The following is a 114,921-nucleotide window of genomic DNA, read 5'->3' as shown; positions in this document are numbered from 1 at the left end:
GTTGCGTTCTATGATGACAACGGCATCTCTATCGACGGTCACATTGATGGCTGGTTTACCGATGACACCGCGAAGCGCTTTGAAGCGTACGGCTGGCACGTGGTGCGCGGCGTTGATGGTCACGATGCGGACGCGATTGCTAAAGCGATCGACGAAGCGAAAAGCGTCAGCGACAAGCCTTCACTGCTGATGTGCAAAACCGTTATCGGCTTTGGTTCACCGAACAAAGCGGGTACTCATGATTCACACGGCGCACCGCTGGGTGATGATGAAGTGGCACTGACCCGCAAACAGCTGGGCTGGAACCACGCGCCATTCGTTATTCCTTCTGACATCTATGCAGAGTGGGACGCGAAAGAAGCGGGCCAGGCAAAAGAGTCTGCATGGGATGAGAAATTCGCTGCGTATGCGCAGGCACATCCTGAACTGGCTGCCGAGTTCAAACGTCGCGTTAGCAACGAACTGCCCGCTAACTGGCAGGAAGAGTCGCAGAAGTTCGTTGAGCAGCTGCAGGCGAACCCGGCCAAGATCGCCAGCCGTAAAGCCTCACAGAACGCTATCGAAGCTTTCGGTAAAATTCTGCCGGAATACCTGGGCGGCTCAGCCGATCTGGCACCGAGCAACCTGACTATCTGGTCTGGCTCTAAGCCAATCAACGAAGATGCGGCGGGTAACTACATCCATTACGGCGTGCGCGAGTTCGGTATGACCGCTATCGCTAATGGCCTGGCGCTGCATGGCGGCTTCCTGCCGTACACCGCCACCTTCCTGATGTTCGTTGAATATGCGCGTAATGCAGCGCGTATGGCGGCACTGATGAAGCTCCGTCAGATCATGGTCTACACCCACGATTCTATCGGTCTGGGCGAAGATGGTCCGACGCACCAGCCGGTTGAGCAGATGGCGAGCCTGCGTACCACACCAAACATGAGCCTGTGGCGTCCATGTGATCAGGTTGAATCTGCCGTGGCGTGGAAATATGCCATCGAACGTCAGGATGGCCCGACAGCACTGATCTTCTCTCGTCAGAACCTGGCGCAGCAGGAACGTGACGCTGCACAGCTGGCTAACGTGGCACGTGGCGGTTATGTACTGAAAGATTGCGACGGCACCCCTGAGCTGATCCTGATCGCTACCGGTTCAGAAGTTGAGCTGGCTGTCGGTGCATGGGACAAACTCACCAGCGAAGGCCGTAAAGTGCGCGTGGTCTCTATGCCGTCAACGGATGCTTTCGACAAGCAGAGCGATGAGTACCGCGAATCCGTACTGCCGAAAGCGGTCAGCGCGCGCGTCGCTATCGAAGCGGGCATCGCGGATTACTGGTTCAAATACACCGGTCTGAACGGCGCGATCGTGGGTATGACCAGCTTTGGCGAATCTGCACCTGCGGATCAGCTGTTTGAACTGTTTGGCTTCACCGTCGACAACGTGGTCGCGAAAGCGAAGGCGCTGCTGGCGTAAAAACCGGCCAGGCGGGTCTGTTCCCGTCTGGCAGTGAAACAAGAGGGGCGAAATTTTCGTCCTTCTATTTATTATTCCTCCAGTAATAACTGACTATGGCCCGAATTTGTGACAGAGATCCAAATTTAAGCAGTCAGATTGATCACAGTCATTCCTGTTATTCCTTCCATCTATTATTGTGGCTGAACCGTTTCAGTCGCTGTGCACACCGCCCTGATTTCGGACAATGCCGGGTAAGAATCTCCTGTACAAAATGCAGTGAAACGCTCAGGCTAACGGCACGTTTTTTTCAGTCTGACGTGGCAGGAGAGAAATGACGGTACGGGTAGCGATAAATGGTTTTGGCCGGATTGGACGCAACGTCCTGCGCGCGCTCTATGAAACGGGCCGGCGTGCAGAGATCACTGTGGTCGCCATTAACGAGCTGGCAGAAGCCACCGGTATGGCACACCTGCTGAAATACGATACCAGCCATGGCCGTTTTGCTTTCGACGTCCGTCAGGAGCGCGATGTGATGTGGGTAGGGGGTGATACCCTGCGTATCCTGCACCGTGCAGACATTGCCGATTTGCCCTGGCGTGAACTCGACGTGGATGTGGTGCTGGACTGTACCGGCGTCTATGGCTCGCGGGCTGATGGCGAAGCGCATCTGCAGGCTGGCGCTAAAAAAGTGCTGTTCTCTCATCCCGGCGGCAACGATCTCGACGCCACGGTGGTGTATGGCGTTAACCAGCAGGCACTGACCGCCAGTGACCGCATCGTCTCCAACGCCTCCTGTACGACGAACTGCATTATTCCGGTGATTAAGCTGCTGGATGATGCGTTTGGAATTGAGTCCGGCACCGTCACTACGATCCACTCGGCGATGCACGATCAGCAGGTGATCGACGCTTATCACAGCGATCTGCGCCGCACACGCGCAGCCAGTCAGTCGATCATCCCGGTAGATACGCGTCTGGCGGCTGGCATTACCCGTATTTTTCCGAAATTCAACGATCGCTTTGAGGCGATAGCCGTTCGCGTCCCGACGATTAACGTGACGGCCATTGATCTCAGCGTTTCTGTGCATAACGCGGTGACAGCGTGTGATGTTAACACCCTGTTGCGGAGCGCGGCAGAAGGGGCATTTCGTGGTATAGTTGACTATACGGAATTACCGTTAGTCTCAGTAGATTTTAACCATGATCCGCACAGTGCCATTGTGGATGGAACACAAACGCGGGTCAGCGGTCAACACCTTATCAAGACCCTGGTCTGGTGTGACAACGAATGGGGCTTTGCTAACCGAATGCTCGACACGACGTTAGCGATGGCCGCAAGCGGTTTCAGGTAAGACGCGGTTTGCGTCTGGCAAAACTTATGAGAATCAACGAGAGGGTTCACCATGTCTGTAATTAAGATGACCGATCTGGATCTGGCTGGCAAACGCGTTCTGATCCGTGCCGATCTGAACGTACCAGTTAAAGAAGGTAAAGTGACGTCTGATGCACGTATCCGTGCTTCTCTGCCAACCATTGAAGCGGCGTTGAAACAGGGCGCGAAAGTAATGGTTACCTCCCACCTGGGTCGTCCGACCGAAGGTGAGTATAACGAAGAGTTCTCACTGCTGCCGGTAGTTAACTACCTGAAAGAGAAGCTGAGCGGCACCAATGTGACCCTGGCAAAAGATTACCTCGATGGCGTTGAAGTCGGCGCTGGCGAACTGGTGGTGCTGGAAAACGTTCGCTTCAACAAAGGCGAAAAGAAAGACGACGAAGCGCTGTCTAAAAAATATGCTGCGCTGTGCGACGTATTTGTGATGGACGCCTTTGGTACTGCGCACCGTGCGCAGGCGTCTACCCACGGCGTCGGCAAATTTGCTCCTATCGCCTGTGCCGGTCCGCTGCTTTCTGCAGAACTGGAAGCGCTGGGTAAAGTTATGAGCAATCCGGAACGTCCGCTGGTGGCTGTTGTTGGCGGTTCTAAAGTCTCTACCAAATTTGACGTGCTGCAGTCTCTGGTCAAAATCGCGGACACCGTGATTGTGGGCGGCGGCATCGCGAACACCTTCGTGGCTATCGACAACAATGTCGGTAAATCACTCTATGAACCAGACTTCGTTGAAGCGGCCAAAGGCCTGCGCGATCAGCACGGTATCCCGGTTCCGACTGACTCACGCGTCGGCACAGAATTCTCTGAAACTGCGCCAGCAACAGTGAAAAAGGTTTCGGAAGTGGCGGATAACGAAGAGATTATGGACTTTGGTGACGAAACCGCACAGGCGATGGCGGCTATCCTGAAAGATGCTAAAACCATCCTGTGGAACGGCCCGGTGGGCGTGTTTGAATTCCCTAACTTCCGTAAAGGCACCGAGATCGTGGCGAACGCCATTGCAGACAGCGATGCCTTCTCTGTTGCTGGCGGTGGCGATACCTTAGCAGCTATCGACCTGTTCGGTATTGAAGACAAAATTTCCTACATCTCTACCGGCGGCGGCGCATTCCTTGAATTCGTTGAAGGCAAAAAACTGCCTGCAGTTGCTATGCTGGAAGAGCGTGCGAAGCAGTAATCCTTTGGGGGCGATGCCTGGCGGCATCGCCTGAAGTCTTGCCCGTCTGGGCGTTTAAATCGATGTTCCCGAGCGGGAACAACGGTCACGAAACAGGACACAATCATGTCTAAAATTTTTGATTTCGTAAAACCCGGCGTTGTCACTGGTGATGACGTACAGAAGATCTTCAAAGTTGCGAAAGAGAACAAATTCGCACTGCCAGCCGTAAACTGCGTCGGCACCGACTCTATCAATGCCGCACTGGAAGCCGCTGCGAAAGTTAAAGCGCCAATCATCATCCAGTTCTCTAACGGCGGTGCTGCATTTATCGCGGGCAAAGGCTTCAAGACTGATAAACCACAGGGCGCGGCCATTTTCGGCGCTATCGCGGGTGCACATCATGTTCACCTGATGGCTGAGCAGTATGGCGTGCCGGTTATCCTGCACACTGACCACTGTGCCAAGAAACTGCTGCCATGGATCGACGGTCTGCTGGACGCGGGTGAAGAGTATTTCCAGAAAAACGGTAAACCACTGTTCTCTTCTCACATGATCGACCTGTCAGAAGAGTCTCTGGAAGAGAACATCGAGATCAGCAGCAAGTACCTGGCGCGCATGGCGAAACTCGACATGACGCTGGAAATCGAACTGGGCTGCACCGGTGGTGAAGAAGATGGCGTGGATAACAGCCACATGGACGCTTCTGCACTCTACACTCAGCCGGAAGATGTGAACTACGCGTACGAAAAACTGCATGCGATCAGCCCGCGCTTCACCATTGCGGCTTCATTCGGTAACGTGCACGGTGTTTACAAACCAGGTAACGTGAAACTGACCCCAACCATTCTGCGTGATTCGCAGAAATATGTTTGTGAAAAACATGGCCTGCCGCACAACGCGCTGGACTTCGTTTTCCACGGCGGTTCAGGTTCTTCAGCTGCAGAAATCGAAGAGTCTATCAGCTACGGCGTGATCAAGATGAACATCGATACCGACACCCAGTGGGCAACCTGGGACGGCATCCTGCAGTACTACAAAAAGAACGAAGGCTATCTGCAGTCTCAGCTGGGTAACCCGGAAGGCGACGACAAGCCAAACAAAAAATACTACGACCCACGCGTCTGGCTGCGTTCTGCCCAGGCCTCTATGGTCGTGCGTCTGGAGCAGGCTTTCAAAGAGCTTAACGCTGTCGACGTGCTGTAACTGACATTCAGTTATCGTACAAAAAAGGCCCGAAAGGGCCTTTTTTTTGACCTTTTTTTGTCAGATTTGTGTCAAAAGCCATGCAGGTTTGGCACACCGCCATTTATTGTTTACCCTTTTGTCAGGGATTGTCAGAGCGGTTCTGACAATGTGTTGTTATTTCCCCGGGAAATTTAATTACAGGATGGTTCCATGCAGGATACGGGTATGTTTGATGAACTCAACAACGCGGGTAACTGGATAGTACGCAATCAGGAGCTGCTGATTAGCTATGCGGTAAACATTGTCGCAGCTATTGCGATTATCTTTGTGGGGATGATGATTGCACGCATCATCTCTAATACCGTTAATCGTCTGCTGCGCGCGCGTCATATTGATACGACCGTTGCTGATTTTCTGTCGGCGCTGGTGCGCTACGGTATTATCGCCTTCACGCTTATCGCGGCACTCGGGCGCATTGGTGTCCAGACAACCTCGGTCATCGCCATCCTTGGTGCAGCCGGTCTGGCTGTCGGTCTGGCATTAAAAGACTCTCTGTCAAACCTTGCTGCGGGCGTACTGCTGGTGATTTTCCGTCACTTCCGTGCCGGTGAGTTCGTTGATCTGGGTGGGATCATGGGTACGGTAATGAACGTGCAGATCTTCTCCACCACGCTTAAGTCAGCTGACGGCAAGCGAGTGGTGGTACCTAACGGTAAAATTCTTGCCGGAAACATCGTTAACTTCTCGCGTGAGCCGGTTCGCCGTAATGAATTTATCATTGGCGTCTCTTACGATGCCGATGTTGATGAGGTTCTGACGCTGCTGCGTGAAGTGGTCGATGCTGACAGCCGTGTATTGCAGGATAAAGGCGTGCAGGTTGGTCTGAATGAGCTGGCCGCTTCTTCCATGAACTTTGTGGTGCGCTGCTGGAGCAACAGCGGCGATCTGCAGGACGTTTACTGGGACCTGCTGAAGAACTTCAAGCGTGCGCTGGATGGCAAAGGAATCGGTATTCCCTATCCGCAGATGGATGTGCATTTGCATCGCGTCAGACAGTCGGACGCAACCACGCCAGAAACTCAGCCGCAGGCGCAGTAATCGGTCAATGGGCGGCGCCCGTCGCCCATTAATTTTGCTAATCGCAGATTAATTCTTTCAATTTCCGCTAATCATCTCCTCTCTTTATACTTCTTCGCATTTGACCATGTGAGGACGTAATTCTGTGATATCTCTCTACTTTCAGGGGCTTGCCCTCGGCGCCGCGCTGATACTGCCGCTGGGGCCGCAAAACGCATTTGTGATGAATCAGGGTGTAAAACGTCAGTACCATCTGATGACGGCGGCACTCTGCTCGCTGAGCGATATTCTGCTGATATGCGGCGGCATCTTTGGCGGCAGCGCCTTGCTGAGCCAGTCTCCGCTGCTGTTGATGGTCATCACCTGGGCGGGCGTGGCTTTTCTGCTGTGGTATGGCTGGGGCGCGTTGCGCAGTGCTTTTCGCGGTGAGGCCGATCTGATGGATGGTGAGCCGTTAAAGCAGAGCAGGGGACGCATCATTGCGACGCTGCTGGCGGTAACCTGGCTCAATCCGCACGTCTACCTCGACACCTTTGTGGTGCTGGGCAGTCTTGGCGGTCAGTTGCCGACTACCACGGCGCGTCAGTGGTTCGCGCTGGGCACCATCAGTGCGTCGATCCTCTGGTTCTTTGGCCTGGCCCTGCTGGCCGCGTGGCTCTCACCGCGCCTGCGTACCGCGAAAGCCCAGCGTATTATTAACCTGCTGGTGGGCGCGGTGATGTGGTTTATCGCCCTGCAGCTGGCGCGCCAGGGCATTGCCGGTTTTTGATCCCGGCTGTGATCCGCGCCGGTAATTGCCGCACCGCAGGCGAACTTTTGCCATAATGACCACTCAAAGCATGGCGCATAACGATGCGCTTTTGGGCTTCGCCGGTTGGAAGCCGTCATAGTGACCTTTTCAAGGAGGACTTTCATGAAACTGAAAGCATTGGCTCTGGCCGCAATCATGAGCGCCGGGGCATTGCCTGGCGTACACGCTGATGAGTTACCGAACGGACCGCACGTGGTGACCTCAGGCAAGGCAACGGTCGATGCCCGTCCCGATATCGCGACGCTCTCAATCGTGGTGAACGTGTCTTCGAAAGATGCTGCAGATGCGAAAAAGCAGGCGGATAGCCGGGTTGCGCAATATTTCGATTTTCTGCAGAAAAACGGCATTGAGAAGAAAGATATCGATGCAGCTAACCTGAGCACACAGCCTGAGTACGATTACACCAAAGAGGGTAAATCGGTACTGAAAGGCTATCGCGCGGTGCGTCAGGTGCAGGTCACCCTGCGTCAGCTGGACAAGCTGAACGATCTGCTGGACGGGGCGCTGAAGTCTGGTCTGAATGAGGTACGCAGCGTTGAGTTAGGCGTGGCAAACCCGGAAAGCTACAAAGAGCAGGCGCGTAAAGCCGCGATTAAAAACGCGACTCAGCAGGCCTCACAGCTGGCTGAAGGCTTCAACGCGAAGCTGGGATCTATCTACAGCATTCGTTATCAGGTTGCCAACTATCAGCCGATGCCAATGAACCGCATGTATAAAGCGGCAGCCGCGGCAGATACGTCGGCGCAGGAAACCTACGATCAGCAGAGCATCAACTTTGACGATCAGGTCGATGTGGTGTTTGAGCTCAAGCCCAACACGCCATAATGCAAAACGGGGCTGATGTCCCGTTTGAGATTGTTGACAAAACCTGGCCCGGTTCGCTGTGAGACGGTGCCTGCACAGGAAACAGGGTCAGATCGGAAAGTCGCTAAGGCCAATCCCTGGCCGCTCGGCCCGCACAATTACGCACCTCATCCCTGAGGTGCGCCCGTGGCCGGGCCAACGCGTTGCGTTGTTCAAAAACGCTCCCGGCGTTTTTGTCCCAGGGCGCGGGACGCTTTCCTCTTCTGACCCTGTTCCCTTCGCGTTTAACTTTTCTGTTGTTGTAAGACTCCTATTTATCCCGATTTGTCAGCAACAAAAACGGGGCTTTCGCCCTGTTTTTGTTTTCAGGCAGCCACGTCATCCTGCCGCAGCACCCGATGTCCATGCGCAATCAGCGCATCGGTCACCCGACGCATTAACCGGCTCTCCGGCGCAAACCGATGCCAGTAGAGCATCCGGCGCTGACACAGACCTGGCGTCAAATCGATTAACTCACCGCTTGCCAGCTCACGCTCAATCTGAAGATGCGGGATCATACAGCAGGTTGAACCCTGCCGCGCCATCTGCACAAAGGCTTCAGAGGAGTTCACGATGTGGCAGGGCACGCTGCCGGGTGAAAGATCAAAGTTCTGCTGCAGGAAGGCCTGATGCATATCATCGAGATGATCAAACGCCACCGCAGGCGCTTTCAGCAGGGCTGAGCGGGTGACGCCGTTAGGGAAAAAACGATCGGCAAAGTCGCGTGACGCGACAAACAGATAGTCGAGTGCACCGAGCTGATCCACCAGACAACTCGGCAGCGGCTGCGGCTGGATACTCACTGCACCCACCACTTCACCCCGACGCAGACGCTCCTGAGTGCGGGTTTCATCTTCGACCTGCAGATTCAGACGGACAGGGGAATCTGCCAGCACATCTTTCAGCGCAGGCAGTAGCCAGGTAGCCAGACTGTCGGCATTGACCGCCAGCGACAGCAGCAGCGGCGTGGTGCCACTGTTCTCATCGCCCAGCCACTCCTCTTCCAGCAGCTCCACCTGATGCAGCAACGCCAGCAATTTCTGACCCTGTTCAGTCGGACGCGGCGGCACGGTGCGCACCAGCAGCGGCTGACCAAACAGGTTCTCCAGCTGCTTGATACGCTGTGAAACCGCCGATTGGGTGATACACAACTTTTGTGCGGCACGCTCAAAGCCGCGTTCGCGGATCACTGAATCCAGCGCCTGAAGCGTTCGATAATCCGGGCGTTTCATTCTTCTTCTCTCTCCTTCAGGGTGGACGTCACTATGCCACAAAAGTGTCACCTGTGATGCTCGCTTGTTTTTTGTGGGCTGGCTTCCAAAGCGTTAAATCCACGTCGGACAGCCGAGCATTTTCAGCAAGCCTTGTTTTATACTACGCGCACTTCGTTGTCGCACAGGTTTTAAACATACCATGACCCAGGATGAACTGAAAAAAGCCGTTGGCTGGGCTGCACTTGACTATGTGCAGCCGGGCACCGTTGTTGGTGTAGGCACCGGATCCACCGCTGCCCACTTTATTGATGCGCTGGCCACGGTCAGGCATCAGATCGAAGGTGCCGTCTCCAGCTCCGACGCCTCTACCCAGAAGCTGAAAAGTCTGGGCATTCAGGTGTTCGATCTGAACGAGATTGACCTGCTGTCGGTTTACGTTGATGGCGCGGATGAGATCAACCCACAGATGCAAATGATCAAAGGCGGCGGCGCAGCGCTGACGCGTGAAAAGATCGTAGCCGCGGTGGCCGAGACCTTTATCTGCATCGCTGACGCCTCAAAAGAGGTCGATGTGCTGGGGCGTTTTCCGCTGCCGGTCGAAGTGATTCCGATGGCGCGCAGTTACGTGGCGCGTCAGCTGGTGAAAATGGGCGGCTTACCTGAGTATCGTCAGAACGTGGTGACCGATAACGGCAACATTATTCTTGATGTGCATAATCTGCGCATTCTCGATCCGATTGAGCTCGAAAAAACCATCAATGCCTTGCCTGGCGTCGTTACCGTTGGCCTTTTTGCCGCGCGCGGTGCCGATATCGCATTGATTGGCGGTCCTGATGGCGTGAAAACCATCAAAAAATGATCTGTCTGGCGCTGTAAAGGCGCCGGTTATTTCTGCCTGCAAATCATCTTTTCTCGCGTCGGTGAAATTTGGTGACTTATGTCACATAACCGTCATCGACAGTAGGTTCGTTCTCTCTTCATCGCTGACCTCATGATTTTGTCCGGCAATGTGCTGCTGTCAGCCGTTGCCGTGCTGGCTGCCGGGCAATCGTTTGTATTGCCGGACGCGATTTTTTTGATATTTTGACAGAAGGCTGGCTTATGGTAGTCCTCATTGAATGCTGAATAGGATCGGGAAATGGCAAAGGTATCACTGGAAAAAGATAAGATTAAGTTCCTGCTGGTGGAAGGTGTCCATCAGAGCGCGCTGGATAATCTGCGGGCTGCAGGCTACACCAACATCGAATTCCACAAGGGCGCACTGGACTCCGACGCGTTAAAAGCATCGATCCGCGATGCGCACTTCATTGGTATCCGTTCCCGCTCCCAGCTCACTGAAGAGATTTTTGCGGCGGCTGAAAAGCTGGTCGCCGTTGGCTGTTTCTGTATCGGCACTAACCAGGTTGATCTGCAGGCGGCTGCGAGCCGGGGTATTCCGGTGTTCAACGCACCGTTCTCGAATACCCGCTCGGTGGCAGAGCTGGTCATTGGTGAGATGCTGCTGATGCTGCGTGGCATCCCCGAAGCGAATGCGAAAGCACACCGTGGTATCTGGAATAAGATTGCCAAAGGTTCATTTGAAGCACGTGGTAAAAAGCTGGGTATTATCGGTTACGGTCATATTGGGATGCAGCTGGGCGTGCTGGCAGAAAGCCTGGGTATGCATGTTTTTTTCTACGACATTGAAAACAAGCTGCCGCTGGGTAATGCCACCCAGGTACGCCATCTGGCCGATCTGCTCAACATGAGCGACGTTGTCAGCCTGCACGTGCCGGAAACCGCCTCTACACAGGATATGATCGGTGCAGAGCAACTGGCGCAGATGAAACCCGGTGCGCTGCTGATTAACGCCTCACGTGGCACCGTCGTGGATATTCCGGCGCTGTGTGATGCCCTGGCCAGCAAGCATGTGGGTGGCGCAGCCATCGATGTCTTCCCGACCGAGCCTGCCACCAACAGCGAGCCGTTTATCTCTCCACTGAGTGAGTTCGACAACGTGATCCTGACACCGCACATTGGCGGCTCGACAGAAGAAGCGCAGGAGAACATCGGAATTGAAGTGGCGGGTAAGCTGGCGAAATATTCTGATAACGGCTCGACTCTCTCGGCTGTTAACTTCCCGGAAGTGTCACTGCCGATTCACGGTATCAGCGCCAGTCGTCTGCTGCACATCCATGAAAACCGTCCCGGCGTGCTGACGGCCATCAACCAGATCTTCGCAGAGCAGGGCATCAACATCGCCGCGCAGTATCTGCAGACCTCGCCGTTTATGGGTTATGTGGTTATCGACATTGATGCAGAGCCAGAAGTGGCAGAGAACGCGCTGCAGCTGATGAAAGCGATTCCGGGCACTATCCGCGCGCGTCTGCTTTACTAAGCGATACACACCTGGAGAGGCGCTTAGTCGCGTTTCTTCAGGTAGTTAATACAGTCTGTCCCGATTTGCTGTAAGACCGAGACTGCGAAGAGAACACGGTCAGATCGGAAAGACGCAAAAGCCGCCATCCATCGCATGCTCGTCCCGCGCGATTACGCACCTCATCCCTGAGGTGCGCCCGTGAACGGGCCAACGCTTTGCGCTGTTCAAAAACGCTCCCGGCGTTTTTGTCCCTTGCGCGGGACGCTTTCCTCTTCTGACCATGTTCCCTGCGCGTTGAGCTATTTCATTGCTGCCAGATGCGCCCAAATATGGGTTTAAGCCGTCTGAAAATCCCCTAACAGTGCTTCTTCTACTCCCACTGCCAGAGCTTTGACGGCGTCATCACCGCTGGCAAAGGCACATCCCATTCTGCAACCGGCAGGTTATCGACCTGCTGACAATCGTGTGCCACGCCGACGGGCAAAAAACCGTGCTGTCGCCAGTTCTGCAGCGTGCGGTCATAGAAGCCGCCACCCATCCCCAGTCGCTGCCCATGCTGATCAAAGGCCACCAGTGGCACCAGCATCAGATCCAGCTGATCAAGGGTGATCAACTGTCGGATATCGAGCGGCGGTTCAGGAATGCGCAGTTTATTCGGGAGCAGTGGCGTATCGGGCGAGTAACGCAGAAACAGTAAATTACCGGGGGAGAAAGGGTGTAAAACCGGCAGATAGACGGCTTTCTTCAGATGCCAGAGCCGGGCAATCAGCGGACGGGTATTCAGCTCACCATCAACCGACAGAAACAGGGCAATATTGCGCGCAGCAGTAACTGGAGCGTAGTTAAGGGCGAGTTCAGCGAGCTGTTCGGCCGCCTGAGCCTGCTGCTCATCCGTCATGGCACGACGCAGATGGCGCACCTGCTGACGAATTTCCTGACGCTGTAACATTGAAGGTGATGACATGGAAGGTTCAGACATGATTTCCCCGCCGTTTAAGCCGCTGTGCAGCGACTATAACATGTCGGTCCGGGGAAAAAAGCAGGACTACAGAAAGGGAGATCTCCGAGATGCCGCCGTAGGCTGTAACCCTTGAACCCTTGGTTCAAGGTGAACATGCCGTCGTAACCATCAGGCTTCTCGGACGAACCGAGCATGCACACAGGTTACAGAGCGTCACATTCTGTTTTTTCGAAATATCGGCTCAGGGGACTGGCCCACATGCAAACATCTCAGAGAAAATTTACCTCACCGTTGCTGTAACGATAGCAACCATGAAGTTTTATTCGAACTTCGCACCCTCACGCTCAGAGATGCGACCTTGCTCAACCAGTGCCTGTTCTATCGTCTGCTGCAACATACGAATACGCTGTTCCATATTAGCAGCATAATCGCGCGTTTTCACTTTCTCTTGCGCCAGCTCGTGGCAGACGTTTAACGCGGCGATGAACACCAGTTGTTCTGTATTTGTGACTCTAGTGCGAACTTTTAGATCTTGCAACCGTTGATTGAGATCTTCAGCCGCGCTATTGAGCGCATCTTGCTGCTCTGGCGGACAATTCACTCTCAACGAACGACCAAAAATTTGTAAATCTACCGGTTGTGCAGACATGCCACCTTCCTGACTGATTACTTCGCTCGCAACTCCCTTAGCAGTCAATGGCTTGGGAGGCGGGCAACTATATAGACCCACGAAATAAGATACAACCCCTTTTCTGGAAACCTTGAGGCAGCTAGTGGTAGCATAACACGAACTTATTCTGCCAACGACGATGAAAACTTATGTCCTTACAGAACGCAACCCCCGATTACAACGCGCTCGCGGCTGTGCTCTCCCAGCAGGGCGTTGGCATGACGCCCGCGGAAATGCATGGCCTGCTGAGCGGGATCCTCTGTGGCGGTAACCAGGACACCAGCTGGAAGACACTGGTACACGATCTGGCTAACGAAGGCATGGCGTTTTCACACACTCTTGCCGTGCCGCTGGCGGCGCTGCACGAGCACACGGCCACCACGCTGGAAGATGACGGCTTCCTGTTTCAGCTGATGCTGCCTGCTGACGATGACATCACTGTCTTTGACCGCGCAGATGCACTGGCAGGCTGGGTTAACCATTTTCTGCTCGGCCTGGGCGTAACACAGCCTAAACTGGATAAGGTCACCGGCGAAACCGGCGAAGCAATCGACGATTTGCGCACTATCGCCCAGCTTGGTTACGAAGAAGATGAAGACCAGGAAGAGCTGGAGCAGTCGCTGGAAGAGGTGATCGAATATGTGCGTGTCGCCGCACTGCTGTGCCACGATACGTTTACCCGTCCCCAGCCCACCGCGCCAGAAGTGCAAAAACCGACGCTACACTAATTTCAGGTCAACGCGTTTAACCGGTCAGTTTACAGGGAGTGCAGAGATGATTTCACTGGAACGATACCTGCAGCGTCGTCAGGCGCTGCTGGCAAAGATGGCGCCTGGCAGCGCAGCGCTGATTTTTGCTGCGCCAGAAGTGACACGCAGTAATGACACGGAATACCCGTTTCGTCAGAGCAGCGACTTCAGCTATTTCACCGGCTTTAACGAGCCGCAGGCACTGCTGGTACTGATCAAAAGCGACGAAAATCATAATCACAGCGTGCTGTTTAACCGCGTGCGTGACCCGGCAGCAGAAGTCTGGTCTGGTCGTCGGCTGGGTCAGGAAGCGGCTCCCGAAAAACTGGGCGTCGACCGTGCCTTACCCTGGAGCGATATCGGCGAACAGCTGCACCTGCTGCTGAATGGCCTTGACGTCATTTACCATGCGCAGGGCGAATATGCCCATGCGGATACGCTGGTGTTCAGCGCGCTGGACAAGCTGCGTCGCGGTTTCCGTCAGAATCTCAATGCCCCCGCTACCGTTACTGACTGGCGACCGTGGGTGCATGAAATGCGCCTGTTCAAAGATGCAGAGGAGATTGCGCTGTTACGTCGCGCCGGGGAAATCAGCGCACTGGCGCATACCCGTGCCATGCAAACCTGCAAGCCTGGCCTGTTCGAGTACCAGCTTGAAGGGGAAATTCATCATGAGTTTACCCGCCACGGGGCGCGTTATCCCTCCTACAACACCATTGTGGGATCCGGAGAGAACGGCTGCATTCTGCACTACACCGAAAACGAAAGTGAAATGCGCGACGGCGATCTGGTGCTTATCGATGCAGGCTGTGAATTCTATGGCTATGCGGGCGATATAACCCGCACCTTCCCGGTTAACGGCAAATTCAGCCCGGCGCAGCGCGCGATTTACGACATTGTGCTGGCTTCGCTGAACCGATCGCTTGAGCTGTTCCGCCCTGGCGTCAGCATTCGTGAAGTGAATGATGAAGTGGTGCGAATCATGATTACCGGTCTGGTTGAACTGGGCATTCTTGAAGGCGACGTTGATACCCTGCTTGCCGAAGAGGCGCATCGCCGGTTCTTTATGCACGGCCTGAGCCACTGGCTGGGGCTGGATGTGCACGATGTCGGTCACTACGGGACCCCCAGCCGCGACCGGATTCTGGAGCCGGGCATGGTGTTAACCATTGAGCCGGGCCTTTATATCGCCCCGGATGCGGACGTGCCCGCACAGTATCGTGGCATCGGTATCCGAATCGAAGATGACATTGTCATTACGGAAGATGGCATTGAGAATCTCACTGACAGCGTGGTGAAAGAGGCCGATGAGATTGAAGCACTAATGGCGGCGGCAAAACAGGCATGACGATTCTGATTGCCGGAGGCGGCATGACCGGGGCGACGCTGGCGCTGGCGATCTCCCATATTACCCAGGGCACACTGCCGGTGACGCTGATTGAAAGCAGTGAGCCTGGCAGTCGGGCGCATCCTGGTTTCGATGGCCGCGCGATTGCGCTCTCTGCCGGCACCTGCCAGCAGCTGGCGGACATCAATCTGTGGCAGCGCATCGCCAGTTGTGCCACCCCGATTACCGATATCCATGTTTCCGACCGCGGGCACGCCGGCTTTGTGTCGCTGGCAGCGGCTGATTACGCTATTCCGGCGCTGGGACAGGTGGTCGAACTGTTTGACGTCGGTCAGCGGCTGTTTGCTGAACTGAAAAAAGCGCCAGGCGTGACGCTGCGCTGTCCGGCGCGCGTCACGCATGCCCAACGCAGCGAGCAGCAGGTAGAGGTGGCGCTGGACAGTGGCGAGCAACTGAGCGGCAAACTGCTGGTGGCGGCGGATGGCACGCGCTCTGCGCTGGCCGCCTCGTGCGGTATTCAGTGGCAGCGGGACGACTATCAGCAGCTCGCCGTGATTGCCAATGTCACCACTGCGTTGCCTCATCAGGGCCGGGCATTCGAGCGTTTCACCGAGCATGGCCCGCTGGCGTTGCTGCCGATGTCCGGCAACCGTCTGTCACTGGTCTGGTGTCATCCGCTGTCGGAGCGTCAAAAGATTCAGGAGTGGAGCGAGGCCGAATTCCTTAGCCATTTGCAGCGTGCCTTTGGCTGGCGCCTGGGCAAATTCACCCACACCGGTCAGCGTGAATACTACCCGCTGGCACTCCACCGGGCGATCTCGCCCGTGACCCACCGCGTGGCGGTGGTGGGCAATGCAGCGCAGACGCTGCATCCGATTGCTGGTCAGGGCTTCAATCTTGGCCTGCGGGATGTGATGTCGCTGGCCGAAACCCTGGCCGCCGCCCATCGCCAGCAGCAGGACCCCGGCAGCTATACGGTGCTGAACCATTACCAGCAGCGTCGTCAGCCCGACCGCGCCGCGACCATCGGTATTACCGACGGGCTGGTTCGTGTCTTTGCGAATCGCTATGGCCCGATGGTGGCCGGTCGCAACCTGGGTCTGCTGGCGATGGATCATCTGCCGTGGCTACGAAATCAACTGGCTGAGCGTACGCTTGGCTGGGTTAAGCGTTAATAAAGAGGCTCAGATGCAAACTTTTGATGTGGTGATTGCCGGTGGCGGTATGGTGGGGCTGGCAGTGGCCTGCGGCTTGCAGGGCAGCGGACTGCGCATCGCCGTGCTGGAAAAATCGCCGGAGCCACCGCTGGCGCTGAGTGCGTCTCCGTCCATTCGCGTATCGGCAATCAACGCTGCCAGCGAACGGCTGCTGCAGAAGCTGGATGTCTGGTCGACCATTCTCTCGCTGCGCTGCCGCGCATATCACGGCATGGAAGTGTGGGATAAGGACAGTTTCGGCACCATCGCCTTTGATGATGAGCAGCAGGGCCTGTCGCATCTGGGCCATATCATCGAAAATCCGGTGATTCATAACGCGCTCTGGCAACGCGCCAGCGCCTGCAGTGACGTAACGTTGATGGCACCCTCGCAGTTACAGCAGGTGGCGTTTGGCGACAATGAAGCCTTTATTACCCTGCAGGATGGCAGCATGTTAAGCGCGCGATTAATGATTGCCGCTGACGGGGCTAACTCCTGGCTGCGTAATAAAGCCGATATTCCGCTGACCTTCTGGGATTACGATCACCATGCGTTAGTGGCTAACGTCCGCACTGAGAAGCCGCACGACGCGGTGGCGCGCCAGGTGTTCCACGGCGACGGCATTCTGGCTTTCCTGCCGATGCAGGATCCCCATCTGAGCTCCATCGTCTGGTCGCTCTCGCCGCAGGAAGCGAGTCGTCTGGAAACCATGCCGGAAGCGCTGTTCAATCAGCAGCTCTCGGTGGCGTTTGATATGCGCCTTGGCCTGTGCCAGCTCGAGAGCGAGCGTAAGTCGTTCCCGCTGGTGGCGCGCTATGCCCGCAACTTTGCGGCACACCGTCTGGCGCTGGTGGGCGATGCGGCCCACACCATTCATCCACTGGCGGGTCAGGGCGTTAACCTTGGCTTTATGGATGCCGCCGAATTGATTGGTGAAATTCGCCGTCTGCATCAACAGGGTAAAGATATTGGTCAGCACCTTTATCTGCGTCGCTACGAGCGCAGCCGTAAGCACAGTGCTGCCATGATGCTGGCGGGAATGCAGGGCTTCCGTGAAATGTTCGCCGGTAATAATCCGGCAAAAAAACTGCTGCGCGATGTCGGTCTGAAACTGGCCGATCGCCTGCCGGGTGTCAAACCGGTGATGCTGAAGCAGGCGATGGGCCTGAATGATTTACCCGCATGGCTACGCTAAATCCACACCTTCTGATAAGCCAGCATCTGCTGGCTTTTTTTATACCTGACCCCCTCTGCACCACCAAAAGGCAACGCTGCACCATCAGGGATCTTCGTTTGATTTATTCTAATTTTGCGACTGAATTCGCATTACTTTTTCTCACTCATCTCCTGGCAGAGTGCGGAATTTTTTTAACATCCTGAATGCCATCCCGCATAAATTTGCTGCGTATATTTAAAAACTCTGCATTTATTGCGCGATTAATCACAAAATTGCAGTTTTTTATCCTGTGGTCAGCTGTTCCTGGTTAGGCTGTGCATCTGCTTTCGACCCCGGTTTGCTTATGGTTAATCGTCAGATTCGGTGGTAACGTCAGCCGTAAGAGAACGTTTGCGTCGGCACTGAATTCCGGCGCACTTTTGCACTCAAACGCTTCTGCACAGGATGGTTATGACTCAGCAAACACCTCTGTTTGAACAGCATCAGGCCTGCGGTGCCCGCATGGTGGATTTTCATGGCTGGATGATGCCGCTGCACTATGGTTCCCAGATGGATGAACATCATGTGGTGCGCAGCGACGCCGGTATGTTTGATGTCTCTCACATGACCATTGTTGACCTGACAGGTCCGCGTACCCGCGAATTCCTGCGCTACCTGCTGGCAAATGATGTGGCAAAACTGACGCAGCCGGGCAAAGCGCTCTACACCGGCATGCTGAATGCTTCAGGTGGCGTCATTGATGATTTGATTGTTTACTTTATGAGCGAAACGTTCTTCAGGCTGGTGGTGAACTCCGCGACCCGTGAGAAGGACCTCGCCTGGATTACCCAACACGCAGAGGGCTATGGCATTACGCTCACCGAACGTGATGACCTGGCGCTGATTGCCGTGCAGGGGCCGCAGGCGCAGCAGAAAGCGCAGACCCTGTTCAGCGAAGAGCAGCGTCAGGCCGTCGCAGGCATAAAGCCGTTTTTCGGTGTGCAGTCAGGTGACCTGTTTATCGCTACCACCGGCTACACCGGCGAAGCGGGCTATGAAATTGCGATGCCCGCAGAAGAAGCGGCCGATTTCTGGCAGCGTCTGCTGGCCGCTGGTGTAAAACCGGCTGGCCTTGGCGCACGCGATACGCTGCGTCTGGAGGCGGGTATGAATCTTTATGGTCAGGAGATGGATGAAGGCGTGTCACCGCTGGCCGCCAACATGGGCTGGACCGTCTGCTGGGAACCCGCCGATCGCGATTTCATCGGCCGGGAAGCGCTGGAACTGCAGCGTGAACGTGGCACCGAAAAACTGGTGGGGCTGATCCTCACAGAAAAAGGGGTGCTGCGTAACGGCCAGCCGGTGCGTTTCACCGATGACCAGGGGCAGTTGCAGGAAGGCATCATCACCAGTGGTTCTTTCTCGCCGACGCTGGGTTACAGCATCGCCCTGGCGCGTGTTCCAGCCTCTATTGGCAGCACTGCCATCGTTGAGATCCGTAACCGCCAGATGCCGGTTCAGGTTACCCGTCCCGTTTTTGTCCGCGCCGGTAAACCGGTCGCCCAGTAAATTTTATTCAGGAGAAATGGCCAATGAGCAATGTGCCGAATACGTTGAAGTACCGCGACAGCCACGAATGGGTGCGCAAAGAAGCCGATGGCAGCTACACGGTGGGGATTACGGAACATGCGCAGGAGTTACTGGGCGACATGGTATTTGTTGATCTGCCTGAAGTGGGCGCGACGTTTGCTGCCGGTGAAGAGTGCGCGGTTGCTGAATCCGTTAAAGCGGCTTCAGACATCTATGCGCCGATCAGCGGTGAGATTGTGGCGGTCAACGAAGCGCTGACCGACTCACCGGAGCAGGTCAACAGCGAGCCTTATGACGGCGGCTGGTTATTTAAAATCAAAGCCAGCGACGCATCTGAAATCGACACGCTGCTGGATGCGGATGCTTATAAAGCTTCCATCGACGAGTAGTCGTCAGGCGGCCTCGTGCAGAGGCCGCAGATTTCTGTTTGCTCTCCGGTTCCCCCAGCCCGATTCAGGATTTACTGCTAATGACTCAGACTCTCAGCCAGCTTGAACACAACGGTGCATTCATCGAGCGCCATATTGGTCCTTCACCTGAGCAGCAGGCGCAGATGCTTGACGCGATTGGTGCCCGTTCGCTGGACGCGTTAATCAGCACGATTGTGCCGGCAGACATTCAGCTGCCAGGCCCGCCCGCGGTGGGCGAAGCCGCCACGGAACAGCAGGCGCTGGCCGAACTGAAAGCCATTGCCAGCCAGAATCTGCGGTACAAATCCTGGATAGGTATGGGATACAGCGCGGTCATCACCCCGCCGGTCATCCTGCGTAACATGCTGGAGAATCCGGGCTGGTACACCGCCTATACGCCGTATCAGCCTGAAGTTTCACAAGGCCGTCTGGAAGCGCTGCTGAACTTCCAGCAGCTGACGCTGGATCTCACCGGCATGGATATCGCGTCTGCCTCACTGCTGGATGAAGCCACTGCTGCTGCCGAAGCAATGGCGATGGCAAAGCGCGTCAGCAAGCTCAAAAACGCCAATAAATTCTTTATTGCCGACGATATTCATCCGCAGACGCTGGATGTGGTTCGTACCCGTGCGGAGACGTTCGGCTTCGAATTGATCATTGATAGCGACGACAAGGCATCCGATCACGACGATCTTTTTGGTGTACTGCTGCAACAGGTGGGCACCACCGGTGAAGCGCACGATTACAGCGCGCTGATTGCCGGTCTGAAAGCTCGTAATGTCGTGGTCAGCATGGCGGCAGACTTTATGTCGCTGGTGTTACTGGAAGCGCCGGGCAAGCAGGGCGCAGACATCGTCTTTGGTTCCGCTCAGCGCTTCGGCGTGCCGATGGGTTACGGCGGCCCGCATGCCGCCTTCTTCGCCAGCCGCGATGAGCATAAACGCTCCATGCCAGGCCGCATCATCGGTGTGTCACGTGATGCCGCGGGCAATACGGCGCTGCGTATGGCGATGCAGACCCGTGAACAACATATCCGCCGTGAAAAGGCCAACTCCAACATCTGTACTTCTCAGGTGCTGCTGGCCAACATCGCCGGTCTCTACGCGGTGTTCCACGGCCCGGCCGGTCTGAAACGCATTGCCTTACGCATTCACCGCTTCACGAATATTCTGGCAGCCGGACTGCAACAGGGCGGCCTGAAGCTGCGCCATCAGCACTGGTTCGATACGCTGACGGTGGAAGTGGCGGATAAAGCCGCCGTGCTGAACCGCGCCCTGAGCTTTGGCGTTAACCTGCGCAGCGACATCCATAACGCCGTTGGCATCACGCTGGATGAAACCACCAGCCGCGACGATATTCTGGCGCTGTTCGCTATTCTGCTGGGTGATGAGCACGGCCAGGATCTGGAAAAGCTCGACAGCGAAGTGGCCAGTGAAAGTCACGCGATTCCGGCTGGCCTGCAACGCCACAGCGAAATCCTGACCCATCCGGTGTTCAACCGTCATCACAGCGAAACCGAGATGATGCGTTACATGCACAGCCTGGAGAAAAAGGATCTGGCGCTGAATCAGGCGATGATCCCGCTCGGTTCCTGCACCATGAAGCTGAATGCCGCCGCCGAAATGATCCCGATCACCTGGCCGGAATTTGCGGAGCTGCATCCGTTCTGTCCGGCTGAACAGGCTATCGGCTATCTGCAGATGATCGGCCAGCTTTCACAGTGGCTGGTGCAGCTCACCGGCTATGACGCACTCTGTATGCAGCCGAACTCCGGCGCGCAGGGTGAATATGCCGGACTGCTGGCGATCCGCCGCTATCACGAAAGCCGCGGCGAGGGCGATCGTCACCTCTGCCTGATCCCGAGCTCGGCGCACGGTACGAACCCGGCATCCGCCCAGATGGCGGGCATGGACGTGGTGGTGGTGGCCTGCGATAAACAGGGCAACATCGACCTTGGCGACCTGCGTGAAAAAGCGGCGCAGGCGGGCAATAAGCTCTCATGCATCATGGTGACGTATCCGTCCACCCACGGCGTTTACGAAGAGACCATCCGTGAGGTGTGCCAGATTGTGCATCAGTACGGCGGCCAGGTATATCTGGATGGCGCGAACATGAATGCGCAGGTCGGCATCACCACGCCGGGCTATATCGGCGCGGATGTCTCGCACCTCAATCTGCATAAAACCTTCTGCATTCCACACGGCGGCGGCGGTCCGGGTATGGGACCGATTGGCGTGAAAGCGCATCTGGCGCCGTTTGTTCCGGGGCACAGCGTGGTGCAGATCGACGGTGTACTGACGCAGCAGGGCGCGGTCTCCGCAGCGCCGTTTGGCAGCGCCTCGATTCTGCCGATCAGCTGGATGTACATTCGCATGATGGGCGCGGAAGGGCTAAAGCAGGCCAGTTCAGTCGCCATTCTGAATGCTAACTATATTGCCAGCCGCCTGCAGTCCGCCTATCCGGTGCTTTACACCGGCCGTGACGGGCGTGTGGCGCATGAGTGTATTCTCGATATCCGCCCGCTGAAAGAGCAGACCGGAATCAGTGAGCTGGATATCGCTAAGCGCCTCATTGATTACGGATTCCACGCACCGACCATGTCTTTCCCTGTGGCAGGCACGTTGATGGTGGAGCCGACCGAGTCAGAGAGCAAAATCGAACTGGATCGCTTTATCGACGCGATGCTGGCGATCCGCATGGAAATTGACCGGGTTACGGCAGGTGAATGGCCGCTGGACGACAATCCACTGGTGAATGCGCCACATACCCAGCTGGAAATCGTCAGCGAGTGGTCACATCCTTACAGTCGCGAACTGGCCGTCTTCCCGGCGGGCAGCCACAACAAATACTGGCCGACGGTAAAACGTCTGGATGATGTGTTTGGCGACCGTAATCTGTTCTGCTCCTGCGTGCCGATGAGCGACTATCAATAAGCTTCCCGCAGGTAAGCATTAACGTTTAAGGGTCGATTCGTCGGCCCTTTTTTCTGGAGAATCAGCATGAAACTGGCACTGGTTACGGGGGGCAGCCGCGGTATCGGACGGGCCACGTCACTGTTACTGGCCGCCCGGGGTTATCGGATTGCGGTGAACTATCGTCAGCGCGAGGCGGAGGCGCAACAGCTGGTGGCGCAGATCCAGCAGCAGGGCGGTGAAGCCTTTGCGGTTCAGGCAGATATCAGTGATGAAGCTCAGGTGATGGCGATGTTTGCGCAACTCGACCAGCAGCCTGTGCCGCTGGCGTTGCTGGTAAACAACGCCGGGATTCTGTTTCAGCAGTGCCGCACCGAGCAGCTGGATGCGGCGCGCCTGCATAAGGTCTTTGCCACCAACGTTATCGGGACCTTTCTCTGCTGTCGTGAGGCGGTTAAGCGGATGGGTACCTATCACGGCGGTCAGGGCGGTGCGATCGTAAACGTCTCGTCGGCCGCGTCGCGTATCGGTGCGCCTGGTGAATATGTCGATTACGCCGCCTCAAAAGGGGCAATGGATACACTGACCAAAGGTTTGTCGCTGGAAGTGGCGCATCAGGGGATTCGGGTCAACGGCGTACGTCCGGGATTCATTTATACAGAGATGCATGCCGATGGCGGCGAGCCAGGCAGGGTGGATCGGCTTGCCAGCATTATCCCGATGGGACGCGGCGGTGAGGCAGAAGAGGTGGCGGAAGCGATCGTCTGGCTGGCCAGCGACGCGGCCTCTTACGTCACCGGCAGCATCATTGACGCTGCCGGTGGGCGTTAACAGGGCTTCAGTAATGAATCAGAGGTTTTCGCCGTTGCTGGCGATAACCTGCTGATACCAGCTAAAGCTCTTCTTCTTCGAACGAGAAAAGTCGCCGCTGCCATCATCGTTTTTATTCACATGAATAAAGCCGTAACGCTTGTCGTACTGGCCGGTGGTAAACGAAACGCAATCCAGGCAGCCCCACGGCGTATAGCCCATTAATTCGACGCCATCATATGTCACGGCTTTCTTCATCTCTTCGATGTGCGCACGCAGATAGTCGATACGGTAATCATCTTCAATCAGCCCGTCGGCATTGGGCTTATCGATAGCACCAAAGCCGTTCTCTACAATGAACAGCGGCTTCTGGTAACGCTCGTACATCTCGTTCATGGCATAGCGCAGGCCCACCGGGTCGATCTGCCAGCCCCAGTCTGACGCTTTCACATGCGGGTTTTTCACCACACCTTCAAAGCCGGTAATCGGGTCGTCAACACCGCTGGCATCGGTCTTCACGGCGTTGCTCATGTAGTAGCTGAAGCCGACATAGTCGGCGCAGCCCTGACGCAGTGTCTCGGCATCGTCCGCTTCCATCTGGATGTCATACCCTTTGCGCGCCCACTCTTTCAGGGTGTACGCCGGATAGTAACCGCGCATCTGCACGTCACTGAACACATAGCGCTGATGCATCGACTCCTGCGCCAGCACCACATCGTCCGGATGACAGGAGAACGGGTAGACCGGGACCATGGCAATCATACAGCCAATCTGAAAGTCTGGATTGATATCGTGGCCGAGTTTGACCACTCTGGCGCTGGCAACAAACTGGTGGTGCATCACCTGATACATTGCCTCTTCAGGCTTCTCGTGTTCGGTGAAGATCACGCCTGAACAGCAGTAACCAAACAGCGGATACTGCCAGTTGCGCTGGTTGTTGATCTCGTTAAAGGTCATCCAGTATTTCACTTTGTACTTATAGCGCTTCAGCACCACTTCGCTGAAGCGCACAAAGAAGTCGACCACTTTACGGTTATGCCAGCCGCCATACTCTTTGACCAGGTGATAGGGCATTTCGAAGTGCGAAAGGGTAATGACCGGTTCAATGCCATACTTCAGCAGTTCATCAAACAGATCGTCATAGAATTGCAGGCCCGCTTCGTTAGGCTGTTGTTCATCTCCGTTGGGGAAGATGCGGGTCCAGGCAATGGAGGTGCGGAAGCATTTGAAGCCCATCTCGGCAAACAGCGCGACATCCTGTTTGTAGTGGGAGTAAAACTCCACGCCTTTGTGGTTCGGGTAGAAATGGCCAGGCTGCACGCCGTCGGTGATCACCCGGTCAACGCCATGCGAACCGCCGGTCAGCACGTCAGCAATACTGACGCCTTTGCCACCCTGATCCCAGCCGCCTTCAACCTGATGCGCGGCCACTGCACCGCCCCAAAGAAAGCCTTTTGGTAACTGCAATTCTGCACTCATGCTTCACCCCATTGCGAATATTGAAATTGCGCTGAGTGTAACAAAGCAATAATCAAAGTCACGATATAACAGCGCGCCAGTAATGGCGTTTGTTACATCTCAAAAACAGGTTGTTTTATTTCCCCAGCTGACGGCCTATAGCTTCAATAATATAGGTCACTGGCACCTGCGTCGTAATATCGGTATTGTCCGCCATGCGGATAATCGGCACGTGATAGCAGAGGTTGAAGTCACCAATTTTCGCCAGCGAACAGCTTTCCGTATTGGTTATCGCGATGATTTTGCACTTATTCAGACTAAACTGGCTGGCAATGCGCAGGATCTCTTCGGTTTCGCCTGAGACCGATAAAATAATGGCAATAGCATTTTCATAGAGATCGGGTGCAACCGGATAATAGGGATCGTCAATCGCATGACTGAATTTACCGAGGTTTGAGAAAAAACGCGCGCCATATTTTGCCAGGCTGCCGGAGGTGCCGACGCCAATAAAGAAGACCCGCTCAGCCTGATTAATTTTCTGCGCGGCCTGGACGATGAGCTGTTCAAATTCCGGGTTATTAATACTTTTAAAAAAGCTCAGCATTTCGCTGACGCCTGCCGTGTTGAGCAGCGGCGCACTCTGTTGTTCACTCAAGCGCAGGCGGATACGGAATTCTGACCAGCCTTCGCAGTCCATCTTGCGGCAGAAGCGCAGCACGGTGGTGGTGGAGACACCAGCCTGCTCAGCCAGTTCGCGGATCGTCATATAGCTGACGCCTTCACGGTGCTTAATGATGAACTGATAGACCTGCATTTCCAGATCGTTAAGGCGGGCAAGATCGCGATGCGAAAACATGGATGACTCATTGAACAGTTGACCGGCAGTCAGTTTACCAGATTCAGCAACCGGTTTAACGGATAGTGAAATTCATCAGATAATTTTAGCGTACAGGTGTACACTGAAATCGTTATCATCCCGTCTGGAGAATATTATCACTGCGATTACGCTGTTCAGGACACACTTATGACCCCCACACTTTCGCATAAACAACGACACGCCGCGGACGAGTGGTTCGGCGAAGAAATTGCCAACAGTATCAGTCATGGTCTGGGCTGTCTGTTCGGCATCGTCGGACTGGTGCTGATGCTCTATCAGGCCATCGAACATCAGGCGGACGCCCTGACCTTTGCCAGCTACAGCCTCTATGGCGGCAGCATGATCCTGCTGTTTCTGGCCTCGACACTCTATCATGCGGTGCCGGATGGACCGGCCAGACCCTGGCTGAAAAAGCTGGATCACTGCGCTATTTATCTGCTGATTGCCGGCACCTATACGCCGTTTCTGCTGGTCGGGCTGAGAACGCCGCTGGCGTATGGATTAATGGCGGTCATCTGGGGGCTGGCACTGGCGGGTATTCTGTTCAAGCTCACGATTGCGCATCGCTTCAAAGCGCTGTCGCTGGTGACCTATCTTTGTATGGGGTGGCTGTCGCTGATTGTGGTTTATCAGCTGGCGATGATCCTGCCTGCGGGCTGCATCTGGTTGCTGGCCGCAGGCGGAATTATCTATTCGCTGGGCGTGATCTTCTACGTGGCGCGCCGCATTCCCTATAACCATGCCATCTGGCATTTGTTCGTGCTGGGCGGCAGTCTCTGCCACTTCTGCGCTATCTACTTTTATGTGCGCTGATCTGAATTGCAGCACTGGCCCTTCCCTTAACGGAAGGGCCATTTGGCGGAATCAGCTCTCATCCAGTGAGTAGGGCAGCGGCTGAATGGTCAGATGGCCGCCTTCATCACCTTCAACCCGCAGCACGCTATCCGGCTCCAGATCGTTATTCAGCACCACCTGAATCCAGCTGATGCCGTCATCTAACTGCACCGCAGCCAGCACGCTGCCGGTCCGACGCCAGCGATCACCCATCTGCAACTCCAGCGGGGCATTGGCTTCCGGCAGATGACTGGCCTGACCCGCCAGCCAGTAAAGCGCGCGTTTATTGGCACCGCGATATTTCGCCCTCGCGACCATCTCCTGACCGGCATAGCAGCCCTTTTTAAAGCTGATGGCATCCAGCGCCTGCAGGTTAGTGGCCTGCGGAATAAACTGCACGCTGGTGGCCGGATCGATCACCGGAATGCCCGCTTCAATCTCCAGCGCCAGCCACTGCTGACTGTCATTGAACTGTGCATCATCGTTGAGCTTCTTCTTCAGCGTCTCAGCCATAGCCAGTGAGGTGACAATCAGAAAGCGCTCGGCCGGATGGGCGAACCACAGCAGCGTCGTTTCTCCCTGCTGCACGACCGGTTTCTCGCTGTCGGGCAGGCTATCAAACAGATTCGCCAGCGCAGCGCGCGCCTGAAAACCGGCAACGCCCAGCAGAACGGACTCATCGTCAGCCGCCATCGTCACTTTCGAAAACACGGCGTATTTCTTTAACTCGGTCAACTGGGTGTCGCGCAGTTCACGGCGGATCAAATAGGCATAGCCTTCGCCGCGATGGAACAGGCGCATATTGCTCCACATTTTGCCTTTAGCATCGCAGTGTGCGGCGGGCGAATGGTGGTCTGCATCCAGCGCCGCGACATCCAGCGTTAACTGACCCTGCAGGTAAGCGGTGCTGTCGGCACCGGTAATGGAAACCAGCGCCCAGCTATCCAGTGACATCAGGGTTAGCGGCAGACGAGACGACGCGGCAGGCTGGCGCGGCGGTAAAGTAAAAGTGGGCATGGAGATATCCTGTGTAAGAAGGTTCATCCGGAATGTTGTCTTCAATGTTAAAAGAGCCGACTGGCAATGCAACCTGTTTACGGAAAACGGCGCACAAAAGGCGTGATAACCCTGAAAACAGATAATCTTAAATGCGGCAGGTTGCACAGCCTGTGACGCTGCGCCTGCGAGCCGCAGTAAACCAGGTTACACTAGCGGCCACGTTGTGAATTGTGGAAATTGACGCATGGATATTAATGATAAATCACGTATTCAGTGGGCCTGCCGTCGCGGCATGCTGGAACTGGATGTGGCGATTATGCCGTTCTTCAAATTTGAGTATGACACGCTGAACGACACGGATAAGCAGGTCTTTGTTGCCCTGCTGAAGAGTGACGATCCCGATCTGTTTAACTGGCTCATGAATCATGGCGAGCCAGCCGATCCGGAGCTTAAACGGATGGTAAAACTGATCCAGCAGCGTAACCATGATCGCGGCCCGGTGGCAATGTAAGCTGCGACCCTCTCGCCTGGCGCGCGGATGTCTGTGCGCCTGGCTGGTGGCTGCCGTTCCTGGTGTAATGCTGATGACGCTGCCTGTGGGCGGCTGGCTGATTAAAACGCCGGTTATTCTGCTGATACTGGCTGAAGGCTGGCGTTGTTACCGGCGATTGATTCGGCGACACGGCACATTGCAGCGGGAAAGCGTTCATTGCTGGATCTGGCAGGGAAAACGCTGGCGGCCCACCCAGCCGCTGCGGTGGTTACCGATTGGCGTACTGCTGGTAGCGAAGAGCGAACAGGGGGCTATGCTGCGCTGGTGGCTGATGCAGGACAATATGCAGCCGGACGAATGGCGGGCGTTACGCGCCAGCTGCTTTAGTAAGGCGCGGCATTAACGGCAACGGGCCGGCAATCATCGTCTGCTGGCGCATGGGTTCAACAACAGCAAACCAGCGCGCCTGACCGGTCAGAGCAGTGCGGCGGTTTCGGTTAACACCTGTTCACACCACTGCTCAACACGCTCATCGGTGACCTCAAACTGATTCACATCATCCAGCGCCAGACCCACAAACTGCGCGCCATCGGCACTCAGCGGTTTCGGGCTGGTAAATTCATAGCCTTCAAGTGGCCAGTAGCCGACAAAGCGCACGCCCATCGGCTGCAGCAACTCGTGCAGCATGCCGAGCGCATCTAAAAACCACTCGCCATAGCCAATCTGATCGCCCATGCCATAGAGCGCGACAATCTTGTTGTGCAGATTCAGCGCGGGCAGCTGCGTCCAGATGGCTTCCCAGTCCTCCTGCAACTCACCGAAATCCCATGTCGGGATGCCCATGATCAGCAAGTCGTACTGCTCCATCAGGCGCGGATCGTCATCTTTGACGTTATGCAGCGTCACTAACTCTTCGCCAATAAAATCGCGAATTTTTTCCGCTACGATTTCGGTGTAACAGGTACTGGAACCGTAAAAAAGACCGATTTTCATGCAGATAACACTCTGTAAATACTGACTTTGGCGCAATTGTACCAGAAGCACCGCTGAATCAGGCATAATGAGCATGATTTTACACCAGACGGCGGAGATAACGTGCAGGACAGCGATCTGACAGAACAGTTTCTTGATGCGCTCTGGATTGAACGCAATCTGGCGCAGAATACTCTCTCCTCTTATCGTCAGGATCTTCAGACGCTGACCGGCTGGCTGACGCATCACCAGCTGACGCTGCTCAGCGTGACGCCGCTGGATCTGCAGCAGTTCCTGGCCGAACGGCTGGAGGGCGGCTACAAGGCGACCAGCTCAGCGCGGCTGCTCAGCGCGATGCGTCGTCTGTTCCAGTATCTTTATCGCGAAAAGCTGCGCCCGGACGATCCCAGCGCGCTGCTGTCCGCGCCAAAACTGCCGCAGCGTCTGCCGAAAGATCTCAGTGAAGCCCAGGTTGAGCGGCTGTTGCAGGCACCGGATACCAACATCCCGCTGGAGTTGCGCGACAAGGCGATGCTGGAGGTGCTCTATGCCACCGGCCTGCGCGTCTCTGAACTGACTGGACTGACGCTCAGCGACATCAGCCTGCGACAGGGCGTCGTGCGGGTTATCGGTAAAGGCGATAAAGAGCGGCTGGTGCCGTTAGGTGAAGAAGCGGTTTACTGGCTGGAGCAATATATGGAACATGGTCGCCCATGGCTGCTCAACGGTCAGACGCTGGACGTGATGTTTCCCAGTAATCGGGCACAGCAGATGACGCGCCAGACCTTCTGGCATCGCATCAAGCACTACGCCACGCTGGCGGGCATTGATAGCGAAAAGTTATCGCCGCATGTGATGCGTCACGCCTTTGCGACCCATCTGCTGAACCACGGCGCGGATCTGCGTGTCGTACAGATGCTGCTGGGACATAGCGATCTCTCCACCACCCAGATTTATACGCACGTCGCCACTGAGCGCCTGCGTCAGTTACATCAACAACACCATCCGCGAGCCTGATTCGCGGCCATAAAGGATAAAAATGAACAAGCATTTTGCCATGCTGGCCCTGTTAGCCAGCGCCTTTTCCGGTCTGGCACAGGCCGATGACAGCGCCATTCAGCAATCCCTTAAAAAGCTCGGTCTGAACCAGACGGAGATCAGCCCGTCACCGCTACCGGGATTTAAAACCGTGCTGTCGGAAAGCGGCGTGCTCTACGTGACCGATGACGGCAAACATATGATTCAGGGCCCGCTCTATGATGTCAGCGGCAAACAGCCGGTCAACGTCACCAACCAGCTGCTGGACAAAAAAGTCGAGGCGCTGGTGCCGGAAATGATCGTCTACAAAGCGCCAAAAGAGCAGCATGTGATCACGGTCTTCACCGACATCACCTGTGGCTACTGTCACAAGCTGCACGAGCAGATGGCGGACTACAATGCGCTGGGCATCACCGTGCGCTACCTGGCGTTTCCGCGAGAAGGGCTGAATGGTCAGATCGAACCAGCGATGAAAGCGATCTGGTGCAGCGCTGATCGCAATAAAGCGTTCGATGAAGCGATGAAAGGTAATGCGCCGAAGATGGCCGCGCCGGACAGCTGCAAAATCGATATTGCTCAGCACTACAAACTGGGCGTGCTGTTCGGCATTCAGGGCACGCCCGCGATGCTGACCGACACCGGCATGATGATCCCGGGTTATCAGTCGCCGCAGGAGCTGAAGCAGGTGCTGGACAATCAGAAGCGTGGTGGTTAATCGGTGTTAAAACAGGAAGTGGAACTGCGTCGCCGGGAGGTGACGGTTGACGATGCGCTGCCGGCTACGCTGCCGCCGCTGCTGAAACGACTCTATCTGCAACGCGGCGTGTGCGACGCCGCGGAACTGGAGCGCGGTGCGAAAAACCTGCTGCCGTATCAGTCCTTAAGCGGGATTGAAAGCGCCGTGGCGCTGCTGCATGAGGCGCTGCTGGATGGGCGTCGCATTATGGTAGTGGGCGACTTTGATGCCGATGGCGCAACGAGTACTGCGCTGACGGTGATGGCGCTGCGCAGCATGGGTGGCGGTAACGTGCAGTATCTGGTGCCTAACCGCTTTGAAGATGGTTATGGCCTCAGTCCGGAAGTGGTTGAGCAGGCGCGCGCGCGCGGTGCCGCGATGATCCTGACGGTCGATAACGGCATCTCTTCTCATGCCGGTGTGGAGTGCGCACATCAGCACGGTATTCCGGTGCTGATCACCGATCACCATCTGCCGGGCGAAACCTTACCGGCCGCTGAAGCGATCGTGAATCCCAATTTGCCGGACTGCAACTTTCCCTCACGCGCGCTGGCGGGCGTGGGCGTTGCGTTCTATCTGATGCTGGCGCTGCGCGCCCATCTGCGTACCCAGGGCTGGTTTGGCGCTACCCGTGCTGAACCGAATCTGGCAGAAATGCTGGATCTGGTGGCGCTCGGCACGGTAGCCGATGTGGTGCCGCTCGACGTTAATAACCGCATTCTGGTGTGGCAGGGGCTCAGCCGTATCCGGGCCGGAAAATGTCGGCCAGGCATTCGGGCGCTGCTGGAGATTGCGAATCGCGATGCGCGTCAGCTGGCGGCCAGCGATCTCGGTTTCGCGCTGGGGCCGCGGCTCAACGCCGCAGGCCGCCTCGACGATATGTCGGTGGGCGTAGCGCTGCTAATGACCGACGATCTCAGCCAGGCGCGCATGCTGGCCAGTGAACTGGATGCGCTGAACCAGACGCGCAAAGAGATAGAGCAGGGCATGCAGAGCGAAGCGCTGGCGCTGTGTCAGGCGCTGGAGCGTGAACAGAGCGATCTGCCGCTGGGACTGGCCTTTTATCATCCCGAATGGCATCAGGGCGTGGTGGGCATTCTCGCCTCTCGTCTGAAAGAGCGTTTCCATCGTCCGGTCATTGCCTTTGCGCCGGCCGGCGACGGCACGCTGAAAGGTTCGGGCCGTTCGATTGCCGGTCTGCATCTGCGCGACGCGCTAGAGCGTCTGGACACGCTGAATCCCGGCCTGATGCTGAAGTTCGGCGGGCATGCCATGGCGGCCGGTTTATCGCTGGAAACCGCACGCTACGAGGAGTTTCGTCAGCGCTTTGCCGACCTGGTCGGTGAGTGGCTGGATGGCGAATCCCTGCAGGGCATCATCTGGTCCGATGGCGCGTTGCAGCCGCAGGAGTTTTCGCTGCAGACCGCTGAGATGCTGCGCGAAGCGGGCCCCTGGGGCCAGGCGTTCCCGGAACCCGCTTTTGACGGCAAATTTAAGCTGCTGCAACAGCGGCTGGTGGGCGAGCGGCATCTGAAAGTGATGGTCGAGCCGCTGGACGGTGGACCGCTGATCGATGGTATCGCCTTTAATGTCGATACTACGCTGTGGCCCGACAGCAGTATTCGTCAGGTCGAACTGGCGTATAAGCTGGATATTAATGAGTATCGCGGTAACCGCTCAGTGCAGCTGATCATTGACCATATCTGGCCGCTGAACTGAGTTAAACAGGTCACGCGCGTCTCCGGCCACGACAGAGGCGCGACAGCCTGATTATCCCCGGCGTTAACCTGCCGCGCGCGGGGATGCCACGTAAATGCGACCTCTCACGCAACCCCGGCATCCGCCCGCTGTCTCAGCGCTACAATCTGCCGCCAGTTTCGGGTAAACTTGTACGTTAATTTTCCTGTCCCATCGAACATAAGAAAGACGCTAAAGCCATGTTTGAAATCAACCCGGTCAAAAACCGTATTCAGGACCTCAGTGAGCGCAGCGACGTTCTTCGGGGGTATCTTTGACTACGATGCCAAGAAAGAACGCCTCGAAGAAGTAAACGCCGAGCTGGAACAGCCCGATGTCTGGAACGAACCTGAGCGTGCTCAGGCGCTGGGCAAAGAGCGCTCCTCGCTGGAAGCCATCGTGCAGACGCTGGAACAGATGTCGCAGGGCCTGGAAGATGTGCAGGGTCTGCTTGAGCTGGCCGTAGAAGCGGAAGACGAAGAGACCTTCAACGAAGCCGTTGCCGAGCTGGATGTGCTTGAGGGCAAGCTGGGCGAACTGGAATTCCGCCGCATGTTCTCCGGCGAATATGACAGCGCCGACTGCTACATCGACCTGCAGGCGGGTTCCGGCGGCACCGAAGCGCAGGACTGGGCCAGCATGCTGATGCGTATGTATCTGCGTTGGGCCGAAGCAAAAGGCTTCAAAACCGAAATTATCGAAGAGTCTGAAGGTGAAGTTGCGGGCATCAAGTCTGTGACCATTCGCGTGTCAGGCGACTACGCTTTTGGCTGGTTGCGCACCGAAACGGGCGTGCATCGCCTGGTGCGTAAGAGCCCATTCGACTCCGGCGGCCGTCGTCACACCTCCTTCAGCTCAGCCTTTATCTATCCGGAAGTGGATGACGATATTGATATCGACATTAACCCGGCCGATCTGCGCATTGACGTCTATCGTGCATCGGGAGCGGGCGGTCAGCACGTTAACCGGACCGAATCTGCGGTGCGTATTACCCATATTCCAACCGGTACCGTCACCCAGTGTCAGAATGACCGTTCTCAGCACAAGAACAAAGATCAGGCGATGAAGCAGATGAAAGCGAAGCTGTACGAGCTTGAGATGCAAAAGAAAAATGCTGAGAAACAGGCGCTGGAGGACAACAAGTCCGACATTGGCTGGGGAAGTCAGATCCGTTCTTACGTTCTCGATGATGCACGCATCAAAGATCTGCGCACCGGCGTAGAGACGCGTAACACCCAGGCGGTGCTGGACGGCGATCTGGATCGTTTCATTGAAGCTAGTTTAAAAGCAGGGTTATAGACATGTCTGAACAACAACCGCAGAGCGCTGATGCCGCCGTTGAGTTAAATAACGAACTGAAAACGCGCCGCGAAAAGCTGAGCGCGCTGCGTGCCAACGGTCTGGCGTTTCCTAACGATTTCCGTCGTGACAGCCTTTCGAACCAGCTGCTGGAAAGCTATGGCGAGAAGAGCAACGAAGAGCTGGAAGAGTTAGGTATCGAAGTCAGCGTTGCTGGACGCATGATGACTCGTCGTATCATGGGTAAAGCCTCCTTCGTCACCCTGCAGGATGTGGGCGGCCGGATTCAGCTTTACGTCTCACGTGACGACCTGGCGGAAGGCATCTACAACGAGCAGTTTAAGAAATGGGACCTCGGCGATATCCTGGGCGCGCGTGGCAAACTGTTCAGAACCAAGACCGGCGAATTGTCGATTCACTGTTCAGAACTGCGTCTGCTGACCAAAGCCCTGCGCCCGCTGCCGGACAAATTTCACGGCCTGGCCGATCAGGAAACGCGCTACCGTCAGCGTTACCTTGATCTGATCGCCAACGAAGAGTCTCGCAACACCTTCAAAATTCGTTCGCAGATCATGGCCGGTATTCGCCAGTTCATGGTGGGCCGCGACTTTATGGAAGTGGAAACCCCGATGATGCAGGTGATCCCGGGCGGTGCCTCTGCGCGTCCGTTTATCACCCATCACAATGCGCTGGATATCGACATGTATCTGCGTATTGCGCCAGAGCTCTACCTGAAGCGTCTGGTGGTGGGCGGCTTCGATCGCGTATTCGAGATCAACCGTAACTTCCGTAACGAAGGTATTTCGCCACGTCATAATCCAGAGTTCACCATGATGGAACTCTATATGGCTTATGCGGATTACAAAGATCTGATCGAGCTGACCGAAAGCCTGTTCCGTACGCTGGCGCAGGATGTGCTGGGCAGCACGATCGTGCCTTACGGCGAGCAGGAGTTTGATTTCGGTAAGCCGTTTGAAAAACTGACCATGCGTGAAGCGATCAAGAAATACCGTCCGGAAACGGATCTGGCCGATCTGGAAGACTTCGATAAAGCAGTGGCGATTGCACAATCCCTGCATATCAAAGTGGAGAAGAGCTGGGGTCTGGGCCGTGTCGTAACCGAGATCTTTGAAGAGACGGCAGAGGCGCATCTGATTCAGCCAACCTTCATTACCGAATATCCGGCTGAAGTCTCGCCGCTGGCCCGCCGTAATGACGAGAACCCGGAAATCACCGATCGCTTTGAGTTCTTCATTGGCGGCCGTGAAATCGGTAATGGTTTCTCCGAGCTGAACGATGCAGAAGATCAGGCTGAACGTTTCCTGCAGCAGGTGAATGCCAAAGATGCGGGTGATGACGAAGCGATGTTCTACGACGAAGACTATGTCACCGCACTGGAACACGGTCTGCCGCCAACCGCGGGTCTGGGCATCGGTATTGACCGTATGGTGATGCTGTTTACTAACAGCCACACTATCCGCGATGTCATTCTGTTCCCGGCACTGCGCCCAGGCAGCAAGTAAGTCTGACTGTTCTCAGAAAAGGCCGGGCATCCCGGCCTTTTTTATATCTGCTGTTCGCCTCGCCATGCTTGAGTCATGCCGCTTCCTCTGCCAGGCTGAATGTCTCAACCTGGAGCCATCATCATGACGCAACGTCCCGACTGTATTCGCCACTGGCAGGCGCTGGAAGGCGAAGATAACGAACACTATGCCGACAGCGATGAGCGCATGTCGATTGGTGCGCCACTGGGGAGATTGCTGGGATTAACCCGCCTTGGCATTCACCATGAAAGGCTGTTGCCCGGACGCCGCTTGTCTTATCCCCACGCGGAGAGCGCGGAAGAAGAGTTCATTTTTGTGCTTGAAGGACATCCTGACGCCTGGATTAACGGCGAGCTTTATCCACTGTCGCCGGGCGATGCAGTGGCCTTTCCGGCGGGCACGGGCATTTGCCACACCTTTATCAATAACAGCGAGCACGAGGCACGCTTCTTAGTGATAGGGGAGACCAGCAAGCCTGAAAATCTTATTACTTATCCTCTTAACCCGGATTACGAAGCAACCCGTAAAGACAGATGGCTGAATCCGCCCGAACATCCTATGAGCAACCATCCCGGTTTGCCCGACAAAAAATCTTAAGATTTTATCGCCTGATCCAGCCAGGTCTGGAACCGTGAATAGGGCACATAGAGCGCAACATTCTTATAGAGTGTTTTACCGCTGGCATTGTCGTTGATGTCATTGCTGTAGCCGATAATCACACCTGCCAGCGTGTCGTCTGACGCGTTATAGACTGCGCCGCCCGACATCCCTTTCACCACACCTGCATTCGCCGCCACGACGACGCAGTCCGGCTTGTTCCAGCGGTTTGCCAGCGTGGTATTAATCAGGTTTTGTCCGCTGGAGCTGACCGGCATGGCCGAAATGAAACTGTAGCCGTAGAGATTCACCTGGTCGCCGATATGACTGTTGCGGAAGCTGGGTGGCAGGTTCATTTCGTTGTTTTTATGGTAGACCACCGCCAGATCGCATTGCGGATGCCAGGCTTTGACGCGGTAAAGCGAAAACTTCGCCACGTGCGCGGCGGTCAGGCTGTACTCCGGCGTCAGCGGGATAGTGGTACCGAGCGTACCAAAGCCCAGCACGGTGGGAATGCCGGTGACGGTCATATCAACCCGTTTTTCAGCCTCTTTACTGTACTCATAATGACCCACCGAGCAGCCGGTTAAGCCAAACACCATTAAGGCTATGAGTCGTTGCATTCTCTCTCCCTGCGTCAGAAGTTGATTACATCACCTGGCAATTGATTAGGGGTATATCGGCAACGTTAAAGATTTATTAATTAATTCCGCATTAAAAAGCGTAACCGGTTAACGCAAAATGACAACCTGACCGAGGGGATTGGGGCTGTACTGGCCTGGCCTGCAGGCTACAGACAAAGGATTTTTACGATAACGCGGCAGGATTATTGCGGCGGCGGCAATAATCCTTTGCTGCACACAGGCTATGTCGCAAATCAGCGCTGTGCTGTAATACTCAACGTGACGCAGATCAAATTCTAACAAGCGTCGAGGGGCGGCGCGTCTGCGCGGTTCACCTGCAAATAAAACCGGGAGAGTGTTATGCCTGTAGCATTAATGGCGCTGGCGTTGAGTGCGTTCGCCATCGGAACCACTGAATTTGTCATTATGGGATTGCTGCCGGAGGTGGCACGTGACCTTCAGGTGTCGATTCCGTCGGCGGGCTGGCTGATCAGTGGCTATGCGCTGGGCGTGGCGATTGGAGCGCCGATTATGGCACTGCTTACCGCCAGACTGCCGCGCAAAAAAACGCTGATCCTGCTGATGGTGATCTTTATTGTCGGCAACCTGCTCTGTGCGCTGGCATATAACTACAACTTGCTGATGCTGGCGCGAATCGTCACCGCGCTCTGTCATGGTGCTTTCTTTGGTATTGGCGCGGTGGTTGCCGCCAGCCTGGTGCCGGCCGGTCGTCAGGCTTCCGCTGTGGCGCTGATGTTTACCGGATTGACCTTAGCTAACGTGCTGGGCGTTCCGCTGGGCACCAGCTTCGGACAGATGTTTGGCTGGCGCGCCACGTTCTGGGGCGTAGCGGTGATCGGCGTGCTGGCGTTTATCGCCCTGATCGTGAGTCTGCCGAACAATAAAGAGGAAAAGCCGGTTCATCTGGCGAGTGAGATCGGTGCGCTGGCCAACGGGAAGCTCTGGCTCTCGCTGCTGATGACGGTGTTCTTTGCCGCCGCGATGTTTGCGCTATTTAGCTACATTGCGCCGCTGCTGTTAGAGGTAACGGGCATCAGCGATCGGGGTGTCAGCTGGACGCTGTTCCTGATTGGCGCGGGCCTGACGGTGGGTAACATTCTTGGCGGCAAACTGGCCGACTGGAAAGTCTCCTTCAGTCTGATCCTCAGCTTTTCTCTGATCGCCATCTTCTCGCTGCTGTTCAGCTGGACCAGCCATGCGCTGTGGCTGGCGGAGCTCACCCTGTTCCTGTGGGCAATGGCGACCTTTGCCACGGTACCGGGCCTGCAGATCAACGTGGTCCGTCACGGCAAAGAGGCACCGAACCTGGTCTCAACCCTGAACATTTCCGCGTTTAACGTCGGTAATGCGCTGGGGGCCTGGGTCGGCGGGGCGGTCATTGGCCGTGGTTTTGGCCTGACGGCGGTGCCGGTTGCGGCAGCTGCGCTGGCCGCTATCGGCCTGCTGATCTGCCTGATCACCTTCCGTAAATCGGGCAGCGCAGCCGCCAGAGTTCGCGCTTAAGCCAGGCGGGCGGCAATACGTGCCGGAAAGTCAGCCACCTGCTGCTGCAGATGGCTGACAAAGGCATCGACCAGCGCTGACGCGGGGCGGTGTTGTGGCCTCACCAGGCTGACGGTAAACGGCACCGCCACGCTGAATTTTCGCATCACCACACCGCTGTCGGCGTAATCCAGCGCCGTCAGCGGATTCACAATCGAGACCCCCACGCCCGCTCTGACCATCGCGCACACCGACGCGGCGCTGTGCGTCTCCATCACCAGCCGCCGTTCGACGCCCTGCTCCTGAAACAGCGCATCCAGCAGCTGACGATAGCCGTCGTTGCGCGACAGGCTGACATACTGTTCGCCCGCAAAGTCGTGCGGTGTCAGTTCTGCACGCTGACTCAGAGGATGATACTGTGGCAACACGCATACTTCATCACAGGTCAGCAGGGCGAGGCGGTCAGTCCCGGCCGGCGCGTGCTGGGTTTCGGTTAAGCCAATATCGTAGCGCTGAGCTGACAGCCACTCCTCCAGCAGCGGCGACTCCTGCGGAATCACATTCAGGCTCACATCCGGGTAGCGCATTAAAAACGGCTGACACAGCGGTGGCAGCAGCGACTGCGAAAAAACCGGCAGGCAGGCGATCGACAGCTCACCCTGACGAAACTGACGCAACCCTTCTGCCGCTTCCATGATGCGATCCAGCCCATACCAGGAGCGCTGCACCTCTTCAAAAAGACGTAACCCCTGCACCGTCGGCTGCAGGCGACCACGCACCCGCCCGAAGAGCGCTAATCCCAGCTGCTGCTCCAGTCGCGCCAGCTCCCGGCTTACGGTCGGCTGTGAGGTATGCAGCAGCGTAGCTGCCTGGGTCAGGTTACCGCTGGTCATCACCGCATGAAAAATTTCGATATGCCGCCAGTTAATGTTTGCCATGCCGCCTTCCTATATCCATTCTGAATAGATGCTATTAAAACAGATATTTTTCGCTATGGAATGATTCTGGCTTAATGCAGTTATCGCCACAGGAGAATTGCTATGCCACGTTCATTACAGAGTACCGATACCGCCCTCAACGCCGCTAATCTGCTGCCGCTGGCACGCCGTTATGCCGGACCATTCTGGGCTTATGATGCCCAGATTATTCAGGCGCGTATTGCTCAGCTGCAGGCGTTTGATGTGGTGCGTTTTGCGCAGAAAGCCTGCTCAAATATTCATATCCTGCGCCTGATGCGCGCAGCGGGGGTGAAAGTGGATTCGGTATCGTTGGGTGAGATCGAACGTGCGCTGGCAGCCGGTTATCAGCCTGGCGGTGATGAGATCGTCTTTACCGCGGATCTGTTCGATCAGCCAACGCTGGCACGGGTTACCGCGTTGAAAGTGCCGGTCAATGCCGGTTCGATTGATATGCTGCATCAGCTCGGCGCGGTGTCACCGGGACATGCGGTGTGGCTGCGGGTGAATCCTGGCTTCGGTCACGGCCATAGCCAGAAAACCAATACCGGCGGCGAAAACAGCAAGCACGGTATCTGGCACGACGATTTAGACGAGGCGCTGGCGGCCATTAAACAGCACGGCCTGAAGCTGGTGGGCATCCACATGCATATCGGCTCAGGCGTCGATTATTCGCATCTGCAGCAGGTCTGTGAAGCGATGGTCGAACTGGTGATGGCGTCGGGTCAGGATCTGACGGCAATCTCAGCGGGTGGCGGGCTTTCTATCCCTTATCGCTATGGCGAAGAGGCGATCGATACCGGGCACTATTTCGGCCTGTGGGACGCAGCCCGGCAGCGCATTGCTCAGCATCTCGGTCATGCGGTTAAACTGGAGATCGAGCCGGGCCGTTTCCTGGTGGCCGAAGCGGGCGTGCTGGTGTCGCAGGTGCGGGCAGTAAAGTCGATGGGCAGCCGTCACTTCGTACTGGTCGATGCCGGTTTCAGTGACCTGATGCGCCCCTCAATGTATGGCAGCTATCACCATATCTCGCTGATGGCGGGCGATGAGCGGGCGATTGATGAGCAGCAGACCATCGACACGGTGGTCGCGGGTCCGCTGTGCGAATCGGGCGATGTCTTTACCCAGCTGGAGGGCGGCATGGTCGAACCGCGCGCGATGCCGGCAGCAAAAGTGGGCGATTATCTGGTGTTCCATGACACCGGCGCTTACGGTGCCTCTATGTCCTCAAACTACAACAGCCGTCCGCTGATCCCGGAAGTGCTGTTTGAGCAGGGCCAGCCGCGCGAAATCCGTCGCGCGCAGACGATTGAGTCAATGCTGGCGCTGGAAATCGATTAACTCATGAAAATCGTCCCGCTCAGCGATGTGCCGCAATTTGCCGATCAGATTACCGACTGGCAGTGGTGCGCTTTTGGCGAGGCCAGCAGCCGGGCGTTCTTCGCCAGTGTGGTAAACAGCAGCCTGACCGGCGCTGATTTTCCGGTCACCTTTGTCGCCGTAGAGGCGGGCAGGGCAATCGGCACGGTGGGATTCTGGCGCTGCGATCTGATCAGCCGTCAGGATCTCTATCCGTGGCTGGCGGCGCTCTATGTGGATGAGTCGGCGCGCGGCAAAGGTGTCAGTGAGGCGCTGCAGCAGCATGTTATTGCTTATGCACAGGCTCGCGGCTATCCACGGTTGTGGTTATGGTCAACGTTTGGGGGATATTACGAACGGTCTGGCTGGCTGCCGCAGGGAGAGGCGCTGGAGTATCCCGATAAGCCGGTGAAACTCTATTATCGTGACCTGTGAGAGAGGCCAGCCGCCCTGCGGCAGCTGGCAACAGAGTACTTATGGCGCAGGATAGGTGTAACGGCGGTGGATTGCCTCAATACCTTCCAGAATCTCTGCATTTAAAGTCAGATTGAAACTGTCGATATTAATCTGCAGCTGCTCAAGCGTCGTGGCGCCCAGCAGCGTGCTGGCCACAAACGGCTGCTGACGCACATAGGCCAGCGCCATCTGCGACGGGTCAATCTGATGCTGTTGCGCTAACGCCACATATTCGGCAATCGCCTTCTGAGACTGCTCGCCGCTATAGCGGGTAAAGCGGCTGAACAGCGTGTTACGTGCGCCCGCAGGCTGCGCACCGTTCAGATATTTGCCGCTCAGCGTACCAAACGCCAGGCTGGAATACGCCAGCAGCTCGACGCCTTCATGCTGGCTGATTTCGGCCAGACCCACTTCAAAGCTGCGGTTCAGCAGGCTGTAAGGATTCTGAATGCTGATAATGCGCGGCAGTTCATGCTTCTCGGCCAGCTGCAGGTAGCGCATCACGCCCCACGCGGTTTCGTTCGACACGCCAATATAACGAATCTTACCGGCGCGCACCTGCTCGGTCAGCGCTTCCAGCGTCTCCAGCAGCGTCACCTGCGCCGTGGTCTCGCTGTACTGATAGCCCAGCTTGCCAAAATAGTTGGTCTGGCGCTGAGGCCAGTGCAGCTGGTAAAGATCAAGGTAGTCGGTGTTCAGACGTTTCAGGCTGGCATCAAGTGCGGCGCGGATGTTTTTACGGTCCAGGGCCATATCCGGGCGAATCGACGCATCATTGCCGCGTGACGGACCCGCCACTTTACTGGCCAGAATGATTTTGTCGCGGCTGCCGCGCTGTTTAAGCCAGCTGCCAATGTATTGTTCGGTCAGACCCTGAGTTTCCGGGCGCGGTGGCACCGGATACATTTCAGCGGTATCAATAAAGTTGATGCCGGAATGGATAGCCAAATCCAGCTGAGCATGGGCGTCGGCTTCGCTGTTCTGTTCGCCAAACGTCATAGTGCCCAACCCCAGCTGACTCACTTCCAGCGTGCTGTGGGGAATACGATGATAGTGCATTGCCAGCTTCCTTTTTTTATGGAATGGAATGTTGTGTCCTCAGGGACTATAGCGCGAGCAACGGCGGGGAAGGAAGGGGGAAAAATCGGGGAAATCACCTGCCAGCGCGGAATCGGTGGCAGGTCATTAAATCGGGTACTTAACGTTCAATGATCGTTGAGACCTCATCGCTGTTAATCTGCACCTCGTGACCCGTCTGGTCGGTGTACTGCACCAGGCCGGTCTCTTTATCAATGCTCGGCTTGCCCTCGGTCATGATCATCCGGCCATCTTTGGTCGCCATGACATAATCAGAACTGCATCCACTCAGTAACGCTGCGGTTACCATCACCAGTGCTACGCCTGCCCACCCTTTCATCACGCCTCTTCCTCACAAATCGTTAAGTGCAAAAAGTGTAGTAATAAATGGTTTTGCCGGCAGGGTTAATCGTAGGATTCTGAAAATAACCGGGCGAGCAGGCTCGCCCTTGACTTTCTCAGGCGTGCTTTTTCTTACTGCGCATCAGGTTAAGGCACTCAACCGCCATGGAGAAGAACATAGCGAAATAAATGTAACCTTTTGGTACGTGGACCGCGAAACTCTCCAGAATCAGGGTAAAACCGACCAGAATCAGGAAGGAGAGTGCCAGCATTTTCACTGACGGATGGCGCTCGACAAACTCACCAATAGCGCGTGCCGCAAACATCATCATCAGCACTGCAATCACGACGGCTGCCATCATAATGAACAGATGATCGGAGAGGCCGATGGCGGTAATCACCGAGTCGAGGCTGAAAATAATGTCGAGCATCATGATCTGCACAATCGCGCCAAGGAACGAATGAACGCGGGTATTGTGTTCGCCTTCGCTGCCTTCAATCGTTTCATGGATCTCCATGCTCGATTTCCACAGCAGGAACAGACCGCCAAACAGCAGAATCAGATCGCGCGCCGAGAAGGCATGATCCATCAGCGTAAACAGCGGGTTAGTCAGACGGGCGACCCACGCGATGGAAGCCAGCAGGCCAAGACGCATTAACATCGCCCCCATCAGACCAATGCGGCGTGCACTGGCCTGCTGGTGTTTGGGCAGTTTAGCGACCACCAGCGACAGGAAAATGATGTTATCAATACCCAGCACCACCTCAAGGATGGTCAGGGTGCCCAGCGCCAGCCAGGCGTTGGGATCAGAAATCCACTCAAACATACCGGCATTCAATCCTAAACGAAAAGTAAACGGCGATTATACGCATTGAATTCGCCAATCTCCCACAAAATTGCGACGTTGGTCGCGCAGGATAAGCGATTTACAGGAGAAAATGGCGTGCCAGCAGGGGACCGGTGAAGCTCTTCTTCAGGTAGAAGCCGCGCGGCAGGGTCATGATAGGCTGGCCCTGATCGCCGATTCCCTCGGTCAGTGCCTTACTGTTGGCGGCTTTGGGCCGGATTTGCAGCCAGGCACCATGCCGTGCGGTAATCTGCTCAACGCGCCCCAGCACGATCATATCCATCAGTTCTTCCCAGTCCTGACGCAGCATCTCATCTTCTTCCGCATTCGGACTCCATAACAGCGGCGCGCCGACACGGCGTTCCCGCAGCGGAATCTCGCGTCCGCCTTCAACCGGGATCCACAACACCCGCATCAGCTTGTGACGCACATGGCTGGTGAGCCAGGTCACGCCGCTGTTACCGGTCAGCGGTGCGACGCAGACAAAGGTGGTTTCCAGCGGTTTACCCTGTGCATCAATCGGGATGGTTTTCAGTTCGATACCCAGATGGGCAAAGTCCTGTTCCGCTTTGCTGCCCGCACTCGCCCCAAGGTGCCACTCCAGCAGCATACCGACCCAGCCTTTATCGCGTTTAAGATCCGCAGGCATGGGCAGACCGGCACGCGCAGCCAGCGTTTCCATAGGTAATCCGGCTAAATCCTGCGCGCGTGCCAGCAGGGTGGCTTCATCTTCGGGTGGTCCTGGTGGATAACACATGTTGATAACTCGCAATGATTAAAATTTGTACAGCTGCGGGTAGCTAAGTTGTCCCGCTAAAATAAATCGTGTCCGGGAGCGATAATAACATGATAGATCATGCTTTTTTAGGTGGATTGCCCTTACGCTACCCGTAGTGGGTCAGGGTTATCCCAGCTTACCCGCAACAATGAACAGGATCTCCAGCCCGGTTATCCACAGAAAAGTGGGATAACCCCCTTATGTTTGCGGTACTGGTTCCATTTACAGCCTTGACTTTTTGCTATTTGACCAAATTTTCACCGCACTGACCTAACCCTGAGCAATTATCTGTGGATAAAAAGCACTGTGCTTATAATTTAGCCAATTGTCAGTGGGCGTAAAAATATTCGCTGTTTATAAAAAGACGATGAAGCGTAATTCTGCATTAATTTCATTTTTAATCAGTAAGATAGGCAATTGTCTCTTTTTGGCATTCCCAGGTGTGATGACAGGGTTATTCAGTTAACTCCCGCGTTCTTCACAAAGCTATCCACAGAAAAGGTGAATAAGATCGATCTTTTTTGCGGTCTTTGTTTATAACTTTGCCCTTTTCTGTGAGTTATCCCGCTATTGATGGCTCAACCCCCCATGAATCCAGTGGTTTACCGCCTGTAAGGAGTGTGAAACAATCAGGCCATTCAAATTTTGCTTTGAGGTAGTCCGGTGATCGATGATGATGGCTACCGCCCGAATGTTGGTATCGTAATCTGTAACCGGCAGGGACAAGTGTTATGGGCCAGGCGCTTTGGACAGCACTCCTGGCAATTTCCTCAGGGAGGCATCAATCCCGGTGAAACCGCAGAACAGGCGATGTATCGCGAACTGTTCGAAGAGGTCGGATTACACCGGAAAGATGTTCGAATACTTGCCTCTACCCGTAACTGGTTGCGTTACAAGTTGCCAAAACGTTTGGTGCGTTGGGACACAAAGCCGGTATGTATCGGCCAGAAACAAAAGTGGTTTCTTCTGCAGTTAATGTGTAATGACGCGGATATCAATGTGCAGCACAGCAGCACGCCGGAGTTTGACGGCTGGCGCTGGGTCAGTTTCTGGTATCCGGTGCGTCAGGTTGTCTCCTTTAAGCGCGATGTCTATCGTCGGGTAATGAAGGAATTCGCTGGCGTGGTGATGTCTATGCAGGAGAGTGCGGGGCAGCGAAATAATCCTGCCCATCGACGTAAGAGAGGATAGGCCACGCCCTTTATGCTCACTCAGTTGCGCGAAATTGTAGAAAAAGTGGCGAGTGCGCCGCGTCTCAATGAAGCACTCGACATCCTGGTCAATGAGATCTGTCTGGCGATGGACACGGAAGTCTGTTCCGTTTACCTCGCCGACCACGATCGTCGCTGCTATTACCTGATGGCGACGCGCGGCCTCAAAAAACCGCGTGGCCGCACCGTGACGCTGGCGTTTGACGAAGGTATCGTCGGTTTAGTGGGCCGTCTGGCCGAACCGATCAACCTTGCTGACGCCCAGAGTCACCCCAGCTTTAAATATATCCCCGCAGTCAAAGAGGAGCGTTATCGCTCCTTCCTCGGCGTGCCCATTATCAGCCGTCGCCAGCTTCTTGGCGTGCTGGTGGTGCAGCAGCGCGAACACCGTCAGTTTGATGAAAGCGAAGAGTCATTCCTGGTGACGCTCGCCACCCAGATGGCAGCGCTGCTGTCGCAGTCTCAAATGGGTCAGCTGTTTGGTCAGTTCCGGCAGACGCGGGTGCGCGCCATAGCGGCAGCGCCTGGCGTAGCGGTGGCACCCGGCTGGGTCGATGAGACGCAGCCTCTGCTCGATCAGGTTTCGGCCGCCTCGACGCTGGATGTGCAGCGTGAACGTGAGCGTCTGTCGCTTGCCATGAGCGAAGCGGCCAGTGAATTCCGCCGCTTCAGCAAACGCTTCAGCGCCAGCGCCCAGAAAGAGAGCGCGGCCATTTTCGATCTCTACTCCCACCTGTTAACCGATGCCCGACTAAAGAAAGATCTGTTCGACGAGATCGAGCGCGGATCGGTCGCGGAGTGGGCCGTGAAACAGGTGATCGAGAAGTTTGCTGAACAGTTCGCCAGCCTGACTGACAACTACCTGCGTGAACGCGCTGGCGATCTGCGGGTGCTGGGTCAGCGTCTGCTGTTTCACCTCGATGATACTCTGGTCGGCACCAATGCCTGGCCGGAACGCTTTGTGCTGGTCGCCGATGAGCTGACCGCCACCACCTTAGCGGAGCTGCCGCAGGAGCGGCTGGCGGGTGTGGTAGTGCGTGACGGTGCAGCTAACTCCCACGCGGCGATCCTGACGCGCGCCATGGGCATCCCGACGGTGATGGGCGCTGACATCCAGCCTCATCAGCTCAACAAACGCCTGCTGATCGTTGATGGCTATCGCGGTGAGCTGCTGATCGATCCCGAGCCGGTGCTGGTGCAGGAGTATCAGCGGCTGATCAGCGAAGAGAACGCGCTGAGCAAAATGGCGGAAGGCGTAGTCGATCAGCCGGGTGAGCTGAAAAGTGGCGAACGCGTGCAGGTGATGCTCAATGCCGGATTAAGCCCGGAACATGAACAGGCGCTGGGCAGCTGGGTGGATGGTATCGGCCTCTACCGCACCGAAATCCCGTTTATGCTGCAGAACGGCTTCCCGTCGGAAGAGGAGCAGGTGGCGCAGTATCAGGGCATGTTGCAGCTGTTCCACAACAAGCCGGTAACGCTGAGAACGCTGGATGTGGGGGCAGACAAACAGCTGCCCTACATGCCGATCAGTGAAGAGAACCCCTGCCTGGGCTGGCGTGGCATCCGCCTGACGCTCGACCAGCCGGAAATTTTCCTGGTGCAGGTGCGCGCGATGCTGCGCGCCAATGCTGCCTCCGGTAACCTCAGTATCCTGCTGCCGATGATCAGTCATATCGACGAGATTGACGACGCAAAGCAGCTGATTGAGCGAGCCGGACGCGAGGTTGAAGAGATGCTGGGCTATGCGATCCCCACGCCCCGTATCGGCATCATGATCGAAGTGCCGTCGATGCTGTTTATGATCCCGCATCTGGCGTCACGGGTCGATTTTGTCTCGGTCGGCACCAACGACCTGACGCAGTATCTGCTGGCGGTGGATCGCAACAACACCCGCGTCGCGAATCTGTACGACTCGCTGCATCCGGCGATGCTGCGCGCACTGAATGCGATTGCGCAGGAAGCCCGCCTGGCCAATCTGGAATTGTGCCTGTGTGGTGAAATGGCAGGCGATCCGATGTGCGTCGCGCTGCTGATAGGCCTGGGTTATCACCATCTCAGCATGAACGGTAAAAACGTACCGCGCGTTAAGTATCTGTTGCGTCATCTGGATCGTGAAGAGGTACAGAAGCTCAGCGAGCAGGGAATGAATGCCGACACCGCCACCGAAGTTCGCCATCTGGTTTCGGCCTTTATGGAGCGGCGCGGATTAGGTGGCTTGATTCGCGGCGGTCGTTAGATGCTGAAGCAGGCTTTACGCGTTATCCGCGTTTACATTTGCAAGACAATTCACAAAACCGGCTGTGCTATGATGCGCAGCCTTAATTTATGTGCCTGACAACACCCCTTTTCAGGGTTGAAAAATAGACGGTGAATGATGAATAACGGCTATATTGCATTTCCGCAGTTCGATCCGGTGATCTTCTCGATCGGACCGGTTTCGCTGCACTGGTACGGTCTGATGTATCTGGTAGGCTTTGTTTTCGCCATGTGGCTGGCAGTACGCCGCGCCAATCAGCCTGGCAGCGGCTGGAAAAAAGAGGAAGTTGAGAACCTGCTTTACGCCGGTTTCCTGGGCGTCTTCCTGGGCGGCCGTATCGGCTATGTCCTGTTCTACAACTTACCGCTGTTCCTGGAAAATCCTCTCTATCTGTTCAAAGTCTGGGATGGCGGCATGTCGTTCCACGGTGGCCTGATCGGGGTGATTGTGGTGATGCTGATCTTTGCCCGCCGCACTAAACGTAATTTCTTCCAGGTTTCGGATTTCATTGCGCCGCTGATCCCGTTTGGGCTGGGTGCCGGTCGTCTCGGCAACTTCATTAACGGCGAGCTGTGGGGACGTGTCGATCCGGGCTTCCGTTACGCCATGCTGTTCCCTGGCTCCCGCAGCGAAGATGTCGCGCTGGCCGCCACCAATCCGCAATATCAGGAACTGCTTAACACCTACGGCGTACTGCCACGTCATGCTTCGCAGCTCTATGAACTGGCGCTGGAAGGTGTGGTGCTGTTTATCATTCTGAATCTGTTTATTCGCAAGCCGCGCCCGATGGGCAGCGTCTCTGGCCTGTTCCTGATTGGCTACGGCGCCTTCCGTATAATCGTTGAGTTCTTCCGTCAGCCGGATGCCCAGCTTGGCCTGTTTGAAGGCGGAATCAGTATGGGACAGATCCTCTCTGTGCCGATGATTGTTGCCGGTATTATTATGATGTTCTGGGCGTATCGTCGTCGCCCGCAGCCACAATTTCGCGAGGAAAAATGAAACAGTATCTGGATTTAATGCAACATGTGCTGCACGAAGGCACACCAAAAGCTGACCGTACCGGCACGGGTACGCTTTCAATTTTTGGTCACCAGATGCGTTTCAATCTGCAGGATGGTTTTCCGCTGGTCACCACCAAGAAATGCCATATCCGCTCCATTATTCATGAGCTGCTGTGGTTCCTGAAAGGTGACACCAACATCGGTTATCTTAAGGAAAATAACGTCTCCATCTGGGACGAGTGGGCAGATGAGAATGGCGATCTCGGCCCGGTGTATGGCAAACAGTGGCGCAGCTGGGGCACGGCCAGCGGTCAGGAAATTGACCAGTTAAGCCAGGTGATCGAGCAGCTGAAGCGCGATCCTGACTCACGTCGGATTATCGTTTCTGCCTGGAACGTTGGTGAGCTCAGCGAGATGGCGCTGGCTCCTTGCCATGCGTTCTTCCAGTTCTATGTGGCGGATGGCAAGCTCTCCTGCCAGCTTTATCAGCGCTCGTGCGACATCTTCCTGGGTCTGCCGTTTAACATCGCCAGCTATGCGCTGTTGGTGCATATGGTGGCGCAGCAGTGCGATCTGCAGGTAGGTGACTTCGTCTGGACTGGCGGTGATACACACCTCTACAGCAACCATCTGGAGCAGGCACGCCTGCAGCTGACTCGCGAGCCACGTCCGTTGCCAAAGCTGGTGATCAAACGCAAACCGGCGTCACTGTTTGACTATCAGTTCGACGATTTCGAGATTGAGGGCTACGATCCGCATCCCGCGATCAAAGCGCCTGTCGCCATCTGACCCGCGATAAAAGATAACGCCCTGGCAACTTCGCCGGGGCTTTTTTTTGCCTGCATACCGGTAAATCTGCGGCACCGTTCGCACGCTTCTGCCACTGCCTGTGTGCGGGGTGAAGATTCTCTGCGACATGCTTTCCAGCCTGTCACAACACCTGTTGTTTCGCCTGTTCATCACCCGCACTCTGACGCTATGAAAACAGCACACTTACGCGGTTTTACCCTGCCGGAGCTGCTGCTGGTAATGGTGATTGCCGGCATTCTAAGCCTTGCCGCGCTACACGGCTGGCAGCGCTGGCAACAGCGGCAGCAACTGCGCGACAGCGCTCAGCAATTGCAGGGATTCCTGCTACGACTGCGTGCCCAGGCCAACCGGCAAAATAGCGACCTGGTATTATGGTCACAGCCTGGCGAGCCCTGGTGCATCGGTGCCGGCAACCGCCCCGTTGTGGGGTGTGTTCACGGGAAACGGCTGCATTTCATCGCGCCGCACGCGGGCGTGGCGCTCTATGACATTTGGGGCGAGCCGGGTTTCTATGGCCGCCGCAATGTCGCTAAGGCGGGCAGTATAGAGCTGGGGAACAGCGCCGGACGCATGCGGCTGATTATCTCAGCCAGAGCCCGTATTCGCCTCTGCATGATGAATGAGGAGACGTGCCGTTGAAAATCGCCGGATTCAGCCTGCTGGAGATGCTAATCGCCATGGCAATCAGCGCGGTCGTCATGTTAAGTACCGGAAGTTTTCTGCCGCTGCTGCTGGCGGAGAGTGCTGGCGTACTGCAACAGGCGCAGCTGCGTCAGGAGTTACAGCAGATGATGGCCACGTTGGAAAAGGCGGTGCGGCGTGCCGGTTATTGTCACGGTGAGTGCGGCAATAGTGCGCTGAAAATCAGCGAGAACTGCCTGCTGCTGCGCTGGGATGAGAACAGCAACGGTAAATGGGAACCAGTGGGCCATACGGAGAGTGACTATTACGGCTTTCGCCTGCGCCAGCAGCAGCTTGAGATACAGCGCGGCGTTGACCAGTGTCAGTCAGCGGGCTGGGAACGGCTCTCCGATCCCGCATTCATGACAGTGGAGCAGTTCCGCATCAGCCAGCAGGGTACACAGGTCAGGATCGTGCTGCAGGGACGGGCCGGACGCTGGCTTGAAACGGTGGAGAGCTGGATAGAGGGCGTGAACCTGTGAAGCAGCGAGGCAGCAGTGCGCTGGGCATGGTGCTGATGATTATGGTGATCGGCAGCTTTACGCTGCATGCCAGCCGAAAGATGTCTGAGCAGGGAATGCGACTGCTGGCGGATGAGCAGCAGTTTATTCAGGATTTCTGGCGGGCGCAGTCGGCGCTGCAATGGGGTCTTTCCCTGAGCTGGCCAGCGACGGAGTCAGCCCTGTGTCAGCAGGATGATCGTCAGGGCTGGCGCAGCTGTTTACAGCGAGGTGAAAGGGATGAAGGTCTGCTTAAAGGTGAGGCCAGCGGCAGTGACATGGCGGTATGGCATTGGGTGCGTTTACGCGGCAATCAGATTAGTGCGCTGCCGCACGGCTGGATTGATTACTGTCCGCTCACGTCCCCGGCAACCTGCCAGTAAATGCGGCGGATTCAGTCTGCCGGAAGTGTTGTTTGCTCTGCTGTTAATGGCATTAAGCAGCAGCACGCTGTTGCACTATCATCGCGCACTGGCGCTGGGATTCAGTCAGCAGTGGTATCAGCGCGAGGCATGGCGGGTGGCTGAGCAGCGCCTGGCAGGGCATGACGTTGCCGGGTGGACATCGACGCTGCAACAGCAAAGCGGCCCTTCAGGCTGTACCCTGGAGCGGGCGGATGTGACAGGGCCTTATCAGCGCAGCGCTACTTTGACGCGGCTGCGATGTTAAAGGTCACGGGTCGCCCTTTTGATGGGTTTAAACCGCAATACGCGGTAAAGTGACAGAGCCGCAATACCGCAGTCATGTTCTGAGTTATCACAGGAGTTTTCATGTTTCACGTTTATCACTCAAATCAGCTTGATGTGCTGAAGATTCTGGCGGCGGCGGTGATTAAACATGATCCTCTTGATGATCCTTTCGCCTCAGAAATGGTGCTGGTGCAGAGCCCGGGAATGGCACAATGGCTGCAGATGGAACTGGCGCAAACCTTTGGCATTGCGGCCAATATCGAATTCCCGCTGCCTGCCAGTTTTATCTGGGAGATGTTCGTCCGCGTACTGCCCGATATCCCGGTAGAAAGTGCTTTCAGCAAGGCCAGCATGGGCTGGAAGCTGATGCACCGGCTGCCGGTGATGCTGGAACATGAAGAGTTTGTCTCTTTACGCCACTATCTCCATGACGACGGCGACAAGCGAAAACTGTATCAGCTCAGTTCACGCGTGGCCGATCTGTTCGACCAGTATCTGGTTTATCGTGCCGACTGGCTCAACAGCTGGGAACGCGGCGAAACCATTGACGGACTGGGCGAAGCGCAGCGCTGGCAGGCCGCACTGTGGCGCGATCTGGTAAGTTATACCCGGACGCTGCGCCAGCCCGAATGGCACCGTGCCAACCTCTATTCGCGATTTATCCAGACGCTAGAGCAGGCGAAAACCACGCCGGAAAATCTGCCGAAAAGGGTCTTCATCTGTGGTATCTCTGCGCTGCCGCCAGTCTATCTGCAGGCGTTGCAGGCGCTGGGACGTCACATCGACATCCATCTGCTGTTCACCAATCCCTGCCGCGACTACTGGGGCGACATTCAGGACTATGCGTTTCTGGCGAAACTGCAGAGCCGTCAGCGCCGACGTCATGGTGCCGATGAATCACGCGGACTTTTCCGGGATGCAGAGCAGGCACCGGCGCTGTTTAACGACGCTGGTGAACAGCAGCTCACTAACCCGCTACTTGCCTCATGGGGCAAGCTGGGGCGCGATAACCTGTTTCTGCTCAGTCAGATGGAGTCAAACGATGATATTGATGCCTTTGTGGATGTGGAGCCGGATAACCTGCTGCACTGCATGCAGCACGATCTTCTCAATCTGCAGGATAATGCCGTCATCGGGCTGAATGCGGCGGAACTGGCGCACAGCGATCAGAAGCGCTGTCTGGATCCGGAGGACCGCTCCATTGCGGTTCAGGTCTGCCACAGCGCCCAGCGTGAAGTCGAAGTATTGCAGGATCATCTGCTGGCGATGATGGAGGCCGATCCGACGCTGAAAGCGCGTGACATTATCGTCATGGTGGCCGATATCGACGCCTACGCGCCGTTTATTCAGGCGGTGTTCGCCAACGCACCCGCCGATCGCTACCTGCCGTTTGCGATTTCAGACCGGCGGGCCAGTCAGGCGCATCCGGCCATTGTGGCATTTCTGAATCTGCTGGCACTGCCGGACAGCCGATTTGTCTCAGAGGATGTTCTGGCGCTGCTGGATGTTCCGGCGCTGGCTGCTCACTTCTCTATTGATGAAAGCGGCCTGCGCTTACTCCGGCGCTGGGTCAGCGAATCGGGTGTGCGGTGGGGGCTGGATGATGCCAGCGTAGAAGCGCTGTCACTCCCGATTACCGGCCAGCACACCTGGCGCTTTGGCCTGCAGCGCATGCTGCTGGGTTATGCAATGGAGAGCCACAACGGTGACTGGGAAGGGATTCTGCCTTATGACGAGTCGAGTGGTCTGGTGGGTGAACTGGCGGGACATCTGGCTGAGTTGCTCTCCCGGCTTAATCACTGGCGACAGCTGCTGGCCGAACCCCGTCCGCTGGTCGCCTGGCTGCCACTGTGCCGGGAATTGCTGAACGCCTTTTTCAGCCCCGATGCAGAAACCGAGGCTGCCCTGCTGCTGGTGGAAGAGCAGTGGCAGCAATTGATCGAATATGGGATGGATGCGCGCTTTGAAGAAGCGATTCCGGTGGCGCTGCTGCGCGATGATCTGCGAAGCCGCCTTGATCAGCAGCGCATCAGCCAGCGTTTTCTGGCCGGACAGATTAACTTCTGCACCCTGATGCCGATGCGCTCCATTCCTTTTCAACTGGTCTGTCTGCTTGGCATGAACGACGGCGTCTATCCCCGTACCCTGGCACCATTAGGCTTTGACCTGATGCAGCAGCAGTCCCGCAAAGGTGACCGCAGCCGCCGCGATGATGATCGATACCTCTTCCTGGAGGCGATGATTTCGGCACAGCAGCAGCTTTACATCAGTTATATCGGTCGGGCGATTCAGGATAATACGGAACGCTACCCGTCGGTGCTGGTCACAGAACTGCTGGATTACATTGGACAGAGTTTTTATCTGGAGGGCGACGGTCATCTTGAGCTGGATGAAAGTGCCGAACGGGTGCGGATGCACCTGCAGCACCTGCACAGCCGGATGCCCTTTGCTGCAGAGAACTTCCAACCGGCTGCCAGATTGCAGAGTTTTGCGCGTGAGTGGCTGCCTGCGGCGCAGGGAGCAGGGCAGCCGCAACCCGATTTTGTTCAGCCGCTGGAAGCGCCGTTAATTGATGCGCTGACGCTGGAAGCGTTTCTGCGTTTCTGGCGGCATCCGGTCCGCGCCTGGTTCCACCAGCGGCTCGGCGTGAGTTTCTGGCTGGAGGAGAACGAACTGCCCGACAGCGAGCCGTTTGCGCTCGACAACCTGGAGCGTTACCAGATCAACGCGCAGCTGCTGAATGCCCTGGTCGAAGGCGAGGACACCCAGCGGCTTTATGCGCACCATCGCGCGGCCGGTAATCTGCCTTACGGCGCCTTCGGTGAGCTGTTCTGGCAGGCGCAGCGTGATGAGATGCAGGAAGTGGCTGCTGAAGTGGTCACTCAGCGCAGTGATGGCGAGAGCTGGGAAGTAAACCTGCAGCTGGAGCAGGTCAGCTTAACCGGCTGGCTGACGCAGGTGCAGAGTGACGGATTACTGCGCTGGCGGCCTGGCGTGCTCAACATGAACGACGGACTGTTACTCTGGCTGGAGCATCTGGTCTACTGCGCGCTGGGCGGCACCGGCAGCAGCCGGATATTTGGCCGGCAGCAGAGCCGCTGGTGTTTCCTCGCCGTATCACAGGCTGAGGCGATCGCTGCGCTGAATGAATATGTCAAAGGCTATCTCGCCGGTATGCGCCAGCCGCTGATGCTGCTTAACAAAAGTGGCGGCGCGTGGCTCACCGCCAGCTATGACAAAAAAAGCCAGCAGTTGCTGTCCGATGAAGCGACGCAGCTCAAGGCGCGTAATCGACTGCTGACCGCCTGGCAGGGTAACTATCAGATTGAGGGCGAGGGCGGCGATCCCTATCTGCAGCGTCTTTGCCGTATGCTGGATGAGCCACAACTGCAGCAGATAACTGAGGCGGCACAGCGCTGGTATTTACCGGTGCTGGCTGCACATCAGGATGATGAATAGCAGGTCAGAAGGCATTTTTGCTGACTGGCTTATTACACAGAAATTTTGCTCTGCTTTGAGCCGCCGTGTCAGAGATTGGCGGCTTATCGGGAAAAGAGAGGGGTTTACATGCGGGTACACGCACGCTGGATAGCGGCGCTATTGTTAAGCCTGGTGGCTTGCACAGCACAGGCGCAGACATCATCAGGCTGGCAGCCAGTTAACGACACCATTCGCAAAAGTGAACAGGATCCTCGCCACTATCAGGCGATCCGGCTCGACAACGGGATGACGGTGTTACTGGTTTCCGATCCTGTGGCACCGAAATCGCTGGCGGCGCTGACGCTGCCGATAGGATCGCTGGACGATCCCGATCAGCAGGCGGGACTGGCACACTACCTCGAACATATGGTACTGATGGGCTCAAAGCGCTACCCGCAGCCGGACAACCTGGCCGAATTCCTGAAAAAGCATGGCGGCAGCCATAACGCCAGCACCGCTTCTTACCGCACCGCTTTTTACCTGGAAGTGGAGAATGATTCGCTGGAACCGGCGGTTGATCGCCTGGCGGATGCGGTGGCGGAGCCGCTGCTGGATCCGGTTAACGCCGATCGCGAACGCCACGCCGTGAACGCCGAGCTGACCATGGCGCGCTCGCGCGATGGCCTGCGCATGGCCCAGGTGGGTGCTGAAACCCTGAACCCGGCGCATCCGGCGTCACGTTTCTCGGGCGGCAATCTTGAAACACTGAAAGATAAGCCCGGCAGCAAACTGCATCAGGCGCTGCTGGATTTTTATCACACGCATTACTCCGCCAACCTGATGAAGGCGGTGATCTACAGCAACAAACCGCTGCCAGAGATGGCGTCGATTGCGGCTAAAACCTTTGGCCGGGTGCAAAATCATGACGCCAGCGTGCCGGAGATTACGGTGCCGGTGGTGACGGATGCGCAGCAGGGCGTCATCATTCATTACGTTCCGGCCCAGCCCCGCAAGCAGCTCAAAATTGAATTTCGCATTGCCAATAACAGCGATCGCTTCCGCAGTAAGACCGACACGCTGATTAGCTATTTAATCAGTAACCGCAGCAAAAATACCCTGACCGACTGGCTGCAAAAGCAGGGGCTGGCCGACGGGGTGAATGCGGGCGCTGACCCGATGACGGAGCGTAACAGCGGCGTATTTGCGATTACCGCGTCACTCACTGATAAAGGCCTGGCGCAGCGTAACGAAGTGGTGGCGGCCATATTCAGCTACATCAATCTGCTGCGTCAGCAGGCCGATGATAAGCGCTATTTCGATGAAGTTTCACATGTGCTGGCGCTCGACTTCCGTTACCCCTCCATCACCCGCGATATGGATTACATCGAATGGCTGGTTGACACCATGCTACGCGTGCCGGTTGAACATACGCTGGATGCGCCTTATCTGGCGGATCAGTACGATGCCGCTGCGATCAAGGCCCGGCTGGACGAGATGACCCCGCAGCACGCGCGCATCTGGTATATCAGCCCGCAGGAGCCGCATAACAAAACCGCCTATTTTGTGGATGCGCCTTATCAGGTTGAGAAGATCACGCCACAAACCTTTGCCGACTGGCAGCAGCGCGCCAGCCAGATCACGCTGGTGATGCCCGTGCTGAACCCCTATATCCCGGACGACTTCACCCTGTTGCCGTCGGACGGAAAAACGTATCAGCACCCGGTGAAGCTGGATAACTATGATGGTATGCGCATTTACTGGATGCCCAGTCGTTATTACGCCAGCGAGCCTAAAGCGGCGATAACCCTGGCGTTACGCAATAAAAACGCCATCAGCGACGCCCGTCAGCAGGTGCTGTTTGGCCTGAATGACTACCTCTCCAGCCTGGCACTGGACGAGCTTAACTCGCAGGCCTCGGTGGGCGGCATCAGCTTCTCAACCGGTGAAGATCAGGGGCTGGTGTTCAGCGCCAACGGCTTCACGCAGCGCCTGCCGACGCTGCTGAAGAAACTGGTAGAGGGCTATGCCACCTTCCAGCCGACAGAACAACAGCTGGAGCAGGCCAAATCCTGGTATCTGGAGCGGCTGGAGGCGGCGGAAAAAGGCAAAGCGTTTGAGCAGGCGATTCAGCCGATGCAACTGCTGTCGCAGCTGCCTTATACCCAGCGCGAGACCCGCCGCAAGCTGGTCAGCACAATCTCACTTAAGGATGTGACGACCTATCGCGATACGCTGTTCCGCGATGCGACGCCAGAGATGCTGGTGGTGGGTAATCTCAGTGCTGACAGCGTAACGCAGCTGGGACATGAGCTTAAGCAACAGATGCAGAGTAATGCGACCCGCGACTGGCACAGCCAGTATGTGACCATTAAAAAACCGCTGAAAGCCAACCTGCAACAGCAGGGTAGCAGCACCGACTCCGCTCTTGCCGCTCTCTATGTTCCACTGGGATATGGTGAATATCAGAGCATGGCGCACAGCTCGATGCTGAGCCAGATCGTTCAGCCGTGGTTCTACAATCAGCTGCGTACTAAAGAGCAGCTCGGCTATGCGGTCTTTGCCTTCCAGATGCCGGTGGGCCGACAATGGGGTGTCGGCTTCCTGCTGCAAAGTAATAGCAAACAACCGGACTGGCTGTTGCAGCGTTATAAGGCCTTCTATCCACAGGCAGAAAAACGATTACGCAGCATGAGTAAGGCAGATTTTGCCCAGTACCAGCAGGCGATGATCAACGATTTGCAGCAGCGTCCTCAGACGCTCTTTGAGGAAGCGGATCGTTTTAGCCGCGACTTTGATCGGCAGAATGATCACTTTAATACCCGGCAAAAAGTGATCGAGCAGGTTCAGCTGTTAACCCCGGCCAGCCTGGCAGACTTTTTCCGGCAGGCCGTGATTGAACACAAGGGCATGGTAATGACCTCACAGATTGCCGGCACCGGCACTGGCAAAACTGAATTTGCCCGCCAGCCTGGCTGGAAAACCTGGAATGAAGTGGCGCAACTGCAGCAGTCGCTGCCGGTAAAGAGTGAGACCCAATGACGCAGTTACCGCCCGTCTCGCTGAATCCTTTAACGCTGCCGCTCAGAGGCGAGCGGCTGATTGAGGCGTCAGCGGGCACCGGAAAAACCTTTACCATTGGTCTGCTCTATCTGCGCCTGCTGCTGGGGCTGGGCGGAGAAAACGCCTACAACCGCCCGCTTTCGGTAGAAGAGATTTTAGTGGTGACCTTCACCGAGGCCGCCACTGCGGAGCTGCGCGGACGCATCCGCGAGAATATTCATCAGCTGCGTCTGGCCTGTATCCGTGGCAAAAGCAGCAACCCGATGCACCAGTTACTGCTGGAGCAGATGCCTGATTTGAGTCAGGCTGCCGCGCAGCTGCTGGCTGCTGAACGGCAGATGGATGAAGCCGCGATCTTCACCATTCACGGCTTCTGTCAGCGGATGCTCAATCTCAACGCCTTTGAATCGGGCATGCTGTTTGAGCAGGAGTTAATTGAAGATGAGCAGGCGCTGCTGAAACAGTCGACTGCCGACTTCTGGCGTCGTCAGTGCTATCCACTGAGTCTGGATGTCGCGCGGATCATTGCCGCGGAGTGGAGTGGGCCCGACAGCCTGCTGACCACGCTGCGCCCCTGGCTTCAGGGAGAATCACCCAGCCTGAAACGTCCGCCCGCAGCCGATGAGACGCTGGCATCACGCCACGCCCGTAACCTGGCGCGCATTGAGGCTATCAAGCAGCAGTGGCAGGCGCTTAGCGCCGATGTTGAAGGCATGATCAGTGCTTCTGGCGTGGATAAGCGCAGCTACAGCAGTAAACATCTGCCCAACTGGGTCGCAAAAGTCACGCAGTGGGCCAGCAGTGAGACGCTGGATTATCAGCTGCCGAAAGAGCTGGAGCGCTTTGGGCAGCAGGTGCTGGACGAGAAAACCAAAAAAGGCGACGCCCCGCGACACTCGCTGTTTGAGGCGATCGATCAGTTTCTGGCAGAACCCTTGTCGCTGCGCGATGTGATTATCGCGCAGGCGCTGACCGATGTGCGTGCCACGGTACAGCGTGAAAAGCGGTTACGCGCGCTGTTAGGCTTTGATGATCTGCTCAGTAAACTGGATGAGGCGTTGCAGCAGCCCGGCGGCGTGTTGCTGGCAGAAACCATCCGGGCGCGTTTCCCGGTGGCCCTGATTGATGAATTCCAGGATACCGATCCACAGCAGTATCGCATTTTCCGCACGCTCTATATTAATCAGCCGGAGCAGGCGCTGTTTCTGATTGGCGATCCCAAGCAGGCGATCTATGCGTTTCGCGGCGCGGATATTTTTACCTATCTGCGGGCCAGAAGCGAAGTCAGTGCTCACTACACACTGGATACTAACTGGCGTTCTTCGCCTGAGATGGTCGGGAGCGTCAACCGCCTCTTCTCTCAGCTCGATTCACCTTTCCTCTTCTCGGCGATTCCCTTCCAGCCGGTTAAGCCTGCTGCGCCCAATGCGTCACTGAAGCTGATTTTTGACCAGCAGCAACAACCGGCATTACGTTTCTGGCTGCAGCCTGGCGAGGGGGTCGGCAACAGCGACTACCAGCAGTTTATGGCGCAGCAGTGTGCCGCCGATATCAGCCGCTGGCTGGTGGCAGGACAGCAGGGACGAGCCTGGCTGGGTAAAGGTGAGGCGCTGCAGCCAGTGCGGGCTTCCGATATCACTGTGCTGGTGCGCAGTCGCAATGAGGCCGGTTTAATCCGCGACGCGCTTAACGCGCTGTCGATTCCGTCGGTCTATCTCTCCAGCCGGGACAGCGTCTACACCACGCCGGAAGCGCGCGAATTACTTTGGTTGCTGCAGGCGATACAGGCACCGGAACAGGAACGGCTGCTGCGTAGCGCGCTGGCGACGTCGATTTTTGCCATCGATGCGGCGACGCTGGACGCGCTGACACAGAATGAGCGCGAGTGGGATGCGCTGGTGGAGCAGTTTGCCGTCTGGCAGCAACTGTGGCATCAGCGCGGCGTGTTACCGATGCTGCGTGATGTGATGATCAAGCGGCAACTGGCGGAGAATATGCTGGCCTCGGAGAACGGTGAACGTCGCCTGACTGACCTGATGCATCTGGGTGAATTATTGCAGGAAGCCTCGGTGCAGCTGGAGAGTCCGCACGCGCAGGTGCGCTTCCTGGCGCAGCAGATTGCCCGGCCAAACAGCCAGGCCTCCAGCCAGCAGCTGCGTCTGGAAAGCGACCGCCATCTGGTGCAGATCATCACCATCCATAAATCAAAAGGGCTGCAGTATCCGCTGGTCTGGCTGCCGTTTGCCGCCGGGTTCCGCGAGGCGGCCAGCGCGCTCTATCACGATCGCGACAACTTCACGGCGCTGCTGGATGTGCAGGGTGATGCGCAGAGCCTGGCGCTGGCCGAAGAGGAGCGTCTGGCAGAGGATCTGCGTCTGCTCTACGTGGCGCTGACCCGTTCCGTTTATCACTGCAGCGTTGGCATTGCACCGCTGATCAAAGGCACCCGTAAAAAAGAGGGCGAAAGCGATCTCCACAAGAGCGCACTGGGCTACCTGGTGCAGCAGGGGCAGGCGGTCGATGCGCAGCAGCTCAGCCAGCGACTCAATGCTTTAACCGGTGAAGGGATTGCGCTGGTCGAAGAAGATCTGCTGCCGGGCGAAATGTGGCGGGACGCTGAGCAGGGTGATGAGGCGCTAAGCAGCCGCGACGTGACCCGCACCCTGGCGGATGTCTGGCGAGTAACGAGCTACTCCGGGCTGCAACAGCATCACAGCTCGCCACTGCTTGACGCACTCCCTAACTTCGATATCGATGCAGCGGGCGAAGAAGAAAATGGTGAAGAAGCGGCATTGACGCCGCATCACTTTCCTCGTGGTGCGGCACCCGGTACCTTCCTGCACGGTCTGTTTGAGTCGATCGACTTTACCGAACCGCCGGATCGCATCTGGCTGGAAGATCAGCTGCAGCACAATGGTTACCCGCTGAGCTGGTTACCGGTCATTGAACAGTGGATTGATCGGGTGTTACATACCCCGCTCAAGGCGGAGGGGCTAACGCTATCGGCAATCAAAAGCAGCGAACGGCTCATCGAGATGGAGTTTTATCTGCCGATCAACAATCTGCTGACGGCGGCGGATCTTGACGATCTGCTGCGTCGTCACGATACACTCTCTCAGCAGGCCGCTCCGCTGGATTTCCGCCAGGTGCGCGGCATGCTGAAGGGCTTTATCGATCTGGTCTTCCGCTGGCAGGGAAAATATTATCTGCTGGATTACAAATCGAACTGGCTGGGGGAAAGTCACGCCGCTTATACGCCCGAGGCGATGGCGCAGGCGATGATTGGCCACCGCTACGATCTGCAGTATCAGCTCTATACGCTGGCGCTGCATCGCTATCTGCAGCATCGCCTGCCGGACTACGACTATCAGCACCATTTTGGTGGGGTGTTTTATCTGTTTTTACGTGGGATGGATGGCAGCTCGCCGGACAACGGCATTTTTGCCACCCGACCTTCCGAAGGTTTTGTGGAAGAGATTGATGCGCTGTTTGGTGAAACCGGGGAGATGCTATGAGTGACATGCTGAGCCTGCTGCTGCAGGCGGTTGAGAAGCGTCTCCTGCGGCCGCTGGATATTCAGTTTGCCCGTCTGGTGGCGACAGAATCACAACCTGCGCTGCTACTTGCCGCTGCCTGCGTCAGCGCGGAGGCCGGTGAAGGTCACGTCTGTCTGCCGCTGAGCAACCTCTGTGAAGACAGTCTGTTTGCCGGGCGTCAGCCTGCGCTGGCCCAGGCCATCTGGCAGGCAGCGGGCAAGCCGGATGACTGGTCATCACACCTGGCAGACTGGTCGGCGGTCAGTGATGGCAGTCGGGTGACGCCGCTGGTGCTGAGCAACCAGCGTTTGTATCTGCATCGGCTATGGCACAGTGAAGGCCGGGTCGCCGACTTTTTTGCTGCGCAGGACGTGAAAACCGCGTTTGATATGCGTGCCGCAGGTGACGTGCTGAACAGTCTGTTTGGTGACCAGCCGGAGAACTGGCAGAAAATTGCTGCGGCCGTGGCGCTGACCCGCAAGACGGCGGTCATTTCCGGCGGGCCGGGTACCGGTAAAACCACCACCGTGGCGAAACTCCTCGCCGCCCTGATTCGCCTGAATCCCGGCGCACTGCGGATTCAGCTGGCAGCACCGACAGGCAAAGCCGCTGCGCGACTGACCGAGTCGCTGGGCAGGGCGCTGCAGGATCTGGCGGTCAGCGACGAAGAGCGGCGGCGTTTTCCCGCCGAAGCCACCACGCTGCATCGCCTGCTGGGCGCGCAGCCCGATACCCAGCGGTTACGCTACCATGCCGGTAACCCACTGCATCTTGATGTGCTGGTAGTGGATGAAGCGTCGATGGTCGATCTCTCGATGATGGCAAAACTGATCGCCGCGCTGCCTGCCCATGCCCGCGTGGTGTTTCTGGGCGACCGCGATCAGCTCGCCTCCGTTGAAGCCGGTGCGGTGCTGGGCGATATCTGCCGCTGCACGGAAAGCGGCTACAGCCTGGCGCGGGCCGAACAGCTCGCCCTGCTGACCGGCTGTACGCTGCAGGGCAGTGACGATGGACAGGCACCGGTCGTGCGCGACAGCATCTGCCTGCTGCAAAAAAGTTATCGTTTTGACGCCTCATCCGGCATCGGCCAGCTGGCAAAAGCGATCAACCTTGGTGATGCAGAGCAGGTCAGGGCGGTATTTGCTGCGGCCCATGACGATGTCAGTTATCAGACGCTGAACAGCGCGGAAGCGTATCAGGTGATGCTGGATGAGGTCGCACAAGGCTATCAGCCCTTCCTGCAGCTTATCCGACAGCAGGCGGATCCTGCTGATGTGATTGCCGCCTTTGGCCGTTATCAGCTGCTGTGTGCGTTACGTGACGGGCCTTTTGGCGTGCAGGGCCTGAACCAGCGCATTGAGCAGCGGCTGATGCAGCTGCAGCGCATCCGGCGTCCTGGTATCGGCAGCCGCTGGTATGCCGGGCGTCCGGTGATGATCACCCGCAATGACAGTGCGCTCGGCCTGTTTAACGGTGATATCGGCATTACGCTGCGGGATGAAGAGGGTAACCTGAAGGTCTTTTTCCCGCTGCCGGATGGGTCAATCAAGGCGATCCAGCCGAGCCGGTTACCTTCACATGAAACGGCCTGGGTGATGACGGTGCATAAATCGCAGGGGTCGGAGTTTGACCACACTGCGCTGGTGATGCCGACGCAGTTTCTGCCGGTGCTGACCCGTGAACTGGTCTATACCGCGATTACCCGCGCACGTAGGCAACTGACCATTTACAGCGAACCGGGTGTGTTTCAGCGTGCCGTGCAGCTGCAAACACAGCGACGCAGCGGTCTGGTGGAACGGCTGGGTGAATCCGGCTGAGAAGAGAAGGGACAGACCACAGTGCGGGCTGTCCCTTTCAGCGTGAATCAGGTGAGGTCGGCCATCAGCACCTTGGAACGGCGCTGATAGTTGTACATCTCTTTTTTACTCTCGGGCAGTGATTCGATATCAACCGGCGTAAAACCGCGCTCCTGGAACCAGTGGATACTGCGCGTGGTTAACACAAACAGCTTTTGCAGTCCCATCTGCTTCGCCTGCAATGCCACGCGCTGCAGCAGCATTTCTCCGCGTGAGGAGCTGCGATAGTCAGGATGAACCGCCACACAGGCCATCTCGCCAATCTTCTCATCCATAAACGGATAGAGGGCGGCACAGGCGATGGTCAGATTGTCGCGCTGAATAATCGTGAACTTATCGATCTCCATCTCCAGCTGCTCGCGTGAGCGACGCACCAGAATGCCCTGCTGCTCCAGCGGACGGATCAGTTCGAGGATACCGCCGATGTCGTTGATGTTGGCGCGACGGATCTGTTCTGCCGACTCCATCACGATCTGCGTACCGATACCGTCGCGTGAGAAGAGCTCCTGCAACAGCGCGCCATCTTCCTGATAGCTGATGAGATGGCTGCGGCGGACTCCGCTGCGGCAGGCTTTCACCGCGCCACGCAGGAAGCGGACCGTACCAGAAAGATAATCACCTTCCTTTTCAATCTCGTCGATGCGGGCCTGTGCATCGTTCGGGAACAGCTCGGAGATGATTTCACCGTCGCTGTTCAGCACGCCCTGCTCGGAGCAGAAGCCGATCATTTTTTCCGCTTTGAGCTTAATTGCCAGCTGGGTAGCCACTTCTTCTGAAGTCAGATTAAAGCTCTCGCCGGTCACAGAGACCGCAACCGGACCCATCAGCACGATGGCATCGTTATCCAGCTGGCGATGAATCGCCTCTTCATCAATACGACGGATACGCCCGCTGTGGCAATAATCCACGCCATCATCCACGCCCAGCGGCTGTGAAATAATGAAGTTGCCGCTGACCACATTGATATGCGCGCCCTGCAGCGGGGTATTGTTAAGACTCATTGAAAGGCGGGCAGTGATATCTAACTGCAACCGACCCGCAGCCTGCTTCACTAACTCCAGCGATTGCGCATCAGTCACCCGGGTAAATTTATGATAAACCGGTTCCAGTTGCTGCTGAGCCAGGCTGGCGTCTATCTGTGGCCGTGCGCCATAAACCACCACCAGACGGATGCCCAGGCTGTGCAGCAGGCCGATGTCGTTAACGATGCCAGAGAAGTTCTCATGCTCAATCGCCTCGCCACCCAGCATGATGACAAAGGTTTTACCCCGGTGGGCATTGATATAGGGAACGGTATGGCGAAAACCCTGAACCAGTTCGGTACTACGTTCCTTCACGGCCAACCCTCAGTGAATGTTTATTCGTATTTTCTGTATTTTTATGCTTTTACGTCCGATTTTGCAAGTCTTAATCCTGACGAAAATTTACGTTTTTATGGGTGTCAAAGCCGCTAACAGCCTGCATTATTTAGGGTTTCCGGGGTGACATCATCCTGCGGATTGGATAAAGTTTTCGCCGCCATTTGATTAACTGGCGCTTTTTTAGACATAACACAGCAGCTGGAGCGGCATGTCAGACGGTAATTCCCATTTTTCACGCAGACGTTTTTTACAGGGGACAGGCGCCTTACTGCTGTTGAGCGTCAGCCGCACAGGCCTGGCGGCAAAAAACCACATTGTGGCGGTGCGTATCTGGCCCTCATCCACCTATTCGCGTATGACGCTGGAGTCCAGTGTCGCGCTGAAATACAAGCAGTTTGCGCTGAGCAATCCCGAACGTCTCGTCATAGATATTCAGGGCCTGCATCTTAATTCGGCCCTGAAAGGGGTGGATAAGCAGGTTCGGGTCGACGATCCCTTTATCAAAAATGCCCGGGTCGGCCAGTTCGACAGCAACACGGTGCGCATTGTTCTGGAGCTGAAGCGCAACGTCGCACCGAAGATCTTTAATCTGGCACCGGTCGCCGGGATCAATCACCGGCTGGTGGTCGATCTCTATCCGACCCAGAACCATGTTGAAGACGATCCGCTGCTGGCTCTGCTGAAAGATTATAATCAGGGCGATCTGGACAAGGATGAAGGGGTGCAGGCGCCGTTACCCGGCAAAGCGGGACGCGATCGTCCGATTATCATCATGATCGATCCCGGTCACGGTGGAGAAGATCCTGGCGCGCACGGCAAATATAAGACCCGCGAGAAAGATATTGTGCTGAAGATCGGACGGCGGCTCAAAGCGCTGATCGATAAAGAGCCCCACATGAAAGCCTATATGACGCGCAATGAAGATGTCTTTATTCCGCTGCGCGTCCGGGTCGCTAAAGCCCGTAAACAGCGTGCCGATCTCTTTGTGTCTATTCATGCTGATGCGTTTACCAGTCGCGCGGCGCGCGGCTCTTCAGTGTTTGCCTTATCCACCAGCGGTGCCACTTCAGCCGCCGCCCGTTTCCTGGCGCAGACCCAGAACGAATCAGACCTGATTGGCGGCGTCAGCAAAAGCGGCGACCGCTATCTTGATCACACCATGTTCGACATGGTGCAGCGGCAGACGATTCATGACAGCCTGAAGTTTGGTAAAGAGGTGCTGCATCGCATGGGGCGCATCAACCATCTGCACAAACGCACCGTGGATCAGGCTGGCTTTGCGGTGCTGAAAGCCCCGGATATCCCGTCAATCCTGGTAGAGACCGCGTTTATCAGTAATGTGGAAGAGGAGCGTAAGCTGCGAACCACCCGCTATCAGCGTCAGGTTGCAGAGGCGATTCTGAACGGTATCAAAGCGTATGTAGAGAGTGGGGCGGCACTGGCCCATCGGTAAAGGTGTGCGGGTAGTCACGGCTATCCGCGCATTTATCTGCGGGAGAGAGGCTTAAGAGGAATTTATGAACGACAGAAACAAAAAAACACCCTTTCAGGTGTTTAAATGATTGGTTGCGGGGGCCGGATTTGAACCGACGACCTTCGGGTTATGAGCCCGACGAGCTACCAGGCTGCTCCACCCCGCGTCCGTATCATACTTATTTCACATTGTGACTTCTGTAAAACGACTGCAGAAGTATTGGTTGCGGGGGCCGGATTTGAACCGACGACCTTCGGGTTATGAGCCCGACGAGCTACCAGGCTGCTCCACCCCGCGTCCGTATTGCTTCTGTTACTTTTACTTCTCACACTGTGACTTCTGTAAAACTGCTGCAGAAGTATTGGTTGCGGGGGCCGGATTTGAACCGACGACCTTCGGGTTATGAGCCCGACGAGCTACCAGGCTGCTCCACCCCGCGTCCGTGGAAGCGCACTATACTCTCCGCGCTAATTCATGCAACCCCTTTTTAAAGATAAAAGCCAAATTAACAGCCAGTTGCTGAAGGATTCAACCATCTGGCTAATTATTGAACTGATATGCGCCAGGTCAAAGCGGATGCATTTCATTCTGTCGGGGGCTTTGCTATCGTCGCGGGGCGAACAGTTATAAAAAGAGAAGATAATGAAATCACATTGGGTGAAGTATGCACTCACTGGCGCGTTAATCACGCTGCTGGCGGCCTGTAGCTCTAAACCGACCGATCGCGGTCAGCAATATAAAGATGGCAAACTGGAACAGCCGCTGGCGCTGGTGAATCAGCCCAATGCTAAAGGTGCACCGGTTAATGGCAAAGACTTTGGCGATCAGGTGCGCCAGATTCAGTCCGCCTCATCCGCTCTTTATAGTCGTCAGAACGGCACCTACAGCGCAATTGAAAGCTGGCTGATGGCGGGTGCCGATACCCGGCAGCTTCGCCAGTATGGCCTGAACGCCTGGCAGATGGAGGGCACGGATAACTACGGTAACGTGCAGTTCACCGGATACTACACGCCGGTCGTGGAAGCGCGCTACACCCGTCAGGGCGAATTCCAGTATCCGATCTACCGTATGCCGCCGCGCAAACGCGGAGAGAAATTACCGAGCCGCGCCTCTATCTATAGTGGCGGACTTGATGACCGCTACGTCATTGCCTACAGCAACTCGCTGATTGATAACTTCATGATGGATGTGCAGGGCAGTGGTTACGTCGACTTTGGCGATGGCCGCCCGATGACCTTCTTTGGTTACGCCGGTAAAAATGGCTGGGGCTACCACAGTATCGGTAAAGAGCTGATCGATCGCGGCGAAGTGAAACGCGAAGATATGTCGATGCAGGCGATTCGCCAGTGGGCGCAGGAGCACTCACCGCAGGAAGTGCGTGCGCTGCTGGAAACCAACCCGTCATTCGTCTTCTTTAAGGCTGAGCCGTTTACGCCTGTGCGCGGTGCCAGCGCCGTTCCGCTGGTAGCGAAAGCCTCGGTGGCTTCTGACCGCTCAATTATTCCGGCGGGCACGGTGCTGCTGGCAGAAGTGCCGCAGTTGAATGAGAAGGGCAAATTCAACGGCAAATATGAGATGCGCCTGATGGTGGCGCTCGATGTGGGTGGCGCGATTAAGGGACAACACTTTGATATCTATCAGGGTATTGGCCCGGATGCCGCGCATCTGGCGGGCTTCTATAATCACTACGGCCGCGTCTGGGTGATCAAAGCTGCACCGGGGGCCGGACAGCCGCTGTTCTCCAGCCCGCAAAACGGTAATAATGGTTCACTGCTTCTCGGCTCTAACTAATGTCTTCTCTGCGGGCCTCCGGGCCCGCACGACGTAACAGGTTCAACTATGAAAGTGTTAAATGACGCCTGGCATCAGCGCTTTGGCGGCACGGCGCGTCTCTATGGCCAGGATGCACTGCAACGTTTTGCTGACGCGCACTTCTGCGTCATCGGTATCGGCGGCGTGGGTTCCTGGGCGGCGGAAGCGCTGGTGCGCACCGGCATTGGTAAAATCACCCTGATAGATATGGATGACGTCTGTATTACCAATACTAACCGACAGCTTCATGCGCTGCAGGGCAACGTCGGCAAAGCCAAAACGGAGGTGATGGCGGAGCGGCTACGGGCAATCAATCCGGACTGCGACGTGATCTGCATTGATGATTTTATTACGCCCGAGAACACCGCCGAACTGATGGCCGCCGGTTTCGATTATGTGATCGACGCGATCGACAGCGTACGCCCTAAAGCGGCGCTGATCGCCTGGTGTCGCCGGAATAAGATCCCGCTGATCACCACCGGTGGCGCGGGTGGGCAGATTGATCCGACCCAGATCCAGGTCGCCGATCTGGCGAAAACCATTCAGGATCCGCTGGCGGCGAAGCTGCGCGAACGACTGAAAAGCCTGGGCGTGGTGAAAAGCAGTAAGGGCAAACTTGGCATCGACTGCGTTTTTTCTACCGAAGCGCTGGTCTATCCGCAGGCGGATGGCAGCGTCTGCGCTTCACGCAGCACGGCAGAGGGTCCGAAAAGAATGGATTGCACATCCGGCTTTGGCGCGGCCACCATGGTGACCGCGACGTTCGGCTTTGTGGCTGTTTCGCATGCGCTGAAGAAGTTTCTGGCACGCGCCGCGCGTCAGGATGCGGTCAGCGCCTGACGCGCGGCGTGCTCAACTGCGGTGGCCAGCGCCTGCAGGCCGCTGCTGCGTGAGGCGCTGAGCTGGGCACGCAGCCCCAGCTCATCAAACAGGGTTAAGGGATCGGTGGCCAGTAATTGCTGCGGCGTCTGGCCCTCAACGGCGGTCAGCAGCACGGCCAGCAGGCCGCGCACGATCCGTCCTTCACTGTCACCATAGAAGTGCAGTGAGCCATCCTCACACAGCTGGCTGCCCAGCCAGACCCGGTTTTCACACCCGCTCAGTTCAATTTCCGCTATTTTCAGTTCCTCCGGCAAGGCAGGTAACTGGCGGCTCAGCTGGATCAGCTGACGATAACGATCTTCCCACTGATGAAAGCGGCCAAAGCTCTCTTTCAAACTGGCAACGGTAATCTGTTCGCCAAACGGGTGTGGCGCTAACCGCGATGAACGCATAATCAAAACTCCGATAATAGCGCGATGGCGCTCTTTATGGCGCGCACCAGCGCATCAACATCCTGCAGATTATTATAGGGTGCAAAAGAGGCACGCAGCGTGCCACTGACGCCCAGCGCCGCCAGCAAGGGCTGCGCGCAATGCTGACCGGCGCGCAGTGCGATTCCCTGCTCGGCCAGCAGCGTTACCAGGTCACTGTGATGCAGACCTGAGAATTCAAAGGCCAGCAGGCTGGCATTGCCACAGCGGAAGCTGCGAAAGCCGGGCAGTTCTGCCAGCTGCTCTTCCGCCAGCGAGGCAAGCTGCTGACTCCAGCGCTCGGCTTCGGGCAGATCGTACTGCGCCAGCCAGCTCAGTGCCGCACTCAATCCCACCACGCCAGCCACATTCGGGGTGCCAGCCTCAAAACGCCACGGTACCGGCTGCGGCGTGAAACCATTGAAGTCGACATCCGTGATCATCTTACCGCCGCCCTGCCAGGGCGCCATCGCTTCCAGCAGTTCCGCTTTGCCATATAACGCGCCAATGCCCATCGGGCCGTAAATTTTATGGCCGGAAAAAGCGTAAAAGTCGATATCCAGCGCCTGTACGTCAGGCGGGCAGTGCACCACACCCTGCGCGCCATCGACCATCACTTTCGCGTCCACGGCATGTGCCAGTGAAATCGCCTGAGAGAGATCGGGGCATCCCCCGGTGACGTTCGACATCTGACCCACAGCCAGCAGGCGGGTGCGGCTGTTAAGCAGAGCGGGTAACAGGCTGATATCGGGCAGACGATCTGGCCCTAACGGCCATTTTACGACGCGGGCACCGCACGCCTGCGCAGCCATTAGCCAGGGAACCAGGTTGGCGTGGTGCTCAGCCTCACTCACCACGATCTCATCACCGGGCTGCAGGCGCGGACGCAGCCAGCTGTTCGCCACCAGGTTTATCGCTTCGGTGGTGCCACGCGTCCAGACAATCTCTCGATCGTCCGCGGCGTTAACCCATCGGGCAACCTGATTGCGCGCCTGCTCATAGCGCTGGGTTAAGGCCTGCGCCGCAGCAAACTGGCTGCGATGAACCGTACCCGCGCTGAGGCTGTAAAACTGCTGCGTGCTGTCAATCACGGCCTGCGGTTTCAGCGTGGTCGCGGCGCTGTCGAGGTAGACGCCGGCGTCGGCGAGTGCGGGAAACTGCTGGCGGAATGCGGTGGGATTAAATGCGGTCATGCCGGGTCCATGATAAGAAAAATTAGGACCACACTGAAAGAATGGTCTGCGTCTGGCAAAGCTGGAAAAGCGCGTTATGCTGAACATTGCAAGGTTTGAACCAAACCCGCATAACGATCGGACGTTTAATAGTCGATCTCACTTATCGGCTGCCTCTGGTTAGCGTAACGCGGGTGGTTTGATGCAATCAATCTACAAGGAGATAGCAGATGAAAAAACTTACCGCAGTCCTGGCCGTGTGTACTCTGGCTTTTACCCTGAGTGCCTGTTCAAGCAATTATGTCATGCATACCAACGATGGTCGCACCATCGTGGCTGCCGGCAAGCCTAAAGTTGATAACGATACCGGCATGATCAGCTATAAAGATGCGAATGGCAACGAGCAGCAAATCAACCGCTCTGATGTCAAAGAGATGGTCGAGTCAAAGTAAGCAGCAAAAAAAAAGCACCGCAATTTGCGGTGCTATTTAAAAATCACTATGGACAGACAGGGTAAATCTACAGGAATTAAGAGTTCGATCCGCAATCGTCGGATCAAAAATTGCAAACACAACATCACGACCACAAGCCAAAAGCTTTCAGAAAATCTGCGAACTCACTCACAAATCTAAAAACTTTTCGTTCCGGCTCAGGAAGTGCGGCAACTATAGGTATTTGCTGGAGGTTCCTCAACGGACAAATTATAATGTCTCGGATTAAAAATTCTAATACGTAAACGCTTTGTATAAGTCTGCGTATTTTTCGCCGATCCGGATACGGAAAACCATGTCGAAACGCCTTCCTCCTCTTAACGCACTGCGAGTTTTTGATGCCGCTGCGCGACATTTAAGCTTTACCAAAGCCGCTGAAGAGCTGTTTGTCACCCAGGCTGCCGTAAGCCATCAGATTAAATCTCTGGAAGATTTTCTGGGGTTAAAGCTGTTTCGCCGGAGGAATCGTTCGCTGTTACTGACCGAAGAAGGGCAAAGCTACTATCTCGACATCAAAGAGATTTTCTCGGCAATTAACGAAGCGACCCGCAAACTGCAGGCGCGCAGTGCCAAGGGGGCGCTGACCGTCAGTTTACTGCCGAGCTTCGCTATTCAGTGGCTGGTTCCCCGCCTCTCCAGCTTTAATATGGCTTATCCGGGAATCGACGTGCGTATCCAGGCCGTTGACCGCGATGAAGAGAAACTGGCCGACGATGTCGACGTGGCAATTTTCTACGGACGCGGCAACTGGCCCGGCCTGCGGGTTGAAAAACTCTATGCCGAATATCTGCTGCCGGTCTGTTCACCATCACTGATGACCGGCGATAATCCGCTGAAAACGCCAGTTGACCTGTCACGCTTTACCCTGCTGCATGACGCCTCCCGCCGTGACTGGCAATCGTATATCCGCCAGCTGGGTTTACAGCATATCAACGTGCAGCAGGGACCGATCTTCAGCCACAGCGCCATGGTGTTGCAGGCGGCGATTCATGGTCAGGGCGTAGCGCTGGCCAACAACGTCATGGCGCAGAGCGAAATAGAGGCTGGGCGATTAATCTGCCCGTTTAATGATGTATTAGTCAGTAAAAACGCTTTTTATCTGGTTTGTCATGACAGTCAGGCAGAACTGGGTAAAATAGCCGCCTTCCGACAGTGGATCCTGGAAAAAGCTGCAACCGAACAAGAAAAATTCCGCTTTCGCTATCAACAATAACGTCTTGATTTATTTGCATTACGATGCAAAAACATCCTGAGGATAGGTTAATGTCCAGTCGTGCCATGTTTGTTTTTGCGGCTATCAGCGGATTTCTGCTGGTGGCTTTTGGCGCATTTGGTGCCCACGTTTTAAGTCAGTCGCTGGGCGCGGCTGAAATGGCCTGGATTCATACCGGGCTGGAATATCAGGCTTATCACACGTTAGCGGTGATGGGACTGGGTGCAGCGATGTTACGCCGCGCCAATATCTGGTTTTACTGGAGCAGTGCGCTTATGGCGCTCGGCACCGTGCTGTTCAGTGGCAGCCTCTATTGTCTGGCGCTGTCACATCTGAAGTTTTGGGTTTTTATCACACCGGTTGGCGGGGTCTGTTTCCTCGCCGGTTGGGTATTGATGTTGATTGGCGCGCTGCGTCTTAAACGAAAGGCAGAACGCCATGAATAAAGTTTTACTCTATTGTCGTCCCGGTTTTGAAAAAGAGTGTGCGGCAGAAATCAGCGCCAAAGCGGCTGAACGTGAAATCTACGGCTTTCCGCGGGTTAAAGATGACTCCGGCTATGTGCTGTTTGAGTGCTACCAGTTTGAAGATGCTGAGCGTCTGGCGCGTGAGTTACCGTTTGACGATCTCATCTTTGCCCGCCAGATGCTGGTTGTCGGTGAAATGCTGCGTGACCTGCCGCAGGAAGATCGCATTACTCCGATTGTTGGCATGCTGACCGGCGTGGTGGAGAAGGGCGGCGAACTGCGTGTTGAAGTGCCTGACACTAACGAAGCCAAAGAGCTGACCAAATTCTGCCGTAAGTTCACCGTGCCGCTGCGTTCAGCACTGCGTGAAAGCAAGATTCTGCTGAACTATGAAAGTCCGAAACGCCCGGTTGTACATGTATTTTTCATCGCGCCAGGTACCTGTTACGTCGGCTATTCCATCCGGGAGAACAGCTCGCCGTTTTACATGGGTATTCCACGGCTTAAGTTCCCCTCTGATGCGCCAAGCCGCTCGACCCTCAAGCTGGAAGAGGCGTTTCACGTCTTTATTCCTGCGGATGAGTGGGATGAGCGTTTAGCCAGCGGCATGTACGCCGTGGATCTCGGCGCCTGCCCGGGCGGCTGGACTTATCAGCTGGTCCAGCGCAGCATGATGGTTTATGCGGTGGACAACGGACCCATGGCCCCGAGTCTGATGGATACCGGCCAGGTCATGCACGAGAAAGCCGATGGGTTTAAATTCCGTCCACCCCGCACCAATATCAGCTGGCTGGTGTGTGACATGGTCGAGAAGCCGGTGCGTGTGGCTAACCTGATGACCGACTGGCTGGTTAACGGCTGGTGCCGTGAAGCGATCTTCAACCTCAAATTGCCGATGAAAAAGCGTTATGAAGAGGTCACGCAGAATCTGGCCATGATGCAGGAGCGCTTTGATGAGAATGGCATCAACGTGCAGATTCGCGCCCGCCAGCTCTATCATGACCGCGAAGAGGTAACGGTACATGTGCGCCGTATGTGGGCAGCGACCGGTGGCCGTCGCGACGAACGTTAATCGCCTGGCTGAGTGCAGCTGCACTCAGCCGGTATAACGCAGCGTATTCAGATTGCCCTGCAATACCAGATCCCGCTTCAGCGTGGCCACCTGACGGCTGATCTCAGCCATCTGCTGGCCTTCAGCAAGCTTTTCCCGCCATTTAGCGGGCACCTTATCCAGTTGCTGATAGATCCCTTCGAGCGTGTGAAACTCTGCCAGCAGCTGTTTCGCACTTTTCGGGCCGATGCCGGTGATGCCTGGAATTTTACTGCTGCTGATGCCGCATAATCCCCAGTAGTCGGGGAGTAACTGGGGTGCCACGCCAAATTCAGCCTCGATAAAAGGCAGATCGAGCCAGCGTTTCTGGAAGTAGTCGCGGATGCGGATTTCGGGGGCCAGCAACTGACAGTAACCTTTGTCGGTGGACACGATGGTGGCCTGGTGTCCGGCCTGCGCCATTTTCACCGCCAGCGTCGCCGCTAAATCATCTGCCTCATCCTCGCCCGCTATCCAGCAGCTGACACCTGCCGAACGAAAGGCCTCCTGCAACGCCGGCATTTCTGCCTGTAGATCGTCTGGCATCGGCGGGCGACCGCTTTTGTAATCGGGCAGCAGCTGATGTCGCCAGCCCTGATGACGTGCCTCGCCATCAAATACTGCGACAGCGTGAGTCGGGCGGGCGTGGCCCAGAACCTGGCGCAGCGCGGCCACGCAGCCGTCGACACAGGGTGAGCCCTGTACCGCATGCAGACGGCGAATCAGATTCAGCGCGTCAACAATAACAAGATGAAGAGCCATGAGCGTATCGGCAGCCCGGGGGCTGCCTCCTGGTTTATTTGATAATTTCGTAGCAGGGGATGTAGGCGGTGCCTGGCAGTTTCATGCGTTGCTGAGCAACGAATCCCTGTAGCAGCTCATCCATGCGGTGCATGATGTCGGGATCGCCATGCAGTCTGTAGCGTCCCTTCTCGCGGATTTCGCGGATGCCCATCTCTTTGACATTACCGGCGACGATACCTGAGAAGGCGCGGCGCAGGTCGGCAGCCAGCTTCTCCGGAGGCTGATTGGTATAGAGATTGAGGTTGGCCATATTTTCATGCGTTGGCATGAACGGCACCTGCAGATCGGGCTCAATGCGAATCGACCAGTTAAAGCTGTACGCATCACCGGTTTCACGACGGTTCTCTTTCACCTGCGGCATCGCTTTCTTCATCAGACGCGCCACTTCTGCCGCGTCATCAATGATGATTTGGTAATGCTTACGCGCCTGCTCACCCAGGGTGTTAACGATGAAATCATCCAGCACGCGGAAGTAATCGGCGCTCTCTTTCGGCCCGGTCAGAATCAGCGGCAACACCTGATCGTTGTTCTGTGGATTCATCAGGATGCCCAGCAGATAGAGCAGTTCTTCAGCCGTACCGACGCCGCCCGGGAAAATGATGATGCCATGAGCGATGCGCACAAACGCTTCCAGACGTTTTTCAATGTCCGGCATGATGATCAGCTCATTCACCAGTGGATTCGGCGGTTCAGCTGCAATGATTGAGGGTTCGGTGAGGCCGATAAAGCGGCTGTCGCGATAGCGCTGCTGGGCATGGCCAACCGCTGCGCCTTTCATCGGCGCTTCCATCACGCCTGGTCCGCAGCCGGTACAGATATTCAGCTCACGCAGTCCAAGCTGCGTACCGACATTACGGCAATACTGATACTCAACGGCGTTGATTGAGTGACCACCCCAGCAGACTACGGTGTTGGGATCCTCGCCGATGTGCAGAGCCCGCGCATTACGCAGAATGGAAAACACCGTGTTGGTAATGGTGGCGGAATCATTCTCTTCGGCTGCACTTAACCGGCCCGGTATGTTGAGCTGGCCGCTGACAAACAGGATGTCACGCAGCACCGCAAACAGGTTAGCCTGCAGTGAGCGGATGATGCGGCCATCCACGAAAGCCTCTTCCGGCGGATTGATCAGTTCCAGTTTGACGCCGCGCTCCTGGCGCAGCACGTTGATGTCGAAATTCTCAAAGCGGGAGAGCAGTTCGTGGCTGCTGTCAGTCTGGCTGCCGGAGTTAAGCACGGCCAGAGAGCAATTGCGAAACAGCTGGTAGAGGTCGCTGCTGGCTGTGCGCTTGAGCATGTCGACTTCCAGCTGCGAGAGCAGATCCATTGAGCCAAGTGGGCTGATATGGGTAATCAAATGAACTCCTTTGCACCCGCCTGGGTGCTGATTGGCACTGCAATGGCAGTGACGAAAATCCCTGGTCGGCAACCCGCAGATTGCCGCCTTCACCAGAGTAGCCTTGTCGGCCCGCACAGCTCAAGCGGAACTGCGCTTAGGGCACCCAGCCTGAGAGAAGTCTCGCAAACTACTGACGGACCAGCCGCGAAAAACCGGGCGAGAAGGGCACATTGGTGCGCCACGGGTTAATATCCAGCCCGCCACGACGGGTGTAGCGCGCATAGACCGTCAGCGCTTCCGGATGGCAGAATCGCATCACATCATTAAAGATGCGCTCAACACACTGCTCGTGAAATTCGTTGTGCTGACGGAATGAGACCAGATAGCGCAGCAGTGCTTCACGCGCGATACGCGGGCCTTTATAGCGGATCATTACCGAGCCCCAGTCGGGCTGGTTGGTAATCAGGCAGTTCGACTTGAGCAGATGGCTGACCAGCGTCTCTTCAACGATTTCGCTGCCTGCGGCATCCGCCAGATAGTCAGCATTGAAGCGGTAATCCTCTATGGCGATATCCTGCTCATCAATGCAGCAACCCTCAAAATGACCAATCGGCTGACCTTCTATTTCATTGAGACGGAACAACGCGACCCGCGCTTCCCCTTCAGCACAGGCACTCAGATCCCGCTCCAGCGTCTGACGAACCTCACCCCAGTCGGCAAAGCGGGTCTGATTGAAACTGTTCAGGTAGAGCTTGAAGCTTTTCGACTCGATAAGATTATGGCTTTGCGCATCCAGCACCACTTCGCCAACGGCAACCTGTGGCAGACCTTTGCTGTTGAGCCACGAGAGTTCATACAGGGTCCAGATATCGCTGCCGGTAAAGGGCAGACTGTCGGGAAACAGGCCAAGCGGTTCACGGTTCAGGCTGCGCGGCACCGCCTGCAGTAAGCTGTTGTCATACCGATCGTGATAGGCTGTGGGTTTGCCCAGCGTCAGGTTACTGAGCGCCTGATCCTGTTCGTGAGTAGTCATTGCGGTTACCACCAAAATTAATCAAAGTGGCTAAGTGTAACCTATCAGAAGTGAGAATATGAATGATGCAGCAAACTGCCGCCGCGTTGCGCGACTTTACCACCCGATACTGCCAGCACTGGCTTCAGCAGGCGGGACATGGGCCGGCCAGCAGCGATCTCTATGGCGTTCCTTCACCCTGTGCACTTGAAGATCGCGAGCAGCGGGTCGTCTGGCAGCCGCAGCCGTTTAGTCTGCCACCGACGCTGGATGCGATTGAGCGGGCGGTCGACATCCAGCTTCAGCCGCCGATCACGGCGTTCTATACCACGCAGTTTGCCGGCGATATGCAGGCCCGTTTTGGCGAGAATCAGCTGACCCTTTTGCAGGTGTGGAGCGAGGAGGATTTCCTGCGATTACAGGAGAATCTGATTGGGCATCTGGTGATGCAGCGCCGCCTCAGACAGTCGCCTACGCTATTTATTGCCACCACCGATTCAGAGGAGGAGATCATCTCCCTGTCTAATCTCAGCGGCGAAGTAATTCTGGAGCAGCCTGGTCGTAAACAGCGCGTGGTACTGGCAGAAACTCTTGAGATATTTCTTAAGTCATTACAACCGGTTATCATCTGAACTGCAGTGATTTGCCGCCTGGCTTGTGAGACATCTCTTACATATACTGTGAGAGATCGCCATATAACAGTTGAGACATCCGGAAGGCCGTGATGTAAAAATATTGTGAATCATCAACTTAATGGCGTTAATCTGAATTTGTGCAGCACATTTCGTAAAGTTTCGCTGTGAGTACCTTGTGCGCGTAACGAGTTCTGTCAAAATGTTTCCCACTGCAGGATGCTCAGGAAACAGATATCGTCAGGATGATGATAAGCCATGAGGCAGGAACGTAACGGAGCTTACGGCACACGGAAGGTTTCAGGATGAAACAGGATCGCTCAGGATTGAGCAAGGGACACCTCCAGGATGGAGAATGAGAACCCCCTCAGAAGAGGTGGTGGGCCAGGATGCTAAGGATACATCAGGACGATGCGCGACAGGAGTTCGCACTGGACAAGTTGTCATGGAAGAGCAGGGAGCAAAAACGTAGCAGGATGGCTGCAAACGAACCGGGAGCACTGTTTATACAGTGCTCCCTTTTTTTGTGCCTGTGCCAACAAGTGATATGCTTGCCGCCCATTTTTGACTGCTTGCCGGAGGTGGCGCATGACGCCTGAACAATTGATTACGCAACGGCTGGAGCAACTGGAAGCGGTGATGCGTGAGCACCATCTCTGGCAGAGTACCCCTCCGGCCGAAGACGCGCTCGAGAGCCGTGAACCCTTTTGCCTGGATACGCTGGAGCCGCTGCAGTGGCTCCAGTGGGTGCTGGTCCCGCGGATGCATGCCCTGATTGCGGCTCAGCATCCGTTACCGCAAAATTTTGCCGTTGCTCCCTACTACGAGGTGGCGCTGGTGCCTGACCAGCCCGGTATTGCGCCGCTGCTGCTGACCCTGCGTCAGCTTGACGCGTTGATCAAGGATGCAGCCAACTGATGCTGGAGATACTCTATCAGGATGAGTGGCTGGTTGCCGTCAACAAACCCAGCGGCTGGCTGGTTCACCGCAGCTGGCTGGATCGCCATGAAACCGTGTTTGTGATGCAGACCGTTCGCGATCAGATTGGACAGCATGTGTTTACCGCACATCGTCTGGACAAACCCACCTCTGGCGTACTGCTGATGGGGCTTTCAAGCGAAGTCGGTCGTCTGCTTTCCCTGCAGTTTGAACAGCATCAGATGCAGAAAACCTATCATGCTGTGGTACGCGGCTGGCTGGAGAGTAGCGGAACGCTCGACTATCCGCTGGTGGAAGAGCTGGATAAAATTGCTGACAGGCACACCACTGAAGCGCGCACCGCACAGCCCGCCGTCACCGATTATCAGTCACTGGCGACGGTCGAGATGCCGGTCGGCATTGGCCGCTATCCTACTTCGCGTTACAGCCTGGTTGAAATGGCCCCTAAAACCGGCCGCAAGCATCAGCTGCGTCGTCATATGTCGCACCTGCGTCATCCGATTATTGGCGATTCGGCGCACGGCGATCTGCGCCAGAACCGGGGTGCCGCTGAACACTTTGGCGCTAACCGGCTGATGCTGCACGCCAGCAGCCTGGCACTCACCCATCCGGTGACCGGTGAACCGTTACTGATCCGCGCCGGGCTGGATGGCGTCTGGCAGAACCTGATGAACCAGTTTGGCTGGCAGGATCGCATTCCTGAGGTGCCGCGGGTTGAGTTTAACGCAGCGCCAGGACAGGATAACGTTTCAGAATAAGGGAGAGAGCAGATGGCAAAGATTGGCATTTTTGTAGGGACGGTATACGGCAATGCGCTGCTGGTAGCGGAAGAAGCGGAGCCCCTTCTGCAGCAGCAGGGTCACAGCGTCACCGTGTTTGACGATCCGACGCTGGCAGACTGGCAGAACTATGCCAGCGACGTGGCGTTAATTGTCACCTCAACCACCGGACAGGGCGATTTTCCCGATACGATTTCAGGCCTGTTCCATGCGGTTAAAGATAAGCTGGGTCATCAGCCCGCGCTGCGCTACGGCGTGATTGCGCTGGGTGACAGCAGTTATGATCATTTTTGTGGCGCGGGTAAAACTTTCGATGCGCTGCTGCAGGAGCAGGGCGCACAGCGGGTCGGTGAGGTGTTACTGGTTGATGCCACCGAGAATCCTGAGCCGGAAGCGGTGACCTCTCCGTGGGTTGAAGCCTGGGGCGCGCAGCTCTGATGGCAACGCCAGGCTTATCGCAGCATAAGGATAAGCCTGGCATGTGATATCAGGTCACCGGTGCCGGGTTAAACACCGCCAGCTGGTTACGGATGCCCCAGCGATCGGACCAGGTCTGCTTCCTGCCACTGGCGATATCCAGAATCAACTCAAACAATCGCCAGCCCACCTGCTCAATACTCTCTTCACCGGTCGCAATCGTTCCGGCATTGATGTCCATCAGATCGTGCCAGCGCTCTGCCAGCGCGTTACGCGTCGCCATCTTGATGACCGGAATCGCCGCCAGACCGTAAGGGGTTCCGCGACCGGTAGTGAACACCTGTAGCGTAATACCGGATGCCAGTTGCTGCGTACCGCAGACAAAATCGCTGGCAGGCGTGGCCGCATAGATCAACCCACGTCGCGTCGGGCGCTGACCAGGAGAGAGCACTTCAACAATGGCGCTGCGCCCCGATTTAGCGATCGACCCCAGCGCTTTTTCCACCACGTTGGCCAGGCCGCCTTTTTTATTGCCCGGCGACGGATTCGCGCTGCGATCGGTCTGGCCCTGATTGAGATAGTCATCATACCAGGCCATCTCCTCCAGTAAGCGCTTACCGACTTCCTGATTAATCACCCGCGGCGTCAGCAGGTGAATGGCATCACGCACTTCAGTCACTTCCGAAAACATCACCGTCGCACCGCAGCGCACCAGCAAATCAGACGCGAAACCCACTGCCGGATTCGCCGTTACGCCTGAGAATGCATCGCTGCCACCGCACTGCATGCCGATAATCAGTTCTGCAGCAGAACAGGTTTCACGCTGGCGCTGATTCAGCCGCTGGAGATGACGCTCCGCCACCTGCAGAATCTCATTCACCATCGCACCAAAGCCCACCAGCTTTTCATCCTGCAGGCGCACGATGTCATGATCGTCCAGCGAAATCGCCTGCACGTCGGGCGTGCCGGTCAGCAGACGCTCCGGCTGTAACTTCTCACAGCCCAGGCTGACGATCATCACTTCGCCACCGAAATTGGCATTCAGCGCCAGGTTATGAATGGTGCGAATCGGCACCACCGCCGCCGGTGCATTAATCGCCACGCCACAGCCATAAAGGTGATTGAGCGCGACTACGCCATCCACATTCGGGTAGCGCGGCAGTAAATCCCGTTCAATGATCTGTACGACATGATCCACCACACCGGCCACACAGTGGACGCTGGTGGTGATGCCGAGCAGGTTACGCGTGCCGACGCTGCCATCCGCATTGCGATAACCTTCAAAGGTATAGCCTTCCAGCGGCGGCAATTCAGGCGGAACCTGCGTGGCTAACGGCAGACTCGCCAGCGGAGGCGCTTCCGGCAACGCAACCAGCGACTCATCGATCCAGCTGCCCTGGGCAATATCCCGTAATGCATAGCCGATGACTTCGCCGTAACGCACGATCTCTGCACCCTGGTTAATCGCGCGCAGCGCCACTTTGTGACCCTGTGGCACATGCTCCGTGAGTGTCAGGCCATCCGCAAACTGCGTGCCGGCTGGCAGACCCAGGCTGTTGACCACAATCGCCACATTGTCGTGCTCATGAACTTTGATATAGAGCGGTTGTTCATCTGTTTTGGGGTACATCGCTCACCTTCCCGTCTGTCGTGCCGTACTTGTGCGGCACGCTGTAATGTTCTGACCTGTCACACGTTTGTTTGCCAGCTTCAGTATAGGGAGGCGGAACAGGGCGCGCATTGTGCAAATGACCACCATTGAGACAATTCGCCTTATCGATTTGGGGCGATTATCCAGAAGCAAGTGAAGAGCCTCACAAACAGCGGGGGAAAGCGTTACCTGAGGTGGTTTTTGATCGGTTATTTGCCGCTTTCGTGAGCCATCCCGCAGGGTTTTGTGCATCCGCCACACAATCACTTCTGCACGGGCATTATTCCAGGGCGATGTGCCAATGTGCTCGCTTCAGGCTGTTCTTATACTGGGTTCCGTTAGCCAAAGTCAGGTTATCTGTCACGACGTATTACTCATCCGCAGAGGTCGCAGAAGCGCATTGGCTGCCACCTCGCAGATGGATAAATAAAGGTTTGCCACAACAAAAAGATCGCCGTGTTTAACCCAACTTCTCTCTGATACCCAACGCGATGTGTATGCAGTCAGAGCGAATGTAGCTCACGCTATATTTCAGGAGTGCATCATGAATAGTTTCAGCCAGACCGCGGAAACGGTGCAGAAGCGCACCAATGCCCGCTACTGGATTGTGGTGATGTTATTTATCGTCACCTCATTCAACTACGGTGACCGCGCAACCATCTCGATTGCCGGTTCCGCAATGTCCAAAGATATCGGCCTCGATTCGGTCGGACTGGGCTATATCTTCTCTGCCTTCTCATGGGCGTATGTTATCGGGCAGATTCCGGGTGGCTGGCTGCTCGATCGCTTCGGCTCTAAACGCGTCTATTTCTGGAGCATTTTTACCTGGTCGCTGTTTACGCTGCTGCAGGGCTTCGTGGATATCTTCAGCGGCTTCGGCATCATCATGTCGCTGTTTATTCTGCGTTTCCTGGTGGGTCTGGCTGAAGCGCCTTCCTTCCCCGGCAACAGCCGGATTGTAGCCGCCTGGTTCCCGGCGCAGGAGCGCGGCACGGCGGTGGCGATCTTCAACTCCGCGCAATACTTCGCCACCGTGATCTTTGCACCCATCATGGGCTGGCTGGTCTCTGAAGTGGGCTGGGCGCACGTGTTCTGGTTCATGGGCGGCCTGGGCATCATCCTCAGCTTTATCTGGCTGAAAGTGATCCACGATCCTACCGATCACCCTGGCGTGAACAAGGCTGAACTGGAGTACATGGAGCAGGGCGGCGCGCTGATCAACATGGATGTGAAAAAGGATAGCCGCAAGGTGAGCTGGAGCGAAAAGTGGTTCCAGATCAAACAGCTGCTGACGTCGCGCATGATGCTGGGTATCTACCTCGGTCAGTACTGTGTCAACGCCTTAACCTACTTCTTTATTACCTGGTTCCCGGTCTATCTGGTGCAGGCGCGCGGCATGTCGATTCTCAAAGCGGGCTTTATTGCTTCGATTCCGGCAGTGTGCGGCTTCCTCGGCGGCGTTCTGGGCGGAGTCATCTCCGACTGGCTGATGCGTAAAACCGGCTCGCTGAATATCGCGCGTAAAACGCCGATCGTGCTCGGCATGCTGCTCTCTATTTCGATGGTGATGTGCAACTACACCGAGACCGAATGGGTGGTGGTCTTCTTTATGGCACTGGCGTTCTTTGGTAAAGGCATCGGTGCGCTGGGCTGGGCGGTGATGGCGGATACCGCACCGAAAGAGATCAGCGGCCTCAGTGGCGGCCTGTTTAACATGTTCGGTAACTTCTCCGGCATCGTGACCCCCATTGCTATCGGCTACATCATCGCTACCAGTGGTTCCTTTGAAGGTGCACTGGTCTATGTCGGCATTCATGCCTTTGTTGCGGCATTCAGCTTCCTGGTGATTGCCGGTGATATCAAACGTGTCGAACTGAAATCCTGGCACGGTAAGGATGCATCATGAATACGCAAAGTTCGCCAGTAATCACGGAGATGCGGGTTATCCCGGTCGCCGGTTACGACAGTATGCTGCTTAATATTGGCGGTGCCCACAACGCCTGTTTTACCCGCAACATTGTGGTCCTCACCGACAGCGCCGGCCATACCGGCGTGGGTGAAGCGCCCGGCGGTGACACCATCTATCAGACGCTGGTGGAGGCGATTCCGCGGGTTTTAGGCCAGCAGATTGCCCGCATGAACCGTCTGGTGCAGCAGGTACATAAGGGGAATCAGTCGGCTGACTTCACCACCTTTGGCAACGGTGCCTGGACCTTTGAACTGCGGGTCAATGCGGTGGCTGCGCTGGAAGCGGCGCTGCTCGATCTGCTGGGACAGTGTCTGGGCGTCCCGGTGGCTGAACTGCTGGGGCCGGGTAAACAGCGTGATGAAGTCACGGTGCTGGGCTATCTGTTCTATCTCGGCGACCGGCGCAAAACCGATCTGCCCTATCTCACTGGTGAGCAGGCCAGTCACGACTGGTATCACCTGCGCCATCAGGAAGCGCTAAGCAGCGATGCCGTGGTGCGGCTGGCTGAGGCAGCACAGGATAAGTACGGCTTTAAAGATTTTAAGCTCAAAGGTGGCGTGCTGCCGGGTGAGCAGGAGATCGCCACGGCGGCGGCGCTGAAGCAGCGCTTTCCCGATGCGCGCATCACAGTTGACCCCAATGGGGCCTGGCTGCTAGATGAGGCGATAGCGCTGTGTAAAGGGATGCAGGATGTGCTGAGCTACGCCGAAGATCCCTGCGGCGTGGAGCAGGGCTATTCAGGGCGTGAAGTGATGGCCGAGTTCCGGCGCGCGACCGGCCTGCCGGTCGCCACCAATATGATCGCCACCAACTGGCGCGAGATGAACCACGCGGTAATGCTGAATGCGGTCGATATTCCGCTGGCGGATCCGCACTTCTGGACGCTGAGCGGTGCCGTGCGTGTCGCCCAGCTATGCGATGAGTGGGGCCTCACTTGGGGTTGCCACTCTAATAACCACTTCGATATTTCCCTGGCGATGTTCACCCATGTGGGTGCGGCGGTGCCGGGCAATCCCACCGCGATTGATACCCACTGGATCTGGCAGGAGGGCGATCAGCGCCTGACGAAAAATCCGCTGCAAATCCGCAACGGAAAAATCGCCGTACCGGATGCACCGGGTCTGGGCATTGAGCTCGACTGGGACCAGGTAAACAAAGCCAATCAGCTTTATCAGTCACTGCCCGCCGGTGCACGTAATGACGCGACGGCAATGCAGTATCTGATCCCCGGCTGGACATTTGACCGCAAGCGCCCGGCATTCGGCCGGAAAACAGCATAAGGAGCAGGAGATGAGTTCAACACCGAAAGTGACCGCCATGCAGGTTATTCCGGTCGCAGGCTATGACAGCATGCTGCTGAACCTCAGTGGCGCTCACTCGCCATTCTTTACCCGCAACATTGTGATTATCAAAGATAACGCCGGACATACCGGCGTCGGTGAAATCCCGGGCGGCGAGAAAATCCGCCAGACGCTGGAAGATGCCGCCTCGCTGGTGATCGGCAAAACGCTGGGTGAGTATAAAAATACCCTCAGTCTGGTGCGCAGTACTTTTGCCGATCGCGATGCGAGTGGCCGCGGCAACCAGACCTTTGATCTGCGCACCACGATTCATGTGGTAACCGGCATCGAAGCGGCGCTGCTTGATCTGCTGGGTCAGCACCTGGGCGTCAACGTCGCCTCGCTGCTGGGGGACGGGCAGCAGCGTGACCGTGTTGAGATGCTCGGTTACCTGTTCTACATCGGCGACCGCACTAAAACCTCCCTCTCTTATCAGAATCAGCAAGACGATCCGTGCGACTGGTATCGCCTGCGCCACGAAGAGGCGCTGACTCCGGATGCGGTAGTGCGTCTGGCGGAAGCAGCCTATGAGAAATATGGTTTTAACGACTTCAAACTTAAAGGTGGCGTGCTGCGCGGCGGTGAAGAGGCCGAAGCGGTCACTGCGCTGGCAAAACGTTTTCCTGAAGCTCGCATAACCCTCGATCCCAATGGGGCCTGGTCGCTCAATGAGGCGATCATGCTCGGCAAGCAGCTCAAAGATGTGCTGGCCTACGCAGAAGATCCCTGTGGCGCAGAGCAGGGCTACTCAGGGCGTGAAGTGATGGCGGAGTTCCGCCGTGCGACCGGCATGCCCACCGCCACCAATATGATCGCCACCGACTGGCGGCAGATGGGGCATACCCTATCGCTGCAGTCGGTGGACATTCCCCTGGCTGACCCGCACTTCTGGACCATGCAGGGTTCGGTGCGCGTGGCGCAGATGTGTCACGACTTTGGCCTGACCTGGGGTTCGCACTCCAATAACCACTTCGACATTTCGCTGGCCATGTTTACCCACGTGGCCGCCGCCGCACCGGGCGCGATCACCGCCATTGATACACACTGGATCTGGCAGGAGGGCAATCAGCGCCTGACCAAAGAGCCGTTCCAGATCAAGGGCGGTATGGTGCAGGTGCCGCAGAAGCCGGGTCTTGGCGTAGAGCTGGATATGGATCAGGTGATGCAGGCTAATGCGCTCTATCAGAAGCAGGGGCTGGGTGCGCGTGACGATGCTGAAGCGATGCAATTTTTAGTGCCGGGATGGACTTTCGACAATAAACGCCCGTGCCTGGTACGTTAACCTTTCTGGCTCCCGCCGCGGAGCCACCGTCACAGGAGTTCAACCATGAGTAATGCAGCCTGGCCCAATGGATTTCGTCGTCGCCTGTTAGCGGGCGACACCCTGATTGGCAGCTGGTGTGCGCTGGCCAGTCCTATCTCAACTGAAATCCTGGGGCTGGCCGGTTTCGACTGGCTGGTACTGGATGGCGAACACGCGCCCAACGACATCACGACCTTTGTGCCGCAGTTGATGGCGCTGAAAGGCAGCCACAGCGCCCCCGTGGTGCGTCCGCCCTGCAACGAGCCGGTGATCATTAAGCGTCTGCTGGATATCGGCTTTAACAACTTCCTGGTGCCGTTTGTCGAAACCGAAGTGGAAGCTCTGCGTGCTGTCGCCTCAACCCGCTATCCGCCCGCCGGGATTCGTGGTGTCTCGGTGTCCCACCGCAGCAACATGTACGGCACGTTGCCGGATTACAACAGCACCATTAATGACAACATCACGGTGCTGGTGCAGATCGAAACCCAGCAGGCGGTCGATAACATTGACGCCATCGCGGCGGTGGATGGCGTCGACGGTATTTTCGTCGGGCCGGGCGATCTCTCCGCTGCGCTGGGCTATCTCGGTCAGCCTGCGCATCCTGAAGTGCTGAAAGTGATTAAACACATTTTTGAACGTGCCAAAGCGGCCGGTAAGCCGAGCGGCATTCTGGCGCCGGTGGAAGCGGACGCGCGTCGCTATCTGGAGTGGGGAGCCACTTTTGTGGCCGTCGGCAGCGATGTCGGAATGTTCCGCAACGCCTCGCAGGCGTTATGCGACAAATTTAAGCGCTAATCGATCAAGGAGAAACGCAATGAAAATTGGATTTATTGGCCTGGGCATTATGGGCAAACCCATGAGTAAAAATCTGGTGAAAGCCGGTTATTCGCTGGTGGTACGCGATCACAACGCTGAAAACGAAGCGGAGCTGACGGAACTGGGCGCGACCGTGGCGAAATCGCCTAAAGAAGTGGCGGAACAGTGCGACGTGGTGATTACCATGGTGCCTAACTCGCCGCAGGTGATCGAGGTCTGCCTGGGTAAAAATGGCATTGTCGAAGGGGCGAAGCCGGGCCTGGTGGTGATCGACATGAGTTCGATTGCGCCGCTGGCGAGCCGTGAAGTGCATGATGCGCTGGCAGAAAAAGGCATCAAAATGCTGGATGCGCCGGTCAGCGGCGGCGAACCTAAAGCGATTGAAGGCACGCTCTCTGTGATGGTCGGTGGCGATAAAGCGGTGTTCGATGCCTGCTACGACATCATGAAATCCATGGCCGGATCGGTCGTCCATACCGGCGACATCGGTGCAGGTAACGTCACCAAGCTGGCAAACCAGGTGATTGTGGCGCTGAACATAGCGGCCATGTCTGAGGCGCTATCGCTGGCGACGAAAGCGGGTGTGAATCCGGATCTGGTGTATCAGGCGATTCGCGGTGGGCTGGCGGGCAGCACGGTGCTGGATGCCAAAGCGCCGATGGTGATGGACCGCAACTTTAAACCGGGCTTTCGTATCGACCTGCATATTAAAGATCTGGCGAACGCGCTGGATACCTCGCACAGCATCGGCGCGCATCTGCCGCTGACGGCGGCGGTGATGGAGATGATGCAGGCGCTGCGCAACGAGGGTCAGGGTACCGCCGACCACAGTGCGCTGGCCTGCTATTATGAGAAGTTAGCGAAGGTTGAAATCGCCCGCTAAAACCCGGTGCCGGTTTCCTGAAACCGGACTGGTTAAGAGCCGTTTCAATTACTCAACTGCGCTCGGATTGCCTATGAAAATCGTAATCGCACCGGATTCATATAAAGAGAGTTTATCCGCCCTGGATGTGGCATCGGCGATTGAAGCGGGTTTCCGTGACATTTTCCCCGATGCGCATTACGTGAAAATACCGGTCGCCGACGGTGGCGAAGGCACGGTAGAAGCGATGGTGGCGGCGACGAAGGGAAAGATCGTCAGGTTGAAGGTGACAGGTCCGTTAGGCACGCAGGTTGATGCCTTTTACGGTCTGTCGGGAGATGAACGTACCGCCTATATCGAAATGGCGGCGGCCAGCGGACTGGAGCGGGTGCCCGCTTCACAGCGTGACCCGCTGATAACGACGTCGTTTGGCACCGGCGAGTTGATCAGGAATGCACTGGATAAAGGCGTTGCTCACATCATTATTGGTATCGGCGGCAGCGCCACCAACGATGGCGGTGCCGGGATGATGCAGGCGCTGGGCGCCCGATTGCTCGACGCCCAGGGCAGCGAGATTGGTCACGGTGGCGGCGCGCTCTCTGACCTCGCCAGCATTGATATTGACGCCCTGGATGCCCGTATCCATCAGTGCCGCATCGAAGTGGCCTGTGACGTGACCAATCCGCTGACCGGCAAAGAGGGTGCATCGGCCATTTTCGGTCCGCAGAAAGGGGCGACTCCGGCGCTGGTGCAACAGCTCGATCAGGCGCTGGCCCATTACGCCGCGATTATTCACCGCGATCTTGATATCGATGTGCTGCATATTCCCGGCGGCGGCGCAGCGGGCGGCATGGGCGCGGCGCTGCACGCCTTCTGTCAGGCGGAGCTGCGGCGCGGCATTGAGATTGTTACTGAAGCGCTGGGGCTGGCTGAAGAGGTCAAAGATGCGGACCTGGTGATTACCGGTGAAGGGCGTATCGACAGCCAGAGTATCAATGGCAAGGTGCCGATTGGGGTCGCCAGCGTGGCAAAGCGCTTTAACAAGCCGGTGATTGGCATCGCCGGAAGCCTGACGGCGGATGTCGACGTCGTGCATCAGCACGGGATCGATGCAGTATTCAGCGTGCTCTACAGCATCTGTACGCTGGATGAGGCACTTGCGAATGCCGGAAAGAATGTTGAGATGACGGCGCGTAACGTAGCCGCGACGCTGAAACTGGCCGGATTCCACTGACCGTCAGGACTATCCGGCCAGGCAATGCGGGCCGTGATCTGTAGAGGGTGATGCGGGTGGTCAGGCATAGTTTTGCGGCGTCAGCCCTTTATCCTGGTGGCAGATGCGTCAGCGGAAGCTAAAGCACCTGCCGTTTAGTGTTTGCGCGTATAGCTGGCGTGGCAGCAGGCCGGTCAGACTTCCCCGAACCCTAACAGTCGCCGGGCTTCTCTGGCGACGTTCTCCATCTCATCCTGCAGCTCCAGCAGTTCCGGCTCCAGCGCGGCGATATCGCTGGCCTCCAGCAGCCCCCGTTCCAGCTGATGACAGAGTTGCTTCATGCGCGGCACGCCGCTGTAGCTGGCACTGCCGTGCAGCTTGTGAATAATTTCACGCAGGGCGTTGACCTCATTGGTCGTCATAAACTGCGCCATCTTCGCATGCACTTCCGGTAAAAACTCCAGCAGCATTCGTAGCAGATCGCGCGCCAGCTCGGGTTTGTTCGCCGCCTGACGCAGCGCCAGCTGCCAGTCCAGCGTCGTTAATATTGGCTGCAGTTCCGGCAGGGAGACCACCGGTGGCGGCGTATAGCGCGCCAGCAGCTGTCTCAGCTTGCTCTCATCAATCGGCTTGGCAAGATAGTCATTCATACCCGCCTTGATCAGCTGTTCACGCTCGCCATCAATCGCATGTGCGGTCACCGCCACAATCGGTGTATTTGCGTGATGCGGTAATCCCCGGATAATTTCGCTGGCGCGAATGCCATCAATCTCAGGCATCTGAATATCCATCAGAATCACATCCAGCGACTGCTGACGCGCCTCGCGGATGGCATGTTCGGCGCTGCTGCACAGCAGGATATTCTGCACCTGCTCCTCCAGCAGCGCGCCAATCAGCTTGAGGTTGGCGGGATTATCATCCACCGCCATCACCGTCAGCGGCAGTCGCGGTGACAGCGGCAGTTCGCTGACCTGGCGGGTATGGATATCCAGTAACATCGGCAGAAGCCGCGTCAGAGAGATCGGTTTAGCGATGCAGCCATCAATGCCGCGTACCTTTAGTTCATCAGCCAGCAACATCATCGGGCTGGGAAGGGCCATCAGCACGTTGTCTGCCCGATCCAGCAGCCCATTGATCAGGCGCTCATCAAGCAGTTCAGGCTGGCTGATACCGACCGGCATCGCCATCAGCAGCAGCGGATAGTGAGACGCTTTCAATCCCTCCAGCGTTTCACTGTAGTCGATCTGCAATGGGGTGGCGCTCAGCATCTCCAGCGCGGCGCTGGCAACGTTAGCATCCGCTTCCACATAAGCAATACGCGCATGGGACAGCGTTTCCAGCACGCGGGGCATGCCGGGCGCATTGGGATTGAGATCCAGCTGCACGCGAATCAAAAAGGTTGAACCCTGATCCGGCTGGCTGCTGAAGGTAATTTCCCCCCCCATCTCCCGCACCAGTTTTTGCGTGATGACCAGCCCCAGCCCGGTTCCGCCATGACGCCGCGAAATGCTGGCGTCAGCCTGACGGAACGCCTGGAACAGCTGTGTCTGCTGCTGCTCAGAGATACCGATACCGCTATCCTCAACCTGAATCTCCAGCTCGACGCGCGACTGGGTAATCACCCGCTGTCCGACGCGCAGGCCGATGTAACCCTGCTCGGTAAACTTGATGGCGTTACCAATCAGGTTGATCAGAATCTGTTGCAGTCGCAGCGCATCGCCAATCACGTTGTCCGGCACGCTGCTGTCACACACCACCGTCAGCTCCAGCCCCTTTTCATGCGCCGACGGCGCCAGCAGCACCAGGGTTTCATCCAGCGTGGCGCGCAGCGGGAAGGGGATCGCCTCCAGCATCAGCTTGCCCGCTTCCAGCTTCGAAAAATCGAGCACGTCGTTGATAATACTGAGCAGGTTATTGGCTGACCGTTCAATGGTTTGCATATAGTCGCGCTGGGTGGTGCGCAGCTGGGTTTTCAGCATCTGCCGGGTAAAGCCCAGCACGCCATTGAGCGGCGTTCTCAGCTCATGCGACATATTGGCCAGAAACTCAGATTTGATACGCGCGGCTTCCTGCGCGCGTTTCTTCGCCAGATCCAGCTCAACGTTCTGAATTTCCAGCTGCTCCAGCGTCTCTCTTAAATCGTAGGTTGCCTGGTCGATATTGTGCTGCATCTCTTCGTGATAGGCGGTCAGCGACATCGCCATCGCGTTAATGCCGTTTTTCAGAATGTTGAGTTCACCCAGCATGTAGCCCTCAACGCGACTGTCGAGCTGGCCGCGACGGATACGGTCAACGGTGGTGACCATATTGCGGATCGGGCCGGTGACATCGCGCATCAGACGATAAGCAAACAGCATGGCAAGACAGAGGCAGAAGAGCAGCATCAGCGTGGCAACAAACACCTCTTTGTACTGCTGCAGCCGCACCGACTGCAGATCCAGTTCAATCGCCACATAGCCCAGCGGATTGCCCGCGGGCTTGGCATCTTCATCCGGTAATTCATCCACATCGTAACGCTCGGAGGTAATCGGCGTGCGCAGAATTAATAGGCTGCCGTGGCGCTCCATTGAGACATCGTCAGGCAGGGCGCGGATATCATCCTGTTGCAGCAGGCTGAGGTTTTGCTTGTGGTTAGAGGTGACATAGAGCTGATTATGATTATCAAACACCGAGATGGCCCGGACGATGCCGGAGTGGCGGCGGTGCAGCAGGCTGACCAGCTCACGCATGGCATCCCGATTGTGCCAGGTCATGCTGTATTCGCTGGAGATTGCCAGGGGTTCGATGATGTTAGCCCCGGCATCGATCACCTGGCGCTGCAGTTCGTTGTAGCGGTGCACCACAAAAAATGAGCTGAGCAGCAGGCCAACCATCAGCGTGGGTGCCAGGATTAAAATCATCATTCGCGCCCGCAGGCTGTATTTGGTCATAATAGTCGCCTGGCTACTCCGGCATTAACGTCCCTGTGCATGCTGTCGACAAAACGATGCAGGCCGTTTTCGATAAAGAGAATGAATAACACTATGGCGCAATTTTACGTTGCAAAACAGCGCGTGACGACGCAACAACGGATTACCGTCACCATTGATGAGCTCGATCCGTTCGGACAGGGTGTGGCGCGTCACAAGGGCAAAACCCTTTTTGTCACGGGTGCTCTGCCGGGTGAACAGGCGGAGGTCGTACTGACAGAGGATAAACGTCAATTTGCCCGGGCGAAAGTGACACGACTGATTAGCCGCAGTCCGGACCGCGTTACCCCATGCTGCCCGCACTATGAACGCTGTGGTGGCTGTCAGCAGCAGCATGCGGATGTGGCGCTGCAACAGCAGAGTAAAGCCCAGGCGCTGAGCCGGATGCTGAGCAGGGCCGCAGCACAGAACGTGGCGGTAGATGAGGTGATCGCCGGTCAGCCCTGGGGCTACCGCCGTCGCGCCCGTCTGGGCCTGCAATGGCAAAATAAAGCCCAACGCTTACAGATGGGCTTCCGCCAGGAAGCCAGCAACGATCTGGTCGATATTCAGCACTGCCCCATTTTAGCGCCCGAACTTGAAGCGTTACTGGTTCCGCTGCACCAGTGCCTTAGTGCGTTGCGCGCCGTCAGGCGTCTCGGACATGTGGAACTGGTGCTGGCGGATAACGGCCCGCTGATGATTCTGCGCCATCTTGATGCGCTGCATGCCGATGATCGTGAAAAACTGGAACAGTTTTCGCATAAGCATCAGCTGATGCTGTTCCTGGATGCGGGGCAAGAAGAACTGAATGCGTTAAGTGAGTCGGTGCCGTTTTATCACTCGCACCAGCTTAAGCTCACTTTCAGCCCACAGGATTTTATCCAGGTTAACGATGCGGTTAATCAGCAGATGGTCGCGAAGGCGATCGCCTGGCTCGATCTGCAGCCGGAAGACCGGGTGCTGGATCTGTTTTGCGGCATGGGAAACTTCACACTTCCTGTAGGAATCTTCGTACAAAATGTCGTTGGTGTGGAGGGGATTGCAGCATTAGTGCGGCAGGCAGCGTATAATGCTGATTTGAATAATCTTAAAAATGTCAGTTTCTTTCAGCATAATCTGGAAGAAGAAGTGTCGCGCCAGCCGTGGGCGGCACAGGGATTTAACAAGGTATTACTCGATCCGGCACGCGCCGGGGCTGCGGGCGTCATGGCGCATGTGGTTAAACTTGCACCAGAACGCGTGGTCTATGTTTCGTGTAATCCCACAACACTCGCCCGCGACAGCCAGACATTGCTGTCGGCAGGCTACCAATTGGAAAGGGTCGCGATGCTGGATATGTTCCCACATACCCGTCATCTCGAATCCATGGTGCTGTTCAGAAAAACATAAGCGATGAATGTCGTTGTGCAGGAGAGGTTATGGTTGCGGTCAGAAGTGCGCATTTAAATACTGAGGGGGATTTCGCCCTCGACCAGTGGATCGCCAGTCTCGGTATTGCCAACCCGCAATCCTGTCAACGCGTTGCTGAGACCTGGCGCTACTGCGAAGCGCAGACGCAGGGCCATCCCGATCAGTCGCTGCTCCTGTGGCGCGGTATCGAGATGGTGGAAATCCTCTCCATGCTCAGCATGGATATTGAAAGCCTGTGTGCGGCGCTGATTTTTCCGCTGGCTAACGATGAAGTGGTGAGTGAAGAGGAGCTGGAAACCGCCGTCGGCAAAGGCATCGTCTCGCTGGTACACGGCGTGCGCGATATGGACGCCATCCGCCAGCTGAAAGCGATCCACAACGACTCCATGGCCTCTGAACAGGTCGATAACGTCCGCCGCATGCTGCTGGCGATGGTGGAAGATTTCCGCTGCGTGGTGCTCAAGCTGGCCGAACGCATTATGAACCTGCGCGAAATGAAAGATGCGCCGGAAGATGAGCGGGTGCTGGCCGCCAAAGAGAGCACCAACATCTATGCGCCCCTGGCCAACCGTCTGGGTATTGGACAGCTCAAATGGGAGCTGGAAGATTACTGCTTCCGCTATCTGCATCCCGACGAATATAAGCGCATTGCTAAATTACTGCATGAGCGTCGCATCGATCGTGAGCAGTACATCGATAACTTCGTTAACAATCTGCGCAAAGAGATGGTTAAAGAGGGCGTGCGCGCCGAAGTCTACGGTCGTCCGAAACACATTTACAGCATCTGGCGCAAGATGCAGAAAAAATCGCTGGCCTTTGATGAGCTATTTGACGTGCGTGCGGTGCGCATCGTGGCCGATCGCCTGCAGGATTGCTACGGCGCGCTGGGCACGGTGCACACGCTCTATCGCCATCTGCCCAGCGAATTTGATGACTACGTCGCTAACCCTAAACCCAACGGCTATCAGTCGATTCATACCGTGGTGTTAGGCCCGCAGGGCAAAACGGTGGAAATCCAGATCCGTACCCGCCAGATGCATGAAGATGCCGAGCTGGGCGTGGCGGCGCACTGGAAATATAAAGAGGGGCCAACCTCCAGCAGCGCGCGCGGCGCAGCGGGTCACGAAGAGCGTATTGCCTGGCTACGTAAGCTGATTAGCTGGCAGGAAGAGATGGCCGACTCTGGCGAGCTGCTGGAAGAGGTCCGTAGCCAGGTGTTCGACGACCGGGTCTACGTCTTTACCCCGAAAGGTGACGTGGTGGATCTGCCGGCCGGATCGACGCCGCTCGACTTTGCCTATCATATTCACAGTGACATCGGTCACCGCTGCATCGGTGCAAAAATCGGTGGCCGCATCGTGCCGTTCACCTATCAGCTGCAGATGGGCGATCAGGTTGAAGTGATCACCCAGAAACAGCCGAACCCGAGCCGCGACTGGCTCAACCCGAATCTGGGCTACATCACGACCAGCCGTGGACGCTCGAAGATCCACAACTGGTTCCGCAAGCAGGATCGCGACAAGAACATTATCGCCGGACGGCAGATTCTGGATAACGAACTGAATCAGCTTGATATCAGCCTGCGCGAAGCAGAGAAACTGCTGCTACCGCGCTACAACGTGACCTCGCTGGAAGAGCTGCTGGCGGCGATTGGCGGCGGCGATATCCGTCTTAACCAGATGGTTAACTTCCTGCAGGCGAAGCTCAACAAGCCGAGTGCTGAAGAGGAAGATCGCGAAGCGCTGCGCCAGCTGACCCAGAAATCGTACTCGCAGCCCGCACGCAAAGAGAGTGGGCGCGTGGTCGTCGAGGGTGTGGGTAATCTGATGCACCACATTGCCCGCTGCTGTCAGCCGATTCCGGGCGATGATATTGTCGGCTTCATCACCCAGGGGCGCGGCATCTCAATTCATCGCGCTGACTGCGACCAGCTCTCTGAACTGATTTCACATGCGCCGGAACGTATCGTCGATGCCGTGTGGGGCGAGAGTTATTCCAGCGGTTACTCGCTGGTGGTGCGCGTCACCGCCAACGATCGCAGCGGCTTGCTGCGTGACATCACCACCATTCTCGCCAACGAGAAAGTGAATGTGCTGGGCGTCTCAAGCCGCAGCGACACTAAAAAGCAGCTGGCGACCATCGACATGGATATTGAGATCTACAACCATCAGGTACTGGGACGTGTCCTGGCGCGCCTGAACCAGGTCTCTGATATTATTGACGCCCGCCGCCTGCACTGATATTCAGCTGCACTGCGGCAACCGGCAACCGGAAGTTGCGCGGGCGTTTTCTGCGGTACCTGAGCGTGCCGGACGCGGTTCACCCTGTCCGGCACTGTTATACGCCTCGCCTTCTTGCCCGCTGCCTGTCACCTGACTACTCAAGGACCCGTCTGAATGAACGCTATTGAGCGCCTGCTTGGCATCATGAAAACCCTGCGCGATCCCCAACATGGCTGCCCGTGGGATCGTGAACAGACCTTCACTTCTATCGCGCCCTATACGCTGGAAGAGACCTATGAAGTGCTGGATGCCATCCAGCGCGAAGATTTTGACGATCTGCGCGGCGAACTGGGCGATCTGCTGTTTCAGGTGGTGTTCTATGCGCAGATGGCCAGCGAACAGCGTCGCTTTAATTTTGAGGATATCTGTCACGCCATCAGTGACAAGCTGGAGCGCCGTCATCCGCACATTTTTGGCGATGCCACGGCAGAAACCAGCAATGACGTGCTGAAAAACTGGGAAGCGATTAAAACCGCCGAGCGGGCTGATAAATCCCAGCATTCGGCGCTGGATGACATTCCTAAAGCGCTGCCCGCACTGATGCGTGCCCATAAGATTCAGAAGCGCTGTCACAATGTGGGATTCGACTGGACCACGCTGGGGCCGGTAGTGGCAAAAGTGCATGAAGAGATTGATGAAGTGATGCACGAGGCGCAGCAGAGCGTGGTGGACGGCGAAAAGCTGGAAGAGGAGATTGGCGACCTGCTGTTTGCCACGGTTAACCTGTCGCGTCATCTTGGCAGCAAAGCGGAAACGGCGCTGCAAAAGGCGAATGACAAGTTCGAGCGTCGGTTCCGTGAAGTGGAAGCAATCATCGCAGCACAGGGGGTAAGCATGCCGGGTGCCACGCTGGAGCAGATGGAAGCGGCCTGGCAGCAGGTGAAACAGGGCGAGAAGCGCTGATTATTCCAGCGCTGTGCATAAAGTCGCCAGATATGCTTACTCGTTTCAGCGCGGCTACAACTTTGTGACGCACATCAACATTTCATTGGCAGCTATCCGCTATGTTAGGACGCAGCAATGCGTTGGAGGATGGCTGTGATTCATCAATTGTGGCTGATAGCGGTTTCCAGTATACTGTTTTCCCGTCCTGGTTATTCCACCGTCTTTAAACCTAAACTCTCAGGTTCAGCATGACAACGAATTATATTTTTGTGACCGGCGGGGTCGTTTCCTCTCTGGGTAAAGGCATTGCCGCCGCCTCCCTCGCAGCCATTCTCGAAGCTCGTGGTCTGAACGTGACCATCATGAAGCTGGACCCGTATATCAACGTGGATCCAGGCACCATGAGCCCGACCCAGCACGGCGAAGTTTTCGTCACTGATGACGGCGCTGAAACCGATCTCGATCTGGGTCACTACGAGCGCTTCATCCGCACCAAAATGTCGCGCCGTAACAACTTCACCACCGGCCGTATCTACTCAGAAGTCCTGCGCAAAGAGCGCCGTGGCGACTATCTGGGCGCAACCATTCAGGTTATCCCGCACATCACCAACGCCATCAAAGAACGCATTATTGAAGGCGGTGAAGGTCATGATGTGGTGCTGGTCGAAATCGGCGGCACGGTAGGGGATATCGAATCACTGCCGTTCCTGGAAGCGATTCGCCAGATGGCCGTGGATGTGGGCCGCGAACACACCATGTATATGCACCTGACGCTGGTGCCTTACATGGCGGCGGCGGGTGAAGTGAAAACCAAACCGACTCAGCACTCCGTAAAAGAGCTGCTGTCGATTGGTATCCAGCCAGACGTGCTGATTTGCCGTTCTGATCGTGCCGTACCGGCCAACGAACGCGCCAAAATCGCGCTGTTCTGTAACGTCCCTGAAAAAGCGGTTATCTCGCTGAAAGACGTGGATTCCATCTACAAGATTCCTGGCATGCTTAAGTCGCAGGGCCTGGATGACTACATCTGCAAGCGCTTCAACCTGAATGCACCGGAAGCCAACCTGGCCGAGTGGGAGCAGGTGATCTACGAAGAAGCCAATCCGGGTGGTGAAGTCACCATCGGTATGGTGGGCAAGTATGTTGAGCTGCCGGATGCCTATAAGTCAGTGATCGAAGCGCTGAAACATGGTGGCCTGAAAAATCGCGTTACCGTGAACATCAAACTGATCGATTCGCAGGATGTTGAATCCCGCGGTGTCGAATTACTTAAAGATCTGGATGCGATTCTGATCCCCGGCGGCTTCGGCTACCGTGGTGTGGAAGGCAAGCTGATGACCGCCCAGTACGCACGTGAAAATAACGTGCCGTACCTCGGCATCTGTCTGGGCATGCAGGTCGCGCTGATGGAGTTCGCGCGCAATGTCGCGGGCATGCCGGGCGCCAACTCCACTGAATTTGTGCCAGACTGTAAATACCCGGTGGTGGCATTAATCACCGAATGGCGTGACGAAGAAGGCAACGTCGAAGTCCGCAGCGAGCAGAGCGATCTGGGCGGCACCATGCGTCTGGGCAGCCAGCAGTGTCAGTTAACGCCGGGCAGCCAGGTTCGCCAGCTCTACGGCTCTGACACCATCGTTGAGCGCCATCGCCACCGCTATGAAGTGAACAATATGCTGTTAAAGCAGATTGAAGCAGCCGGTCTGCGCGTAGCAGGTCGCTCTGGTGATGATCAACTGGTTGAGATTATCGAGATCCCGAACCATCCGTGGTTTGTGGCCTGCCAGTTCCACCCTGAGTTTACCTCGACCCCACGCGACGGCCATCCGTTGTTTGCCGGCTTTGTAAAAGCCGCGCATGAGCATCAGAAGCGTTTAGCGAAGTAAGTTTCACAGGCAGCGCGCGAACTTTTCGCGCGTTGTCTGTCTTAGGATTGACTAACTTGTACTGAGGAAAATCGTAATGTCCAAAATCGTAAAAGTCATCGGTCGCGAAATTATCGACTCACGTGGTAACCCGACTGTTGAAGCTGAAGTGCATCTGGAAGGCGGTTTTGTAGGCCTGGCCGCTGCGCCATCAGGTGCCTCTACCGGTTCACGCGAAGCGCTGGAACTGCGTGACGGTGACAAATCACGTTTCCTGGGCAAAGGCGTAACCAAAGCCGTTGCTGCAGTAAACGGTCCGATTGCTGAAGCGGTAAAAGGCAAAGACGCGAAAGATCAGGCGAACATCGATAAGATCATGATCGACCTGGACGGTACTGAGAACAAATCTAACTTCGGTGCTAACGCCATTCTGGCTGTTTCACTGGCAGCAGCTAAAGCAGCTGCAGCTTCTAAAGGTCAGGCACTGTATGAGCACATTGCTGAGCTGAACGGCACCCCAGGCAAATACTCTATGCCACTGCCTATGATGAACATCATCAACGGCGGCGAACATGCCGACAACAACGTCGACATCCAGGAATTCATGATCCAGCCGGTTGGCGCTTCTAACGTTAAAGAAGCTATCCGTATGGGTTCTGAAGTATTCCACAACCTGGCAAAAGTGCTGAAAAGCAAAGGCATGAGCACGGCAGTGGGTGACGAAGGCGGCTACGCGCCTAACCTGGGTTCCAACGCCGAAGCGCTGGCAGTTATCGCTGAAGCGGTAAAAGCAGCAGGCTACGAGCTGGGCAAAGACATCACCCTGGCGATGGACTGTGCGGCATCTGAGTTCTACAAAGATGGCAAATACGTTCTGGCCGGTGAAGGCGGTAAAGCGTTTACCTCTGAAGAGTTCACCCACTTCCTGGAAGATCTGACTAAACAGTATCCGATCGTCTCTATCGAAGATGGCCTGGATGAATCTGACTGGGACGGCTTCGCTTACCAGACCAAAGTGCTGGGCGACAAAATCCAGCTGGTGGGTGACGACCTGTTCGTAACCAACACCAAAATCCTGAAAGAAGGTATCGATAAAGGTATCGCTAACTCCATTCTGATCAAATTCAACCAGATCGGTTCTCTGACCGAAACCCTGGCTGCGATCAAAATGGCGAAAGACGCGGGCTACACTGCCGTGATCTCTCACCGTTCAGGCGAAACTGAAGATGCAACTATCGCTGACCTGGCGGTAGGTACTGCAGCGGGCCAGATCAAAACCGGTTCAATGAGCCGTTCTGACCGTGTTGCTAAGTACAACCAGCTGATCCGTATCGAAGAAGCGCTGGGTTCTAAAGCGCCATTCAACGGTCTGAAAGAAGTTAAAGGTCAGTAATGACCCTGTGCTGATGGCGCGTTAAGCGGCATCGCATACGCTGAAAGCCCCGCCTTGTGCGGGGCTTTTGCTTTTTCGTGTCGCGCAGCTGTTGTTGTGCGACACACGCTGGCATAATCAGCGCCCCGATTTATCCAGGCGAGTAAAAAATGTTCTACCCGATTAACGAAATGTTCCAGACACTGCAGGGCGAAGGTTATTACACCGGCGTGCCTGCCATTTTCATCCGCCTGCAGGGCTGCCCGGTGGGCTGTAGCTGGTGCGATACCAAACACACCTGGGAAAAGCGGGCAGATCGGGAAACGTCGCTGGGCGATATTTTGATCAAAACGGTGGAGAGCGACGCCTGGGGTGATGCTGATGCGGCGACCCTGCTTCGGACCATCGAACAGCAGGGCTGGACGGCGCGTCATGTGGTGATCACCGGTGGCGAACCGGCGATTTACGACCTGCGTCCGTTAACCACAATTCTGGAACAGCTCGGTTTCCAGTGCCAGATTGAGACCAGCGGCACTCACGAGATCCACTGTTCTGAGCAGACCTGGGTGACTGTCTCGCCGAAGGTCAACATGCGCGGCGGCTACGATGTGCTGCCCCAGGCGCTGAGCCGGGCCGATGAAATTAAACATCCGGTGGCGCGTCAGCGTGATGTGGACGCACTGGATGGGCTGCTGGCGGGGATTGATGACACCAAAGCCCGAATCATCGCTCTGCAGCCTATCAGCCGCAAAGATGATGCTACCCGACTCTGCATTGAGACCTGTATTGCGCGCAACTGGCGTCTGTCGATGCAGACCCATAAATATCTCAATATCGCCTGATAGGGGTGTGCTGAGCGGTTAACCACAGGGAAGGGGCTTATGCGGGATAGAAGCGAAACAGCGTCGGATCGAAAGGCTCGATCCGACAGGCTTAGCCGCGGTAAACGCAGCCTGCGGTGCAGGTTTCTTTGATCATGACCGCGCTTAACAGCGGCAGTTGCGGCTTCATCTGATCCCAGATCCATTTTGCCAGCACTTCGCTGGTGGGATTTTCCAGGCCAGGAATATCATTCAGATAGTAGTGGTCCAGCCGATTGTACAGAGGCTTAAACGCCGCCTTCAGTTCAGCAAAATCCATAACCCAGCCGGTATGCGCATCCACTTCGCCGGTAATCTCCAGACGAACCAGGAACGAATGACCGTGCAGGCGGCCACATTTGTGTCCGGCCGGCACATTCGGAAGATGGTGCGCGGCTTCGAACTGGAACTCTTTAAACAAGGTGGTAGACATAGTGGTTCTCAGACATTAAAAAACCGCTGAATTCTACCTGATTACCGCTTTTTTCGCACCCGCGCCGCACAAAGCGATACTTTCACATCCGATTGCCGGATCGTGTCCAGCTAATTAACTGATAAATCACCTGTTTACTTACCACTTTTAACGATTAGCTCTACCAGAAAAACCACTTAGTCATTTTGGTTATTTAATATGTCGAAGGCGTATTTAATCGTTAATATACAGCCCGGTAACCTACGCACTCTTCCGCCACTTTACGGTCCGGACTTCTGATACTGGAATTTTTAACGCGATGACGACTCAGGCACCTGGTTCACTGCTTCCGCTCTCCCCGGAACAACTCGCCCGCTTACAGGCGGCGACGACAGATTATTCCCCGACTCAACTGGCGTGGCTGTCAGGCTATTTCTGGGGCCGGGTAGAGCAGGCGCCGGGTAGCGCCGTCGCCAGCAGCGCACCGTCCGCGCCCGCCGCTGAAACGCCGGTTATTACCCTGCTTTCCGCTTCCCAGACCGGCAATGCCCGTCGCCTGGCTGAGCAGCTGCGTGATGACCTGCTGGCCGCGAAGCTGAACGTAAACCTGGTGAATGCCGGTGATTACAAGTTTAAGCAGATTGGCCAGGAAAAAATGCTGGTGGTCGTAACCTCTACTCAGGGCGAAGGCGAGCCGCCGGAAGAGGCGGTAGCGCTGCATAAATTCCTGATGTCGAAGAAGGCACCAAAAATGGAGGGTGCGGCCTTTGCGGTGTTTGGCCTGGGCGACACCTCTTATGAATTCTTCAGTCAGGCGGGCAAAGATTTTGACAATCGTCTGGCTGAGCTGGGCGGTGAACGCCTGCTGGATCGCGTTGATGCGGATGTCGAGTACGCAGAGCAGGCCACGACCTGGCGTAGTGCGCTGACGGAAATTCTGAAACAGCGCGTGCCGACCGAATCTCCGGCGCAGGCTGCGGCGACAGCGGCAGGCAGCGTCAACGAAGTGACTACCAGTCCCTACAGCAAAGAGTCTCCGCTCAGCGCCAGTCTGGCGGTGAATCAGAAAATTACCGGACGTGACTCAGACAAAGATGTGCGCCATATCGAAATCGATCTGGGCGACTCCGGTCTGCGCTACCAGCCTGGCGATGCGCTGGGCGTCTGGTATGAAAATGACGCGGCGCTGGTCAGTGAACTGCTGGAGCTGGTCTGGCTGAAAGGCGATGAGCCGGTAGAGATTCAGGGCAAAACCCTGCCGCTGGCGGAGGCGCTGCAAAAGCATTTCGAGCTGACGGTGAACACGGCGCAGATCGTCGCGCAGTACGCCCAGTTGTCCCGTAATGCGGAGCTGCTGGCGCTGGTGGATGATAAAGCCCGGTTGCAGCACTATGCGCAGAACTATCCGATTGTGGATATGGTGCGTCTGGCTCCGGCTGAACTCACGGCAGAACAGCTGACCGGCCTGCTGCGACCGCTGACGCCGCGACTCTATTCTATCGCCTCTTCGCAGGCCGAAACCGACACCGAAGTGCACATCACCGTAGGTGCCGTGCGCTTCGATATTGAAGGCCGCCAGCGCGGCGGCGGTGCATCGACCTGGCTGGCCGATCGTATTGAAGAAGAGGGCGAAGTCCGCGTCTTCATCGAGCACAACGACAATTTCCGTCTGCCAGCTAATCCGGACGCGCCGGTGATCATGATTGGCCCGGGCACCGGCATCGCGCCGTTCCGCGCCTTTATGCAGCAGCGCGACAACGACGGTGCCAGCGGCAAAAACTGGCTATTCTTTGGTAATCCGCACTTCACCGACGATTTCCTCTATCAGGTGGAGTGGCAGAAATATGTGAAGGATGGGCTGCTGACGAATATCGACCTCGCCTGGTCACGCGATCAGGCCGAGAAAATTTACGTTCAGGATAAGATTCGCGCGAAAGGGGCCGAAGTCTGGCGCTGGATTGAAGAGGGCGCGCATCTGTATGTCTGTGGCGACGCGAATCGTATGGCAAAAGACGTCGAGCAGGCATTGCTGGATGTGGTGGTCGAACACGGCGGAATGGATCGTGAAACGGCCGACGAATTTTTAAGTGAGCTGCGCATTGAGCGCCGTTATCAGCGAGACGTTTACTAATGAGCGATAAACACCCTGGACCGCTGGTTGTAGAAGGCAAATTAGCAGACGCTGAGCGTCTGAAGAAGCAGAGCAACTATCTGCGCGGCACCATCAAAGAAGATCTGGAAGAAGGTCTGACCGGCGGCTTTACCGGTGACAACTTCCTGCTGATCCGTTTTCATGGCATGTACCAGCAGGACGATCGCGACATTCGTGCCGAACGTGCGGAACAGAAGCTGGAGCCGCGACACGCCATGATGCTGCGCTGCCGACTGCCGGGCGGCATCATTACGCCGACGCAGTGGCTGGCCATCGACAAATTTGCTACCGATAAAACCATTTATGGCAGCATTCGTCTAACCAACCGTCAGACCTTCCAGTTTCACGGTATTCTGAAGAAGAACGTCAAGCCGACGCATCAGATGCTGCATGAAGTGGGGCTGGATGCGCTGGCGACCGCCAACGACGTCAACCGTAACGTGCTCTGTACGTCGAACCCGGTTGAGTCCGAACTGCATCAGGAAGCGTATGAGTGGGCGAAGAAGCTCTCCGAGCATCTGCTGCCGCGCACCCGTGCCTATGCCGAGATCTGGTGGGATAAAGAAAAAGTCGCGACAACAGACGAAGAGCCGATTCTCGGTGAAACCTATCTGCCGCGTAAATTCAAAACGACGGTAGTGATCCCGCCGCATAACGATGTGGATCTGCACGCCAACGATCTGAACTTTGTCGCCGTCGCCGAGAACGGCAAGCTGGTGGGCTTCAACCTGCTGGTGGGGGGCGGCCTGTCGATTGAGCACGGTAACAAAGCGACTTACGCGCGTACCGCCAGCGAGTTTGGTTACTTCCCGGTTGAGAAGATCCTTGATGTTGCCGAGGCGGTCGTGACGACGCAGCGTGACTGGGGTAACCGTACCGATCGTAAAAACGCCAAAACCAAATACACCCTGGAACGTGTTGGCGTCGAGACCTTTAAAGCGGAAGTTGAAAAACGCGCTGGCCTGACGTTTGAGCCGATCCGTCCTTATGAGTTCACCACCCGTGGCGATCGCATTGGCTGGATCAAAGGCATCGACAACAAATGGCACCTCACGCTGTTTATCGAAAATGGTCGCCTGCTCGACTATCCGGGCCGACCGCTGAAAAGCGGCATCGCGGAAATTGCGAAAATCCATCAGGGTGACTTCCGCCTGACTGCCAACCAGAACCTGATTGTGGCGGGCGTGCCGGAAAGCGAAAAAGCGCAGATTGAAGCGATCGCCCGCGAGCATGGTCTGATGGATCATGTGACGCCACAGCGCGAAAACTCCATGGCCTGCGTTGCGTTCCCGACCTGTCCGCTGGCGATGGCAGAAGCCGAACGCTTCCTGCCCGCGTTTGTGACCAAAGTCGAGGGCATCATGCACGCGCATGGCGTCGGCGATGAGCACATAGTGTTACGCGTTACCGGTTGTCCGAACGGTTGCGGCCGTGCCATGCTGGCTGAGCTGGGTCTGGTGGGTAAAGCGCCAGGCCGCTACAACCTGCATCTGGGCGGAAACCGCAGCGGAACGCGTATTCCCCGTATGTATCGTGAAAACATTAACGAAAGCGAAATTCTCGCCACCATTGATGAGCTGGTGGGACGCTGGGCCACCGAGCGCCAGGCCGCTGAAGGCTTTGGTGACTTCACCATCCGCGCAGGCATTGTTGCGCCGGTGCTGGACCCGGCACGCGACTTCTGGGAGGAAGCAAAATGAGTCAGCCCGACCTCGCAGCACTGAATGAGATGTCCAAAGTCCAGCGTGCGATGGCGCTGGCCGCGACCAATGCACAGCTGGAGAAGTCATCAGCAGAAGAGCGGGTCAGCTGGGCGCTGGAGAATTTACCGGGCGCCTACGTGCTCTCTTCCAGTTTCGGTATTCAGGCGGCGGTGTCGCTGCATCTGGTGACGCGTCAGCAGCCCGATATTCCGGTGATCCTGACCGACACCGGCTATCTGTTCCCGGAGACCTATCGTTTTATTGATGAGCTGGCGGACCAGCTCAATCTCAACCTCAAAGTGTTCCGCGCCGAAACCTCACCGGCCTGGCAGGAAGCGCGCTACGGCAAGCTGTGGGAGCAGGGCGTCGAGGGGATTGAGAAATATAACGAGATCAATAAAGTCGAGCCGATGAACCGGGCTATCGAAACCCTGGGTGCCCAGACCTGGTTTGCCGGCCTGCGCCGTGACCAGTCCGGCAGCCGGGCAAATCTGCCGGTGCTGGGCGTGCAGCGTGGCGTCTTTAAGCTGCTGCCGATTATTGACTGGGATAACCGCCAGATTCATCAGTACCTGGAACAGCACAAGCTGAAGTACCATCCGCTGTGGGATGAAGGCTATCTTTCAGTAGGTGATACCCATACTACCCGCAAATGGGAGCCGGGTATGGCAGAAGAAGAGACGCGCTTCTTTGGTCTCAAGCGCGAATGTGGTCTGCACGAAGGCTGATGCCGTTCTTCTCTCCCCCGCCAGGGGGAGAGAATGTCTTCGCGCATTCAGTCAGGAAGTTAAACGCCTTTTAATCCGGCAAACGCCTCCGCTTCGCGAGTCACATTCACCTTCGTCACCTCATACTCTGCCACGGCGACAAACGGATCTTCCTCTAAGATCGCATCCAGCTTTTCACGTTCCATCTCTCTGACCAGCAACATGCCGCCCGTGCGTGGATCTTTACGTCCCGCTGCAATAAAAAAGCCCGCATCAAAATAGCGATCGAGCCAGTCGATATGGCCTGCCAGCAGCGCTTCAACCTCTTCTACCGGACGAACATAATTCAGAAAAACGACGTACATGTCAGATCCTCACACTTTAGGATTGGTCAGTTCGCTGATCAGCGGCAGCAGCACGCGGACGCTGTCGCGAGTTCGCAGGGCTATCTGGCCCGGCAGCCAGCGGTCGAGATAGCTCAGATTATCCAGGTCAGTCTGATGACGGGTCACGCCATCCGGAAAGTGGTGGCTGCGATGACGCTGTAATGCGCCATCTTTATTCCCCAGCGTCCAGTTGCTGGCGGTCACATCGAGCAGCGGAAAGCCCGCCCTGTCGAAGGCATTCAGACCGTTGAAGTCTTTACGAGTCAGCTGATGACTGGCAGCGGGAATGCCCTGCTGACGAGCCAGTAACAGCGCGCGATCGCTGGTCTGCTTGCGCACCGCTCGGGGCGTGTTCATGCCGCTGTTGAAATAGAGATGATCGCCGGTGATCAGGCTATTAAGATCGATGACCAGCAGCGTGTTCTTTTTCTCACGCGCGCTCATCCGCTCAACGTAATCATCCATGCCATGCAGGTCGGTTTCTCCGGCGCTCAGCGCCACAAAGCGGATGCCGTAGTGCAGCGGTTTACGACTCAGCTGCTGCGCCAGCTCCAGCATCACGCCAAGACCTGACGCATTATCGTCGACGCCCTGCAGACGTAAGCCGCCCAGATTATGATGGACCTGGCTGCTGTTCTGCGGCGTCCAGGTATCCAGATGCGCCACGATCAGAATCTCCTGCGGCACGCTGCCTGCGCGCGCAGCAATCACCGAGGTGGCCGTGAGCTTATGCCAGCGCTGCGTGCCGTCATCTTCCTGCCACTTATAGCCGGTGTTGAACTGGCGGGTATCGGTTTTATATCCCAGCGCGGTAAATTGCTGTTGCAGATAGTCAGCGGCCATCAGCTCAGCCGGACTACCACTCATGCGGCCAGGAAAATAAGTGGCGATGTGCCGGACCTGCTGTTCGGCAAACTGACCCGCTGGCGCGGCCAGGGCCAGCGGGGAAATGAGTGCGCTCAACAAAACTGTCGCGACCCTCAGGCGGAGGGAACAAAACATAGTGCATCCTTTTTTACATTATCCGGGAGCCAACAGGCATGCGGGCCAGGCCTGCTCATGCCGCGCGCATTATACCCCTTTTGTTCTGCGAGCTGGTTAGCGGAATCGGGCGCTGCTGAGAGGAAAGTACCTACGCACATTTATCGCTGGCACTTATCTGCTTTTGTGGGCGCAGGCGCGGACTGGAATGTGTGAGCCTGTTCACGAAAAAGCCATTAAATTTCATCTGCTAAGATCAAATTGTTCTGTGCTTTGCGGTGTCGTTATTCCATTCGGTAACTACTCATTCCAATTCGTAATTTCATCTGGATAAACTCAGCGACGTATAGTCGCGTTAATACAAAGTTAAATCATCAGGGTTAACGTGGACTATTTGCCTCTTTTTGCCGATCTCTCTGGCCGCCCGGTTCTGGTTGTCGGCGGTGGAGATATTGCGGCGCGAAAAATTGAACTGCTGCGTCGCGCGCGCGCGCGCGTCCAGATCGCCTCTCGTGAACTCTGCCCGGAACTGCAGGCACTGCTGGATAAGCAGGAGCTGGAGTGGGTGGCGACCGCGTTTGATCCGTCCCAGCTGGATGGCGTTTTCCTGGTGATTGCCGCCACTGACGACAACCAGCTCAACGCCTGGGTTTTTGAAGCCGCAAACGCGCGGCATAAGCTGGTTAACGTGGTCGACGACCAGCCAAAATGCACCTTTATCTTCCCGTCGATTGTAGACCGCTCACCGCTGGTGGTGGCGATCTCCTCCAGCGGCACTGCACCTGTGCTGGCACGCATGCTGCGTGAAAAAATCGAAACGCTGCTGCCTGCCAGTCTTGGTCAGATGGCGGAGGTAGCCGGACTCTGGCGCGATAAGGTCAAACAGCGCTTCAGCCGCATGTCCGATCGTCGGCGTTTCTGGGAGCGGGCCTTCGACGGTCTGTTCGCCAGTCAGATGTCCGCCGGTAACGTCGAAGAGGCGAAGCGCACGCTGGATCGTGAACTGCTGGAAGAGCCAACCCGTCAGGGCGAGATCTTTCTGGTAGGTGCCGGGCCGGGCGACAGCGGCCTGCTGACGCTGCGTGGCCTGCAGGTCATGCAGTTAGCTGATGTGGTGCTCTACGACCATCTGGTCAGCGAAGAGGTGCTGGACCTGGTACGTCGCGACGCCGACCGCATCTGCGTCGGTAAACGCGCCAGCGCACATACGTTGCCGCAGGAAGAGATTAATCAGTTGCTGGTTTCACTGGCGCTGAAAGGTAAGCGCGTTGTCCGCCTCAAGGGTGGCGATCCCTTTATCTTTGGCCGCGGCGGCGAAGAGCTGCAGGCGGCACAGCAGGCGGGCGTGCCGTTCCAGGTGGTGCCGGGCGTCACCGCGGCTGCCGGTGCGACGGCCTATGCCGGGATTCCGCTGACCCACCGCGATTACGCGCAGAGCGTGATGTTTATTACCGGTCACTGCCGTCCCGATGGCGATGATATCGACTGGCCATCACTGGCGCGTGCGCGTCAGACGCTGGCGATCTACATGGGCACGGTTAAAGCGGCTGCTATCAGCGCGGCGCTGATTCAGCACGGTCGCGCGCCATCAACGCCAGTGGCGGTGATCAGTCGCGGCACCCGTCAGGATCAACAGGTGCTGACCGGCACCTTAGAACAACTTGAGGCGCTGGCCGCCTCGGCACCTACTCCGGCGCTGCTGGTGATCGGAGAGGTGGTTAATCTGCACGGGCAACTCGCCTGGTTTAAACATTCAGCACAGCAGGGGACTCGCGAGTCCGCCGTTGTCAATCTGGCTTGAGGGAAAATCATGGACCAAAAACGACTCACTCATCTGCATCAGCTGGAGGCGGAGAGTATCCACATCATTCGCGAAGTGGCGGCGGAGTTCAGCAATCCGGTGATGATGTACTCCATCGGCAAAGACTCCTCGGTGATGCTGCATCTGGCGCGTAAAGCCTTTTATCCGGGCACGCTGCCGTTCCCGCTGCTGCATGTGGATACCGGCTGGAAATTCCGTGAAATGTACGAGTTCCGCGACCGCACCGTGAAAGCGATGGGCGCAGAGTTGCTGGTTCATCGCAACCCGGAAGGCGTGGCGATGGGGATTAACCCCTTTGTCCACGGCAGTGCCAAACACACTGACATCATGAAGACCGAAGGGCTGAAGCAGGCGCTGAACAAATACGGTTTCGATGCGGCCTTTGGTGGCGCACGTCGTGATGAAGAGAAGTCACGCGCCAAAGAGCGTATCTACTCCTTCCGTGACCGCTTCCACCGTTGGGATCCAAAAAACCAGCGTCCTGAGCTGTGGCACAACTACAACGGCCAGATCAACAAGGGCGAAAGCATCCGCGTCTTCCCGCTGTCGAACTGGACTGAACTGGATATCTGGCAGTACATCTTCCTGGAAAACATCGAGATCGTGCCGCTCTATCTTGCCGCGCCGCGTCCGGTGCTGGAGCGTGATGGCATGCTGATGATGATCGATGACGATCGCATCAACCTGCAGCCGGGTGAAGAGATCACCCAGCGGATGGTCCGTTTCCGTACGCTCGGCTGCTGGCCGCTGACCGGTGCGGTAGAGTCTGAAGCGCAGACGCTGCCGGAGATCATCGAAGAGATGCTGGTCTCCACCACCAGCGAGCGTCAGGGCCGCATGATCGATCGCGATCAGTCCGGTTCGATGGAACTGAAAAAACGCCAGGGTTATTTCTAAGGAGACGCCAGATGAATACCGTAATTGCACAACAGATTGCCGACCAGGGCGGCGTTGAAGCCTGGCTGACCGCTCAACAGCATAAGAGCCTGCTGCGTTTTCTGACCTGCGGCAGCGTTGATGACGGAAAAAGTACCCTGATTGGTCGTCTGCTGCATGACACCCGTCAGATCTATGAAGATCAGCTTTCATCACTGCACAACGACAGCAAGCGTCACGGCACTCAGGGCGAGAAGCTCGATCTGGCGCTGCTGGTGGATGGTCTGCAGGCTGAGCGTGAGCAGGGCATTACCATTGATGTGGCCTACCGCTACTTCTCAACCGAAAAGCGCAAATTCATTATCGCGGATACGCCGGGACATGAGCAGTACACCCGCAACATGGCAACCGGCGCGTCAACCTGCGATCTGGCGATCCTGCTGATCGATGCACGTAAAGGCGTACTGGATCAGACCCGCCGTCACAGCTTTATCTCGACGCTGCTGGGCATCCAACACCTGGTGGTGGCGATCAACAAGATGGACCTGGTGGAGTACGATCAGGCACGCTTCGAGCAGATCAAACAGGATTACCTCGACTTTGCTGCCCAGTTGCCGGAAGACCTTGATATCCGCTTTGTGCCAATGTCAGCGCTGGAAGGAGATAACGTCGCCTCTGCCAGTCAGACTATGCCGTGGTACAGCGGCCCGACGCTGCTGGATGTGCTGGAAACCGTGGAGCTGAAGCGCGTTGTCGATCATCAGCCGATGCGTTTCCCGGTGCAGTATGTCAACCGTCCCAACCTGGATTTCCGTGGCTATGCCGGTACGCTGGCGTCGGGCAGCGTGCAGGTCGGCCAGCGCGTAAAAGTGCTGCCGTCTGGCGTAGAGTCGACCATTGCCCGCATTGTGACTTTTGATGGCGATCTGCAGGAAGCGGGTGCAGGTGAAGCGATCACCCTGGTGCTGCAGGATGAGATTGATATCAGCCGTGGCGATCTGCTGGTGGATGCCAGCGAAGCGCTGGCTGCGGTACAGTCTGCCAGCGTTGATGTGGTCTGGATGGCGGAACAGCCGCTGCAGGCCGGTCAGAGCTATGATCTGAAAATAGCCGGTAAGAAAACCCGTGGTCGCGTTGAGAAGGTGCTGCATCAGGTTGAGATCAACTCGCTGGAGACGCGTCAGGTCGATTCGCTGCCGCTGAACGGTATTGGTCGCATTGAGATCACCTTTGACGAACCGATGGTGCTCGACAGCTATCAGCAGAACCCGGTAACCGGCGGCATGATCTTTATCGATCGCCTGAGCAACGTCACCGTGGGTGCCGGCATGATCCATCAGCCAAACCATGATGCGCCGGTTAACAGCGGCGAGTTCAGCGCGTTTGAGCTGGAACTGAATGCGCTGGTGCGTCGTCACTTCCCACACTGGAACGCGCGCGACCTGCTGGGCGGTCAATAATGGCGCAGCACGATGATAACGTGGTGTGGCATGACCATCCGGTAACACGCGCTTCTCGCGAGCAGCAGCATGGCCATCAGGGCGTGGTGCTGTGGTTCACCGGGCTGTCGGGCTCGGGGAAATCTACTGTTGCAGGTGCGCTGGAGCAGGCGCTGCACCGCATCGGTGTCAGCACCTATCTGCTGGATGGGGATAATGTGCGTCACGGCCTGTGCCGTGACCTCGGTTTCAGCGATGACGACCGTAAAGAGAATATCCGTCGGGTCGGTGAAGTGGCGAAACTGATGGTGGATGCCGGACTCGTGGTGCTCACCGCCTTTATTTCGCCGCATCGCGCCGAGCGTCAGATGGTGCGCGACCTGCTGGAGCCAGGGCAGTTTATCGAGGTGTTTGTCGATACGCCGTTAGCGGTGTGTGAAGCGCGCGATCCGAAAGGGTTATATCGCAAAGCGCGCGCCGGTGAGCTGCGTAATTTCACCGGCATCGACAGCGTCTATGAGGCGCCAGACAGCCCGGAAATCCAGCTGGATGGCGAACAATTGGTTACAAAACTGGCCGCCCAATTGTTAGACCTGCTGCGCGACCGCGATATCATCAGATCCTGAAGAGACAGCGGCAGATCGTCTGATCTGCCGCCCTCGCGCCAACAGGATGCCTATGCAGAACATTACCCCAATGCTCGCCCGTAAAGATGACTCCGCCCCGGATGAGCCACGCTCACTGCTGCCGGGCGGCGTTATCGGTTTTCTTGCTTACGGGTGTGCGCTGGCGATCCCTTTCCTGCTGTTCGGTTCTAACACGCTGTTTTTCTTTCTTTATACCTGGCCATTCTTTCTGGCGCTGTTGCCGGTCGCCGTGGTTACGGGTATTGCACTGAATACGCTGCTGAGCGGACAGTGGCTCTGGGCCGCGCTCGCCACCGTGATTATGGTGGTCACGCTCTTCTGGTTAATGTTCTCCTTTCTCTCCGGCTGGTAAGCCATCACTGCGCCCGTGCTGATGTGCAAACGCATCGGCAGGTTACAAATCTTTTCCCGCCAGATTCGGTACTAATTACCTGGACGTACAGCAAAGCGCGCCATTTTCGCGGCTGGTGTGGAGTCCTGTGCAAAGTTATGGGATGATTGTGCCGTTTTTAGGGGGCGGGATGGGAAAACTGACGTTACTGTTATTGGTGCTGCTCGGCTGGCTGCAATATTCATTGTGGCTGGGGAAAAATGGCATCCATGACTATACGCGCGTCAATGATGATGTCGCGGTGCAACAGGCAAACAATGCCAAACTTAAATCGCGAAACGATCAGCTTTTTGCCGAAATTGACGATCTCAATGGCGGCTCGGAAGCGATCGAGGAGCGTGCGCGCAATGAACTGGGCATGATTAAACCCGGTGAGACCTTCTATCGTCTGGTGCCTGACCAGAACAAACGCAACGCGCAACAAGCAGCGCAAAACCAACAACGATAAAACATGAACACTCTGGCCTCCCTTGCGGATGTGATTGCCGTGGTGCCCGCTGCCGGGATTGGCAGCCGCATGCAGGCAACCTGTCCGAAGCAGTATCTGACGATTGGTCAGCACACCCTTCTGGAACACAGCATTGCACGTCTGTTTTCCCATCCCGCCATCAGACAGGTGATTGTTGCCCTCAGCCCCGATGACGAGCACTTTGCTTCCCTGCCGCTGGCGCGCGATCCGCGCGTGCTCAGGGTGACAGGCGGAGAAACCCGTGCCGAATCGGTGCTGGCCGGACTCCAGGCCGCACAGGGTTCCGCCTGGGTGCTGGTGCATGACGCTGCGCGTCCCTGTCTGCATCTCGACGATCTCCAGCAACTGCTCAACGTGCGCGAACAGAGCCACGTAGGCGGAATTCTGGCTGCGCCCGTGCGCGACACGATGAAGCGGGGCGAGCCGGGCAAAGCGGCAGTAGCCCATACCGTAGAACGTGACGATCTCTGGCACGCCTTAACGCCGCAATTTTTCCCTCATGCGCTGCTCACCGCCTGCCTGACGCGGGCGCTGACAGAAGGCGCGACCATCACCGATGAAGCCTCGGCGCTGGAGTATTGCGGCTACCATCCGCTGTTAGTCAGCGGACGCAGTGATAACATCAAAGTCACCCGGCCAGAAGATCTGGCGCTGGCGGCTTTTTATCTGAGTCAGATTCAATTAAAGGAGAGCGCATGATGCGTATCGGTCACGGTTTTGACGTTCACGCCTTTGGCGGAGAAGGTCCGTTAGTGATTGGCGGTGTGCGGATCCCGTTTGAACACGGTTTTATCGCCCATTCGGATGGCGATGTGGCGCTGCATGCGCTGACTGACGCGCTGCTGGGCGCAGTAGCGATGGGCGATATCGGCAAGCTGTTTCCCGACACCGATCCGGCCTTTAAAGGGGCGGACAGCCGCGGCCTGCTGCGTGAGGCCTGGCGTCGTATCGAAGCCAAAGGCTATCGAATCGGTAATGTCGACGTCACGATTATTGCTCAGGCACCGAAAATGCTGCCGCACGTGCCACAGATGCGTATTAACATCGCAGAAGACTTAGGCTGCCACATGGATGCAGTCAACGTCAAAGCGACCACCACCGAGAAGCTCGGCTTTACCGGGCGCGGCGAAGGCATTGCCTGCGAAGCGGTCGCGTTAGTCCTGAAAGCTGACAGCCAATGACGCTGAATTACCTGCACGGCACGCCCACAGCCGTCGGCGTGATCAAAGCCAACCCGGAAGATTTCGTAGTGGTGGAAGACCTCGGGTATGGCGCGGATGGGGAAGGTGAGCATCTGCTGGTGCGCATCCGTAAAGTCGGGGCCAATACCCGCTTTGTGGCGGAGGCGCTGGCTAAGTATCTTGGTATTCATCAGCGCGACATGAGCTATGCCGGGATGAAAGACCGCCATGCGGTCACGGAGCAGACCCTCTGTTTCCGTCTGCCAGGTAATGCGATGCCCGATCTGCGTGGTTTTTCGCTTGAGGGCGTCGACATTCTGCAGGTGGTGCGTCACAAGCGTAAGCTGCGCATCGGCGCACTGGCGGGGAATGCGTTCCGGCTGGTTATCCGCCAGATCAGCGATCGCGATGCGGTTGAAACGCGTCTGGTGCAGGTTCGTGATGCGGGCGCACCCAACTATTTTGGTGAACAGCGTTTTGGTCGCGGCGGCAATAACCTGGTGATGGCGGAGAAGTGGGCGCGCAATGAGATTATTATTCGCGACCGCAACAAGCGCAGCCTGATGCTTTCTGCTGCACGCAGTGCGCTGTTTAATCAGGTGACCAGCGCGCGTCTGCAACAGCAGGGCAGCCTGACGCAGGTGCTCAACGGCGATGCTTTGCAGCTGACTGGCCGTGGCAGCTGGTTTGTCGCACAGCCTGATGAACTGGCAGAGTCACAGCGCCGGGTCGAACAGCATGCGCTGCGCATTACCGCGCCGCTGCCGGGACGTGGCGAGCCTGGCCCGCAGGCTGACGCGCTGGCCTTTGAACAGCAGGCGCTGGCGGATGAGTCGCTGCTGCTGGGATTGATCGAACGTGAGAAGGTTGATGCAGCCCGCCGCGCTATGCTGGTGGTGCCGCGCGATATGCAGTGGAGCTGGTGGGATGACGTTACGCTGGAACTGTCGTTCTGGCTGCCTGCGGGTAGCTTTGCCACCAGCGTGGTCCGGGAGCTGCTGACTCAAACGGATTCGCCCGATCAGCCTGATGAGTAATCTTCGCTGCAACATGACCCGACTTGTGGGTAATGTTGCGGCAAACCCCCACCGTCGTGTGATTTACGCCTACCACTTCCTTGCGTGCCTCGCTAGAATGCAAAAATCGCTGTCCATTCATCACCTGTTGCCATGCCGTTCAAACAGGTTCAGTCACGGCGACCAGTCGAATAAAAAAAGGTCAGAACGAAATGCGGATATTGCTCAGCAACGATGACGGCATTCATGCGCCAGGCATTCAGACTCTGGCAAACGCTCTGCGGCAGATTGCTGACGTGCAGGTTGCTGCTCCCGATCGTAACCGAAGCGGTGCCTCCAATTCCTTAACGCTGGAAACACCCCTGCGTACTTTCACCCATGAAAACGGCGATATCGCGGTTCAGATGGGGACGCCGACCGACTGCGTCTATCTGGGGGTGAATGCGCTGATGCAGCCGCGTCCCGACATTGTCGTGTCAGGCATCAATGCCGGTCCCAATCTGGGTGACGATGTCATCTACTCCGGCACGGTGGCGGCGGCGATGGAAGGGCGGCATCTTGGTTTACCGGCGATAGCGGTTTCACTTAACGGTCATCAGCACTACGCCACCGCGGCAGCAGTGACCTGCGCGATCCTCAGGGCGCTGACGCATGAACCGCTGCGCACCGGCCGCATTCTCAACATTAATGTCCCCGATCTGCCGCTGGCCGAACTTAAAGGCATCCGCGTGACGCGCTGTGGCAGTCGCCATCCGGCGGATCAGGTGATTGCGCAGCAGGATCCGCGTGGCAATACCCTCTACTGGATTGGCCCGCCGGGCGAAAAACTGGATG

The 114,921-nt window shown here is 56.6% G+C and carries 101 protein-coding genes, 3 tRNA genes and 1 other RNA gene (2 of these 105 running past the window's edge); 77 read left to right on the top strand and 28 right to left on the bottom strand.

Annotated features, from left to right (window positions below; all coding sequences use genetic code 11):
* From tkt to AC6I8C_RS15365, 7 genes are all read left to right on the top strand, one after another.
* On the top strand, positions 1–1,461 hold the 3' portion of the coding sequence (gene tkt, locus AC6I8C_RS15395) for a transketolase (protein ID WP_497822969.1). It extends 534 nt beyond the left edge of the window; the window shows 1,461 of its 1,995 coding nt (coding positions 535–1,995); the start codon falls outside the window, past its left edge; it ends in the stop codon at positions 1,459–1,461.
* 313 nt (positions 1,462–1,774) lie between these two features.
* Positions 1,775–2,794, top strand: a complete 1,020-nt coding sequence (epd, locus tag AC6I8C_RS15390; RefSeq protein WP_033733686.1) for an erythrose-4-phosphate dehydrogenase — start codon at positions 1,775–1,777, stop codon at positions 2,792–2,794.
* Positions 2,795–2,845: 51 nt separating this feature from the next.
* Positions 2,846–4,009, top strand: coding sequence for a phosphoglycerate kinase (gene pgk, locus AC6I8C_RS15385; protein ID WP_013358959.1), 1,164 nt, complete (start codon positions 2,846–2,848; stop codon positions 4,007–4,009).
* A gap of 105 nt (positions 4,010–4,114) precedes the next feature.
* Complete coding sequence (fbaA, locus tag AC6I8C_RS15380) at positions 4,115–5,194, top strand: class II fructose-bisphosphate aldolase (protein ID WP_013358958.1); 1,080 nt, start codon at positions 4,115–4,117, stop codon at positions 5,192–5,194.
* A 192-nt stretch (positions 5,195–5,386) separates the two neighbouring features.
* Positions 5,387–6,274, top strand: coding sequence for a small-conductance mechanosensitive channel MscS (gene mscS / locus AC6I8C_RS15375; protein WP_135907731.1), 888 nt, complete (start codon positions 5,387–5,389; stop codon positions 6,272–6,274).
* A gap of 124 nt (positions 6,275–6,398) precedes the next feature.
* The gene (gene argO, locus AC6I8C_RS15370; protein ID WP_497822968.1) at positions 6,399–7,022 is read left to right on the top strand and encodes an arginine exporter ArgO; all 624 of its coding nucleotides are present in this window, start codon (positions 6,399–6,401) and stop codon (positions 7,020–7,022) included.
* Between the two features lie 144 nt (positions 7,023–7,166).
* Positions 7,167–7,889: an oxidative stress defense protein gene (locus tag AC6I8C_RS15365; protein ID WP_033784009.1), complete on the top strand. Its 723-nt coding sequence runs from the start codon at positions 7,167–7,169 to the stop codon at positions 7,887–7,889.
* A gap of 344 nt (positions 7,890–8,233) precedes the next feature.
* Here the strand turns inward: AC6I8C_RS15365 and AC6I8C_RS15360 are convergent, their stop codons facing one another.
* A complete protein-coding gene (locus tag AC6I8C_RS15360; RefSeq protein WP_010248822.1) occupies positions 8,234–9,139 on the bottom strand; it encodes a LysR family transcriptional regulator ArgP in 906 nt (301 codons plus the stop codon).
* 181 nt (positions 9,140–9,320) lie between these two features.
* Here AC6I8C_RS15360 and rpiA point away from each other — a divergent pair, with 181 nt between their 5' ends.
* Both rpiA and serA read left to right on the top strand, forming a co-directional pair.
* Positions 9,321–9,980, top strand: a complete 660-nt coding sequence (gene rpiA / locus AC6I8C_RS15355; protein ID WP_013358954.1) for a ribose-5-phosphate isomerase RpiA — start codon at positions 9,321–9,323, stop codon at positions 9,978–9,980.
* A gap of 279 nt (positions 9,981–10,259) precedes the next feature.
* The gene (gene serA / locus AC6I8C_RS15350) at positions 10,260–11,498 is read left to right on the top strand and encodes a phosphoglycerate dehydrogenase (RefSeq protein ID WP_003852850.1); all 1,239 of its coding nucleotides are present in this window, start codon (positions 10,260–10,262) and stop codon (positions 11,496–11,498) included.
* Between the two features lie 352 nt (positions 11,499–11,850).
* On the opposite strand, the gene AC6I8C_RS15345 is transcribed toward serA, so the two are convergent.
* The 3 genes from AC6I8C_RS15345 to zapA all read right to left on the bottom strand — a co-directional run bounded on the left by AC6I8C_RS15345 (position 11,851) and on the right by zapA (position 13,090).
* A complete protein-coding gene (locus AC6I8C_RS15345) occupies positions 11,851–12,444 on the bottom strand; it encodes a 5-formyltetrahydrofolate cyclo-ligase (RefSeq protein ID WP_497823353.1) in 594 nt (197 codons plus the stop codon).
* 92 nt (positions 12,445–12,536) lie between these two features.
* Positions 12,537–12,720, bottom strand: a non-coding RNA gene (gene ssrS, locus AC6I8C_RS15340) — 6S RNA.
* Positions 12,721–12,760: 40 nt separating this feature from the next.
* Positions 12,761–13,090, bottom strand: coding sequence for a cell division protein ZapA (zapA, locus tag AC6I8C_RS15335; protein WP_008925677.1), 330 nt, complete (start codon positions 13,088–13,090; stop codon positions 12,761–12,763).
* Between the two features lie 170 nt (positions 13,091–13,260).
* Between zapA and AC6I8C_RS15330 the strand changes: the two genes are divergently transcribed.
* From AC6I8C_RS15330 to AC6I8C_RS15295, 8 genes are all read left to right on the top strand, one after another.
* A complete protein-coding gene (locus tag AC6I8C_RS15330; RefSeq protein ID WP_033733679.1) occupies positions 13,261–13,839 on the top strand; it encodes a YecA/YgfB family protein in 579 nt (192 codons plus the stop codon).
* A 46-nt stretch (positions 13,840–13,885) separates the two neighbouring features.
* Positions 13,886–15,208, top strand: coding sequence for a Xaa-Pro aminopeptidase (gene pepP / locus AC6I8C_RS15325; RefSeq protein ID WP_497822967.1), 1,323 nt, complete (start codon positions 13,886–13,888; stop codon positions 15,206–15,208).
* A complete protein-coding gene (gene ubiH / locus AC6I8C_RS15320) occupies positions 15,205–16,383 on the top strand; it encodes a 2-octaprenyl-6-methoxyphenyl hydroxylase (RefSeq protein WP_497822966.1) in 1,179 nt (392 codons plus the stop codon). The genes pepP and ubiH overlap by 4 nt, the downstream gene beginning before the upstream one ends.
* 13 nt (positions 16,384–16,396) lie before the next feature.
* Positions 16,397–17,599: an FAD-dependent 2-octaprenylphenol hydroxylase gene (gene ubiI / locus AC6I8C_RS15315; RefSeq protein ID WP_497822965.1), complete on the top strand. Its 1,203-nt coding sequence runs from the start codon at positions 16,397–16,399 to the stop codon at positions 17,597–17,599.
* A gap of 432 nt (positions 17,600–18,031) precedes the next feature.
* Positions 18,032–19,129, top strand: coding sequence for a glycine cleavage system aminomethyltransferase GcvT (gcvT, locus tag AC6I8C_RS15310; RefSeq protein ID WP_497822964.1), 1,098 nt, complete (start codon positions 18,032–18,034; stop codon positions 19,127–19,129).
* Between the two features lie 23 nt (positions 19,130–19,152).
* Positions 19,153–19,539 carry a glycine cleavage system protein GcvH gene (gcvH, locus tag AC6I8C_RS15305; RefSeq protein WP_033733675.1) on the top strand — a complete coding sequence of 129 codons (387 nt, stop codon included), beginning with the start codon at positions 19,153–19,155 and terminating at the stop codon, positions 19,537–19,539.
* Positions 19,540–19,619: 80 nt separating this feature from the next.
* Entirely contained in the window at positions 19,620–22,493 is a 2,874-nt protein-coding gene (gene gcvP, locus AC6I8C_RS15300) for an aminomethyl-transferring glycine dehydrogenase (protein ID WP_497822963.1), read from the top strand.
* Positions 22,494–22,559: 66 nt separating this feature from the next.
* Positions 22,560–23,303 (top strand): SDR family oxidoreductase, encoded by a 744-nt coding sequence (locus AC6I8C_RS15295; RefSeq protein WP_497822962.1) that lies wholly within the window; start codon positions 22,560–22,562, stop codon positions 23,301–23,303.
* A gap of 18 nt (positions 23,304–23,321) precedes the next feature.
* Here the strand turns inward: AC6I8C_RS15295 and AC6I8C_RS15290 are convergent, their stop codons facing one another.
* Together AC6I8C_RS15290 and AC6I8C_RS15285 are read right to left on the bottom strand one after the other, a co-directional pair.
* Positions 23,322–24,761 (bottom strand): 6-phospho-beta-glucosidase, encoded by a 1,440-nt coding sequence (locus AC6I8C_RS15290; RefSeq protein ID WP_497822961.1) that lies wholly within the window; start codon positions 24,759–24,761, stop codon positions 23,322–23,324.
* A 115-nt stretch (positions 24,762–24,876) separates the two neighbouring features.
* The gene (locus AC6I8C_RS15285) at positions 24,877–25,596 is read right to left on the bottom strand and encodes a MurR/RpiR family transcriptional regulator (protein ID WP_497822960.1); all 720 of its coding nucleotides are present in this window, start codon (positions 25,594–25,596) and stop codon (positions 24,877–24,879) included.
* Positions 25,597–25,764: 168 nt separating this feature from the next.
* Between AC6I8C_RS15285 and trhA the strand changes: the two genes are divergently transcribed.
* The gene (gene trhA / locus AC6I8C_RS15280) at positions 25,765–26,430 is read left to right on the top strand and encodes a PAQR family membrane homeostasis protein TrhA (protein ID WP_497822959.1); all 666 of its coding nucleotides are present in this window, start codon (positions 25,765–25,767) and stop codon (positions 26,428–26,430) included.
* A 51-nt stretch (positions 26,431–26,481) separates the two neighbouring features.
* Here trhA and ygfZ read toward each other — a convergent pair whose 3' ends face one another.
* Positions 26,482–27,468, bottom strand: coding sequence for a tRNA-modifying protein YgfZ (ygfZ, locus tag AC6I8C_RS15275; RefSeq protein ID WP_497822958.1), 987 nt, complete (start codon positions 27,466–27,468; stop codon positions 26,482–26,484).
* A 226-nt stretch (positions 27,469–27,694) separates the two neighbouring features.
* Between ygfZ and sdhE the strand changes: the two genes are divergently transcribed.
* Together sdhE and AC6I8C_RS15265 are read left to right on the top strand one after the other, a co-directional pair.
* Positions 27,695–27,961, top strand: a complete 267-nt coding sequence (sdhE, locus tag AC6I8C_RS15270; RefSeq protein WP_013358937.1) for an FAD assembly factor SdhE — start codon at positions 27,695–27,697, stop codon at positions 27,959–27,961.
* Positions 27,936–28,346, top strand: a complete 411-nt coding sequence (locus tag AC6I8C_RS15265; protein ID WP_497822957.1) for a protein YgfX — start codon at positions 27,936–27,938, stop codon at positions 28,344–28,346. The genes sdhE and AC6I8C_RS15265 overlap by 26 nt, the downstream gene beginning before the upstream one ends.
* Before the next feature lie 71 nt (positions 28,347–28,417).
* Here the strand turns inward: AC6I8C_RS15265 and fldB are convergent, their stop codons facing one another.
* Complete coding sequence (gene fldB / locus AC6I8C_RS15260; protein ID WP_135907746.1) at positions 28,418–28,936, bottom strand: flavodoxin FldB; 519 nt, start codon at positions 28,934–28,936, stop codon at positions 28,418–28,420.
* Positions 28,937–29,038: 102 nt separating this feature from the next.
* On the opposite strand from fldB, the gene xerD reads away from it, so the two are divergent.
* The 6 genes from xerD (at position 29,039) to AC6I8C_RS15230 (ending at position 35,866) form a co-directional block, all read left to right on the top strand.
* Positions 29,039–29,932: a site-specific tyrosine recombinase XerD gene (gene xerD / locus AC6I8C_RS15255; protein WP_260060046.1), complete on the top strand. Its 894-nt coding sequence runs from the start codon at positions 29,039–29,041 to the stop codon at positions 29,930–29,932.
* A 22-nt stretch (positions 29,933–29,954) separates the two neighbouring features.
* Complete coding sequence (dsbC, locus tag AC6I8C_RS15250; RefSeq protein ID WP_013358933.1) at positions 29,955–30,668, top strand: bifunctional protein-disulfide isomerase/oxidoreductase DsbC; 714 nt, start codon at positions 29,955–29,957, stop codon at positions 30,666–30,668.
* A 3-nt stretch (positions 30,669–30,671) separates the two neighbouring features.
* A complete protein-coding gene (recJ, locus tag AC6I8C_RS15245) occupies positions 30,672–32,408 on the top strand; it encodes a single-stranded-DNA-specific exonuclease RecJ (RefSeq protein ID WP_497822956.1) in 1,737 nt (578 codons plus the stop codon).
* Between the two features lie 218 nt (positions 32,409–32,626).
* Positions 32,627–33,725, top strand: a protein-coding gene (gene prfB / locus AC6I8C_RS15240) for a peptide chain release factor 2 (RefSeq protein WP_098052461.1) whose coding sequence is annotated in 2 segments (ribosomal slippage) — positions 32,627–32,701 and positions 32,703–33,725 — 1,098 coding nt in all. Because the reading frame shifts where the segments join, the coding sequence is not laid out codon by codon here.
* Between the two features lie 2 nt (positions 33,726–33,727).
* Positions 33,728–35,248, top strand: a complete 1,521-nt coding sequence (gene lysS, locus AC6I8C_RS15235; RefSeq protein WP_135907749.1) for a lysine--tRNA ligase — start codon at positions 33,728–33,730, stop codon at positions 35,246–35,248.
* A gap of 123 nt (positions 35,249–35,371) precedes the next feature.
* Positions 35,372–35,866, top strand: a complete 495-nt coding sequence (locus AC6I8C_RS15230; RefSeq protein WP_497822955.1) for a cupin domain-containing protein — start codon at positions 35,372–35,374, stop codon at positions 35,864–35,866.
* On the opposite strand, the gene AC6I8C_RS15225 is transcribed toward AC6I8C_RS15230, so the two are convergent.
* On the bottom strand, positions 35,863–36,489 hold the full coding sequence (locus AC6I8C_RS15225; RefSeq protein WP_497822954.1) for a serine protease: 627 nt from the start codon (positions 36,487–36,489) through the stop codon (positions 35,863–35,865). The genes AC6I8C_RS15230 and AC6I8C_RS15225 overlap by 4 nt on opposite strands.
* Before the next feature lie 360 nt (positions 36,490–36,849).
* On the opposite strand from AC6I8C_RS15225, the gene AC6I8C_RS15220 reads away from it, so the two are divergent.
* The gene (locus AC6I8C_RS15220) at positions 36,850–38,013 is read left to right on the top strand and encodes an MFS transporter (protein ID WP_033783996.1); all 1,164 of its coding nucleotides are present in this window, start codon (positions 36,850–36,852) and stop codon (positions 38,011–38,013) included.
* Here AC6I8C_RS15220 and AC6I8C_RS15215 read toward each other — a convergent pair.
* Positions 38,010–38,930: a LysR family transcriptional regulator gene (locus tag AC6I8C_RS15215; protein ID WP_497822953.1), complete on the bottom strand. Its 921-nt coding sequence runs from the start codon at positions 38,928–38,930 to the stop codon at positions 38,010–38,012. The genes AC6I8C_RS15220 and AC6I8C_RS15215 overlap by 4 nt on opposite strands.
* A gap of 102 nt (positions 38,931–39,032) precedes the next feature.
* Between AC6I8C_RS15215 and lysA the strand changes: the two genes are divergently transcribed.
* Together lysA and AC6I8C_RS15205 are read left to right on the top strand one after the other, a co-directional pair.
* Positions 39,033–40,289, top strand: coding sequence for a diaminopimelate decarboxylase (gene lysA / locus AC6I8C_RS15210; RefSeq protein WP_497822952.1), 1,257 nt, complete (start codon positions 39,033–39,035; stop codon positions 40,287–40,289).
* 3 nt (positions 40,290–40,292) lie between these two features.
* Positions 40,293–40,742, top strand: coding sequence for a GNAT family N-acetyltransferase (locus tag AC6I8C_RS15205; RefSeq protein ID WP_497822951.1), 450 nt, complete (start codon positions 40,293–40,295; stop codon positions 40,740–40,742).
* A gap of 39 nt (positions 40,743–40,781) precedes the next feature.
* Here the strand turns inward: AC6I8C_RS15205 and AC6I8C_RS15200 are convergent, their stop codons facing one another.
* The 4 genes from AC6I8C_RS15200 to mutH form a co-directional block, all read right to left on the bottom strand.
* Positions 40,782–41,822 carry an NADP(H)-dependent aldo-keto reductase gene (locus AC6I8C_RS15200; RefSeq protein ID WP_497822950.1) on the bottom strand — a complete coding sequence of 347 codons (1,041 nt, stop codon included), beginning with the start codon at positions 41,820–41,822 and terminating at the stop codon, positions 40,782–40,784.
* A gap of 139 nt (positions 41,823–41,961) precedes the next feature.
* The gene (locus tag AC6I8C_RS15195; RefSeq protein WP_497822949.1) at positions 41,962–42,180 is read right to left on the bottom strand and encodes a YgdI/YgdR family lipoprotein; all 219 of its coding nucleotides are present in this window, start codon (positions 42,178–42,180) and stop codon (positions 41,962–41,964) included.
* A 118-nt stretch (positions 42,181–42,298) separates the two neighbouring features.
* Complete coding sequence (locus AC6I8C_RS15190) at positions 42,299–43,009, bottom strand: TerC family protein (protein ID WP_003853954.1); 711 nt, start codon at positions 43,007–43,009, stop codon at positions 42,299–42,301.
* A 100-nt stretch (positions 43,010–43,109) separates the two neighbouring features.
* Positions 43,110–43,787, bottom strand: a complete 678-nt coding sequence (gene mutH, locus AC6I8C_RS15185) for a DNA mismatch repair endonuclease MutH (RefSeq protein ID WP_497822948.1) — start codon at positions 43,785–43,787, stop codon at positions 43,110–43,112.
* Positions 43,788–44,471: 684 nt separating this feature from the next.
* On the opposite strand from mutH, the gene rppH reads away from it, so the two are divergent.
* The 12 genes from rppH (at position 44,472) to recD (ending at position 62,793) form a co-directional block, all read left to right on the top strand.
* The gene (gene rppH / locus AC6I8C_RS15180; RefSeq protein WP_009087042.1) at positions 44,472–44,999 is read left to right on the top strand and encodes an RNA pyrophosphohydrolase; all 528 of its coding nucleotides are present in this window, start codon (positions 44,472–44,474) and stop codon (positions 44,997–44,999) included.
* A 12-nt stretch (positions 45,000–45,011) separates the two neighbouring features.
* Positions 45,012–47,258, top strand: coding sequence for a phosphoenolpyruvate--protein phosphotransferase (gene ptsP / locus AC6I8C_RS15175; RefSeq protein ID WP_497822947.1), 2,247 nt, complete (start codon positions 45,012–45,014; stop codon positions 47,256–47,258).
* A 138-nt stretch (positions 47,259–47,396) separates the two neighbouring features.
* Positions 47,397–48,278, top strand: coding sequence for a prolipoprotein diacylglyceryl transferase (gene lgt, locus AC6I8C_RS15170; protein ID WP_497823352.1), 882 nt, complete (start codon positions 47,397–47,399; stop codon positions 48,276–48,278).
* Positions 48,275–49,069: a thymidylate synthase gene (gene thyA, locus AC6I8C_RS15165; RefSeq protein WP_497822946.1), complete on the top strand. Its 795-nt coding sequence runs from the start codon at positions 48,275–48,277 to the stop codon at positions 49,067–49,069. Before lgt ends, thyA begins: the two co-directional genes overlap by 4 nt.
* A 189-nt stretch (positions 49,070–49,258) precedes the next feature.
* Entirely contained in the window at positions 49,259–49,729 is a 471-nt protein-coding gene (locus AC6I8C_RS15160; protein ID WP_497822945.1) for a prepilin-type N-terminal cleavage/methylation domain-containing protein, read from the top strand.
* Positions 49,726–50,253, top strand: a complete 528-nt coding sequence (locus AC6I8C_RS15155; protein WP_497822944.1) for a prepilin peptidase-dependent protein — start codon at positions 49,726–49,728, stop codon at positions 50,251–50,253. The genes AC6I8C_RS15160 and AC6I8C_RS15155 overlap by 4 nt, the downstream gene beginning before the upstream one ends.
* On the top strand, positions 50,250–50,654 hold the full coding sequence (locus AC6I8C_RS15150; RefSeq protein ID WP_497822943.1) for a DUF2509 family protein: 405 nt from the start codon (positions 50,250–50,252) through the stop codon (positions 50,652–50,654). Before AC6I8C_RS15155 ends, AC6I8C_RS15150 begins: the two co-directional genes overlap by 4 nt.
* A 46-nt stretch (positions 50,655–50,700) precedes the next feature.
* A complete protein-coding gene (locus AC6I8C_RS15145) occupies positions 50,701–50,940 on the top strand; it encodes a prepilin-type N-terminal cleavage/methylation domain-containing protein (RefSeq protein WP_497823351.1) in 240 nt (79 codons plus the stop codon).
* A gap of 101 nt (positions 50,941–51,041) precedes the next feature.
* Positions 51,042–54,419, top strand: a complete 3,378-nt coding sequence (recC, locus tag AC6I8C_RS15140) for an exodeoxyribonuclease V subunit gamma (protein WP_497822942.1) — start codon at positions 51,042–51,044, stop codon at positions 54,417–54,419.
* A gap of 108 nt (positions 54,420–54,527) precedes the next feature.
* Positions 54,528–57,419 (top strand): pitrilysin, encoded by a 2,892-nt coding sequence (ptrA, locus tag AC6I8C_RS15135; protein WP_497822941.1) that lies wholly within the window; start codon positions 54,528–54,530, stop codon positions 57,417–57,419.
* Positions 57,416–60,955, top strand: a complete 3,540-nt coding sequence (gene recB / locus AC6I8C_RS15130; RefSeq protein WP_497822940.1) for an exodeoxyribonuclease V subunit beta — start codon at positions 57,416–57,418, stop codon at positions 60,953–60,955. The genes ptrA and recB overlap by 4 nt, the downstream gene beginning before the upstream one ends.
* Positions 60,952–62,793, top strand: a complete 1,842-nt coding sequence (gene recD / locus AC6I8C_RS15125; protein WP_497822939.1) for an exodeoxyribonuclease V subunit alpha — start codon at positions 60,952–60,954, stop codon at positions 62,791–62,793. The genes recB and recD overlap by 4 nt, the downstream gene beginning before the upstream one ends.
* A gap of 47 nt (positions 62,794–62,840) precedes the next feature.
* Here the strand turns inward: recD and argA are convergent, their stop codons facing one another.
* The gene (gene argA, locus AC6I8C_RS15120) at positions 62,841–64,169 is read right to left on the bottom strand and encodes an amino-acid N-acetyltransferase (protein WP_013358908.1); all 1,329 of its coding nucleotides are present in this window, start codon (positions 64,167–64,169) and stop codon (positions 62,841–62,843) included.
* Positions 64,170–64,401: 232 nt separating this feature from the next.
* Between argA and amiC the strand changes: the two genes are divergently transcribed.
* Positions 64,402–65,646, top strand: coding sequence for an N-acetylmuramoyl-L-alanine amidase AmiC (gene amiC / locus AC6I8C_RS15115; RefSeq protein WP_497822938.1), 1,245 nt, complete (start codon positions 64,402–64,404; stop codon positions 65,644–65,646).
* Positions 65,647–65,756: 110 nt separating this feature from the next.
* Here the strand turns inward: amiC and AC6I8C_RS15110 are convergent.
* From AC6I8C_RS15110 to AC6I8C_RS15100, 3 genes are all read right to left on the bottom strand, one after another.
* A tRNA-Met gene (locus AC6I8C_RS15110) sits at positions 65,757–65,833 on the bottom strand.
* 54 nt (positions 65,834–65,887) lie between these two features.
* Positions 65,888–65,964, bottom strand: a tRNA-Met gene (locus AC6I8C_RS15105).
* Between the two features lie 65 nt (positions 65,965–66,029).
* Positions 66,030–66,106: transfer RNA gene (locus AC6I8C_RS15100), tRNA-Met, on the bottom strand.
* Positions 66,107–66,309: 203 nt separating this feature from the next.
* Between AC6I8C_RS15100 and mltA the strand changes: the two genes are divergently transcribed.
* Positions 66,310–67,458, top strand: a complete 1,149-nt coding sequence (mltA, locus tag AC6I8C_RS15095) for a murein transglycosylase A (RefSeq protein ID WP_013358905.1) — start codon at positions 66,310–66,312, stop codon at positions 67,456–67,458.
* A 48-nt stretch (positions 67,459–67,506) separates the two neighbouring features.
* Positions 67,507–68,319: a tRNA cyclic N6-threonylcarbamoyladenosine(37) synthase TcdA gene (gene tcdA, locus AC6I8C_RS15090; RefSeq protein WP_013358904.1), complete on the top strand. Its 813-nt coding sequence runs from the start codon at positions 67,507–67,509 to the stop codon at positions 68,317–68,319.
* On the opposite strand, the gene csdE is transcribed toward tcdA, so the two are convergent.
* Both csdE and csdA read right to left on the bottom strand, forming a co-directional pair.
* On the bottom strand, positions 68,298–68,753 hold the full coding sequence (csdE, locus tag AC6I8C_RS15085) for a cysteine desulfurase sulfur acceptor subunit CsdE (RefSeq protein ID WP_497822937.1): 456 nt from the start codon (positions 68,751–68,753) through the stop codon (positions 68,298–68,300). The genes tcdA and csdE overlap by 22 nt on opposite strands.
* A gap of 2 nt (positions 68,754–68,755) precedes the next feature.
* On the bottom strand, positions 68,756–69,964 hold the full coding sequence (gene csdA, locus AC6I8C_RS15080; RefSeq protein ID WP_497822936.1) for a cysteine desulfurase CsdA: 1,209 nt from the start codon (positions 69,962–69,964) through the stop codon (positions 68,756–68,758).
* A 209-nt stretch (positions 69,965–70,173) separates the two neighbouring features.
* On the opposite strand from csdA, the gene AC6I8C_RS15075 reads away from it, so the two are divergent.
* The 4 genes from AC6I8C_RS15075 to rlmM all read left to right on the top strand — a co-directional run bounded on the left by AC6I8C_RS15075 (position 70,174) and on the right by rlmM (position 73,186).
* Entirely contained in the window at positions 70,174–70,395 is a 222-nt protein-coding gene (locus AC6I8C_RS15075) for a YgdI/YgdR family lipoprotein (protein WP_003854643.1), read from the top strand.
* 334 nt (positions 70,396–70,729) lie between these two features.
* Entirely contained in the window at positions 70,730–71,647 is a 918-nt protein-coding gene (locus AC6I8C_RS15070) for a transcriptional regulator GcvA (protein ID WP_033733638.1), read from the top strand.
* A gap of 50 nt (positions 71,648–71,697) precedes the next feature.
* A complete protein-coding gene (locus AC6I8C_RS15065) occupies positions 71,698–72,093 on the top strand; it encodes a DUF423 domain-containing protein (RefSeq protein WP_003854633.1) in 396 nt (131 codons plus the stop codon).
* Positions 72,086–73,186 carry a 23S rRNA (cytidine(2498)-2'-O)-methyltransferase RlmM gene (gene rlmM / locus AC6I8C_RS15060; protein WP_497822935.1) on the top strand — a complete coding sequence of 367 codons (1,101 nt, stop codon included), beginning with the start codon at positions 72,086–72,088 and terminating at the stop codon, positions 73,184–73,186. Before AC6I8C_RS15065 ends, rlmM begins: the two co-directional genes overlap by 8 nt.
* 24 nt (positions 73,187–73,210) lie before the next feature.
* On the opposite strand, the gene xni is transcribed toward rlmM, so the two are convergent.
* The 3 genes from xni to queF form a co-directional block, all read right to left on the bottom strand.
* Positions 73,211–73,966 carry a flap endonuclease Xni gene (gene xni, locus AC6I8C_RS15055; protein ID WP_497822934.1) on the bottom strand — a complete coding sequence of 252 codons (756 nt, stop codon included), beginning with the start codon at positions 73,964–73,966 and terminating at the stop codon, positions 73,211–73,213.
* Positions 73,967–74,000: 34 nt separating this feature from the next.
* Positions 74,001–75,365 carry a nucleotide 5'-monophosphate nucleosidase PpnN gene (gene ppnN, locus AC6I8C_RS15050; RefSeq protein WP_442798537.1) on the bottom strand — a complete coding sequence of 455 codons (1,365 nt, stop codon included), beginning with the start codon at positions 75,363–75,365 and terminating at the stop codon, positions 74,001–74,003.
* Between the two features lie 169 nt (positions 75,366–75,534).
* Positions 75,535–76,380, bottom strand: a complete 846-nt coding sequence (queF, locus tag AC6I8C_RS15045; protein WP_497822933.1) for an NADPH-dependent 7-cyano-7-deazaguanine reductase QueF — start codon at positions 76,378–76,380, stop codon at positions 75,535–75,537.
* Between the two features lie 62 nt (positions 76,381–76,442).
* On the opposite strand from queF, the gene syd reads away from it, so the two are divergent.
* From syd to AC6I8C_RS15025, 4 genes are all read left to right on the top strand, one after another.
* Positions 76,443–76,991, top strand: a complete 549-nt coding sequence (gene syd, locus AC6I8C_RS15040) for a SecY-interacting protein (RefSeq protein ID WP_497822932.1) — start codon at positions 76,443–76,445, stop codon at positions 76,989–76,991.
* A gap of 588 nt (positions 76,992–77,579) precedes the next feature.
* Complete coding sequence (locus AC6I8C_RS15035; RefSeq protein WP_497822931.1) at positions 77,580–77,909, top strand: YqcC family protein; 330 nt, start codon at positions 77,580–77,582, stop codon at positions 77,907–77,909.
* Complete coding sequence (gene truC / locus AC6I8C_RS15030) at positions 77,909–78,688, top strand: tRNA pseudouridine(65) synthase TruC (protein WP_497822930.1); 780 nt, start codon at positions 77,909–77,911, stop codon at positions 78,686–78,688. Before AC6I8C_RS15035 ends, truC begins: the two co-directional genes overlap by 1 nt.
* 12 nt (positions 78,689–78,700) lie before the next feature.
* Entirely contained in the window at positions 78,701–79,147 is a 447-nt protein-coding gene (locus AC6I8C_RS15025; protein ID WP_013358893.1) for a flavodoxin, read from the top strand.
* A 49-nt stretch (positions 79,148–79,196) separates the two neighbouring features.
* Here the strand turns inward: AC6I8C_RS15025 and garD are convergent, their stop codons facing one another.
* Positions 79,197–80,756, bottom strand: a complete 1,560-nt coding sequence (gene garD, locus AC6I8C_RS15020; RefSeq protein ID WP_497822929.1) for a galactarate dehydratase — start codon at positions 80,754–80,756, stop codon at positions 79,197–79,199.
* 565 nt (positions 80,757–81,321) lie between these two features.
* On the opposite strand from garD, the gene AC6I8C_RS15015 reads away from it, so the two are divergent.
* The 6 genes from AC6I8C_RS15015 (at position 81,322) to AC6I8C_RS14990 (ending at position 88,301) form a co-directional block, all read left to right on the top strand.
* Entirely contained in the window at positions 81,322–82,683 is a 1,362-nt protein-coding gene (locus AC6I8C_RS15015; protein WP_497822928.1) for an MFS transporter, read from the top strand.
* Positions 82,680–84,026 (top strand): enolase C-terminal domain-like protein, encoded by a 1,347-nt coding sequence (locus AC6I8C_RS15010; RefSeq protein WP_497822927.1) that lies wholly within the window; start codon positions 82,680–82,682, stop codon positions 84,024–84,026. The genes AC6I8C_RS15015 and AC6I8C_RS15010 overlap by 4 nt, the downstream gene beginning before the upstream one ends.
* 10 nt (positions 84,027–84,036) lie before the next feature.
* Positions 84,037–85,368: a glucarate dehydratase gene (gene gudD, locus AC6I8C_RS15005; RefSeq protein ID WP_033733625.1), complete on the top strand. Its 1,332-nt coding sequence runs from the start codon at positions 84,037–84,039 to the stop codon at positions 85,366–85,368.
* A 45-nt stretch (positions 85,369–85,413) separates the two neighbouring features.
* Positions 85,414–86,184: a 2-dehydro-3-deoxyglucarate aldolase gene (gene garL, locus AC6I8C_RS15000; protein WP_497822926.1), complete on the top strand. Its 771-nt coding sequence runs from the start codon at positions 85,414–85,416 to the stop codon at positions 86,182–86,184.
* A gap of 19 nt (positions 86,185–86,203) precedes the next feature.
* Positions 86,204–87,088: a 2-hydroxy-3-oxopropionate reductase gene (gene garR / locus AC6I8C_RS14995; protein ID WP_013358887.1), complete on the top strand. Its 885-nt coding sequence runs from the start codon at positions 86,204–86,206 to the stop codon at positions 87,086–87,088.
* 73 nt (positions 87,089–87,161) lie between these two features.
* Positions 87,162–88,301 (top strand): glycerate kinase, encoded by a 1,140-nt coding sequence (locus tag AC6I8C_RS14990; protein WP_497822925.1) that lies wholly within the window; start codon positions 87,162–87,164, stop codon positions 88,299–88,301.
* 173 nt (positions 88,302–88,474) lie between these two features.
* Here AC6I8C_RS14990 and barA read toward each other — a convergent pair whose 3' ends face one another.
* On the bottom strand, positions 88,475–91,210 hold the full coding sequence (gene barA / locus AC6I8C_RS14985) for a two-component sensor histidine kinase BarA (protein WP_497822924.1): 2,736 nt from the start codon (positions 91,208–91,210) through the stop codon (positions 88,475–88,477).
* Between the two features lie 93 nt (positions 91,211–91,303).
* On the opposite strand from barA, the gene rlmD reads away from it, so the two are divergent.
* From rlmD to queE, 6 genes are all read left to right on the top strand, one after another.
* On the top strand, positions 91,304–92,620 hold the full coding sequence (gene rlmD, locus AC6I8C_RS14980; RefSeq protein WP_497822923.1) for a 23S rRNA (uracil(1939)-C(5))-methyltransferase RlmD: 1,317 nt from the start codon (positions 91,304–91,306) through the stop codon (positions 92,618–92,620).
* A gap of 29 nt (positions 92,621–92,649) precedes the next feature.
* A complete protein-coding gene (gene relA / locus AC6I8C_RS14975) occupies positions 92,650–94,881 on the top strand; it encodes a GTP diphosphokinase (RefSeq protein ID WP_013358883.1) in 2,232 nt (743 codons plus the stop codon).
* A 156-nt stretch (positions 94,882–95,037) separates the two neighbouring features.
* Positions 95,038–95,826 (top strand): nucleoside triphosphate pyrophosphohydrolase, encoded by a 789-nt coding sequence (gene mazG, locus AC6I8C_RS14970; protein ID WP_497822922.1) that lies wholly within the window; start codon positions 95,038–95,040, stop codon positions 95,824–95,826.
* Positions 95,827–96,056: 230 nt separating this feature from the next.
* Entirely contained in the window at positions 96,057–97,694 is a 1,638-nt protein-coding gene (pyrG, locus tag AC6I8C_RS14965; protein ID WP_013358881.1) for a glutamine hydrolyzing CTP synthase, read from the top strand.
* Positions 97,695–97,770: 76 nt separating this feature from the next.
* On the top strand, positions 97,771–99,066 hold the full coding sequence (gene eno, locus AC6I8C_RS14960; RefSeq protein WP_013358880.1) for a phosphopyruvate hydratase: 1,296 nt from the start codon (positions 97,771–97,773) through the stop codon (positions 99,064–99,066).
* A 149-nt stretch (positions 99,067–99,215) separates the two neighbouring features.
* Positions 99,216–99,887, top strand: coding sequence for a 7-carboxy-7-deazaguanine synthase QueE (gene queE, locus AC6I8C_RS14955; RefSeq protein WP_497822921.1), 672 nt, complete (start codon positions 99,216–99,218; stop codon positions 99,885–99,887).
* 91 nt (positions 99,888–99,978) lie between these two features.
* Here the strand turns inward: queE and queD are convergent, their stop codons facing one another.
* The gene (gene queD, locus AC6I8C_RS14950) at positions 99,979–100,338 is read right to left on the bottom strand and encodes a 6-carboxytetrahydropterin synthase QueD (protein ID WP_013358878.1); all 360 of its coding nucleotides are present in this window, start codon (positions 100,336–100,338) and stop codon (positions 99,979–99,981) included.
* Positions 100,339–100,636: 298 nt separating this feature from the next.
* Here queD and cysJ point away from each other — a divergent pair, with 298 nt between their 5' ends.
* From cysJ to AC6I8C_RS14935, 3 genes are read left to right on the top strand one after another with little or no spacing between them, the layout of a single operon-like run.
* Complete coding sequence (cysJ, locus tag AC6I8C_RS14945) at positions 100,637–102,448, top strand: NADPH-dependent assimilatory sulfite reductase flavoprotein subunit (RefSeq protein WP_497822920.1); 1,812 nt, start codon at positions 100,637–100,639, stop codon at positions 102,446–102,448.
* The gene (gene cysI / locus AC6I8C_RS14940; RefSeq protein WP_013358876.1) at positions 102,448–104,169 is read left to right on the top strand and encodes an assimilatory sulfite reductase (NADPH) hemoprotein subunit; all 1,722 of its coding nucleotides are present in this window, start codon (positions 102,448–102,450) and stop codon (positions 104,167–104,169) included. Before cysJ ends, cysI begins: the two co-directional genes overlap by 1 nt.
* A complete protein-coding gene (locus AC6I8C_RS14935) occupies positions 104,166–104,900 on the top strand; it encodes a phosphoadenylyl-sulfate reductase (RefSeq protein WP_004571209.1) in 735 nt (244 codons plus the stop codon). Before cysI ends, AC6I8C_RS14935 begins: the two co-directional genes overlap by 4 nt.
* Positions 104,901–104,959: 59 nt before the next feature.
* Here the strand turns inward: AC6I8C_RS14935 and AC6I8C_RS14930 are convergent, their stop codons facing one another.
* Positions 104,960–105,244, bottom strand: coding sequence for a YciI family protein (locus tag AC6I8C_RS14930; protein WP_497822919.1), 285 nt, complete (start codon positions 105,242–105,244; stop codon positions 104,960–104,962).
* Between the two features lie 9 nt (positions 105,245–105,253).
* On the bottom strand, positions 105,254–106,267 hold the full coding sequence (locus tag AC6I8C_RS14925) for an aminopeptidase (protein ID WP_033783967.1): 1,014 nt from the start codon (positions 106,265–106,267) through the stop codon (positions 105,254–105,256).
* A gap of 364 nt (positions 106,268–106,631) precedes the next feature.
* Here AC6I8C_RS14925 and cysG point away from each other — a divergent pair, with 364 nt between their 5' ends.
* From cysG to surE, 10 genes are all read left to right on the top strand, one after another.
* A complete protein-coding gene (gene cysG / locus AC6I8C_RS14920) occupies positions 106,632–108,047 on the top strand; it encodes a siroheme synthase CysG (RefSeq protein WP_497822918.1) in 1,416 nt (471 codons plus the stop codon).
* Positions 108,048–108,056: 9 nt separating this feature from the next.
* Positions 108,057–108,965: a sulfate adenylyltransferase subunit CysD gene (cysD, locus tag AC6I8C_RS14915; protein ID WP_497822917.1), complete on the top strand. Its 909-nt coding sequence runs from the start codon at positions 108,057–108,059 to the stop codon at positions 108,963–108,965.
* 11 nt (positions 108,966–108,976) lie between these two features.
* On the top strand, positions 108,977–110,404 hold the full coding sequence (gene cysN, locus AC6I8C_RS14910; RefSeq protein WP_497822916.1) for a sulfate adenylyltransferase subunit CysN: 1,428 nt from the start codon (positions 108,977–108,979) through the stop codon (positions 110,402–110,404).
* A complete protein-coding gene (gene cysC, locus AC6I8C_RS14905; RefSeq protein WP_013358869.1) occupies positions 110,404–111,009 on the top strand; it encodes an adenylyl-sulfate kinase in 606 nt (201 codons plus the stop codon). Before cysN ends, cysC begins: the two co-directional genes overlap by 1 nt.
* A 52-nt stretch (positions 111,010–111,061) precedes the next feature.
* Positions 111,062–111,382, top strand: coding sequence for a DUF3561 family protein (locus AC6I8C_RS14900; protein ID WP_013358868.1), 321 nt, complete (start codon positions 111,062–111,064; stop codon positions 111,380–111,382).
* Between the two features lie 169 nt (positions 111,383–111,551).
* Positions 111,552–111,869 (top strand): cell division protein FtsB, encoded by a 318-nt coding sequence (ftsB, locus tag AC6I8C_RS14895; RefSeq protein ID WP_013358867.1) that lies wholly within the window; start codon positions 111,552–111,554, stop codon positions 111,867–111,869.
* A 3-nt stretch (positions 111,870–111,872) separates the two neighbouring features.
* Positions 111,873–112,589 (top strand): 2-C-methyl-D-erythritol 4-phosphate cytidylyltransferase, encoded by a 717-nt coding sequence (gene ispD / locus AC6I8C_RS14890; protein WP_497822915.1) that lies wholly within the window; start codon positions 111,873–111,875, stop codon positions 112,587–112,589.
* Positions 112,589–113,071, top strand: coding sequence for a 2-C-methyl-D-erythritol 2,4-cyclodiphosphate synthase (gene ispF, locus AC6I8C_RS14885; protein WP_008927107.1), 483 nt, complete (start codon positions 112,589–112,591; stop codon positions 113,069–113,071). Before ispD ends, ispF begins: the two co-directional genes overlap by 1 nt.
* Complete coding sequence (gene truD / locus AC6I8C_RS14880; RefSeq protein ID WP_497822914.1) at positions 113,068–114,108, top strand: tRNA pseudouridine(13) synthase TruD; 1,041 nt, start codon at positions 113,068–113,070, stop codon at positions 114,106–114,108. Before ispF ends, truD begins: the two co-directional genes overlap by 4 nt.
* A gap of 191 nt (positions 114,109–114,299) precedes the next feature.
* Positions 114,300–114,921: the 5' portion of a 5'/3'-nucleotidase SurE gene (surE, locus tag AC6I8C_RS14875; RefSeq protein WP_497822913.1), read on the top strand. The gene runs 140 nt beyond the window's last position; 622 of the gene's 762 nt are visible here — the first part of the coding sequence; it begins with the start codon at positions 114,300–114,302; its stop codon lies beyond the right edge, outside the window.

The sequence above is a fragment of the Pantoea sp. X-Soil-YNGN-844 genome (genome assembly GCF_059730595.1).
The sequence above is the reverse complement of the archived record's forward strand: the minus strand, read 5'-3'. Positions and strand labels throughout refer to the sequence as shown.

Excerpts from the sequence above, each read along its gene's own strand:
- epd (WP_033733686.1), top strand. The coding sequence starts at position 1,775 with ATGACGGTACGGGTAGCGATAAATGGTTTTGGCCGGATTGGACGCAAC.
- pgk (WP_013358959.1), top strand. The coding sequence starts at position 2,846 with ATGTCTGTAATTAAGATGACCGATCTGGATCTGGCTGGCAAACGCGTT.
- fbaA (WP_013358958.1), top strand. The coding sequence starts at position 4,115 with ATGTCTAAAATTTTTGATTTCGTAAAACCCGGCGTTGTCACTGGTGAT.
- mscS (WP_135907731.1), top strand. The coding sequence starts at position 5,387 with ATGCAGGATACGGGTATGTTTGATGAACTCAACAACGCGGGTAACTGG.
- AC6I8C_RS15365 (WP_033784009.1), top strand. The coding sequence starts at position 7,167 with ATGAAACTGAAAGCATTGGCTCTGGCCGCAATCATGAGCGCCGGGGCA.
- AC6I8C_RS15360 (WP_010248822.1), bottom strand. The coding sequence starts at position 9,139 with ATGAAACGCCCGGATTATCGAACGCTTCAGGCGCTGGATTCAGTGATC.
- rpiA (WP_013358954.1), top strand. The coding sequence starts at position 9,321 with ATGACCCAGGATGAACTGAAAAAAGCCGTTGGCTGGGCTGCACTTGAC.
- serA (WP_003852850.1), top strand. The coding sequence starts at position 10,260 with ATGGCAAAGGTATCACTGGAAAAAGATAAGATTAAGTTCCTGCTGGTG.
- AC6I8C_RS15345 (WP_497823353.1), bottom strand. The coding sequence starts at position 12,444 with ATGTCATCACCTTCAATGTTACAGCGTCAGGAAATTCGTCAGCAGGTG.
- zapA (WP_008925677.1), bottom strand. The coding sequence starts at position 13,090 with ATGTCTGCACAACCGGTAGATTTACAAATTTTTGGTCGTTCGTTGAGA.
- AC6I8C_RS15330 (WP_033733679.1), top strand. The coding sequence starts at position 13,261 with ATGTCCTTACAGAACGCAACCCCCGATTACAACGCGCTCGCGGCTGTG.
- pepP (WP_497822967.1), top strand. The coding sequence starts at position 13,886 with ATGATTTCACTGGAACGATACCTGCAGCGTCGTCAGGCGCTGCTGGCA.
- ubiH (WP_497822966.1), top strand. The coding sequence starts at position 15,205 with ATGACGATTCTGATTGCCGGAGGCGGCATGACCGGGGCGACGCTGGCG.
- ubiI (WP_497822965.1), top strand. The coding sequence starts at position 16,397 with ATGCAAACTTTTGATGTGGTGATTGCCGGTGGCGGTATGGTGGGGCTG.
- gcvT (WP_497822964.1), top strand. The coding sequence starts at position 18,032 with ATGACTCAGCAAACACCTCTGTTTGAACAGCATCAGGCCTGCGGTGCC.
- gcvH (WP_033733675.1), top strand. The coding sequence starts at position 19,153 with ATGAGCAATGTGCCGAATACGTTGAAGTACCGCGACAGCCACGAATGG.
- gcvP (WP_497822963.1), top strand. The coding sequence starts at position 19,620 with ATGACTCAGACTCTCAGCCAGCTTGAACACAACGGTGCATTCATCGAG.
- AC6I8C_RS15295 (WP_497822962.1), top strand. The coding sequence starts at position 22,560 with ATGAAACTGGCACTGGTTACGGGGGGCAGCCGCGGTATCGGACGGGCC.
- AC6I8C_RS15290 (WP_497822961.1), bottom strand. The coding sequence starts at position 24,761 with ATGAGTGCAGAATTGCAGTTACCAAAAGGCTTTCTTTGGGGCGGTGCA.
- AC6I8C_RS15285 (WP_497822960.1), bottom strand. The coding sequence starts at position 25,596 with ATGTTTTCGCATCGCGATCTTGCCCGCCTTAACGATCTGGAAATGCAG.
- trhA (WP_497822959.1), top strand. The coding sequence starts at position 25,765 with ATGACCCCCACACTTTCGCATAAACAACGACACGCCGCGGACGAGTGG.
- ygfZ (WP_497822958.1), bottom strand. The coding sequence starts at position 27,468 with ATGCCCACTTTTACTTTACCGCCGCGCCAGCCTGCCGCGTCGTCTCGT.
- sdhE (WP_013358937.1), top strand. The coding sequence starts at position 27,695 with ATGGATATTAATGATAAATCACGTATTCAGTGGGCCTGCCGTCGCGGC.
- AC6I8C_RS15265 (WP_497822957.1), top strand. The coding sequence starts at position 27,936 with ATGATCGCGGCCCGGTGGCAATGTAAGCTGCGACCCTCTCGCCTGGCG.
- fldB (WP_135907746.1), bottom strand. The coding sequence starts at position 28,936 with ATGAAAATCGGTCTTTTTTACGGTTCCAGTACCTGTTACACCGAAATC.
- dsbC (WP_013358933.1), top strand. The coding sequence starts at position 29,955 with ATGAACAAGCATTTTGCCATGCTGGCCCTGTTAGCCAGCGCCTTTTCC.
- lysS (WP_135907749.1), top strand. The coding sequence starts at position 33,728 with ATGTCTGAACAACAACCGCAGAGCGCTGATGCCGCCGTTGAGTTAAAT.
- AC6I8C_RS15230 (WP_497822955.1), top strand. The coding sequence starts at position 35,372 with ATGACGCAACGTCCCGACTGTATTCGCCACTGGCAGGCGCTGGAAGGC.
- AC6I8C_RS15225 (WP_497822954.1), bottom strand. The coding sequence starts at position 36,489 with ATGCAACGACTCATAGCCTTAATGGTGTTTGGCTTAACCGGCTGCTCG.
- AC6I8C_RS15220 (WP_033783996.1), top strand. The coding sequence starts at position 36,850 with ATGCCTGTAGCATTAATGGCGCTGGCGTTGAGTGCGTTCGCCATCGGA.
- AC6I8C_RS15215 (WP_497822953.1), bottom strand. The coding sequence starts at position 38,930 with ATGGCAAACATTAACTGGCGGCATATCGAAATTTTTCATGCGGTGATG.
- lysA (WP_497822952.1), top strand. The coding sequence starts at position 39,033 with ATGCCACGTTCATTACAGAGTACCGATACCGCCCTCAACGCCGCTAAT.
- AC6I8C_RS15205 (WP_497822951.1), top strand. The coding sequence starts at position 40,293 with ATGAAAATCGTCCCGCTCAGCGATGTGCCGCAATTTGCCGATCAGATT.
- AC6I8C_RS15200 (WP_497822950.1), bottom strand. The coding sequence starts at position 41,822 with ATGCACTATCATCGTATTCCCCACAGCACGCTGGAAGTGAGTCAGCTG.
- AC6I8C_RS15195 (WP_497822949.1), bottom strand. The coding sequence starts at position 42,180 with ATGAAAGGGTGGGCAGGCGTAGCACTGGTGATGGTAACCGCAGCGTTA.
- AC6I8C_RS15190 (WP_003853954.1), bottom strand. The coding sequence starts at position 43,009 with ATGTTTGAGTGGATTTCTGATCCCAACGCCTGGCTGGCGCTGGGCACC.
- mutH (WP_497822948.1), bottom strand. The coding sequence starts at position 43,787 with ATGTGTTATCCACCAGGACCACCCGAAGATGAAGCCACCCTGCTGGCA.
- ptsP (WP_497822947.1), top strand. The coding sequence starts at position 45,012 with ATGCTCACTCAGTTGCGCGAAATTGTAGAAAAAGTGGCGAGTGCGCCG.
- lgt (WP_497823352.1), top strand. The coding sequence starts at position 47,397 with ATGAATAACGGCTATATTGCATTTCCGCAGTTCGATCCGGTGATCTTC.
- thyA (WP_497822946.1), top strand. The coding sequence starts at position 48,275 with ATGAAACAGTATCTGGATTTAATGCAACATGTGCTGCACGAAGGCACA.
- AC6I8C_RS15160 (WP_497822945.1), top strand. The coding sequence starts at position 49,259 with ATGAAAACAGCACACTTACGCGGTTTTACCCTGCCGGAGCTGCTGCTG.
- AC6I8C_RS15145 (WP_497823351.1), top strand. The coding sequence starts at position 50,701 with ATGGCATTAAGCAGCAGCACGCTGTTGCACTATCATCGCGCACTGGCG.
- recC (WP_497822942.1), top strand. The coding sequence starts at position 51,042 with ATGTTTCACGTTTATCACTCAAATCAGCTTGATGTGCTGAAGATTCTG.
- ptrA (WP_497822941.1), top strand. The coding sequence starts at position 54,528 with ATGCGGGTACACGCACGCTGGATAGCGGCGCTATTGTTAAGCCTGGTG.
- recB (WP_497822940.1), top strand. The coding sequence starts at position 57,416 with ATGACGCAGTTACCGCCCGTCTCGCTGAATCCTTTAACGCTGCCGCTC.
- recD (WP_497822939.1), top strand. The coding sequence starts at position 60,952 with ATGAGTGACATGCTGAGCCTGCTGCTGCAGGCGGTTGAGAAGCGTCTC.
- amiC (WP_497822938.1), top strand. The coding sequence starts at position 64,402 with ATGTCAGACGGTAATTCCCATTTTTCACGCAGACGTTTTTTACAGGGG.
- mltA (WP_013358905.1), top strand. The coding sequence starts at position 66,310 with ATGAAATCACATTGGGTGAAGTATGCACTCACTGGCGCGTTAATCACG.
- tcdA (WP_013358904.1), top strand. The coding sequence starts at position 67,507 with ATGAAAGTGTTAAATGACGCCTGGCATCAGCGCTTTGGCGGCACGGCG.
- csdE (WP_497822937.1), bottom strand. The coding sequence starts at position 68,753 with ATGCGTTCATCGCGGTTAGCGCCACACCCGTTTGGCGAACAGATTACC.
- csdA (WP_497822936.1), bottom strand. The coding sequence starts at position 69,964 with ATGACCGCATTTAATCCCACCGCATTCCGCCAGCAGTTTCCCGCACTC.
- AC6I8C_RS15075 (WP_003854643.1), top strand. The coding sequence starts at position 70,174 with ATGAAAAAACTTACCGCAGTCCTGGCCGTGTGTACTCTGGCTTTTACC.
- AC6I8C_RS15070 (WP_033733638.1), top strand. The coding sequence starts at position 70,730 with ATGTCGAAACGCCTTCCTCCTCTTAACGCACTGCGAGTTTTTGATGCC.
- AC6I8C_RS15065 (WP_003854633.1), top strand. The coding sequence starts at position 71,698 with ATGTCCAGTCGTGCCATGTTTGTTTTTGCGGCTATCAGCGGATTTCTG.
- rlmM (WP_497822935.1), top strand. The coding sequence starts at position 72,086 with ATGAATAAAGTTTTACTCTATTGTCGTCCCGGTTTTGAAAAAGAGTGT.
- xni (WP_497822934.1), bottom strand. The coding sequence starts at position 73,966 with ATGGCTCTTCATCTTGTTATTGTTGACGCGCTGAATCTGATTCGCCGT.
- queF (WP_497822933.1), bottom strand. The coding sequence starts at position 76,380 with ATGACTACTCACGAACAGGATCAGGCGCTCAGTAACCTGACGCTGGGC.
- syd (WP_497822932.1), top strand. The coding sequence starts at position 76,443 with ATGATGCAGCAAACTGCCGCCGCGTTGCGCGACTTTACCACCCGATAC.
- AC6I8C_RS15035 (WP_497822931.1), top strand. The coding sequence starts at position 77,580 with ATGACGCCTGAACAATTGATTACGCAACGGCTGGAGCAACTGGAAGCG.
- truC (WP_497822930.1), top strand. The coding sequence starts at position 77,909 with ATGCTGGAGATACTCTATCAGGATGAGTGGCTGGTTGCCGTCAACAAA.
- AC6I8C_RS15025 (WP_013358893.1), top strand. The coding sequence starts at position 78,701 with ATGGCAAAGATTGGCATTTTTGTAGGGACGGTATACGGCAATGCGCTG.
- garD (WP_497822929.1), bottom strand. The coding sequence starts at position 80,756 with ATGTACCCCAAAACAGATGAACAACCGCTCTATATCAAAGTTCATGAG.
- AC6I8C_RS15015 (WP_497822928.1), top strand. The coding sequence starts at position 81,322 with ATGAATAGTTTCAGCCAGACCGCGGAAACGGTGCAGAAGCGCACCAAT.
- AC6I8C_RS15010 (WP_497822927.1), top strand. The coding sequence starts at position 82,680 with ATGAATACGCAAAGTTCGCCAGTAATCACGGAGATGCGGGTTATCCCG.
- gudD (WP_033733625.1), top strand. The coding sequence starts at position 84,037 with ATGAGTTCAACACCGAAAGTGACCGCCATGCAGGTTATTCCGGTCGCA.
- garL (WP_497822926.1), top strand. The coding sequence starts at position 85,414 with ATGAGTAATGCAGCCTGGCCCAATGGATTTCGTCGTCGCCTGTTAGCG.
- garR (WP_013358887.1), top strand. The coding sequence starts at position 86,204 with ATGAAAATTGGATTTATTGGCCTGGGCATTATGGGCAAACCCATGAGT.
- AC6I8C_RS14990 (WP_497822925.1), top strand. The coding sequence starts at position 87,162 with ATGAAAATCGTAATCGCACCGGATTCATATAAAGAGAGTTTATCCGCC.
- barA (WP_497822924.1), bottom strand. The coding sequence starts at position 91,210 with ATGACCAAATACAGCCTGCGGGCGCGAATGATGATTTTAATCCTGGCA.
- rlmD (WP_497822923.1), top strand. The coding sequence starts at position 91,304 with ATGGCGCAATTTTACGTTGCAAAACAGCGCGTGACGACGCAACAACGG.
- relA (WP_013358883.1), top strand. The coding sequence starts at position 92,650 with ATGGTTGCGGTCAGAAGTGCGCATTTAAATACTGAGGGGGATTTCGCC.
- mazG (WP_497822922.1), top strand. The coding sequence starts at position 95,038 with ATGAACGCTATTGAGCGCCTGCTTGGCATCATGAAAACCCTGCGCGAT.
- pyrG (WP_013358881.1), top strand. The coding sequence starts at position 96,057 with ATGACAACGAATTATATTTTTGTGACCGGCGGGGTCGTTTCCTCTCTG.
- eno (WP_013358880.1), top strand. The coding sequence starts at position 97,771 with ATGTCCAAAATCGTAAAAGTCATCGGTCGCGAAATTATCGACTCACGT.
- queE (WP_497822921.1), top strand. The coding sequence starts at position 99,216 with ATGTTCTACCCGATTAACGAAATGTTCCAGACACTGCAGGGCGAAGGT.
- queD (WP_013358878.1), bottom strand. The coding sequence starts at position 100,338 with ATGTCTACCACCTTGTTTAAAGAGTTCCAGTTCGAAGCCGCGCACCAT.
- cysJ (WP_497822920.1), top strand. The coding sequence starts at position 100,637 with ATGACGACTCAGGCACCTGGTTCACTGCTTCCGCTCTCCCCGGAACAA.
- cysI (WP_013358876.1), top strand. The coding sequence starts at position 102,448 with ATGAGCGATAAACACCCTGGACCGCTGGTTGTAGAAGGCAAATTAGCA.
- AC6I8C_RS14935 (WP_004571209.1), top strand. The coding sequence starts at position 104,166 with ATGAGTCAGCCCGACCTCGCAGCACTGAATGAGATGTCCAAAGTCCAG.
- AC6I8C_RS14930 (WP_497822919.1), bottom strand. The coding sequence starts at position 105,244 with ATGTACGTCGTTTTTCTGAATTATGTTCGTCCGGTAGAAGAGGTTGAA.
- AC6I8C_RS14925 (WP_033783967.1), bottom strand. The coding sequence starts at position 106,267 with ATGTTTTGTTCCCTCCGCCTGAGGGTCGCGACAGTTTTGTTGAGCGCA.
- cysD (WP_497822917.1), top strand. The coding sequence starts at position 108,057 with ATGGACCAAAAACGACTCACTCATCTGCATCAGCTGGAGGCGGAGAGT.
- cysN (WP_497822916.1), top strand. The coding sequence starts at position 108,977 with ATGAATACCGTAATTGCACAACAGATTGCCGACCAGGGCGGCGTTGAA.
- cysC (WP_013358869.1), top strand. The coding sequence starts at position 110,404 with ATGGCGCAGCACGATGATAACGTGGTGTGGCATGACCATCCGGTAACA.
- AC6I8C_RS14900 (WP_013358868.1), top strand. The coding sequence starts at position 111,062 with ATGCAGAACATTACCCCAATGCTCGCCCGTAAAGATGACTCCGCCCCG.
- ftsB (WP_013358867.1), top strand. The coding sequence starts at position 111,552 with ATGGGAAAACTGACGTTACTGTTATTGGTGCTGCTCGGCTGGCTGCAA.
- ispD (WP_497822915.1), top strand. The coding sequence starts at position 111,873 with ATGAACACTCTGGCCTCCCTTGCGGATGTGATTGCCGTGGTGCCCGCT.
- ispF (WP_008927107.1), top strand. The coding sequence starts at position 112,589 with ATGCGTATCGGTCACGGTTTTGACGTTCACGCCTTTGGCGGAGAAGGT.
- truD (WP_497822914.1), top strand. The coding sequence starts at position 113,068 with ATGACGCTGAATTACCTGCACGGCACGCCCACAGCCGTCGGCGTGATC.